The organism is Terriglobus albidus, assembly GCF_025685425.1.
GTDB classification, from domain to species: domain Bacteria; phylum Acidobacteriota; class Terriglobia; order Terriglobales; family Acidobacteriaceae; genus Terriglobus; species Terriglobus albidus.
This window is the reverse complement of sequence record NZ_JAGTAS010000051.1, coordinates 114,024-207,235: the sequence shown is the minus strand read 5'-3', so window position 1 is coordinate 207,235 and position 93,212 is coordinate 114,024. Positions and strand designations below refer to the sequence as shown.

Sequence of the window (93,212 nt, the reverse complement as noted above, 5' to 3'; positions counted from 1 at the left end):
GAGCGAAGCTCGATTCGGTGGGAGCCGTGGGCTTTCAGCCCACGGTATATCGGCTCGATATGAAATGGGCTTTAGCCCTGGGCTTTTTCCTCGCGTACAGAGGAGGCCCAGGGCTGAAGCCCGTCTACTTTTACGCCTGTATCAGCGGGCTGAAGCCCGCTGAACACCCCATCCAGCAAGGCTGGATGGGGACCCCGCTGCTCCCACCAGTTTCAGTCATCCTCTGTCAGATCAACTGGAATTTGTCGATACGCCGTGGTTGCTAGGTGTCTCTGCAAATTCTACGAACGAAACGCACTCGTCGCCCCACTCTTCGCAGTTTCATCGCGAAGGGTGGGGTCCCCGGCGAACTTGTTCGCTGGGGTTTAGCGTGGGGTATCGCGCTTCGCGCGATCATTTTTGCTTGTCATCCCGTAGGGATCTGCTTCTCAGCTGTCGCCCATGCCCCGGTTGCTAGTTGGGTGGGCGATGCGGCAGGTGCAACCCGTGTCCTTCATGGCCCCTTCTAGCAACTAGGAACCAGCAACTAGCAACCAGTTACTCCACCGCCATCGCGTCATACTCCACACCCGAGGCCGACGGGGCCAGCACCCAGAGGGTGTAGATCCCCAAAGCGGTGCCGAACGGGAACTTCAGCAGCGCCAACACACCGAAGACAATGGCAAGCACGCGCGCCCAGGGCTTGCGCTGCAGCAGGCCCCAGCAGACCAGGGCGGCTGCTCCGGCCATCACCAGCGTGGTGGCGAAGATAAAGGGCATCATGGCGTGCAGGAAGGGCATCTGCATCATCGATGATCTCCAGCCAAACAAGTGGGAGCGCATCATGACGTTGGCGAAGGCCAGACCGAGAAAGACACTGACAACGCGATAGGCCGCGAAGATACCCCAAAGCACACCCAGGGTCTGCAGATGCCGCGGCACACGCGGGATGTAAGGCACACCATAGGTCACCGGAACTCCCGCGGGAGCAGGTTGCGGCGCAGCGCCTGGTTGTGCAGCGGGTTGAGGAGCTCCACAGCGGGAGCAGAAGCCGCCGGCAGCGGCCGAAGGGGAACCACAGGTAGCGCAGGTCATTGTTCGCGCCTCCTTTTGAACCAGTCAGAGATACGCAACGAAGAGACGACGAGTTCCGTTGCGTGGAATTCTACTCCGCGCAAGCGGCAGGTAGGAATGTCGACACATAGCTAGGGATAGGCCAAGGCTCACCATGGAGCGTCCCATGCGTTTTATCAACATGCGTTCGAACGTGGTGGTCTGCATTCTGTTGTGGGCACTTGCAGCCGGAGCGCCGGCTCAGGATGCACCAGACATTCGTCGAGAGCAAGGCTCGTCCTGGTGCCGGTGCTGGTGACGGACAAAGATGGTCTGCTTGCCGAGCCATTGACCGCAAAGGACTTCGTTGTGACCGACGACGGCTCGGCAATGCAGCTTCATCTGGAAGAACGATCGTCACAGCCCCTAGCGGTGCTCATCGTCATGCAGACCGGCGGTAAAGCTCCGCGGCAGTTCCGCAACTACCGCGACCTGGAGACCATGCTCGACTACATGACCGGCGCAGCCGATCGCAGCTTCGGTCTGTTGACCTTCGACAGCAAGCCGGAAGGCATGCTGCGCTTTTCCCATGATGTCAGCAAACTGCATGACGCCATCGCTTCACCCGAGCCCGGGGACCACGGCGCGGCGATCGTCGATGCAGTCAACACCGGCGTCGACCTGCTGACTGCGTTGCCGCCCACGACACGCAAAGTCATCCTGCTTTTGAGCCAGCCACAGGATACGGCCAGTAAGACACCGGTCGACGAGGTGCTGCGCAGAATAAGCGAGAACAACGTCGACATCTACTCTCTTACCTTCTCGCCGGAGAAGACCGAGTTGATGGACTCTCTGAAAGGTGATCGCTACATAAATCCTCCGTACAAACTGTCGCCGCTGGCTCCTCCGGTGTTGTACACGCTCGATCTGGGCAAGCCGTTAGGAATGGCCTTCCGGGCCTTACAGGAGAATGCGGCTTCTGAGATGGCTTCCCTTTCAGGCGGAGAATACCTCCGCTTCGACGACAAACCCGATCTGGAACGGCAGATGGCGATCCTCGCCAACCATCTGCCCAACCGCTATCTCCTGAGCTTCCAGCCGGCTTCCGGCAAAGAAGGCCTGCACCGGCTCGACGTACGAATACCGGCGCATCCGGAGCTGGCCGTACACGCGCGCACCGCGTACTGGTCGAGCGCATCTACCCCAGCGCATCTACCATAGAGAAGTGAGTATGTTACGCGAGACGAGTGCGGCTGCCCTGGAATGGGCGCGGCTGCGGGAGCAGATGGCGCGGCTGACCGGTTCAGCGGCGGGCCGCGACCGTGTGCTTGGGCTCGAGCCATCAACGGATGCCGCCTGGATCGCGCAGCGGCAGGACTGTATCGCCGAGGTGCGGCAATATCTCGCAACTGGCGCCGTCTTCTATTTCGCCGCGGTCTTCGCTCCAGGCTCCATGCTGGAGAAGGCGCGGATTCCAGGCGCTGCCCTGGAGCCGGCAGAGCTTCTTCGGGTTCTGGCGCTGGCGGAGCTGATGGAAGAGTGGCGCGCCGTGGCGCAGCAGGAAGAGCCATGGAAGGCAATCGCAGAAATTTCGCTTCCAGTGACACAGGCATATCTCGCTCCATTGCTTCATGCCCTGCGGGGAAAGATCGAACCCGACGGCTCGCTCAGTGACGATGCCTCGCCGGAGCTGGCGCGGCTGCGCAACGCCATCGCACGCCAACACCGCGCCATTGAAGAATCGCTACGCCGCAGCCTGCGTGCCATCAGCGACTCCGGAGCAGCGCAGGAAGAGCTGATTACCATTCGCGGCGACCGCTTCGTCATTCCGGTCAAGACCGAGCAGCGCCGCAAGGTGCCGGGTGTGATTCACGGCTCCAGCTCCAGCGGACAGACCGTCTTCGTCGAACCGCTGGAGACGGTCGAGAGCAATAACGAGCTGCTGCGTCTGCTGGATGAGGAGCAGGCCGAGGTGCATCGCATCCTGGTCGCGATAACACGTGCCGTCGGTGATCATGCCGCATCGCTGGACTCAGGCGCGGAGGTGCTGACGGAGCTCGATGCCCTCTTCGCCGGTGCGCGCTTCGCGCAAACCCTGGATTGTGTCCGGCCCGAATTCGTGGAGTATGAGATTGCGTTGAAGGCCGCACGGCACCCGCTGCTGGATCTGCGTTTGAAATCCGAAGGCGGAAGCGTGGTTCCGCTGACTCTGGCGCTGGAAGATGGTGCGCGGCAGTTGATCATCAGCGGACCGAACACCGGCGGAAAGACCGTCTCGCTGAAAACCGTAGGTCTGCTGGCGCTGATGGCGCAGGCAGGTCTGCCGGTGCTGGCCGAAGAAGCCAAGCTTCCGATATTTGCCGCGGTCTACGCCGACATCGGTGACGCTCAGTCGATCGAGCGCAATCTCTCGACATTCTCGGCACACATGACCAATCTCGACCGCATCACGCGCGAGGCCGATGCCTCCTCGCTGGTGCTTCTGGACGAGCTCGGCTCAGCTACCGATCCCGAAGAAGGCGCTGCGCTGGCGGTCGCCATCAGCGGCCACTTCCTGCGCATGCGTGCCTGGAGCCTGGTGACCACTCACCTGAACTCGATGAAGATCTATGCCGCCACCAACGAGGGCGTCGTGAATGCGGCGGTGGGCTTCGACGAGGAGACGCTGGCCCCGACTTATACCCTGCGCATGGGGATTCCCGGCGCGTCCGCCGGCATCAACATCGCGCAGCGCATCGGCCTGCAGCCGGAGATCATTGCTGCCGCCCGCAACCAGCTCGACCACCAGACCGCCGATATCGGCCGCTTCATCGACCAGTTGCACCTGCAGCTCGCCGCAGCCAATGAAGAGCGCGAGGCGCTCCGCAAACGCGAGCTGGCGCTGGAGCGGGAGAAGCAGCGGCTCGAAGCAGAAGGACGCAACGAACAGCGGCAGAAGGCACGCGAACTCGAAGGTAAGCTGACCTCGTTGATGAAAGACTTCGAGCACCAGATGCGCGAGGCCGCCGGCGCAATTGCCGACAAGGCAGCAAGCCAGAAGCTGGCCAAGGAGACAGAACGCAGGCTGGCGCGGTTGAAGCGCGAGTTCTCCGAGCAGTTCAATGCAACGGTCGTCGCGCACATCACCGGCGCCGACAAAAAAGATCCGAACGCGCAGCCCCATGTGGTGAAGTCAATCAACGTCGGCGACACGGTAAAGCTGCGCACCCTGGGACGCGAAGTACGTGTCGACCGCGAGGTATCCTCAAATGTCTTCGAGGTCAGCATGGGACCGATGAAGATGCGGGTGCAGCGCGACGACATCGCCGAAGTGGTGCGCAAGGCCCCTGTGGAGACACCGCTGCAGGCAGTGAAGCGCAAGGGCGGCGTCACGGTAGCGATGCAGACCGACCCCGACATCACCCCACGCGAGATCAACGTCATCGGCCGCACCGCCGACGAAGCGCAGGACGAAGTGGAACGCTTCCTCGACCAGGCCTTCCTCGCCGGCCTGCCATCCATCCGCGTCGTCCACGGCACCGGGATGGGCATCCTCCGCCGCACCCTGCGCGACTACCTGCGGCGGCACCCTCACGTAGCTAACGTCACCGAGCCTCCGTATAACGAGGGTGGGCAGGGAGCCACGGTTGTTGAACTGCGCCTGTGAGGCGCAGTTCAACGGTTGAATAGTTGGATGGTTGAATAGTTGAATAGTGGTCTTGGTGAGTTGAACAGTTCGCCCGACCCAGAACACCATTCAACTATTCAACTATTCCACCATTCAACCGCCTCAACGAGGCGCGTACCCCTCCCTCGCCCGCACCACCATCCCTTCCCCCGCCGTAATCGTGACCTTGCGGAAGCGGCGATCGTGGGCCGGATTGTTGGAGTAGTAGCCGATCTCGTAAAGCGACTTCAGATCGGCGGCGATTGCAGCGAAGATCTCCTTGCTCGACTCCTTGCGCACATCGAAGCTCTGGCCGCCTGTGGCCTCGGTCAGGTGATCGAGCACGCGCATGCCGTAGCGGTCGCGGGCGTTCATCTTCTTCTCTTTGTTCTCGGTGGTGCGCAGCGCATAGACCAGCGTGTCGGCGCCCTGTGCCGCGGTGATGGCATCGATCAGGTCGTGTTCGCTCGAGTTCTCTTCTCCGTCGGAGAAGACGATGAGCACGCGGCGGTGTTCACGCTCGGCCTCCATCTTTTCCGTGATGGAGAAATAGACCGCGTCATAGAGAGCGGTGCCAAGCTCACGCTCTTCCTTCGGCCCGATCTCCGGAAAGTTCCGCTCGCCTTTGTTAAACCGGTGGACAGTGTCAGTGATCGCAACAGGGCTGCTTGTCCAGTCACTGACCAGGCGCAGGTGATTCCCGAAGCAGATGGCGAAAGCGCGATCGCGCGGCTCCATCACTTCCCTCAGGAAGTCTTCGATCTCGTGCTCGTGTTCCTTGACGAACTTATCCTGGCTGCCGCTGGCGTCCACGATCAGCGCGATGCTGAGTGGGAGCTCACGCTGGCTGGCGTAATAGCGTACGGTCTGGTCGATCCCGTCTTCCTTGATATGGAAGGCCGTCTGCGGCAAGTTGGTGACCAGCTTGCCATTGGCGTCACGGACCGTGAGGGTGGTGCTAATAAGGCGGCTGTTGACCTGCAGCCGGAACTCCGGCTGCTCCTGCTGGCTGAGCGCAGGCAGGCCGAGGCCAAGCACGAGCACGGGCAGAAGATGTTGGAGAGACATGCAGCCACAATACGGCACGAGCAATGGATGATTCAGAAATCCGGAATGCTTCGCAAAGTTGCCGTGCTATAGTTCGTCGCGTATGGTGCGCTTTTTTACGGTTGAACGGGAATACGGCAGCGAGGGAGCGGAGTATGCCGCCGCCCTGGCGGAGAAGTTGGGCTGGAAGTTGTACGACAAGGCTCTGATAGACGCCGCGGCTGCAGAGGCCGGGATGGATCCCAGCCAGGTAGTGGCGGGCGATGAGAAGCGGGATCCCTGGTACGCACGTCTCGGGAGGGGATTCCTGGCCGGGGGTGCTGAACTGGGTTTTCCGCCCACCGGTATCGATGGTGAACGGATGCTCGGCTACCTGCAGCGGGCCATGAAGCGCGTGGCCACCGAGGGACACTGTGTCATCGTCGGCCGCGGTGGATCAAGCTACCTGTGCGGCGAGCCGGGAGCGTTCCACGTCTTCACCTACGCCTCCATGCCGCACAAAAAGCGCTGGTTCGAAGCAAAGTACCCGGAGCGCGCCGACCACGCCGAACAGGAGATCCACGCCGCCGACGCAGCCCGGGCCGCCTACATCCGCAGACACTATGACCGTGACTGGGCCGACCGCCACCTCTATCATCTGCTGCTCAACTCCTGCATGGGCATTGATGCGATGGTGAAGGCGACGATTGATGCGGCTGGAACCATTGGATAACTGGATCTGTGCAGCCGGGGTGAAGGTTAAAAGTTGCAAGTTAAAAGTTAAAGTGTTAAGGCGTGGGCGAGGCAGCTACGTTGCCTCACCCAGTGTGGCAAGGCTTTCGAGCAGCCCAAACCTTAACTCTTTAACTTGCACCTTTTAACTTTTAACCTCCATGCTCGAAAGCCCGAGGTTGCCCTCCTCGTCCGATAAACGCCCACCCATCCCGAAGATCGCACTGAATCGTTTTCCTCAGCGTAGAATCGAATCGTTTGGTTCCATCTCGGACTAGGGAGTGAGACTTGGCTGACACGATCTTTGATGTTGCGGTAATTGGCGGCGGACCTGCGGGATACACCTGTGCGATCCGTGCGGCGCAGTATGGGTTGAAGGTGGCATTGATTGAGGCTACCGACAAGATTGGCGGCACCTGCCTGCACGTGGGTTGCATTCCCACCAAAGCCATCCTCTTCTCGGCCGAGGTTTACGACCACTTCAAGCACGCCAAGGATTTCGGTCTGGAGACCACGGGTGAGGTCAAGGTGAACTGGCCCGCCGTCGTCGGCCGCAAGGCGGACATCGTGACCAAGCACACCAAGGGTCTCGACTTCCTGATGAAGAAGAACAAGATTACGGTGGTGCGGGGCTACGGCAAGTTGACCGGCGCGCCCAAGAGTGGCGTGCACACCATCGCTATCGAGGGCGGCAAGGAGTCCCAGGTCCAGGCGAAGAACGTCGTGCTCGCCACCGGTTCCGATGCCCGTATGCTCCCCGGCTACACCGCTGACGACAAGATCATGACCAACATCGAGATCCTCTCGATGGAGTCGGTTCCCAAGTCGCTCGTGGTCATCGGGTCCGGCGCCGTTGGTGTCGAATTCGCCTCCATCTTCCGCAGCTTCGGCTCGGAGGTGACGGTCATCGAGGCTCTGCCGCGCATCGTGCCGGCAGAGGACGAAGAGGTCTCCAAGGAGCTGCTGCGCCAATTCAAGAAGCGCGGCATCGACGTGCACGTTTCCGCCAAGGTCGACAAGATCGAGAAGACCAAGAGCGGCGTGAAGGTCGACTTCACCACCAGCGACGGCAAGCCTGCCGCGAAGGAAGCGGAGAAGGTGCTGGTCGCCGTGGGCCGCGCTCCCCGTACGGGCAATGTCGGGATCGATAAGACCAAGATCAAAGTCGACCGCGGTTTCGTCGAGGTAGACGAGTATATGCAGACCGCCGAGCCGGGTGTCTACGCCATTGGCGATATCGTCATGGGCTTCCCGCAGCTCGCGCACTCCGGCTCCACCGCCGGGATGCTGGTTGCCGCCAAGCTGGCCGGCAAGTATGCCAAGCCCATGAAGCGTAACCTGATCCCCGGCTGCACCTACTGCGAGCCGCAGATCGGTTCGGTCGGTCTGACCGAAGCCAAGGCCAAGGAAGCCGGCTACGACGTAAAGGTCGGCAAGTTCCCCTTCGTCGGCAACTCCAAGGCGACGATCCTGGGCTCGCACGACGGCTTCATCAAGGTAGTCGCCGACAAGAAGTACGGCGAGATCCTCGGCGTACACATCATCGGTCCGCTGGCCACCGACATCATCGCGGAAGCGGTAACGGCGATGGAGCTCGAAGCAACAGTGGAGTCGATGATGTTCACCGTGCACGCTCATCCGACCGTTGCCGAGGCGCTGCTCGACGGCTTCGCTTCGGTCGAAGGCATGGCCATCAACGTTTAGTGATTCGATTCGAAAGATATGAGGGCTTTAGCTTCTGAGAACGAGATGGACCTCAGGGGCTAAAGCCGTGTCCTTAAGCAAGGCTCTAGGTTGTGTCGACAAATTGATTTTGTATGTCTTAACGAAGAGGGTATTCCTTACCCACCCTAGCGTTGCGAGGGTGGGGCACCCGGCAGGATAAGCGCTGAAGGCGCGTTCCATACCAGCCTGGGGCAACGCCCCAGGTTTAATAAGGCCCATTGAACAACTAAGGGCTGAAGGCCCACCCTATAGTTCCTCAGTGAAAGTTGCCGATACGCTCCAGATTGCCATCCAGACGCAGAAACGTCGATGCAGTACATTCACCTTCTCCAACTCGGACGAACCTCTTACGCCGAAGGCCTTGAAATCCAGCGGCAAGTAATCGAGGCGCGTAAGCAGAACCGTATCGGCGACACGCTGATCCTGCTGGAACATCCTCCGGTCCTTACGCTCGGCCGCAACTCTCATCGCGAAAACGTCATTGCAAGCGATGAGCTGCTGGCGCGCAAAGGAGTAGAGCTGCATGAGATCAACCGCGGCGGCGATGTGACCTATCACGGTCCGGGACAGCTCGTCGGCTACCCCATCTTCGATCTGCGCGGTGACTGGCCGGGCAAGCGCGGGCCGCATCTCGGGCCCGTCGACTACATGCGCATGCTGGAGGAGGTCATCATTCGCGTCTGCCATGATTTCGGCGTTCTGACGCAACGTGTGAAGGGACGCACCGGTGTCTGGACGATCCCCGGCGGATCGATCCCGGAGAAGAAGATCTGCGCCTTCGGCGTGCATGTCTCCATGGGCGTTACCTCCCACGGCTTTGCGTTGAATGTGACCACGGATCTTCGCGACTTCGACCTGATCGTGCCCTGCGGCATCAGCGACCGCGCTGTCACCAGCCTCGAGCTGGAGGCTCCAGAAGGCCGGGAACCTGAGCCGACGCTGGCCAACGCGGCCAACTCGGCGGCCCGCCACATGGGCCATGTCTTCCAGCGGCAGATGCTGGCGGCCGACTCCCTCGACGACTTGATGAATATCGCCTAAACGTTCGTTTATCGGTTAGCGACGGTTTTCGAGCCTGTTTTATGCGGTATAGAATCGGGAGTTGCAGTGAGCTCCGTTCGCTGGACGGCCGCTCGACCTCAGTTTCACCGGTAATTTGACTTCACTTTCGCTGTAATTCGAATTCATTTTTCAAGGATCATCATGCCGACTGACGTAGTCATGCCCCAGATGGGCGAGTCCATCACCGAAGGCACCCTGACCAAGTGGCTGAAGAAGCCGGGCGACAAGGTAGAGCGCGACGAGCCGCTCTTCGAGATCTCGACCGATAAGGTGGATGCCGAGATTCCCTCGCCCGCAGTCGGCATTCTGACCGAGATCAAGGTGCAGGAAGGCGCCACGGTCGGCGTGAACAGTGTCGTTGCCATCATCGCGGAAGAAGGCTCGGCGGTGGTTGCCGCCCCCGCTCCGGCTGCCGCTGACGATAAGGCCGCGGCTACCGAAGCCAAGCAGGAACCTTCGGAGAACACAGGTTCTGCGGCTGCTTCAGCTCCCGCTGCCCCTCCTGCTGCAGGCCCGGGTACCGATGTCATCATGCCCCAGATGGGCGAGTCCATCACCGAAGGCACCATCACCAAGTGGCTGAAGAAGGTCGGCGATTCCGTTCAGCGTGACGAGCCGCTCTTTGAGATCTCGACCGACAAGGTCGATGCCGAGATTCCTTCGCCCGCAGCCGGTGTGCTCAGCGAGATCAAGGTGGAGGCCGGTTCGACCGTCTCCATCAATACTGTAGTTGCCGTCATCGGCGGAGGCGCCGGCAAGGCCGCCGCTGCTCCTGCGGCTGCACCGGCCCCCGCAGCCGCTACCCCGGCCCCTGCAGCTCCGGCCGCCACCACTGCCGAGACAGCCGCAGCCGGCGTCCGCAGCTCTCCGCTGGTCCGCAAGATGGCCAAGGAGAACAACATCGATCTCTCGACCGTCACCGGCACCGGCGCCAGCGGCCGCATCACCAAGGACGACATCACCGGCGTGATCTCGGGCGCGAAGCCTGCAGCTGCTCCTGCCGCAGCCGCTCCGGCCGCCGCTGCTCCCGCAGCGCCGAAGCCTGCAGCCGCTCCAGCCCCTGCCGCTGCGGTGCCCGCGCCCGGCACCCTGGAGCCGATGTCGAAGATGCGCGCCATCATCGCCCGGCGCATGGTCGAGTCCAAGCAGACCTCGCCGCACGTCCACACCGTCTTCAAGGTGGACATGACCCGCATCGTGAAGCTGCGTGAGAAGGAGAAGAACAAGTTCGAGCAGCGCAATGGCGTGAAGCTGACGTACATGCCGTTCATCACCCGCGCTGCTATCACCGCGCTCCGCAAACACCCCGTTGTCAACGCCTCCGTCGAGGGCGATGCCATCCGCTATGCGCAGAACATCAACATCGGCATCGCCGTAGCTCTGGACTGGGGCCTGATCGTTCCCGTCATCAAGCAGACCGAAGAGAAGAGCTTCCTCGGCATCGCCCGCAGCATTGTCGATATCGCGGACCGCGCCCGCGGCAAGAAGCTGGCTCCCGATGAGATCGCCGGCGGCACCTTCACCATCACCAACTCCGGCATCTTCGGCGAGCAGTTCGGAACCCCGATCATCAACCAGCCGCAGGTCGCCATCCTCGGCATCGGCGGCCTGAACAAGGAGCCGATGGTCCTCACCGACAAGGACGGCAATGAGTCCATCGCCATCCGCTCGGTCCAGCGCTTCACGCTCGGCTTCGATCACCGCATCGTCGACGGAGCCGACGCCGGCAAATTCATGACCGACTTCAAGTCCTACCTGGAAAACTGGTCCGAAGACATCGGCTGAGCTGCGCGCTCGGCGGGATGCGCTTCGCGCCTTAATGCAGTGGAAAGGGGCTGATGTTGTCAGCCCCTTTTTTCATTTAACCCACACTGGGTGCCCCATATCTCGGCTACGCCGAGATGTGGGATATTCGCGCTCCGCGCGAACCGGTTTGGTTCTACGTAGCCTTTCTCTGGAACGAGGTCTTCCTGGCGACATTGCCCTTAGCCTTGAAGCTGCCGGCTGCACCGCCATCTAAGGGCTTAGCGCCCGCAGCTTTGCCTTTCATCTTCTCCAGCATCGCCTGCAGCTTCTGCTCTTTGGGGCTTAGGCCCGTCTTCCGAAGGGGTGCTTTGGGAACAAGATCATTACTCATAGGGAAGATCGTACACCGGTACGTCAGCGATCACAGCCGCGATTTTGCTTCGCGTACCCGGGCAATTGCCTCGTCTCCAGTTGCTCCAACGGCAGAGAGATGACCCATCTTGCGTCCGCGACGAGGCTTCAGTTTCTCGTAGAGATGCAGACGCACTCCCGGGACAGCTAAGGCTGCATCGAAGCGCGGCTGACGCTCATTACCCTGCTCATCGAGCCAGACCTCGCCCAGCAGATTGACGATCGCTGCGGGCTGCACCAGCGAGACATCACCGAGAGGCAGATCGCAGACGGCGCGGATCGCCTGTTCGAACTGGCCGGTAACGCAGGCGCGCTCGCTCTGGTGATAGCTGTTGTGCGGCCGCGGAGCGAGCTCGTTGATCAGCAGCTTGCCATCTTTGGTGACGAACATCTCCACCGCCAGCAGGCCCTCAAGCTGGAAGGTATCGGCCAGGGCTTCGCCGATCTGACGAGCCTGGCGGTCAAGCTCATGCGGAATCGGGGCGGGGATCACGCTCCAGACCAGAATCTGGTTCTCATGCACATTGCCCGCGGCAGGAAAGACCTTCACCTCGCCGCTTGGGGAACGCGAGACCATCACCGAGATCTCCTGTTCGAGATCGACAGCTTTCTCAACCACGCAATCCGTCTCGCCGACTGCCAGCCAGGCATCGCGGATCGATCCGTCGGAGACCTCTTCGGGATACATGCGGGCCTGTCCACGGCCGTCGTAACCGCCGCGGGCCGCCTTGATGAAGCAGTCGCCACCCAGCTCCATCACCGCGCTGGACAACTCTTCCAGGCTGCGCACGCCGCGGAAGGGGCCGACAGGAAAGCCCATCTTTTGCAGCCAGGTCTTCTGCTCGACCTTGTCCTGGATGATGGCGAGCATCTGCGCACCGGGGCGCACCGGAGCGAAACGCGAGGCCATCGCCATGCTCTCAGGGGAGATCTGTTCAATCTCGAGCGTGACCACATCACATCCGCGAGCCAGGTTGCCGGCCTCCCAGTCATCGCGCCAGCTTGCTTCAATGACCTTGTCGACGACATAGGCTGCGGGGCAGGCGGGATCGGGATCAAGGACATGAATCTTGTAGCCGAAGGAGCGCGCGGCCATGGCCATCATGCGGCCAAGCTGGCCACCGCCGAAGATTCCGACGGTCTTACCGGGAAGAATTGCGCTCACGCCTCGTCCTCCAGAGATTCAGCCAGGACGGCGGCGGTGCGTGCGGCACGCCATGCCTTAAGCTTCTCGCGCAGCCTGTCGTCGGTGGTTGCCAGGATGGCGACAGCCAGCAGGCCGGCATTCATGGCTCCGGCCTCGCCGATGGCGAGCGTGCCGACGGGAACTCCCTTGGGCATCTGGACGATGGAGAGCAGCGAATCGGTGCCCTGCAGCATGGTTGCAGGCACGGGAACTCCAAGCACGGGAACGACCGTCTTGGCCGCCAGCATACCGGGCAGATGCGCAGCGCCGCCCGCGCCGGCGATGATGACGCGCAGGCCGCGCTGTTCGGCAGTCGCGGCGTACTCCATCAGGAGATCCGGTGTTCGATGGGCGGAGACGACGCGCGCCTCACAGGGGACGCCAAACTCCTGCAACACAGTAACGGCAGCCTTCATGACCTTGTAGTCACTCCGGCTGCCCATCACCACTCCAACCAGCGGCGAGGTGCTCATGGGCCTGATGATATCAGCGGGAGGGCGTCCCAAAGCCTTCCACAGGAACGCCTTGGGGGTTGAATGGTGGAATAGTTGAATGGTTGAATGGTGTTTTTACGCCGGGATAGCGGATAGCGGATAGACTCACCGCACTCAATCAACAATTTTGAACGTTACATGGACGCATCGCGTGGCCGCCATCGTCTCGATCAAACGGGAAAACTATTCAACCATTCAACAATTCAACCATTCAACTCTCGTCTGGCCGTCTCGGCCAGACGAGGCAAATCACTCACCGTCAGCACCCGGATCATCTCCCGCTCCATCGTCTCAACCCCAAAGCGGTAGCGCTCCGCGGCCTCGCCCTCGGTGGTCTCGTCTACCTGGCGTAGCGGCTCGACCACAGCGGTAAGTTCCAGTCCGGCGTTTTCCACGCGGTGCACACCCTCGCGCAGGGCGGTGGAGGAGAAGGCCAGCACCTTGGCGGCCTCCAGATCACCTTCGAGAGACACCGCGTGAAACATGCGGACGATGCCATTCGGTCGGTAGCCGCAGTCGATCTTCAAGGGATCTCCCGGGCGGGTGTACGAGGAGGCGGCAATACGTTTGCGCATCAGCTCCCAGACTCCCGCGCGTTCGAACTCGCTGCGCATGGCGGCAGCAATCGCCGCCCGGCCGGTGCGGCGGCGAGCTGTCGGCAGTTTGCGCGACTCAACATAGAGCTGCATCAACTGCTCCAGTTCTGCAGGCACACTCTCGGCCAGCGTCGCCCGAGCTTCCGTGATGCGAATGCTGTTCGAGAAGGTATCCTCCAGCACGGTCATCACCGGCTTGGGATCAGTGGCGCTGCTGCGCAGGCGAAGCGCAATCTCACCCTCCATCGCCTCCAGCATCGCAGTATCGGCATCCGGATCGACGCAGCGCACGCGGCTCCAGTCGCGCGTGAACCGCACTACGGCCTCCTCGGGCCGGGCAGCCTCACGCAGCAACACGCCAATGTTCACGAACTCGTCCTTCACCGCATCCGGTACATAGCGCAGCAGAAAGAACTCGCAGGGAACCCGTTCCATCACTTACCTCTTCTGACTTTTCAGCTCTCTTCTGAACCTTTCAGACCTCTTAAGAACCCTTTGCACATGCAAGACCAAATCATTCTCGCGAAGAAAGTCGTTTCTTGCATGATTTGAAATCCCGCATCATTCCTGAACCAAACTCACATCAGATAACCAGTCTCCGAGAATTGGCGCGGCACCGGAACCTTCACACCTTCGATCCAGTTCGGGAACGGCTTCCGATCTGATTCCCGAAACTGCACGATCAACTCTCGTACCCGTCCCCGCCGCGCCAGCAAGCCGGCGATCAACTCTTCCAGGGCGTCCGTATCTCCCTCGTACCACTCTGGCGGAATCTCCTCGGCAATCTTCCAGGCGACATTAGGGTCCATACTCTCGATGCGACGCAGCCATGGTTCGAAGCTCTGCCATCCGGTCACGCCTTCGTAGACGGTATTACGCAGATAAACACCTCGCAGCGGCGGATCGCGATAGACCCAGTCGCCGGCGCCAAAGCAGAAACCCTGGTCGATAAAGGTGGCGCGGTACTTGCGTTCCCGTGGCTTACGATGAAAGACCGCCTGGCGTCCGTTGATGTTGCCGGTCCATTTGTCGATGGCAAGCATACCGGCAAACTCGTCGAGGTTCCGCACCTCGCGGAGCTGCTCCTCCGGCAGATAGTCCACAACCTGGCCGGGCAGAAGGCCGCCGACGAACTGCGAGCCGAAATTCAGGCCGGCGCAACAGCGTTCCTGCCTGTTCCTGCCAAGTTCGATCCACATCTGCGGCGAGTGCTCCACCAGCCACGGCGTGACCTCGATCACCTCGCATGCGGGAACACTCAGCCCGGCGTGTGCTGCCAGGCGCGTCGCGAGGAACTCGTTGACCAGGACGCGAAGGTGCTGGGCGTTATTGCGGAACTTGACCACCCAGAGCTGGCCATCTGCTCCAAGCATGAGTTGGCTCTGGGCGCCTCCGCGCATCCGCCGTATCGCCTGCACCGCCAGAACCGCCAACCCGATCCGCTCTCCTCGTAGGTGTTCCGCCAGCATAAATGAGAGGGGTCAGGGCGTGTCATCCAACTCCTGCCGTCAGCATTGCGAGCGCAAATTGGTTCAGCCGAGGCCGACAACGAAGTATGGGCGAATTGCGCCGCAACCCGGAGGGCCGGGGCACGAGTTGGATGGCACGCCCTAACGGGTTTGCATTTCCTTTTTTGAGTTCTACACTTGACTTCTATGGATCAGAGTCTTGGAGCCCGCCGTAACGAAGACATCGCGCTGGACCTTATGAAGTTCATCGCGAACACCATACAAATTGCCAAGCCCGCCGCCGGATCTACCGGCTTCGGAGTCTCCGGAGCGCCACATAAGACAGAAGAGCAGATCACCCAGATCCTCGACCTGTACGCCCGCTGCAAAAAGGCTGTGGAAGGCTAAGGTACGTGCTTCAGGTCGCAGTCATAGGCGCCGGAGTCTTCGGCAAGAATCACATCCGTATCTATCGCGAGCTTCCCGGGGTTCACCTCGCCGCCGTGGTTGACCCGGCCGTCACCCTGGAAGACACCCCCGTCTTTTCCACTGTGGACGAGCTGCTGGCCAGCGGCATTCCCATCGATTGTGCTTCGGTCTGTGTTCCCACAGTGGCGCATGCACGCGTAGCATCGCAGCTTCTGCGCGCCGGCATCGACTGTCTGATTGAAAAGCCCTTTGCCGCATCGCTGGCGGAGGCGGACCAGGTACTGGAGCTCGCCGAGCAGCATGGGCGCATCGTGCAGATCGGCCATCTGGAGCGGTTCAACCCAGCAGTGACGGCGACGATGCCGATCCTCACCAAGCCGATGTTCTTCGAGTCGCATCGCCTCAGCGTCTTTACTCCGCGGTCGCTGGACGTGGACGTGGTGCTGGACCTGATGATCCACGATCTCGACATCGTTCTAACGATGGTGAATGCGCCGGTGACAGAGGTGCGTGCCGTGGGCCTGCCGGTGCTGTCGCCGAAGGTCGATATCGCCAATGTCCGACTGGAGTTTGCCACCGGCTGTGTCGCGAACTTTACCGCCAGCCGCGTCTCGACGGAGCGCGTGCGCAAGCTGCGCTACTTCCAGCCGCGCCAGTATGTCTCGCTCGACTTCGCCCGGCAGGACCTGCTGGTGATCGATGTCGCGGACCCGGCGGCCGCCATCGCCGCGTTTAGCCAGGGTTCGGGGTTGCAGCACCCTTCCGCGGGGCTTTCACTGCGCAAGCTGCCGGTCGAGAACGGCGAGCCGCTGAAGCTGGAGATCGAATCGTTCCTGATATCGGTGCAGACACGGCAGCAGCCGCGCGTGACCGGGCAACAGGGACGCGCTGCACTGGAGCTTGCCCTGGAGATCAACCAGATGATCGCCCAGCACGCTATGCGTGCCGGACTTTTGTAAGGGTTTGGAGATCCTGCAAAGGTGAAGCAGGTCCTTCGCCTATGGCTCAGGATGACAATCGAAAATTTATGGTTTGTCATCCTGAGTGAAGGCGCAGCCGAAGCGAAGGACCCGCTTTTCTTTGCAGGATGTTATGGTGTATCACCACGCCTTAGACCGCAGATTGCATGCCGAAAGAAGAGCATCACTACTACGTCTATATCCTCGCGAATCGGTCTCGAACGCTTTATACCGGGGTCACCAATCAATTGGTCCGCCGTATTGAAGCGCATCGTGATGGCTCTGGAAGCGCGTTCACGAACCGGTATAGCATCCACCGGTTGGTCTATTTTGAGCACTTCACCGATATCCGGATGGCGATCCGCCGCGAGAAACAGATCAAGGGATGGCTACGAGTAAAAAAGGCCACCCTGATCGAGCAAAAGAACCCAACCTGGGAGGATTTGTATCCCACATTGTTCGTGCGGCTCCCTGTTCCGCAATATCAGGAGCCTGGGGTGAAGAAGAGTTCTGAAGGGTAAAAATGGAGATCCTGCAAAGGTGAAGCGGGTCCTTCGCTTCGGCTACGCCTACACTCAGGATGACAAGCGATAGAATTATCGGTTGTCATGGTCGCCACCAAACATATGAATTGTCATCCTGAGCCGTAGGCGAAGGACCTGCTGTTCTACCGCCTTAGCCTACGGCAGCTGCCGGACCTGGGTCCCCTGCGGAATCGTCAGCTCGAACTGATCGTTCTCCATCTCCTGATTGGGGGAAACTTTCGTGAGCGTCATCGCGATCTTGAGCTCGTCGAGCGGGCGTTCGATCGTGATCCGCGTCGGGAAATCGATATCCCCAAACTTCTGATAGCCCTCGTAGGTAGCGCGGGTAACGACCCGGCCTTCGCCGTCGTAGATATCCTGGGCATAGGGCAGCAGTGTGCTGCGCCCGATGTGGATCACGCGGTGAGTTGCGAGCTCCACGCCGCCGTTCTTCTGGGTGAAGAGGCTGACGTCGTAGTCCGGCTCCGAGACCATCTCTTTCTTTTTGGGGTCGGGCTGAATCATCCGCTCGTCAGAAGTGATGGCGACCAACTCTCCCGGCTGCACACCCTTGATCAGCAATGAGTCATAGAAGACTGCTGGGCGAAGGTTCTCGAGCGGATTTTTAGACGGCGTCGTTGCCACCTGATTGGTGCCGGTAATGGCGCGATTTTGCGGAGGGATTCGCATCTTGAAGGTTTTGCCGTCCGTAACCATGTCAAGAGCGGTTGTATGAAGCAGGGGCAACAGCAGAAGCACCCGCAGATCCTCCGGCTTGCGCAGCAGGATATAGCCGCTGAAGGTCGTATAGACCGTTACCTTGCCCTGCTTGCTGCCACCGGTGCTGGCCACGATGTCCACCGACGCGTTCATCGTCTTAATGGCGTCGAACCGTCCCTGGATCTGGTGGATCAGCTCATCCAGCGTGGCGGATTTGACGTTGGCGATCGGTGGGGCCTTTTGGACGCGGTAGGTATGCCGGAAACACCCGCTGGTCAACAACACCGCTCCCAGCAATACTCCAGCTCGCCACCGTACTCTCGTCATCCTGCCCAACCTGCCAAGTATATCGGGTCGCAGTTTGGCGCCCGAACGCATGTTCTTGAATTTACGCAGACTTCTCTTGGATGTTCCATCCACGGTCAAGGGTGCGCAGATTCGTTATTTCTGTCGTTTCCTGCCGGAAGCGTTGCCAGGCGCGGCGTGTTTTGGCGACTTGCTTTCATGCTTCGACGAAGCAGGCGCCCCCGGAGCTTCACCGCTGGCGCGGCGATAGGCCTGCACCTGCTCGGCGTGCTCCTTCAGGTCGGCGGAGAAGACGCTGTGCCCGGCCGCATCTGAAACAAAATAAAGGTAGTCCGTCTCGGCTGGATGCATTGCAGCCTTCAGCGCCGCAACGCCCGGGCTGGCAATCGGTCCCGGTGGCAGACCGGTATGCCGGTAGGTGTTGTAGGGGGAGTCGTAATCCAGGTCAGAACGGTAGATCGTGCCCCGCCACCGGTTGTCGAGCAGAGCGGCATAGATCACCGTGGGGTCGGTGGCCAGGGGTATCCCTTTCGCCAGCCGGTTGACGAAGACCCCGGCGACCAGGGGACGTTCGGTATCGACATTCACCTCTTTTTCGACCAGGGAGGCCATGGTGACGGTGCGGGCGACATCGGTGGTCAGTCCCAGGGCGGTGGCTTCACGACGGAAGCGCTTCACCATCGCAGCCTGCATCTGTTCCGGTGTTGCATGGCGAGAGAACTTGTAGGTCTCAGGGAAGAGGTACCCCTCCAGCGACTTCGCATCGGGGGAAAGGTCGCTGATCAGGGCGGTGTTCGCTCGGGCGGCAGCCAGGAACGCATCGGCCGTGCCCAGGCCGGCGTGCTGCACCGCAGTTGCGATATCGAAGAGGTTGTAACCCTCCGGAATAGTAACGGAGACCGTGTAGACATCACCGCGGGCCATACGGTCATAGACCTCGCGGACGGTTGCCGGATGGTCGAAGCGATATTCGCCGGCTTTCAGCGTACCGTGCTGATAGGTGTGCCAGGCCTCAAAGGCATAACGGCTGCGAACTACTCCGGCGCGTTCCAGGGAGCCCGCAATGCCGCGAACGCCGGTGCCGGCGGGGATATCGACGAAGTCGGTGGACGGGCCGAAGGGCGTCAGCAGGACATACGCTCCCGCTGCCGCGATCAACAACAAAATAAGGATCAGGACTCCGAGTACCTTCACGCCGCTCCTTCTACTTCTAAAGGGTTTGATTCAAGACCGCAGGCAGGCGTTCCCTGCCTGATGCTCCCTATCCTGGAATGTCCAGTAAAAGATCCATGGCCACATCACGGAATAATCAGGAACTGCTCCAGTTTGCCGTCGGTGGTGGTGAACGTGGACAGCCTGACCTCTTTGCCTCCGGCAAAGGTCACCGCGAAAATACGCAGAGTCATGCCTCCTCGCAGGCTTTCGTCCTGCTTGACGACAGACTTCACCTCACCCAGGGGGCCGAGGCTGGAGGAAAAGTCATCCAGTGCCTCCTGATTGAAATAAAAGTTGGCGTTGCCGGTAAAGAGTGAGCGGTCGATCTTGCCCTGCTGCAGGCCGGCAAGGATGGTCTTCACCTGGGTTTCAGGGCCGGCGGCAGCGTTCGGTCCTGGCGGCAGCAAGGCGCCGGCGATGCCGCGCGCAATCGCACCGGCGGCGGAACTGGCCTCCTGGTTGGTAAGGACGGCAATGGCGATCTTCTCATTCGGGAAAACGCTGTTGGAGGCAACGAAGCCGCCGACCTCGCCGGTGTGCGAGACGACGTGATGTCCGTTGCGATCGCCGACGGCGATTCCCAGGCCATAGTGGGTGTCGGTGCCGTCCTTCAGCTTGAAGCTGGTGGTCAGTTCACGATAGCTCTCCGGCTTGAGCAGCGTCTGGTTCATCACGCTGATATCCCAGGTCAGCAGGTCTTCTACCGGCATCGCCAGGTCGCCATCGGCGAAGTACCAGCCGGGAGCTTCCAGAGTAGCCTTGCGCAGTGGACCAAGTGCATTGCGGAAGTAGCCGGCAACCCGTAACTGAGCCTGATCGGTATTGAGATCGAGCACATGCTGCATATGCAGCGGTTCCAGGATGCGCTGACGGCGGAAGTCGGCGAACTTCATCCCGCTCGCTTTTTCCACGATCAGACCCGCGAGAACGAAGTTGGTGTTCGAGTACTGCCACTTCGTTCCCGGCTCGAAATCCAGCGGCTTCCCGGCCCAGGTCTGGACCAGCTTGAGCGGATCACCGGGCTTGGTCCATTCGGGAATGGTGTAATCCTGCGGAGCGTAGTCGGAGTAACCGGAGGTATGCGTCAGCAGGTTGCGCAGGGTGATGTCCTTCGCGCGAGTCAGCTCCGGAAACCACTTCGCCACCGGATCGTCGAGCTTGAGCTTGCCTTCCTCCTGCAGCAGCAGGATGCATGCCGCGGTGAACTGCTTACTGATAGAGCCAATGGCATAAGCCATCTCCGGCATGGCATCAGCGTTGATGTCGAGGCGCGATTTTCCGAAGGCAGTCGTGTAGACGATCGCACCGTCTTTCACAATGCCGATCGAGGCCGAGGGGACGCCGGTATCCTTCAGCACCTTCTGCGTGGTCTCGTCGATCTTCTGCTTAAGCTCCGGTGAGATCTCCTGTGCAGGCAAAGCCGCGCAGAGGGTCCACAGCGCCGCCGCGGCGAGAGTTCCGTAGGTTCTTGTCTGTATCGGCATCGGTTTTTCCATTAGACGCTGGATACGGTTGGCTTGTCTTTCGAGCCAAAGCGAAAGACAGAGATGACCTTGCTCATCACCCACTTGGGCAACGCAGAGGCTGCCATGTAGTTCCGCAGCTCCTCATAGCGGACTGCGCCCATGCTGTAGCCGATAAGAAGCCGCAGAAGGTCTTTATCGCGCTCGGCGGCGCGCACGATCTGGTCAATTCGGCCGGAGTCGTTGAACAGACGGCGCTGAATATCGACCGCATGTTCGAGTTCGCCGCCGACCTCCGCCTTCCATGCGCGTTCGTAGCTCTTCAACTGCGCTTCGGAGAAGTCATCGGCTTGAATGGCGGCGATCGCCGCTTCGGCAGCCAGAGCTCCCGAGGTCATCGCGTAGAAGATCCCTTCGGCGGTGAAGGCATTGACGAATCCGCCGGCGTCGCCTGCCAGAAGAACGCGGTGCGTATAGGTCTTCGCCAGCGGACCGCCGACAGGAATCGGGAATGCCTTATAGCCGTCCTTCTGTGTCTCGCCGGTGACGAAGCCCTTCTGCTTCATCTCTTCCACCCAGGCGGCATGATGCTCTTTGCCTTTGCCGCGCAGCTCTTCCAGGTAGTAATCGAGCTTGCACCCGAACCCGAGGTTACAGTGGTCGGTTTTGGGGAAGATGTAGCCGTAGCCGAAGGTCTTGGTCAGCGTGAGGAAAAGCGAAACCGTATCAGGCCGCGCTGCCTGCAGTCGGGTGACGGGCGTCTCCTCCATCATGTCGACAGCGTATTCGGAACGGATGTCTCCGACACGCAGGCCACTGTGGCGTGCGATGACCGAGTTAGCCGAGTCGCAGCCCAGAACCATCTTTGCGCGGAAGATGCGGCCATCCGTGGCTTCGAGCTCAATACCTTCCGCGAAAACGCGTAATGCCCGGACCGTGACGCCCAGCTCCACCGGCGCCACTGCCTGGGCGCGCCGGAAGAGAGCAGCGTCGAACTCCCAGCGGCGTATCAGGTACATGATGGGATCGGCTTGTTCCCAGGTCACGCCGGTGCCGTCGGGCGACTCCAGGTAGACACGACGGATAGGATTGGTGCCGATCTCGGAGAGGACGTCTCTGACATACGGAAAGCGTGTCAGCATGCGAGCAGAGAGGCCGCCTCCGCAGGGCTTTTCACGGGGGAAGGTGTCGGCTTTTTCCAACACGAGCACACGCACGCCGGCCTCGCCAAGGCATTTGGCAGCTGTGGACCCGGACGGACCGGCGCCCACCACAATCACATCAATGTCGTTCATAGATTTCGCTCCCAGATTACTAGGGCCGCCCTATCGTACCGCAGAGCTTTGTTTGTTCTCGATGCCGTGTACCATTGCGCCGAGGTCGATCGCGCATGAACCCCTTGACATTGAGTGTTTTGAAACGAATCGAAGCGGAAGGGGCAGAGAACGACAATCGCGAGTCAGAGCACGCCCGGAAGTGGCTCAATCTCGAACCTGAGACGGGGTCCCTCCTTTCGCTCCTTCTCAAACTCTCTCGCGTGCACAATGTCCTGGAGATCGGCACATCCACCGGCTACAGCACGATCTGTATCGCGTCCGTGCTCCAGGAACACGGTGGACGGGTGACGACGATTGAGCGTGATTCCGTCAAGCAGGCGAAGGCAAAGACAAATATTGCCGAAGCAGGTTTGTCAGATCATGTGGATTGGAAGCTGGGCGAGGCGACCGAGATCGTCGCAGCTCTGTCCGGCCCATACGACTGTGTGTTCTTCGACGCCGACCGTATCAGTGCTCCCGCTCAACTCGATCTGCTGTTGCCGAAGTTGTCTCGCCCCGCCCTGTTGCTCGCCGATAATGCGCTCTCCCATCCAGATCAAATTCGGGACTATCTCCGGCGTGTCGACGAGTTACCCGGCGTTGCCCATACTGTCATACCCATCGGAAAAGGATTGAGCGTCGCCTATCTTCCCTAAAAGGGATTGAGACCCGGATTGCTTCGATGGAAGGGCAAGATCGAGCTATCGGCGTAAGGTAAGCTTTTCGGGTACGGCATAGCAGGACCAGCCTGCTGAGCGCATGTGCTGATGCTGAATGCCCAACTCATTCCGGATACAGTTGCCCTGGTAACGCTGATCGCGCTGCTGGAGGTCTTTCGACGTCGTCACCCCCAGGAACGGGTGCGGCTGTGGCTGATCGGCATGCTCTGGATCTTCGTGGAATGCCTGGCGCGGATGTTTTACGAGCACCACGCTCCTTATCACCGGTTCCTCCACGTCGTTGCGCTGGACTCCTATGTGATCGCCGGAACGATCTTTGTCTACAGCGCGCACCGGAACGCAATTCCCTGGATCACCCGGTTTGTGGTGCACGCGGTCAACGTACTTCCCATTGTGGTTATCACTACGATGTACGGTGCGGAATATCGCGACAGCCTGGTTCCTTACTACGCATGTTGTGCTTTTGCGCTGGTCACCGGTGCACTGATGGCGACCATCTTTCGCAGCAGCCTGTCCAGCCGCCTGGGAACCTATCTCGTCTTCCGCATTCTCATCTGGGGACCGGCGATCGGCTTTCTGTATACGCACCAGGTCCGTTCCGCCGTGTACTGGCTGCTGGCGACTCTGTTTCTTGCCGCCGCTATCAGCATGCACCAGTCTCTGGAGCGCGGCGGCGCCGGCAAACTCGCCATCGTGGCGGGATTCACTCTCTGGGCCCTCTGTTTCGGCACGCATCCCTTCGTGAGTGACCACGGGTTCTGGGGACCTATCATGAGCCGGTTCTGGGACCTGCAGAAGTTCATCATCATGGTCGGCATGCTGATGGTCCTGCTCGATGAACAGATCGCCCACAGTCATTCGTTGGCGTTGCATGACGACCTGACCGGTCTGCCCAATCGCCGTCTGCTGGAAGACAGACTGGCCCAGGCGATGGCCCGGGCGGAGAGAAACGGAAGCAGTGCGGCGGTCATCATGCTGGATCTCAATGGCTTCAAACGGGTGAACGATACTCTCGGCCACGCCGCCGGCGACCAGATCCTGTGTCAGTTTGTGGAGGAGCTGAAGAAGGCGGTACGGGCTGCCGATACACTGGCGCGGTATGGCGGCGACGAATTCGTGGTGGTCGTCGGGGATATCGTCCGGGGCCAGCCCATGGACCGGTTAGTGGATGCGATGCGGCGAGCCGGAGCCAGAGACTATGAGGTGCAGGGACATACGTTTCACGTTGAAGCCGCGGTCGGTGCAGCGGTCTTTCCTCAGGACGCCTTTACGGTTGCGGAACTTCTGCGGTTCGCTGATGACCGCATGTATCGCGACAAGCCGCGGCGGCCGACCTCAGGCAGCATAAGCTCCCGCGACCTGGGCATTTCCATCGTGAAGTAGCAAGGCCGATCTCCAGGCGGCCGTCCAACGCTCCTTGCCCCAGCGTGACGAGCGTTCACCTTTCGCTAGAGAGGGGCACAGGCTCAAAGCGCTGAAGGCGCACCCCATACCAGCCTGGGGCAACGCCCCAGGTCTCAGGCCCAAACGCGAAAAGGGCTGAAGGCCCGCTCCATAATTCCGGCACTGAATCTAAACGTCCAACAAAGGGCGGGATATTCGATCGCTCGAACTCCTACGGCTCCAATCTCAAACCGCTACAACGTCATATCGGCGGCGCCATTGCTGGTACGGAGCGCCGCTTCAATCTGCGCATTAACGTTGGCCTGGGCGACTTCGGCGGTGACACGGATACCATTCATAATCGCGCGCTCATTGGAGCTGCCGTGGCCGATGGCGCACACGCCACGCACGCCCAGAAGCGGAGCTCCGCCGTACTCGGAATAATCGAGTTTGTGTCTGAAGTTGTTGAAGGCCTTGCGGGAGAGCAGCGCCCCGACCTGTGAGGTCACGGTCGACTTCAAAGAGTTCTTAAGCGAGGACGTGACCAACTTAACTAACCCCTCGCTGGTTTTGAGGGCGACATTGCCGGTAAAGCCGTCGCAGACCACGACGTCGGCGCGGCCGTTGTAGAGATCGCGGCCTTCCACGTTGCCGATGAAGTTCGGCCCCAGTAGATCGCGCAGCAGCGGCAGGGTCTCCCGGGTGAGCGCATTGCCCTTGGAGTCCTCCTCGCCGATCGACAGCAGGCCGACGGAAGTATCTCTGGTCTTCAGCACCTGCTCGCTGTAGACCTTGCCCATGATGGCGAAGTCCAGCAGGTTTTTCGGCTCCGAATCGACATTCGCGCCCACATCCAGCAGCAGGCACGGGAGTCCGGTCTGGGTCGGCAGAATCGTCGCCAGTGCCGGACGGTCCACACCTTCCAGGCTGCCCAGCACCATCTTGGCCGTGGCCATGGCGGCGCCCGTGTTGCCGGCGGTAAAGAAGCCGGCGGCGCGTCCCTCACGGACCATCTTCAGGCCGACACGCATGGAGGAGTCGCGCTTGGAGCGGACGGCCTGCGCCGCCTTATCCTCCATGCTGATCCATTCGCTGGCGTGAACGATCTCGATCGGTAGCCGTTCGCCGCGCAGATGCTGGTGGAGCGCAGGGCGCAAAACGTCCTGGGGTCCAACGAGGTGGACCCTGACCGGCAGATGACGGCAGGCAAGGATGGCCCCACGAAGCTCGGGCTCGGGGGCCTTATCAGAGCCCATCGCGTCCAGAACGATATCAATCAGCATTCAGCGCCAGGGGTCTCTTTCAGATGTCAGAAGTTAGGCTTCGCTCTTCACGGCGAGAACTTCGCGGCCCTTGTAGGTGCCGCACTTGGGGCACGCACGGTGGGGCAGCTTGCGCTCGTGGCAGTTCGGGCACTCGGAAACGCCCGTGGGAACGAGGAAGTCGTGGCTGCGGCGCTTCGCTGTGCGCTGCTTGGAGTGACGCCGTTTCGGATTCGGCATGGCAGTGTTCCTTTCACATCACCGCAGTGGCGCGCTCATCAGTACTCCGCGCGCTTCTACGGCACAATCCTTGAGATTTTCAAGATTTCAACCGGCTGGCCAGATCTGCGAGAGCGTTCCACCGCGGATCGACCGTACGGTCCTCGCAGTCGCAGCTTCCCTGATTCAGATTCTGTCCGCAACTCGGGCAAAGTCCTTTGCAGTCTTCGCGACAGAGCGTCCGTCCGGGCAGGGAGAGCAACACCTGTTCCCGCACGACGTCCTCCAGCACGAGGCCGCTCTCTTCATAATACCCGATTTCGGTCTCCGCCTCCGAAATGGATCGTTCTCCCTGCTCGCCATCCACCCCCGAGGGGCGGAACAGCAGGTCGAACTCGCCTTCAATGTGCTGCGGAACCGGGTCCACACACCGGGCACAGAGCACCTCGAAGTCACCGGAGTATTTGGCCCGCAGGCGGATATCCTGCACAATCTCGCGGGGCCCACGATGCTCCGCCAGCAGCTCAGCCCGGCCATTCACGGACAGACCGCCGATCTGGCGGACATCCGGAGCATAGTCCAGCGCGGGAAGCCTCTCGTCCAGCTCCAGTGGCTCTTTTTCCAGTAACAGCGGCGTAATGAGCACCAGCGTTTCTCCCTGTTCCATTATCTACCTAGTTGCTGGTTGCTAGTTGCTGGTTCCTAGTGACTGACAGCCCAGGCAAGCGCGACCTCCCTGTACTCATCGGTGATGTTTCGGAACTAGCAACCAGCAACTAGGAACTAGCAACTGGAAGTATGATTCCTTCACAATGCACCGCTACTTTGCCCTCCCTCTCGCCCTGAGCCTGACGGCGTTCGCTGCTGACAAGCCCTCCACGGCCAAGTCGGCGCAGCCCGCAGCCGAGACGCTCGACCTGGCCACCATCGCCCGTATCCGCGAGGAAGGCATCAGCCGGTCCCACGTGATGGAGTACGCGGCGGCGCTCTTCGACCTCTCCGGTCCGCGCCTGACCTTTTCGCCGGACTACCAGAAGGCCGCCGACTGGTCCGTCGAGCAGTTCAAGCACATGGGGCTCGTGAACGCGCATACCGAGAGCTTTGGCGAGACCGGTATGGGATGGCGCCAGATCGGCACCTCGGTGCTGATGACCCAGCCGGGAACCGCCACCATGCTCGCCCAGGCGGATCCATGGTCACCCGCGACCAAAGGCGAGATCACGGCCGAGGTGATTGCCGTACCCACATTGCACACACCGGCTGACCTCGATAAATGGAAGGGCAAGCTGGCCGGGAAGGTGGTTCTCTACGGAGATGCCCCGAAGACCTCACCCAATCCGCCGGCGCCGATCGAGAGCTACGATGCCGCCAAGCTGCAGCACTTGTCCGAATTCCCGTTGAACGGCGACCAGGGCGAGACGGATGTGCTTCCCACCGATCCCGACTACTGGTCCAAACGCTTTACGACCTTCAAAGAGGACCTCGCGAAGTTCTTTGCCAATGAGCATGCCGTCGCTGCCCTGATTCCCGGCGGAAGCAACGGAGCGCTGCATGACGACACCAGTACTGCGGGCTTTGGCTGGTTTGTCTTCAAGCCGGAACACCGGCAGATGATTCCCGGCGCAGTGATCAATACGGAATCGTTCCTGCGCATCTTTCGCTTGCTCGAACACAAGGTTCCCGTGAGCGTGCGCATCAACATCCAGACGGAGTTCACAGGCGACAAAGTGGACGGTCTGAACGTCATCGCCGACCTTCCCGGCGACGATCCCGCGGTAAAGGACCAGATCGTAATGGCAGGCGGGCATCTCGATAGCTGGATCGCCGGCACCGGCGCCACCGATGATGGCGCGGGTGTAGTGGTGGCGATGGAGGCGCTGCGCATTTTGAAGGCGCTCGATCTCAAGCCGCGGCGAACCATCCGTGTCGCCCTGTGGGGCGGTGAGGAACAGGGTATCTATGGCTCGCGCGGTTACGTCGTGAACCATCTGGCAAGCGTGAAGTATCCGGAGGGAGAGAAGTACAAGAACCTTCCTCCGTTCGTCATGCTGCCGAGCAGTGTCACTCCAAAGGCCGATTACGCGAACTTCGATGCCTACTTCAACATGGACAACGGCACCGGCAAGTTCCTCGGCATTTTTGCCGAAGGCAACAGTGAAGCCGCGAACATCTTCCGCCAATGGATGGAGCCGGTAAAAGACCTTGGCTTTACCACCATCTCAGAGCGCGCGACCGGCGCGACCGATCACGTGAGCTTCGACCAGGCCGGCCTGCCGGGTTTCCAATTCATTCAGGATCCTCGCGACTACGAGACCCGCACCCATCACACCGCACTCGACACCTACGAGCGTCTCTCAGAACCAGACCTGCGCCAGGCAGCAACCATCATGGCGATCTTCCTATGGAACGCAGCCCAGCGGGACGCCATGATGCCGAGGAAGACAGTGAACCTCAGTGTGCCGAAGCCGCTCGAAGGGTTGTATCCAACCGCGAAGTAAGCGGCTGGTTTGTTGAATGGTTGAATCGTTGAATAGTTGAATGGTCTCGTTGCCCCAGTCCTATTGGCTGAGGCTGGCATTGGTGTCCTAACAGGCACGGCCCTCAGCGGCTGAAGCCGCGTTTTTCCCGGATGTTTTTCCGGCACGGCTGAAAGCCGTGCCCTTAAGCAAACGGTTCGCGCGTGGCGCGAATGTCTCATTCTTCGCTTTACGAAGAATGAGAAGCAGAAGCAGGTCCTTCGCTTTGTCACCCCAGCGAACAAAGTTCGCCGGGGACCCCGGCTCGCTCAGGATGACAGGTCAAAAGTTCCTCTCACCCAAGCCTCAACCAGCAACTAGCAACCAGCAACTAGTCTCACCCACCCGTACGTCTTCAACTTTCAACTTTGAAACTCTTCAACTTACTTCACGACGTCGTGTGATCCACCACGATCTTCCATCCCGCATCCGTCTTCTCCATCACCAGCGAAAAGACACCTTCCGCATTCCCACCATCCTGCTTCTTCCGCTCCAGATGGAACCTGCCCAGCACCACCGCAAAGTTCTCATCAAGCTGTTTCACATCGAAATCACTGAAGCTCAGCGTCCCCATCGCGGCCTTCGTCGGATAGCTCCTGCGGTAGTTATCCGCCAGCTCCGCAAATCCCTTATGCACGCCACGGCTGACGAAGATCGTCTCCGGCGAGTCTTTGTAGCCGGTCAGAAATCCATCAATATCCCCTGCGTTCCAGGACCGTTCCTGCGCGAGCAGCACCTTGATGCAGTCCAATGTCTGCTGGGGTACGGTTCCCAACTGGGCAGGTGCAAGGGTGGCAGAGGCAAAGATCAGGGCGAGCAAAATACGGCGCATGACTAGAATGTATCTATGCCCCACGCGCAGGCCAATACGAAAGTGGTGCACGCCGTTTGTTCGCATGACTGCCCGGACTCCTGTGGTGTCCTGGTGACGGTCGACACGCTGACCGGACGCGCTGTCAAGATGCAGGGCGATCCCTCGCATCCGGTGACCCGCGGCTTTCTCTGCGGCAAGGTCGCCAAGTATCTCGACCGTGTTTATTCGCCGGATCGCCTGCTCTATCCCATGCGCCGCCGCGCGGACGTTCCCAAAGGTCCGCTGGAGAAGGGCAACGAAGCTGCGGTCTTCGAGCGCATCTCCTGGGATGAGGCGCTGGATCTCGTGGCTGGGCGCCTGAAGACCATCACGGAGACGTACGGGCCGGAGGCAGTACTGCCCTATTCCTATGCGGGCACTATCGGCCAGTTGGGCTATGGCTCCATGGACCGCCGCTTCTTTCATCGTCTGGGAGCCTCGCAGCTCGATCGCACCATCTGCGCCAGCGCCGGCGGCGCCGCAATGATTAGCGTCTACGGCGTAAAGCTCGGTGTTGAGCCGCAGGACTTCGCCCATGCACGCTACATCATCGCCTGGGGTGCGAACATTCACGGCAACAACATCCATCTGTGGCCCTTCATCGAACAGGCGCGCCGCAATGGAGCAAAACTGATCGTCATCGATCCGTATAAGACCCGCACCGCGGCTCTGGCGGACTGGCACATCGCCATCCATCCGGGAACGGATACCGCGCTGGCGCTCGGCATGATGCATGTCATTGTGCGCGACGGCCTCGAGAACAAGGAGTACATCGCCCGCTGCACGCACGGCTTCGATGACCTCAAGCGCCATGTGCTGCAACCGGAATACGCTCCGGCACAGGTGGAGAAGGTTACAGGTGTAGCCGCCGCCGATATCGAGCGCCTGGCGCGGGAGTATGCGCGTGCGGTGCCCTCGGCGATTCGGTTGAACTATGGTATCCAGCGCAGCGAGAACGGCGGCGCCGGCGCTCGCGCGGTGCTGATGTTGCCCCTTCTGACCGGAGCGTGGATGCATCGCGGCGGCGGGGTACAGCTTTCGACCTCAGGCTCATTCCCCTTCAATTCGGCGCGCCTGCAGATGCCGGAGCTGATGCTGGCCAGTCCGCTGAAGCGTGAGGCGCGCGTGGTGAATATGTCCCAGCTCGGTCAGGCGCTGACAGAGCTGAACGATCCCCCCGTGAAGGCGATGTTTGTCTACAACAGCAATCCCGCGGCGGTAGCTCCGAATCAGAACGCGGTGCTGCGCGGCATGGCTCGCGAAGACCTCTTCACCGTGGTGCATGAGCAGTTCTTCACCGACACGGCCGATTACGCAGATGTCCTGCTGCCCGCACCGACCTTCCTGGAAGTGAAAGACACGCAGGGTGCCTACGGGCATCTCTTCGCACAGCTTTCCACACCAGCCATCGCACCGCTGGGCGAGGCGAAGTCGAATGTATGGCTCTTCGGTCAGCTGGGCCAGCGCATGGGATTTCCAGAGGTCTGCTTCCACGACACCGAAGATGACCTGATCGCGCAGGCGTACGAGACCTCGCATCCTTGGTTTGCCGGAATTACGCCGGAGCGCCTGGAGAAGGAGGGCCATGTCCGGCTGAATCTGCCGGAAGGTCATCCATTTTCTTCGCCGGAGTGGTTCCGTACGCCATCAGGAAAAGGCGAGTTTTCTTCCGCGGCGATCGCCGAGGCGGGAAGCGATGCCCTTCCAACCTTCCACGCTCCCAGCGAGTCACGGCTAAGTCCGCAGGCCGCGATCTATCCGCTGGAGTTTCTGCCGCGTAAGGCCGACAACTACATGAACTCCACCTTTGCCAACCTGGAGAGCCACCAGAAGCTGGAGTCCGGACGAATCGGCGTGCTGGAGATGCATCGCACCGACGCCGCCCAGCGCGGCATCGCCAGCGGTGATATGGTGGAAATCTTTAACGATCGCGGACGGATGCAGCTTACCGCTCACGTCGACGGCACGGTGCCGGAGGGCGTGGTGGCCGCGCGTCTCTCCTGGAATAAGACACATGCGGAGGGTCAGGGCATCAATCTGCTGACCAGCGAACGCCTCACCGATATCGGCGGGGGCCCGACTTTTTATTCCACATTGGTTGAAGTTCGCAAATCCTGCGTCTAACGACAGGTGAAGCGATTCCTTCGTGAGACCGGCGCCTGGCTTCTGATCCTTATCGGAGTGGTAGGCTGTGTCCTGCCCGTAATCCCTGGAATTCCTCTCCTGATCGCCGGTCTGGCTGTCTTAGCAGTAGACCGCCTCTGGGCGGCACGGCTTCTGGAACGCGTGAAGGAAAAGTGGGGGAAGGCAAAGAGCAAGGTAAGGATGCCGCAAAAGGTTGAATAGTTGAATGGTGAAACGCACCCCAGTCGCTCATTGGCGGAACAATTCAACAATTCAACCATTCAACCATTCAACCCCTCCTTTACCAGTTCCACCGCTTCCTCCCTCACCTCATCTCCAAAACCACTCAACCAATGAACATCCTGATCGCGGCGGAACCAGGTGAGCTGGCGCTTCGCGTAGTTGCGGTGGCCCTGTTGTGCGGCAGCGATGGCCTCTTCGCGAGTCATGGAGCCTTGTAGCAGGGCAAGCGCCTGGGCGTAGCCCAATGAGGTCAAGGGCCGGACGTCGGCGCCATATTCCTGCGCAAGCATTGCGGTTTCTTCTACGAGGCCGTGTTCGAACATAGCGGCGGCGCGGCGGTTGATGCGGTCGTAAAGCAGCGTGCGGTCAGGATTCAGACCGAGGCGCACAATGCGGTACCCGGTGAGCGGGTCGCGGCCCTGCTGCTGCCAGGCCTCGGTCATCGGCGTCCTTGCGGCGAGACAGACCTCGATGGCGCGAATCAGCTTCGGAGTGTCATTCGCGTGGATGCTCTCCGATGCCTTGCGATCCAGACGCATGAGCAGGCGATGCAGATACTCGCTGCCACGAGCGGCAGCACGCTGACGCAGCCGCTCCCGCAGTTCCTCGTCGCGCTGCGGGCCTGCAAAGAGGCCATCGGTAAGCGCCCGCAGATACAGGCCGGTGCCTCCGCTGACAATCGGCAGGTGGCCGCGTGCGGTAATCTCGGCAATCGCAGCACGTGCCTCACGGCTGTAGTCGCCTGCGGTGCAGGGCTCATCGGGGTTACGGATGTCGATCAGATGATGAGGAACGGCGGCACGCTCCTCCAGCGATGGCTTCGCTGATCCGACATCCATGCCGCGATAGACCGATACCGAATCACAGCTCACGATCTCGCCGCCGAAGCGTTGCGCGAGGTGAATACCGAGAGCGGTTTTGCCGCTTGCCGTCGGACCGACGAGCACGACCAACAGAGGCTCTACCATGCCTTCCACCATCCGGCCCCCAGCGTGTGATGGTGATGCGCACGCCACAGAGCCACGGCGATCACCAAAAGAGCCAGCAGAAGAAGACCGCGCGCGATAGAGGTTAACGCATCAGGCTTCATTGCACGGGCATGTTGTAGAAGAAGCCGCAGCGCAGCTCAAGGTAGGGACCTTTGAACTCCTTGGGTAACGGCGGAAACTGTCCTTCGGCGGTGATGGCGCCCCATGCGGCTTTGTCGAGCGCGACATCGCCGGACTTGGTCTCCAGCAGAATGTTGCCGATGCGGCCGTCAGGAAGAATTACGAAGCGAATACCAGTGACGCCTTGTTTCAGGATCGGCGCACGGACCGACTCAGGAATCAGTGGATCCCAGTTACGCTGGATGTCGTTCCGCAGGCGGCGCATGTACGGGCCGAAGTCCACGCCCATGGTGTCGGAGAGAATCTCAGCGCCAGCCTGCAGGCCCGGATGTTGCGGGTTCGCGTTCTGCCCATAATTGCCGCCGCCACCGCCACTCCGGGCCGCCTGTGCGGCCTGCTGCACGAGATTGCCGAATCCGGTAGCTGCGCGATTGGTATTGAAATTAGGCTTAGGCGCATCCAGAGCCGCCTGCTGCTGTGGCGGAGGCTGATGCTGGGGCAACGGCGTAGAAGGAAGTGGCTGCTGCTGTGCCTGTTGCGGCGCCGGCTGCTGTGGAGCCGGAGCAGGTGCAGGGGCTGCCTGCTGCGGAGCAGGCTGGGGCGCGGGAGGCGCCTGTACCGGAGCCGGCGGCGCAGAGCGCTGCATGGCCTGCAACTGCTGCAAGGTCTTCTTATCGAGTGTCGGCGTCTTCGTCTGGGCGACGCGGTCCTTGTCACTGATGATGTCCGTGGGTTTCTTCGGCAGCTTCTTGCTCACATCCGGCGGCAGATCGAGGTAGCGCAATTCCTTGTCGCGCTCCTTCAGAGCATCCACAACCGAGATCACTTTGCCCTGGTGGAAGAGCACTCTTGGGCCATAGAGCATGAACCAGCCAAGGATGAGCCAGACGATGACCGAGATATAGATCGACTCACGGAAGCGCGCCCGGGCGCGTTCATCGTCGATCTCATCCATCAGGTGGAGCAGCTCATGGTGCTCCATCTCGTCGTAGCGGCGAGCTTTGCGGCCGCTAAGCTCCGGCGAAGGAGCGTTGGGTGGCGTTTCCACTGGCGTCATCTTGAGATAAGACTTCTACTGCGGACGGGAAGTCTCGCCGACAGTTGACCTTCTCGCTATTTTCTCACCCCCCTCCCCATACTTCTTAACTCAGCCCCGTACAATGACCGGGTGCGCGCCACAGTCATTACCGTTTCCGACAGCAGCTTCGCCGGCCAAAGGCCGGATCTTTCCGGTCCCCAGGTGAGGAAGATGCTTGAAGCGGCAGGGTTTACGGTCGAGCAGCGGCTGGTTCCGGACGATGTGGAGGCCATTACAGCCACCCTGCGGGAGGCGGCGCAGGCGGTGCAACTCGTAGTTACCACCGGGGGAACGGGCCTGGCGGAGCGGGATGTCACGCCGGAGGCGACCCGCTCTGTGTGCACGCGTCTGGTTCCCGGTCTGGCGGAACGTATGCGCGCTGAGGGCGCAAAAAAGACACCGCTGGCGGCACTCAGCCGGGGTGTCTGTGGCATCCTCGACCGCACGCTGGTCATCAACCTTCCGGGAAGCCCCATCGGCGCCCAGGAGTCGCTGGAGACGGTGCTTCCTCTTCTGCCGCATGCCCTCGAACTTCTGGCGGGGCATACCGACCACGCTGGCTTGAACCGATAACGCCCCGGCGTGGAATCGATGAAGCCAACCGGGCACGCTAATGGGCACGATAAAATGGGACTTCCGTGAAATCTTCGCCTTCAGCACTTATTCACAAGTTTCTTGCCTGGCTGCTCAAATTGCTGTTGCCGCTCGGCTTCTGGGGTATCGGCGCTCTGGCGCTCATCGATTCGGCCACCATCCCGGTCCCGATCGACGCTTTGCTCATCGCCTATGTCGTCCACGACCATCCCAAGTCGTTCCTGTTTGTGCTGCTGGCTGCGGCGGGTTCCGCCATTGGAAGCCTGGTCCCCTTTTTCGTCGGCCGTGCCGGCGGAGAGCTGTTTCTGCTGAAGCGGATCAACCGCAAGCGTTACGAGCAGCTCCGCGACCGCTTTGAGCGTCAGGAGTTCCTGGCCATCATGATTCCTGCCATGCTGCCGCCCCCGACACCGATCAAGCTCTTCGAGTTTGCCGCCGGTGTCTTCGAGATGCGCACGGCGGCGTTCTTCCTGGCGATCTTCCTGGGCAAGTTCCTGCGCTTCGGAGCCGAGGCCCTCATCACGATCCTCTACGGCCCTCAGATTATCGACACCGCCGGCAACATGATTCATGAGCACACCGGCTATGTCATCGGTATTGGCGGCCTCCTCGTGCTGTTGGTGGGCTTCTGGATTGTGCGCAAACTCTTCGACCGCCGCAAGGGCGACCGTTTTCCGGTGGAGGAGAACGGCACGGCTGAACCGGGAACCAATTGAAGAATTGAATAAGTAAAAAATTGAATAGTGTCCCTGCAGCTTCGGTGCTCTGGTTTATTCAATTATTCCGTTATTCAATCATTCAATAAAATAGGGGTTTCATGAACACCCCCCGTATTGCCATCCCCATTCCCTGGTCGACCGATGCAGCCTACTCCCAGCGTGCGTGGCCGCAGTATGCTGAGGCGCTTCGGCGTTGCGGAGCCGAGCCGGTCCCGGTGCCGCTGGACAGCACCAACGCTGAGATTGCCAGGATTGCCAACAGTTGTCAGGCCTTTCTTCTGCCCGGCAGCGGCGCCGATGTGAATCCGCAGAAGTATGGTCAGTCGCGCGATCCTGAGACCGCCGATGCCGACCCCGCGCGCGAAAACGTCGATGAGTTGCTGCTGCAGGATGCGCACAACATGCACAAGCCTCTGCTCTGTATCTGCTTCGGCGTGCAGATGCTGAACGTATGGCGCACAGGATCGCTCGTGCAGCATGTGGAAGGCACCGGGATCGATCATCGTGCCGGCCGCGAAGTGATGGAAGCTCATCCAGCCGAAGTTGCAGCCGATTCGATGCTGGGTGCAATCGTCGCGGCAACCGGCGTTCCGGAGCACGAACACATGCTCACCCTGCCGGTGAACAGCAGCCATCACCAGGCGCTGCAGGATCCCGGCGATGGCCTTCGGATCGTGGCGCGGTGCCCCGTGGACGGCGTCATTGAGGCCGTAGAAGGTGGCCAGCATCCCGGACATTTTGTGCTGGGAGTGCAATGGCATCCGGAGCGTACCTTCGATCACTCACCTGCCTCGCGTGCAATCTTTGAGCGCTTCGTCGAAGAGGCACGGCAGTGGAAGCCGCGCGAGATCAAGGACTCCATCGCATGACCGTCGATGTCGCCCGCGTCATCAGCCAGACACGCAAGTTGGTGGAGATCGAGTCACCATCCGACGATAAAGCCGCCGTTGATCGCTGCAACGATGCTCTGTTGGAGCTTGCCGCCGGGCTGCAGCCGCAGATTAAGCGCCACCGGCAGAAGCAGCATGGTGACCTGCTGGAGCTGCGTTTCGGCCCAAAACGCAGAGGACGCAAGCCGGTTGTCCTCCTCGGCCATCTCGATACCGTATGGCCCATCGGCACACTGAAGACGATGCCCTGGCGGCGGACAGCAACGCATTTGTACGGCCCAGGCGTGCTGGACATGAAGCTCGGCGTCGTGATGGCGTTGGAAGCATTGCGTGCCTCCGAATTGCAACGTGAGGTGGTGTTGCTGCTCGTCTCCGACGAGGAGATCGGCAGTCCTGCTTCACGGCCCATCACGGAGAAGATCGCACAGACGGCCGAAGCGGTTTTTGTACTGGAGCCGGCACAGGCCCCGAACTGGGCCTATAAGACACAGCGTAAGGGTATCGGCAACTACCGTATTGCGGTAACCGGCGTCAGCGCGCATGCAGGCGTAGATCCTGAGAAGGGCCACTCAGCGACGCTGGAGCTCTCGCGGCAGTTATTGAAGCTCGCTGAGCTGAACGATCTGAAGCGCGGCATCACGTTGAACGCCGGCGTCATCGGCGGCGGCACCAAGTCGAACGTGATCGCCGCCGAGGCGTGGGCCGAGATCGACTTGCGAATCCCAACCATGCGCGATGGAGAACGCATCGACCGCAAGCTGCGTGCACTGAAAGCAATGGACAAGGCATGTACAGTGACCGTCACCGGCGGCATCAATCGTCCTCCCATGGAACGCTCTGCGGGCACGGTGCGGCTCTACCGGCAGGCGAAAAAGCTCGCCGCTGGCCTCGGCTTCTCGCTCGATGAAGCAGCAACCGGCGGAGGCTCAGACGGTAACTTCACCGCCCCCTTCGCTCCAACGCTCGATGGCATGGGCGCTGTCGGCATCGGCGCTCACGCAGCACACGAACAGACCGAGATTGCCCACATAGCCCCACGCACCAATCTGCTCGCGCAGATGGTTGCTAGTTGCTAGTTCCTGGTTGCTAGTTGAGCCACCGAATGGGTGCCCCATATCTCGGCTAGGCCGAGATGTGGGCATTCGCGCTACGCGCGAACCTGCTTTTTGGTTTGTCATTTCGTAGCTCCAAACGGGAGCGGAGAAATCTGCTTCTCTACCAGTACTCTTTCGGTGCCCAGGAGGGAAAAGCGTCTCGCTCCGCGAGACATCCCACCCAATCACGATGTGATGGATGGGGCACCCAGTTCTGTGGTCCTCTAAAAACTCTTCAAAAGATTCGCCACCGCCGCAATCGGCAAACCGACAACATTGGAATAGTCCCCTTCAATCCGAGGAATAAACCGCGCGGCGCTTCCCTGGATCCCATACGCCCCGGCCTTATCCATCGGCTCCCCAGTAGCGATGTACTCCGCAATCTCCTGCTCGGTCATCACCTGGAAGAAGACGCTGGTCGTTTCGGCATGGGTCACCGCTTTCTGAAACGACAGCAGCGCAACTCCGGTGACCACCTGATGCACCCGCCCGCTCAGAGCGCGCAGCATCACGGTGGCGTCAGCGGGGCTTGTTGGTTTTCCCAGCAACGTGTTGTCGAGTGTCACGGTAGTATCGGCGCCCAGCACCACCAGATCGTGTTCACAGGGATGCCTGGCGAGCACGATCTGCGCCTTCTCACGGGCCAGGCGGGTGGTATAGGCGATCGGATCTTCTCCGGGATACTGCGACTCGTTGATGTCAGCCGTCTCCACAGTGAAGGTAATGCCGGCCTGGGTTAGAAGTTCCCGGCGACGAGGAGAGGCGGAGGCAAGAATCAAACGCATATGTCTATTGAATAACCAAATGAGTGAAGCATTGAAACGATTGAAGAAAATGAAGAATTGAAGGATCGAAGCTTCAGCTTGTTGTGTCGCCTTCATCGCTCCACTGGTAAAAACTCAGGGAAGCGTCCCCTTGTTTGAGCACGCGCGTGCGTTCCAGGTTGCCGACGCGCGCCGGGAGCTCCACCTTGCTGCGATGTTCGGCGACGACCCGGGCTCCATCGTTCAGCAGCTCTTCATGCGAGCCCAGAAAGCCCAGGGTGCGTTCGTACTCCTGTGCCATATCCCATGGAGGATCAAGGAAGATAAGGTCAATCGCGGTCTTTTCCCTGGCGAGTTTGGACAGAAGAGTCGAAACGCCGCTGTTGTCGACGACCGCTCCCTCCGCTCCCAGTGCCCGCAGGTTGGCCCGTAGCGTGGCCAGGGCGGGCGAAGACTTTTCCGCAAACCAGACGCGGCGTGCCCCGCGGCTCAGCGCCTCCAGGCCCACAGCGCCGGAGCCGGCGTATAAATCCAGCACACGCAAGCCCGTACAGTCCTGTCCCAGCACGTTAAAGAGCGTCTCGCGCAGACGGTCGCTCGTCGGCCTGGTTGCCTCGCTTTTCGGCGCCGCAATCTGCCTAGATCTCCACTTCCCACCGATGATCCTCATCCCGTGACTACAATAAACCTCATGCGCTCCTGGTCCATCCCGCTCGGCCGTTGGTTCGGCGTAGAGATACGTATGCACACCTTCTTCGTGCTGCTGCTCGCGCTCTCGGTGAGCTGGGCTTCGATGTCGAACCATAACGGCATGCGCGGTGTCGCCCTTTGGCTGATTCTCGTCTTCGCCGTGGTGGTGCGTGAGATCGCACGGCTGCTGGCTTGCTCGTGGTTCAACCTGGAGCTGCGTTCCATCCAGCTGCTGCCCACCGGCGGCCTGATCCAGTTCGCCACCGCCGACTCCATGGAGCGCGCCAACGAAGGCGCCGTTCAACGCAAGATCGCCATCGTCGGACCGATCACCAGCTTCCTCTTCGGGGCTGTTATCGGCCTGCTGATCTTCGCGGCCACACCGAACGTGGACATGCTGAGCCGCCCGTGGATTACACCCTTCCACCTGCTGCGCGCCGCTTTCTGGATTCAGCTTCTATTGGGCGCCATCAATCTGCTGCCGGCATGGCCGCTCGATGCGGGCCGCGTGCTGCGTGGTGAATTCTCTCGCTCCCGCGGACTGGCCGGCGGCACCCGCGCCGCGGTCGGCTTCGGCCAGATGATCGCACTGGTGATGATCATCGCCGGCATCGTCACCTTCAACATGTGGCTTCTGCTGATTGGCGCTTTTGTCCTGATCGGCGCACAGATGGAAGATCACGGCCTCATGCTGCAGAGCTCGGTCGATACGGTGCTGATGCGCGATGTCATGCTGACCGAGTTCGCCACCCTCTCCGCTTCCGACACGCTGGAAGACGCGTTGGAAAAGTCGATCCACTCCATGCAGGATGTCTTCCCTGTGACTCGTGGCAATAACCTCGTGGGCGTCATCAGCCGGCAGAGCATCCTGGAGGCCCTGCAATCCGAGGGCAACGGCTATGTGCAGGCAATCATGTCGCGGGCCTTCCATACAGCACAGTCCAGCGACTCGCTGGTGCAGACACTCCGCCGCATGATGGGCCCACGCGCCCAGGCCCAGCTCGTCCCCGTGCTCGACGGTGAGCGGATCGTAGGCATCATCACACCGCAGAATCTAAATCAATCGATGAGCCTGCTTGCCCTCAAGCGCCGCATGCGCAACTTTGAGGAGCAGCAGTCGTGAGTGAGCCTGCGCCGCTGGCGCCGGGCCTCTATCTCGTCGCTACGCCGATCGGCAACCTGGAAGACATCACGTTACGAGCGCTGCGGGTCTTGCAGTCGGTCGACCGCATCGCCTGCGAAGACACACGCCAGACGCAAAAGCTGTTGAACCACTTCCAGATCCAGAAGCCGACCATCAGCTATCACCAGCACAATGAACGTTCACGTAGCGATGAGTTGTTGTCCGCGCTGCAGTCCGGGCAACGTATCGCTATCGTCTCCGACGCCGGCACGCCGGGCATCGCTGACCCAGGCGCTGAAGTGGTCGCGGCAGCAATCGCAGCCGGCATTCCGGTCTACCCAATTCCAGGAGCAAACGCCGCGATCTCCGCGCTCATTGCCAGCGGTCTGTCGACTGAAAGCTTCACCTTTCATGGATTTCTGCCACCCAAGGCAGGCCAGCGCCGAACGCAGTTAGAGTCGCTCATGCTCAACGGCACAACGCACATCTTCTACGAAGCTCCCCACCGCATCGTGGAGACTCTGGAAGACGTGGCAGCAGTCTTTGGTCCGGAGCATCCGGTAGCGCTCGCACGCGAGCTGACCAAGTTGCATGAAGAACACCTGCGCGGCATTGTCATTGACGTGCTGAAAGCTCTCAAAAACCGTGACGCAATCCGAGGAGAGTTCGTCCTGCTGCTCAGCGGAGAACGTCCTGCAGAAGAGGCTGCACAAGCCGCACCGGCCTCCATCGCGTCGACTGTCGAGACCCTGATGAAACAAGGCTTCTCCGAGAAAGACGCCCTCAAACAGGTAGCCCGCGACCGCAACATGGGCAAGAGCGAAGTCTACCGCCAGTGGCAACGCGAAAAGACCCGCCGCTAAAGGCGGACGGAAATGATTGAAGAATTGAATGATTGAATAATCCAGCCCATACACCGGGTGCCCATATCTCGGCCACGCTGAGATGTGGGTATTCACGCTTCGCGCGAACCGCTTTTTTTGTGATCCCACCTGGGTGCCCCACCCTCACGGAGTGAGGGTGGGCAAGGAAGCCACAAAAGTTTGCTAGGCTCGAAGCATATGAAGGTTCTGGTAATCGGTGGAGGCGGACGCGAACACGCTCTCGTCTGGTCGTTGCAGCAGAGTCCCAAAGTAAGTGAAGTCGTCTGTGCGCCCGGCAACGGCGGCATCGCCGCCATCGCGCGCTGCCTTCCTGCGGATGTGAAAGACATTCCCTCGATGCTCGCCGTCGTCGAGCAGGAACAGCCCGGGATGACCGTCATCGGCCCAGAGGTCCCCCTCGCCGCCGGCATCGTCGATGCCATGCAGCAGCGCGGTCTCCGCGTCTTCGGACCCACGCAGGCCGCAGCCCAGTTGGAGAGCAGCAAGGCCTTCGCCAAGGAATTCATGCAGCGCCGCCGCATTCCGACGGCACACTACGCCGTCTGCGCCTCTCTGGAAGAGGTGCGGAAGTCGCTGCCAATCTTCCATACGCCTCTGGTGGTGAAGGCCGATGGCCTCGCAGCCGGGAAGGGCGTAGTCATCTGCCAGACCAAGGCGGAGGCAGAAGAGGTCGCCGCCGGCATCTTCTCCGGCTCGCTGCTCGGATCGAGCGACACCCGCCTGGTGTTGGAAGAGTTCCTGGAAGGCGAAGAGGTCAGCTTTTTCGCACTCTGCGATGGCGCCCACGCCATTCCCATCGCTGCAGCGCAGGACCATAAGCGCGTCGGCGAGGGTGATACCGGCCTGAACACCGGCGGCATGGGCGCATACTGCACTGACGCTCTTCTGGAACCCACGATGGTGGATTGGCTCACCACGCACGTCACTCAGAACGTCGTCGACGGCATGGCGCTGGAGGGCACGCCTTTCACCGGCATCCTGTTCTGCGGCCTCATGATGACGGCTCGCGGCCCCATGGTGCTGGAGTTCAACACACGCTGGGGCGATCCCGAGACCGAAGCAATCGTGCTTCGTTTGGAGACCGACCTCTTCGACCTCTTCGATTCCGCCATCGACGGTCGCGCGAATGAGATCGCTGTCCGTCTGAAGCCCGGCGCCAGCGCCTGCGTGATCGCGGCCAGCGGAGGCTACCCCGGCAGCTATCGTTCCGGTCTGAAGATCGATGGCCTCACCCCGACCAGCGACACCGGCGCCGTGCAGGTCTTCCATGCCGGAACCTCGCTCATGGACCGCGAGTTCCGCACCGCCGGCGGACGCGTGCTCGCAGTCTCCGCCGCTGCCGACGATCTCAAGACTGCACTGGCGATGGTCTACGGCCGGCTGGAAAGCATTCAGTTCGAAGGCATGTTCTATCGCCGTGATATCGGGCATCGTGCCCTGGCAAAGGAAGGATAAAGCATGAGCGCACCTGTTCTCTCCGCAGACGAGATGTTACTGTGGCACACCCAGACCTCAGACCGCTTCCGTGGTCTGTTGGAACAGCATCCTGAGGCTCTCGCCCTCCCCTGCGATATCGCAAAGGCAAGCACGCTCGGCGGCCTGCTACAGCACATCGTCGCTGTCGAGCTGCGCTACGCCGAACGTCTGGCAGGAGTGCCGACGACCGAGTACGACACGATTCCTTACGGCACTGTGGCCGAAGTTTACGCCACGCACGACCGCGCGCTGGAGCTTTATCGGAAGGTGCTTGCCGACAGCAATGTGAACTGGGACGAAGAGATCGAGTTCGTCACTCGCTCCCTCGGCGCGATGGTAGCGACGCGCAAGGCAATCTTCTTCCACGCGCTGACCCACGCCATCCGCCACTACGCGCAGATCACCACGCTGTTGCGTCAGCACGGAATCACCATGAAGTTCCCTCTGGACTACCTCTTCGTAGCCGCGAGACGGATATGAAACGTGCAATGGCCGCTCTGCTGCTCTCCGGCACCCTCTTCGCCCAACAGGGAGTAGTCGTGAAGCGCCTCGGCGCACCGGATGTAAAGATTGAGCCGGCGATCTGGGTAGGCGACCTGCTCTACGTCTGCGGTGTCATGGGCACGCCGGATGAGCCGGGCACACCGCCGGTCTTTCACCAGAACACCGAACAGCAGACCCTCGGCGCCTTCCGCAACATCGAGAAGGTACTGAAAGAACAAGGCCTCGGTCTCGGCGATATCGTACAGATGCAGGTCTTCCTCGCACCCGACCCTAAGACGGGCGTCATGGACCTGGACGGCATGAACCGCGCCTACCAGTCACGCTTCGGAAGCAAAGAACAACCCAACAAACCAGTCCGCGCCACAGTCCAGGTCAGCCGCCTGGTAGTCCCCACCGGCCTGATCGAAGTCATGGTCGTAGCCGCCCGCTCGAAGAAGTAGGGGGCGAACCCATACACTGGGTGCCTCATCCATCGCATATCGGGGTTCCCTCCGAACGTGTTCGGTGGGGTGGGAGCGCGATGGGTGGGAATGTTGTGGTCCCGGCGAATTTGGTTCGCTGAGGTGAACTATTCGAGCGAAGCTCGAATCAGCTGGGAGCATCGGGGTCCCCAGCCAGCTTTGCTGGCAGGGGTAGAGGCGTGGGCTTTCAGCCCACGGTCTATCGGCTCTAAAAGAAATGGGCTTCCTAGCCCTGGGCCTTTTCTTTCTGTAACGAAAGGCCCAAGGCTAAAGCCCATTCACTTTTTATCCTTTATCAGCGGGCTGAAGCCCGCTGCTCCCACCTACCCGGCCTAAACCTTCGCCACCGCCGGCAGAATCTCATCCACATCTACCCATTGCGTCGGATAGTTCCCCGTATAACATGCCGTGCAATAACTGTTGCCATGCGGCTCATACGCTCCACATGCCTTCAACACACCACCAAGCGACAGATAGGCTAGCGAGTCCGCCTCGATAAACTTACAGATCTCATCGATGGTGTTATTGGCCGCGATCAGCTCCTTGGTGCTGGGCGTATCGACACCATAGAAGCAAGGCGAAATCGTCGGCGGACAAGAGATGCGCATATGCACTTCTTTAGCTCCGGCGGCGCGGCACATGCGGACGATCTTACGGCTCGTGGTGCCGCGGATGATCGAGTCATCGATCAGGATGATCCGCTTGCCTTCCAGCAGCGCACGCGACGGATTCAGCTTCATACGCACGCCAAAGTCGCGCACCCGCTGTGTCGGCTCGATGAAGGTACGGCCCACATAGTGGTTACGGATCAGGCCAAAGTTGAACGGAATGCCTGATTCAGCGGAATAGCCGATAGCGGCGGTCACACCGGAGTCCGGCACTGGAACCACCAGATCGGCTTCTACAGCCGACTCGCGCGCGAGCTGGCGTCCCATCTCTTCGCGGCTCTTCTGCACCCAACGGCCAAAGACCTTCGAATCAGGGCGCGCGAAGTAAACATGCTCGAAGATGCAGCTTGCCTGCTTGGTGGTGGTGTTGAAGTAGCGCGAAGTGACGCCGTCTTCCGAAACCATCACCAGCTCCCCCGGCTGCACATCACGCTCGTACTTGGCGTGCAGCAGATCCAGAGCGCATGTCTCCGAGGCGAAAACAAAAGTATCGGGCTTGCCGTCGACGCCGGGAATACGGCCCATGCATAGCGGACGGAAGCCGCGAGGATCGCGCGCCGCGAAGATGCGGTTGCGCGTCATCATCACGATGGAGAAGGCGCCGTCAACTTGCGAGAGCGAGTCGGCGATGCAGTCGACCAGCGTCGTCTCCGCGGAGTGCGCAATCAACTGCACGATGATCTCGGTATCGCTCGTCGTCTGGAAGACTGCTCCGTCGCGCTCCAGACGCTCCTTAGCGGTGCCCAGGTTCACCAGGTTGCCGTTATGCGCAATCGCGATCAAACCCTTGGTCGACTCCACCCGGATCGGCTGCGCGTTCAGCAGTGCCGAGTCGCCCGTGGTGGAGTAGCGGGTGTGGCCAATGGCCATCTGCCCGGGAAGCTTCTGCAGGACGTCGTCAGTGAAGATCTCCGAGACCAGGCCCATGCCTTTGACGTCGATAATGTCTTCGCCGTTCGAGGTGGCGATACCACCCGACTCCTGCCCGCGATGCTGCAGCGAGTACAGGCCCCAGTAGGTCATGCGCGCGGCTTCAGGGTGACCGTACACCGCCATCACGCCGCACTCTTCGCGCAGCTTGTCAAAGGGAGTGGCGTCGAGTTCGATCTCGTCCGGCTGTACGTGATTCATTACGCCAGCACCTCCGTCGCCAGGCGTGATTCAAGAGCCTGGGACCAGACCTGCTTCAACTCACCAACAGCCGCGCGGATCACGTTCTCACTGCCTACCGTGACCGACAGCGTTGCCTCCGCTGTCACTGTGCCGATCGGCTGCGCCATCAATGTACCATCCTTCTCGATCGTGCCCACCAGGGCTTCTACAGATTTATGCGAACAGGTCACCAGGACGGTGGTCGCCGGCTCGCTGAAAAGGGTTTGCAGCCCGCCCAGCTCGGTATCGATCTTCACTTCGGCGCCCAGACCCGCGCGGAAGGTGGCCTTCGCCAGTGCAACCGCCAGGCCGCCGTCCGAAATATCAGAGGCCGAGGTAATGAAGTTCCGCCGCGCCAGCAGCTGCAACATCTGGTGCAGTGCCGCTTCGTTGTCCAGGTCGATCGCCGGAGGAACACCCCACAGCTCGCCCACAACGGTCTTGGCAAACTCGGTCGAACCAAACTCCGCCTGCCAGTTAGACGGCTTGGCGGTATTGGGCGAGATCAACACGATGACATCGCCAGCCTGGCTGAAGTGCGCCGGAGTCGCCTTGGTGACGTCGTCCAGAATGCCGACAATACCCAGCACCGGAGTCGGATAGATGCCCACGCCGCGCGTCTCGTTGTAGAGCGAGACATTGCCGCCGGTCACCGGGGTGCCCAGCGCGTTACAGGCCTCTGCGATACCGTCGATCGCGGCAGAGAGCTGCGCCATGATCTCGGGTTTCTCCGGATTACCGAAGTTCAGACAGTTGGTCGCGGCCACCGGCTTCGCGCCGGTGCAGGCGACCTTACGTGCCGCCTCGGCGACCGCGTGCTTCGCGCCGGTCAGCGGATCGAGATAGCACCACCGTCCATTGCCCGCCAGCGCCATCGAAAGCGCGCGGCTGGTGCCCTTGATGCGCATCACACCTGCCTCATTGCCCGGGCCCTGCACCGTGTTGGTCTGCACCATCGAGTCGTACTGCTCAAAGACCCAGCGCTTGTCGCAGATATTCGAGGCGGCCAGCAGCTTTGTCAGCGCGGCGGTATAGTCCACAGCCTTATCCAGCACACCCGCCGGAGCTTCCTTCGCCACCGGAGGCGCCCAGGTGCCAACCGGACGGTGATAGAGCGGAGCATCGTCCGTCAGCGACTCATTCGACAGGTCAGCCACCAGCTCACCGTGATGGAAGATGCGCATCCGGTTCTGGGCAATCACCTTACCGACGATGCGAGCATCCAGACCCCACTTGGCGAAGACATCCAGAACCTCCTGCTCGCGGCCCTCATTGGCCACCAGCAGCATGCGCTCCTGCGACTCCGACAGCATGATCTCGTAGCTGTTCATGCCGGTCTCGCGCTGGGGCACATTGTCCAGCTCGACCTCGAGCCCGACGCCGCCACGGGCGCCCATCTCGCAAGTGGAGCAGGTCAGCCCTGCGGCGCCCATATCCTGAATACCCGCAACCGCGCCCGGAATCTGCATCACCTCGAGGCAGGCCTCGAGCAGCAGCTTCTCCATAAACGGATCGCCCATCTGCACATTCGGGCGCTTCTGTTCCGAGCCTTCCTTGAACTCCTCGCTGGCCATGGTCGCGCCATGGATACCGTCGCGGCCGGTCTTAGCGCCGACATAGATCACCGGATTTCCAATACCGGTCGCCTTGGCATAGAAGATCTCATCGCGCTTCACCAGGCCCAGCGCAAAGGCGTTCACCAGCGGATTGCCGCTGTAACAGGGCTCAAACCGCGTCTCGCCGCCCAGGTTAGGAACTCCGAAGCAGTTGCCGTAACCGGCGATGCCGTGAACCACACCCTCAACCACGGCGTGATTCTTGTGCGTGATCTCCTTGGGCAGCGTTGTGTCGTCCAGCGGACCGAAGCGGAGCGAATCCATCACCGCCAGCGGACGCGCACCCATGGTGAAGATGTCGCGCAGAATGCCGCCAACACCCGTCGCCGCGCCCTGGTAGGGCTCAATGTAGCTGGGATGGTTGTGGCTCTCGATCTTAAAGGCGCATGCCCAGCCGTCGCCGACGTCGATGATGCCGGCGTTCTCGCCAGGACCCTGGACGACCAGCTCGCTCTTCGTGGGAAGGCGCTTCAAATGGACGCGCGACGACTTATAGGAGCAATGTTCGCTCCACATCACCGAATAGATGCCCAGCTCCGTCAGCGACGGAGTACGGCCGAGCGCCTGCTCAATACGAGCGTATTCTTCGGCGGTAATGCTGTGCAGTTTGAGCAGCTCGGGAGTTATGCGAGCCGGAGTGGGAACTTGGGTGGCCTGGGCTTGCGTTTCGTTAGGCATAGCTTGGCTACCTTGATTGTCGCACGTTGCTGCCCGGTTACAGTGCGCGACGGCTGCACCGGAAACAGTGCACCCGTGGATTTCCCGCTATTTGAAAGAGTTAGCCCACACCGTGTTTGGCCCAGGTCCCCCCAAGGGACCTGGGACGTCGAGCGCAGCTCGATCTGCTTTTTTTTGTCATCTCGTAGCGACAGCGGAGAAATCCGCTTCTCTACCCAGAAACTATCTCGCCTCGTTTATGCCCCAGTCGACCCAAAACCACCGGCCCCACGCGGAGCCTCAGCAATCACCTCAGACTCCTCAAAGTGCGCCGTCAACCGTTGCACAATACGAAGCTGCGCCACACGATCACCAACCGCCAGCGTGATCGGCTGCTGCGACAGGTTAGTGATCACCACCTTGATCTCACCCCGATACCCAGGATCGATAACACCGGCCAGCGTGGTGACACCCTTCACGGCCAGGCCGGAACGGTCCTGCACCAGCGCCCCATAGTTATCCGGAAACTCCATGGCCAATCCGGTAGGCACCAGAGCCGTCTGCCCCGGCGTGAGTGTCGTAGCCTCAGCGGCATAAAGATCAGCCGCCAGATCCCCCCACGGACCATCATGCGCATAGCGCGGCAAACGAGCTTCAGGGTGAAGGCGACGGGTACGAATCGTAATCGGATGTGACATGACAGTTTCGATTGTTGCACGCAAACCTGTGGGGTTTTCAATAAGAGGCCCATACACCGGGGCGCCCCAAATACGCTGGGTGCCCCATATCTCGGCTACGCCGAGATGTGGGTATTCGCGCTACGCGCGAACCGTCTTTTTGTTTGTCATTCGCAGCGAAGCGGAGAAATCTGCTTCTGTACCATGTCTTTCCGGTTCTATACATCAACCTACCTTAACCACCCTGGTAAAGCCTCCATGAAAACCACCAAGCCGCCATTTGTTTCTGGCTATACTGCTATCTCCAATCGCAGGGGTGCAGCACCATGGCCGAAACACTCAGTTCGCAGCAGGTCGTCGACATCACCAAACAACACAACTTCGGCACCTGGCGCCGGGGCAAACAATGGAACCCGCTGCACGTGGTTAGCGGTGACGGTTGCTGGTTTACCGACGCCAACGGAAAGCGCTACCTCGACTTCTCCGCACAGCTGATGTGCGTGAACCTCGGCTACAACAACCAGGCTGTGATCCAGTCGATCCAGCAACAGGCCGCCGAGCTCGCATACATCCAGCCTTCCTACACGACGACAGCGCGCGCCGAACTGAGCCAGTTGCTGCTGGAGATCCTGCCCAAAGGCCTGACTAAGTTCTTCTTCTGCACCTCAGGCACTGACGCAAATGAGGCCGCCTTCAAGATCGCCCGCATGTATACCGGCAAGACCAAGATCATCGGCCGCTATCGTTCGTATCATGGCTCAACGGCCTCCTCGATCGGAGCCACGGGCGATGCGCGCCGATGGCCCTCGGAGCCTCGCAGCAAACTGCCCGGAGTAGTCTTCTCTCCCGAGGTGAACTGCTACAAGTGCCCACTGAAGCACTCGTATCCAGACTGCGGCATCGCCTGCGCGGACTACCTCGAATACATGATCCAGAACGAAGGCGACGTCGCCGCCGTTCTTGCCGAAACCGTCGTGGGCACCAACGGCGTACTGATCCCGCCGCCCGGCTACTACCAGAAGCTGCGCCGCATCTGCGACGAAAATAATGTCCTATTGATCGCCGATGAAGTGATGGCCGGATGGGGACGCACCGGCAAGTGGTTCGCCATCGACCACTGGGGCGTGCAGCCCGACATCCTCACCACCGCCAAAGGAATCACCTCGGCCTACGTCCCGCTCGGTCTCACCGCTGTCTCCGAAAAGATCTCTGCCTTCTTTGAAGACAATCTCTTCGCTCACGGCCACACGTATGAGGCACACCCATTGACACTGGGCCCAGCCATCGCCACCATCCGCGAGATGCAGCGGCAAGGCCTGGTAGAACGCGCCGTCGAAGTAGGCGCCTACCTCGGTGAAAAGCTGCAGGCCCTGAAGGCGAAACATAAATCCATCGGAGACGTCCGCGGCCTCGGACTCTTCTGGGCAGTCGAGCTGGTAAAAGATCAGGCAAAGAAGACACCCTTCAATGTCTGGCAGGAAAAGCTCGACGGCAAGACCCTGGTCGTCGACCAGATCGCCGGTAAGATGATGGCCTCCGGAATCTTCCTCCAGGCCTGGATGAACCACTTCGTCATCGCCCCACCACTCATTGTCTCCAAAGAAGAGATCGAGTTCGCTCTCACTGCGCTGGACGAGCACCTGGCCATCGCAGATGCGCTAGTTGCGGATTAGTTGAATGGTGACCTTCGCCTCGCCCATACACCGGGTGCCCCATATCTGCGCCGCGGGGTCCCCGACGAACTACGTTCGTTGGGGTGCAAGCAGATGTGGGATCCCTTGGTCCCGGGCGAACGTGGGGTGAACCGTTCAAAAGTTGTCTTCCTGCGACATCGTCAAGACCTTCCTTTCCAAACCGTCCACGAAATGCCAACCTTACTGCCGAAGCTGTGCGTCGGCCCACTGGCGGCAGTCACCAGACTGTATTCCAGCGGTGTCACCTGCAGCGCAAGCTTCTCATTCAGTTTCCATTGCACTCCGCCACCCACCTGTAAATTGAACGCGTGTTCCACCATGCCCGCGGAAGAGGATCGCTGGTCTCCTCCCTGCAGGTAGCAATATGGGTTGAGTTTTGCGTTCTCACCTCCGAAGGTGAGTTGCGGACCAATCACGAAGTTCTGCTGCCGTACCCCCTCTCCATGCAGAGCGCCAAAATAGTTATCCACCTCGGCCGTGATCGCCAGCGTGTGGGAAAGATCAAACTGCGCAGCACCGAACCATCCGTTGAGATTCGTTCGCAGGCCCTGTCCCTGGTCGCTGTTCTGATAGTTGTAGCCGGCCGTCAGATCAAGCTGGCGTGACTGGGCCAGCAAAGACGACGTCAACAGCAATCCGCAGAGTGCAAGCTTCAACATGATTCACGGCCTTCCGGAGTGAGTAAGCAACATCAGCGGAAACGCCGCAATCGCCGCCACGACAATAAGGGCCAGGAAGAACATCCCCACCGCCGTATTGCCTTTGGTATTTACATGGCGACCCATAAGCTTCTCATCGGCTGCGGCACGCAGAATCGGGTAGTAGGTCAGCGGCATAATGGCCATTCCGAAGATGATGGAAATATTTATAAGTTGAAGAGGCCGCACCCCGGAAAACGCGATAACTGTCCCCAGCACAAGCATTCCAATCCAGGTCGCGGTGTAGATTGGCACGGATCTCGCCGGCAGGTTCTTACCCCATGGCCAGTTGAAAAACTGGCAGACGTTATAAGCACCCGAAAGAGCCGTCTCCACCGCCGCCCCTCCAATGCATGCAAGCGTTCCGACGATGGCGATCGTCAGCACTCTCTGCCCAAAGGGAAACGATCCCGCAAAGACCGCTGTGCTCAATTGCTCTGGAAAAATGCCATGAGGCAAAAACAGAATCACGCCAAGCACCATCAGGCCGACGGTCAGCAAAGAACCCAGAAGCGATCCCAGCGATGCCACCATCAGATTTTCGCTCAGATCCTCGGGTTTCCAGTCCTCTTCCATTGCCCCTGACGAATAGAAATGAACCTCATACTCCATCAGCATGGCGCTGAAGATTCCAACGGCGAAATAGAGATACAGCAGTATCTGATTTCTTCCCGAGGGATGCCACGTCGGCGAAAGTCCAGCTACCAGTTCTCTCCAGTTCGGATGGAGCGTATAGGCGGAGATCGCAAAGACGATCATCAGCAGCCCGGAGAGCCCGAACAACCGCTCAATCCACTGAAAGCTCAGAACGAAGATCAGCACGCCTAATAAAGCTGAAACACCGACCAGAACCGTTCGTTCCGGCCAGCCGGTAAGCAGATGGACACCAATCGCGAGGCCGCCTACTTCCGCGGCGCAGGTCAGAAGGTTCAGCAGATTCGACGCAATCAATGTCGCCAGCCCAAGCTTCGGGCCGAGCCGCGTCCGCACCACCGCGAAGACCGGTTCCTGTGCGACAACGGCGACGCGGCCGCACATCTCCATGTAGACGATAATGGCGACTGTTCCCAGCACGATCGCCCAAAGCAGGCGATAACCAAAAAGAGCCCCCGCTTGCGTGGTAAAGACAATCTGGCCAAGGTCAACAAAACCGCCAAGCGCGGTCATGATGCCCAGCGTAATGCCAAGCAGCTTCTTCATCGCAAAGAGTCCTCGAGACTCTTGCTCTTGTGCTGGATCTCGTCCATGCGGTCGACCGCGTTTCCGGCCGGCGCGTCAGACAGCTTTGTCAGTTCTTCTCGCAGGGCAGAGGCTTCCATGCGCGCCTCCTGCAATACCGTCTCGTGTCCATTGGAGCTTTGAGCTTTCGCTAAGGTCTGAAGGTCCTCATCAGCCTGGTCGCGCAGATACCTGAAATGCGCCGATGCGAAGGTGCGTGTCACTCTGTCTTCTTGGACCTGCCGGGAGAACATCACAGCCTCTGACGCAACAGATCCCAGAGTCTTGAGCTCTGACCGAAGTTCATCATCGCTGAGAGACTTGCTCTTACCGCATCCGGAGACGCTCAGAGTCAGGATGGAAAGAGCACAGGTTATCGTTATCCTGCGCACAACCCTTTGATTCTGCGAACCTGATCCGGGTTGGACCACGACGGCGCTTACTTCACCGCCCCGGCACTCGTCCTCGGCTCAACCCCACGAAGACTAAAACTGGCAATGCTCGCAGGATTCGAATTAGCCCGCACCTGCAACGTCCCCAGCGCTTCAAACGCCGGCGGCTTCTGACTATGCAGCCGAAACACAAGCACCCCCGGCTGCACCTCCTTCGCCGACAGCAGAGCAAATCCCCCGGTCTGCTCCCGCAAATCCATCTGCGCCGCAACAACGTCGTCACTCGCCAGCGTAGGAACAGCATTGGCTAGGTCGGCCGCACTCGCCTGGTTGAAAGCAGCCAGCCACTTATAAAGCAGATGCCCCGCCGGACTGTCAGGAATCAGCCCGGTCTGATTGCCATAACGAGGCAGATGAACCAGCAGCGTGGGATGAACCGGACTCACATGATCTCCCTTACGCGCCGGCACCGGAGCATCCGCCGGATCGGAAAGCACAATGGTGTCGATCTGGTTCGGATCGTCGTTGTCATCCGCAGGAGCCCTCGCCGAAGCACTACTGCCGGACGAACGTGAGACCTCATCCTCATCCGGCCTGAAACGAATGTGCCCATTGTGACGCAACGCATACGCAACCGCGAAGAGCACGGCAATCGCCACCACCATCGCGAGCAGCACAGCACTACGCCGTATCGGCTGCCGCTCACTGACATAGAACCGCGGAGCATTCGGAACCACGTGTCTCTCGGGAAGGGGCTGCATAAGACGTGTGGCCTCTGCACATTCCATGGCGCGCTGCATCAACAACGACCGCAGCCGCTATCAATAGTCTAGATTGGACGGATACAAATGTTGTCATCCCGAGCTGAAGGCGAAGGACCCGCTTCTTCCGCTGCACGCAGTGCAGCCAATTCGCACCAAAGGTGCGAATGCCGTGCTTAAGGGGACGGCTTTCAGCCGTCCCACACCAACGGCCAGTAAAAAGGGGGCTTTCAGCCCCTGAGGGCGTACCGTCTCACTCGGTCGCCAAACGCTCCGTGCGTGGACACGTTGGACTACCCCGCTGCAGTTGCAGCGCCTTTCCTACAAGCAGTCCGGAAAAGCCGTTTCGGGAATGTACATGGCTTTCCCATGGTCTTTGAGATGCTTCGGATCGAGAGGTTCAGTCTTTTCGTTTATCTCCTTCGCCTCCTGACACGTATGTGCTTCAAGGCGAAATCTCGTGTAGTACAGGAATGACTGCGTATAGGCCCCGACGAAATAGTGTTTGCCCGCAACGAGATCCAGTTTCAGGTGGCCTCCCGTCTGAGGGGTAGGCAGCAACCACGAATTTGCAGAGAAGGTGTGCGGGCCTGCATCAACACGAAATGTGACGAAATGATCGAAGGTCAGCATTGCAAGCTGGCCATCTTTGTCCATGATTCTGCCGAGGAACTCTCCGTGCTTATATCCGGGTAAGGCAGATTTCAGAAAATGTCCGCTGGAGAAGAAGGTCACCAGCGCCTGGTCGGGAGATTTAGGAGGCGCCGAGGCATCTTCCCCCTTCGATTGGCCTTGAGGTGGAGAGGCGGTTTGTGCGAAGGATGGTTGGGCAGACAGTACAAGGCAAAGAGTCAATAAATGAAGCAGAATTGGTTTCAATCTATGTCCTGGCAGGGAGCTACGATCCTGGTGAGGTCTCGAGCAAAGCTTCTTCCTGTCGTGCTCCCATCGACGAAAGCATACCTTTTGAACATAGAAAATGCGGAGAGGAAATGAAGACAAAGACACTCACGATTGCAGCCGTCGCCATGCTCGCCGGAATGCTGGCCTTAAGCTCACCTTCCCAGGCCACTGAGATGCATCCGGAACGCCTTGTAAGGCTCGCGGAACTGGAGATCGATGCGGCACAGCTAACCGCCTATCGAGCAGCCCTCCGCGAAGAGATTGAAACATCCGTCCGCGTCGAGCCAGGCGTCCTCGCCCTATATGCCGTTGCGGTAAAGGACCACCCCAACCAGATCAGGCTGTTCGAGATGTACGCGAACCAGGCGGCATACCAGGCGCATCTGCAATCGATGCATTTCAAGAAGTACAAAGGCGCGACCGCAGAAATGGTGAAGTCTCTACGGCTCATCGAGACGGAGCCCTTGCTGCTCAAGTCGAAGTGATGGGCATCGCAACAGCTTTTGCCCATGCACTGGGTTCCCTATGTCCGGGGTGGTCACGTGTAAGCCTGAGTGGGATATTCGAGCGAAGCTCGAACTGGGTGGGAGCCGAGGGCTTTCAGCCCTCGGTTACTGGCCTAAGTAGGAATGGGCTTTTAGCCCTGGGCTTTCTTGAATAACAAAGAAGGCGCAGGGCCTTCAGCCCTTTAACATCTTGTGGGCAACAAACATGGGAGTTGCCCCTAGGCTGGTATAGAACGCGCCTTCAGCGCTTATATATTGCCCGGTGCCCCACCGTCGGGGTCCTCGACGAACTTGTTCGTTGGGGTGAACGCTCGCAACGCTAGGGCAGGCTGCTTGGGGGGCGCCGCTTGATATCGACGCAGTGGCGCGCAAGGATTTTGCCTCCCAAATCACCCCTGACTTTCTATGAAGACCGAAACTAAAAATCATATGATCCGCAAAGCATAGGAGAATTAGCTATCAACGCCTCTGATCTCCCCAACCTGATACTCTGATCCTCGAAAAGAGGCTTTCACGTATGAAGACACGTTCGTCACGCCGTTCGTTCCTCGGTTCCGCGTCTGCGGCCGCGCTTGGGTTGGGTGCTGCTGCCCTGTCGTCGAAGGAGGCCTCTGCGCAGGCTGCTCCTTCCGGTCCTCCGGTTGCCTTCCAGCCGATCACCGCCGAGAAGCTTGCCGAGCTGCTGCAGGCCGTCCATCAGAAGCCGGGCAACAAGGACCTGGTCGATGGCAAGGGAACTGCCGTGACCATGGTGCTGACCAACGAGGTCGCGAAGGCCGCTCCCGAGTTCGAGTATCACCAGACCCGTGACCATGTCTTCCAGATTCTCGACGGCGAGGCGACTTACTATGTCGGCGGAACCCCGAAGAATCCGCGTCAGACCAAGCCGGGCGAGTTCCTCTGCCCCGACTCCGAAGGAGCAACCGCCGTCACGCTCAAGAAGGGCGACTACTTCTTCATCCCCCGCATGACCCCGCACAAGCGCGTCACCAAGACCAGCGTCAGCTTTGTGCTCATCAGCGCGACCAGCGCCTAGTTAAAAGGTCATGTAGCCCAAGTCGCATAAGAGCACGTCATAAAGAGATGTTCCGTGCACGGCAGAAAATTCTGCATACTGAGAGCGGGCCTGTCCCAAGCCGGCGGGCCCGCTACTTCGAAAGTGTTCCTGGTCTAACGAGTGTCCGAATCGACAAAAGGTCGTGGTCGCAAGCCGGCGCCGGCAAAGCCGTCCGTCACGGGAAAACGCATCAGCCTCAAGGAGCTTGCCGCCTACCTGAAGGTCGACCCCTCGACCGTCTCCGTGGTGCTGAACGACGTCCCCGGCCGCTCGATCTCGCAGGCCACCCGCCAGCGCATCAAGGATGCCGCCAAAGAGTTCAACTACAGCCCCAGCCTTCTGGCGCGCTCTCTCCGCCAGCAGGACACCCGCACTGTCGGCATCCTGCTGCCTCTCGTCGGCGAGGAATACCACGCCCAGGTGCTGAGCGGTGTCGCCAGTGAGTTGGAGCGCAACCAGTACTCCTACCTGATCGCACAGCATCGCCACAGTGAAGAGAAGACCGAAGCCTACATCGAGATGCTGATCTCGCGCGGCGTTCAGGGCTTCATCTCGATCGACACACGTCTGACCCGGTCGCTGCAGGTGCCTTGTGTCGCCGTCGCCGGCCATGCGCACATTCCCGGCATTACCAACGTGATGCTGAACCACGAGCACGCCGCCGAGCTGACCATGCGCCACCTCCGCGACCTCGGCCATAAGCGCATCGCCTTCATCCGCGGACAGGCCTTCAGCTCCGACTCCGAAAGCCGCTGGACGGCCATGTCCGAAGCCGCAAAGCACTTCAAGATCTCCATTCCCGAAGGGCTGGTGATGCAGCTCGACCGGGATATCACCTCGCCGGAGCTGGGCTACACCGTGGTGCAGAAGCTGATGAAGCAGTCGCGCGACTTCACCGCGATCGTCTGCTTCAACGACATCGCGGCCCTGGGCGCCATCCGTGCCGTCGGTGACGCCGGTCTGCGCGTTCCAGAGGACGTCTCGATCATCGGCTTCGATGACATCCGCGTCTCGGTCTTCGCCCGGCCATCGATCACCACCATCCGCCAGCCGCTGCAGGAGATGGGTGAAACCGCCGCCAAGGTCCTGCTTAATCGTCTCAAAGGAGAGCGGGACGGCGACGACATTGCCGTTGAGCCCGAGCTGATCATCCGCGAGTCCACCGGCCGGGCGCCGTACCGGTATCCGGTTGGGCGCGCCTCTGCAAAATAGAGCTTGACAGTATTATTTGCCAAAGCCTCTAATGACTGCCGGCAGACCTGCGTCTCTATCAAACAATCGATTGTCTTCACGAGTGGAGAAATACGCCTTTTCAAAACAATCGATTGTTCATGGCGCACCGGGCTGCTCATTTGGAGGCACGATATGACAATCTCTCGCAGGCAGCTTGCTGCAGCGGGCGTTCTTTTACTTTCTCTGGCGACGTACTCGGCAGAGGCTCAGAATGCGAATGCAGGCGATATCCGCGGCGTAGTCACTGATCCGACAGGAGCCGTGATCGCCGGAGCAACCGTCACTGTTCTCGATAAGGACAAGGGCGTCACCACTACCTACACCACGGACGCATCCGGCCTGTACGACACCGGCCCGATCGTTACCGACAACTACCAGATCACCGTCGCCAAAGAAGGCTTCTCCAGCTACGTCCGCTCGCAGATCACATTGCAGGTCGGCGTCATCACGGTGAACGCGCAACTGAAGGTAGGCACCACCGAGACCTCGGTCGTTGTGGCCGAAGATGTTCCGCTGATCCAGACTGAGAGCGGCGAGCAGTCCACCACGCTCGAGAGCAAGGTTCTGTCGAAGCTGCCGAACCCCACGCCGGACTGGCAGAACTTCATCAAGCTAATTCCGGGCGCGACCGCGACCTCGACCTCCGGAACCACCAACACCGGCCAGGCCTACTCCGTAAATGGCAACCTGCCCTATAACGCTGTGCTGGCAGACGGCGCCTCGTCCGCCCTGTCGCACTCCGGCAATGCCGACGTGTCGACCTTCGAGACGGTGCAGGAGGTGCAGGTCAATACCTCGGCCTTCTCCGCGCAGTTCGGTACCGGCGGTGTGATCATGAACCAGATCAGCAAGGGCGGGACCTCTACCTTCCACGGAGCGCTCTACGAGTACTTCCAGAACGATGCTCTGAATGCGCGCAGCTTCTACCAGACCTCGAAGCCCTATCGCCGTTACCACGACTTCGGCGGATCGATCGGCGGACCGGTATGGCTGCCGCAGTCGCTGGGTGGAAAGAACCGCCTGTTCTTCTACTTCAACTACGACCGCACCATCAGCCTGAGCGCGAGCACCGGCTACCAGACTGTACCCACCGATGCGATGCGTCGCGGCGACTTCTCCGGCATGGCTCCGGTCTATGATCCTTCGACCACCTCGCAGGTGACGGTCGGCGGAAAGACCTACATCAAGCGCACCCAGTTCGCGAACAACCAGGTACCGATCTCTCCGACCGCCGCGAAGGTGCTGGCGCTGTACCCGAAGGCGAACTACAACGGTCCGAACTCGTCCACCAGCCCGACGACCGGCGTTACGGCGAACAACTACTACTACAACCTCCGCTCCAGCAATCCTTACAGCCGCTTCTTCGGCCGCTTCGACTACGACATCTCGCCGTCGAACCGTCTGACCGGATCGGTCACCGAGCGTGACAACCCGGCACGTTACGTCAACGGTCTGGGATGCCCGCTGGTTTGTATGACCGGTGATGTCAGCAGCTACAACTCGCAGATCACCGATGTGTGGAACATCAGCTCGCGCACCATCAACGAAGCGCGTCTGGGCTACACCAACCAGCTCAACTTCTTTATCCCGGACACACAGGGCACCGGCCTTGGACCGTCACTCGGTCTCCCGTACCTGAAGTTCGACATCATTCCGACCTTCAACGTCTCGTCCTACTCGGGCATCAACCAGCCGCTCTCGCCCTTCACCTACAAGGAGCACAACTACGATCCTTCGGACGTGGTGACGATGATCCGCGGCAAGCACATCCTCCACGTCGGCGGCGAGTACATGATCTTCCAGGACAACTCGACCGCATACGGCAACATCAACGGATCGACCCTCGGCTTCACCGGCGTGTATACGCAGTGCACCTACTGCCAGACGGCGGCAGGCGGCAATCAGGCCTCCACGGGCAATGCCTGGGCCGATCTCTACACCGAGCAGATCAACAGCTGGTCAGCACAGGTCACGCCTGAGTTTGCCGGACGCCAGAAGGCTCCGCAGATGTTCATCCAGGACGACTGGAAGCTGACGCCGAACCTTACCGTCAACCTCGGCCTGCGCTACCAGATCATGGAAGGCTGGTCTGACACCAAGGGCAACCAGCGTACCTTCGATCCCAACGTGACCAACAGTGTCACCAACACGCTGGGCGGCATGTGGTACGCGAGCACCAAGGCAAACGGACGCTCGCAGTTGCAGAACAACGTCTATGACACCGTTCTTCCGCGCGTCGGCTTTGCCTGGCAGTACCAGCCGGGCTTTGTGATCCGCGGCGGCTACGGTCTGTATGCCTACCTCTGGAGCCTGGATACCTACGGTAGCGACGAGGGCTCGGCCTTCGGCTTCAAGGGATCGCTGTCGGATACCAGCAACGGCCAGACCGCGGTCGGTAAGCTGTCAGCCGCGAATCCGCAGTTCCCGTACATCGGACCGACGACCGACTCAGGCGCGTACAACGGACAGGGTGTCAACTTCACCAACCAGCATACGCCGGTGACCAAGATCCACCAGTACAACATCACCGTCGAGAAGCAGATCGGCAGCGACATGAAGGCGAGCCTCGCATATGTAGGCAGCCGCTCAGTCAACCTGACCTTCAGCCGCGATATCAATCAGGTGCCCGTAGACAAGCTGGCCGTCAACGATCAGCAGTTCCGCCCGTTCCCGCAGTTCACCACCATCAACGGCAGCACCTTCAACTCCGATGCCAACTACAACTCGCTGCAGGCTACGCTTCAGAAGCGTCTGACCCACAGCCTGTCCTTCGATGCCAGCTATGTGTGGTCGAAGTTCCTCAACGAGTTTGACTCATCCGCGTGGGGCAGCCGCAACGGCACCACCACCTACCAGAACTCGTACGACGTGGGAGCCAACTACGGTCCGTCGAACTTCGATGTTCGCAACGCCTTCAAGGGAGACGTGATCTATGTGCTTCCCTTCGGCAAGGGACAGCGCTTCCTGAACAACAACTACGTGGTTGATCAGGCCCTCGGTGGATGGCAGCTTTCTACCACCTACGTGCTGCAGTCGGGTAACCCGATGACCGTCACCATTCCATCAACGCTGGCGCAGACCTATGCCGGTTCGGGCAACATGTATCCGAACTGGGCCGGCAATCCCACGCTCAGCGATCGCACCCGCGATCACTGGTTCAACACCACCTACATCAGCCAGAGCGGCCAGAAGGTAGGCCCTGACACCAACGCGGCATACATCATCCCTGCGAACGGAACCTTCGGCAACTTCCATCGCAACAACGTCTACGGCCCCGGCATGGTGAGCTTCAACACCTCGCTCGGCAAGACCTTCAACCTCTACAAGGAGCAGTACAAGTTTGAGCTGCGCGCCGACGCAACCAACGTACTGAACCACCCGGTCTTCGCGAATCCGAACACTTCCATCACCAACGGAAACTTCGGAAAGATCACCTCAACCAACCTGTTCGTCGGCGGGCGAGCAATCCAGCTCATGGGTCGCTTCTCGTTCTAGTCTCCTGGCCTGAGAGGCGGGTGCAACTACCCGCCTCTTATTTTTAGATCTCTGTTTTTGTTACGAATTCAGGGCGCTCCGAACCCACCCTAGCGTTGCGAACGTTCACCCCGACGAACTTGTTCGTTGGGGTGATATCGCGATGGGTGGGATATTCACGATCTCGTCTGCTGGAACGCTAAAAGGTTTGGTTCTAACGAATCTTGTTTGCTGATCGATTAGCGACGGCTTGGCAAGAATAAGCGCTGAAGGCGCGCTCCATACCAGCCTGGGGCAACGCCCCAGGTAGACAGTCCCAAAGAATTAAAGGGCTGAAGGCCCGCTCCATAATCCGGCACTCTGGTTCTGAAAAACAAACGATATGCGATTCAAAATCACGCAAAAGCTACTGATCCTCACCCTCTCGCTGAGCGCCGCAACCATCAATGCCCAAAAGCCCGCACAGATGTGGCTCACGACGAGCGATGGCGCCACCCTCCTGCATCGTGAGGCCGACCTGAAATGGACCAGGACCCCCGCCACCGGCGCCACAATTTCCATCGATGACTCAAAACATTTCCAAACCATCGACGGCTTCGGCCACGCCCTCACCGGCGGCTCCGCACAGCTTCTCATGAAGATGACACCCGGGGCCCGCAGCACTTTGCTGCATGAGCTCTTCGGCAAGCGTGACGGCCAGATCGGCATGTCCTATCTCCGCGTCTCCGTCGGAGCCTCCGATATGAACGCCTACGTCTACACCTACGACGATATGCCCGCCGGTGAGACCGATCCAGAGCTGAAGCACTTCACGCTCGCCGAGGATGAGAAGGACGTCATCCCTGTCCTGAAAGAAATCCTGGCGATCAATCCGAAGATCAGGATCCTTGCCTCTCCCTGGACCGCGCCCTCCTGGATGAAGACCAACGAAAACGTCAAAGGCGGAGCCCTCAAGAAGGAGTACTACCCCGTCTACGCGCAGTACTGGGTGAAGTATCTCCAGGGCATGAAGGCGCACGGCATCACCATCGATGCGCTCACCGTGCAGAACGAGCCGGAGAACCCGAAGAACACACCCAGCCTGGTGATGACCGCTGACGAAGAGGCTGAGTTTATCGGTCAGCACCTGGGACCAGCGCTACACGCCGCCGGTCTGCAGACCAGGATCATCGCCTTCGATCACAACTGCGACCATCCCAACTATCCGGAGACCGTGCTGAAGGATCCAAAGTCCGGGCCCGTAACCGACGGCTCCGGCTTCCATCTCTACCTCGGCGACATCAGCGCCATGACTCAGGTACACGATGCCTTTCCACAGAAGAACATCTACTTCACCGAGCAGATGGTCGTCGCCTACAAGGCAAAAGAACCAATGCCGATCGCTCGTCCCTTCGCGCGCGTCGTGATCGGGGCGCTGAATAACTGGAGCCGCAATGTGCTGCTCTGGAACCTCGCGGCCGATCCGCAGAACGGGCCGCACACCAACAACGGAGGCTGCCCGATGTGCTCTGGCTCGCTGACGCTGGATGGTGACAAGGTCACGCGCCTGGTGGCGCATTACACCGCGGCACACGCCTCGAAGTTTGTGCCGCCGGGCTCAGTTCGTATCGGATCGTCGTGTGAAAGAAGCTGCCCTGCTGAAGTGGCACTGCGCACGCCCAAGGGAAAGTATGTTCTGCTGGTCAGCAACCCGGATGCGGAGGCGCGTGAGTTCAGCGTACGTTTCCATGGAAAGACCTTCCATACCTCGCTGGCCGCCGGCGCCATCACAACCTACGTCTGGTAAGAGAGGTTCTAGCTTGGTGAATCTGAAGTGCTTAGAAAAAATCTTGTCATCCTGAACAAACGGGGTCCCCAACGAACTTTGTTCGCTGGCTCTAGTGAAGGACCTGCGAAGAATAAGCGCTGAAGGCGCGCTCTATACCAGCCTGGGGCAACGCCCCAGGTATGCGGTAGATAGGAGCTCCAAGGGCTGAAGGCCCGCACTATAGTGCGGTAATCAAATGGTGTTCCAGAAGTTGCTCTCGTACACGTTGTCATCCTGAACGAACGGGTCCCCAGCCAGCTTGCTGGTTGGGGTGGTGAAGTGAAGGACCTGCTTTTCAACGCTTCGGATGGCAAAAAGCTCTAAATGATTTATGTCACGAACTAATTAACTCAGGACACTTCCAATGCTGACACGGAGAGAGTTTGTTCAACAGGCCACACTGGCTATCGGCGGCCTGTGCTATGCGGCTGCACAAGAGAAAGCGGAGGTCGTCGTCAAGACTCCCTCAGGCCCACTGCGCGGAGTGCAGACCGAGGGAGTACGCGTCTTCCGCGGCGTTCCCTTCGCGCAGCCCCCGGTTGGCGATCTCCGCTTCCGTGCGCCGCAGCCGATCACTCCCTGGAAGCAGGTACGCAATGCGACGGAGTTTGCTCCCGCTGCGTACCAGCAGGATAAAACTCATCGCCTGAGCGAAGACTGCCTGTATCTCAACATCTGGGCTCCGCAGGGTGCAGGTCCGTTTCCTGTTTATGTGTGGATTCACGGCGGCGGATTCACCGGCGGCCGCTCCTTCGATCCCATGTTCGACGGAACCGGCTTCGCGAAGAACGGCATCATCGTCGTCACCGTCGCATATCGTCTCGGTGTCTTTGGCTTCCTCGATATGGAGCCGCTGTTGGGCAACAGCTATCGCGGCTCGGCCAACAATGCGGTACGGGACCTCATCGCCTCACTCACCTGGGTCAAGCAGAACATAGGCGCATTCGGCGGCGATCCGAACAAGGTCACGATCGGCGGCGAATCGGCAGGTGCGAAGCTGACCTGCCTGCTCATGGGCGTGCCCTCAGCAACCGGCCTCTTCCATCAGATGATCTCTGAGAGCGGTGGAGCGGAACGCATCTGGCCCAGGGATCGCGCCAACCAGATCGCCGATGAGTTCGGAGCAGCATGGAAAGCCGTCGGCAACGGCGTCCCGCTCACCAAGGCTGCACCCGGTGAGTTGATCCTCGCTCAAGAGCGCATGATCCGCACCTCGCCCGTACACTTCCCGCTGCGGGTGGAAATCGACGGCGATCTCATCCCGCAAACACCCCTTGCCACCATTCGCGGAGGCTCGACACGCGGCAAGCGCCTGTTGATCGGCACCAACCTCGATGAGAGCGCCTCGTTCATCGGCACACATCCGGCAAAGGATGCCGACAGCCAGGACCTCGGCAATCTGACGGTGGAGAAGTTCCATCCCATCGACGAGGCCTATAAGAAGCTCTATCCCAACCTCTCACCGGAGATGCGCCGCATCCGCAGCGTCACCGCCGAGGAGTACTGGGTGCCCACCATGCGCGTTGCTGAAGCACACTCCAGCGGCGGCAACCGGACGTACTTATACCGCCTCGACTTCCCCGGGGAAGGACACTTCGCGGGGCTGGCCTTCCACTCCTACGACCTGCGCTTTGCCTGGAATCATCTCGGGCCGGAAGCAGCGGCCAACGCAAAAGATCTCGCTCACACTATGAACGCGGCGTGGACTGCCTTCCTGAAGGGCGAAGCCATGGCTGCACCGGGTACGCCCGCATGGCCAACTTTCGATAGCGACAAACAGAGAACCATGATCTTCGACGTGCCCAGCCATGTCGCGCAGCGTCCGCAGGCCGAAGAGCTGGCCCTGTGGAACGGCCTGCTCACGCAGTGAACCTTAACCCTCAAGACTTGGATACGAAAAGAAAGTGAGCTCATGCTGAACCGTCTTCCCCATCGCCTTCCCCGCGCCGTCGCCGGTGCTCTTCTGTTCTCCCTTGCGGCCTGTCTGCCTGGACAAACCGCAAAGGACGACGCGATCCAGAAGAAAGTGGATGCGCTACTCAGGCAGATGACGCTGGGAGAAAAGGTTGAGCAGATGGAGCAGGCCGCCGGCCAGCCCATGTACACGCCCAAGGAGAAGGCCGATGCCCTGGCAAAGAACGGCATCGGCAGCTTCCTCTTCTTCACCGATCCCGAACGCATCAACGCTCTGCAGCACATCGCGATGACGGAATCGCGGCTGCATATCCCCATCCTCTTCGGCTATGACGTCATTCACGGCTTCCGCACCATCATGCCGGTGCCGCTGGCGATGGCCTCCTCGTGGGATCCCGCGCTGGTCGAGCGCACGCAGTCCATGGCCGCGCGTGAGGCGCGTGCCGCCGGTGTCCACTGGGCCTTCGCTCCCATGGTTGACATCGCCCGCGATGCTCGCTGGGGACGCATCATGGAGGGCGCAGGCGAAGACCCCTACCTCGGCGAGCAGATGGCCGCGGCGCAGGTGCGCGGCTTCCAGGGCAAGTACGCCGGTGCTCCCGATCACATTCTGGTCTCGGTAAAACACTTCGCTGGCTATGGAGCAGCTGAGGGCGGCCGCGACTACGACAGCACCAACATCTCTGACGAGCAGTTGCAGAACGTCTACCTGCGTCCCTACAAGGCAGGCGTCGATGCAGGCGCGGCGACTATGATGTCCGCCTATCAGAATCTCAACGGCGTTCCCGCAACCGGCAACCGGTGGCTGCTGACCGATGTGCTGCGGCATGAGTGGGGATTCAAAGGCTTCGTCGTCAGCGACTGGGAGTCGGTCGGCAGCATGAAGACTCACGGCTTCGCCAGGGATGAGGAAGACGCCGCGATCCGCGCAGTGCAGGCCGGCGTGAACATGGAGATGACCGGTGAAACCTACCGCAAGTGGATTCCCGCAGCGGTAAAGTCGGGAAAAATTCCCGAGTCCGAAATCGATGCGCTGGTCCGCCCGATCCTCGCGATTAAGTACCGCATGGGCCTCTTCGAGAATCCCTATGTCGATCTGAAGAAGTTTCAGCAGGAGACGCTTTCGATCGAAGAGCGCACCGCATCGCGCACCGCGGCCGAGCAGACCGCGGTGCTTCTCAAGAACGAGAACCATCTCTTACCGCTGAATACAAATCTGAAAAGCCTGGCCGTCATCGGCCCCCTGGCCGATAGCAAGCTCGACACCATGGGCTCGTGGGCCATCCACGGCGATCGGCGCGATACCGTCACGCTGGTCGAAGGCCTCCGCGACTCTCTGCCGCAGACGAAGATCGATGCTGCCGTGGGCGTTGAGATCGAGCGCGGCTCCGCCACCATCTTCGACGAACAGGTTATTCCGGAGAAGCCGACGCTCACCGCCGGTGCGGCCAAAGCCGAAGCCTTCGCACACGCAGTGGAGCTCGCCCGCAATGCTGAAGCGACAGTACTGGTATTAGGCGAAGCGCAGACCATGAGCGGCGAGGCCGCATCGCGTGCGCGGCTCAATCTTCCCGGCGAGCAGGAGAGGTTGTTAGAGGCAGTCGTAGCCCTGGGCAAGCCCGTCGTTCTGGTACTGATGACCGGCCGCCCGCTCGACATCACCTGGGCGCAACAGCACGTGCCCGCAATTCTGAACATCTGGTATCCCGGCACCGAAGGCGGCCACGCCGCAGCCAATCTGTTGCTCGGCAAGGTGAACCCCAGCGGACACCTGCCCGTAACCTGGCCGCGCGAAGCCGGACAGGAGCCGCTCTACTACTACCAGTCGCTTCCCCAAAACCCTGACAACACAGAGCACCGCTACTGGGATGCTTCCAGTGCTCCTCTCTATCCCTTCGGCTACGGTCTCAGCTACGCTGACATCCGCATGAAGGGCATGACGCTCGACGCCGACTCGGTCAGCACCGACGGAACTGTTTGCGTTCGCGCAATTGTAGAGAACACCTCGAAGGTTGCGGGTGCACAAGTAGTGCAGGTATACACCCATAAGCGCGCCGGCAGCGCCGCGCGTCCGGCGCGTGAGCTGAAGGCCTTCCAAAAAGTATGGCTGGCTCCGGGCGAGACCAAGACCGTCGCTCTGGAGATTCCGGCAAAGGAGCTCTCCTATTGGAGTCCGGTTGCAAAGAAGGTCGTACTCGAACCCGGTGAGTTCGATCTCTGGGCAGGCTTCGACGCCACCGCGACGGAGCACAAGAGCTTCCACCTAACAGCAGGCAAGTAAGGACGAGTTACAGATGAAGATGCGAGTAGTTGCAGGTGCAGTACTGGGTTTTGTCTCTGCCGTAGCAGTAGCGCAGCAGAAGTCTCCCGACTTTGGTCCAAACGTAAAGCTCTTCACTCCGTCGATGAGCCATGACGAGATGCAGCAGGCCATCGACAAGGTCTACGCTGAGCAGCAGCACGCCGAGTTCGGCAGCTCGCGCTACGCCTTCCTGCTGATGCCGGGCAAGTACAACCTCGATATTCCCGTGGGCTTCTACACTCAGGTCCTCGGCCTGGGAGCGAACCCTGACGATGTCCGTGTCACCGGTGATGTGCATGCCGACGCAGCATCCAAAAACAACAACGCTACCACCACCTTCTGGCGGGGCGTCGAGGGCTTCTCGGTAGTGCCCGCCGGAGGCACGATGCAGTGGGCGGTCTCGCAGGCCATCGCGGCGCGGCGCATGCATGTGCTGGGCAACATGGTGCTGCACCAGAAACGCGGCTGGGCCAGCGGCGGCTGGCTCTCAGACTCACTGGTCGATGGCACGGTCGACTCCGGCACACAGCAGCAATGGATCTCGCGCAACACCGAGTGGAACCAGTGGACCGGCGCAAACTGGAACATGGTCTTCGTCGGCGCAGAACACGCACCCGAAGGCGAGTGGCCCAAGCCTCCGTTCACCAACGTCGCCACCGTGCCCATCGTCCGCGAAAAGCCCTTCCTGCAGGTCGATGGCAAGGGCAACTTCAGCGTGCGTGTGCCGAACATCCGAGAGAACTCCTCCGGCATCACCTGGAAGCAGGGCTCAACCGCAGGGCGCACAGTACCTCTCTCGCACTTCTACATCGCTCGTCCTGACCGCGATACTGATGTCACCATCAATGCCGCGCTCGACAAGGGCAAAGACCTGCTGCTGCTCCCCGGCAACTACGATCTCAACGCACCCATTCACATCCGTAAAGCCAACACCATCGTGCTCGGCCTGGGCTTCGCCACACTGCGTCCGGTACACGGAACGGAAGCGATTACGGTGGCCGATGTCGATGGCGTTACGGTCTCCGGCCTGTTGTTCGATGCGGGCACGGTCGCTTCTCCTTCGCTGCTGCATGTAGGGACGCAAGGCAGCAAGCTGCGCCATAAGACCAACCCCATCTCACTGCACGATGTCTTCTTCCGCGTAGGCGGAGCCGGCGAAGGCCGCACCGACGCGAACCTTGTGATCGACAGCAACGACACCATCGTCGACCACACCTGGATCTGGCGCGCCGACCACGGCCACAACGTCGGCTGGGACAAGAACCAGAGCAACTACGGCCTGGTCGTGCACGGCAACGACGTTACCATCTACGGCCTCTTCGTCGAGCATCACCAGAAGTACCAGGTGCTCTGGGCAGGCGAGCGCGGCCGCACCTACTTCTACCAATCCGAGATTCCCTACGACCCTCCAACACAACAACAGTGGACCGATGAAAAAGGCGCCAAGGGCTGGGCCTCGTACAAGGTGGCGGACAACGTCCGCGAACACGAAGCCTGGGGCCTCGGCATCTACAGCGTCTTCCGCTATCCCGATGTGGTGCTGGACCGCGCCATCGAAGTCCCCGACACCCGGGGCGTAAAGTTCCACCACATGATCACGGTAGCGCTATTGGACAAAGGCGCCATCCTGAACGTCATCAACCAGACCGGCGGCAGCACCAGAACCAGCTCCGCAGGCCAACCACCCCGCATCGAACCCAAAGTCACGGACTATCCCACACAGTAGTGGAGTCGATATACCGAGTGCCCCAGGCCGGGGTTCCCAACGAACTCGTTCGTTGGGGTAAACAGGTCCCTCGGGGGACCTGGGATGTTCGCGCTCCGCGCGAACCGGGTGGGAGCCGTGGGCTTCAGCCCACGGTTTACCGGCCACATAAAGAAATGGGCTTTAGCCCTGGGCCTTTCTATCGATCCAAACAATGCCCAGGGCTAAAAGCCCAACTATCTACAAACCTCATACCAGCGGACTGAAGCCCGCTTCTCCCACCCAGTGCGCGCGTTCCGCGCGCAACAAGCCAACACATTACTTTGGTGATCGTCGTGTCTCGTTATGTCATGAAGCTCAAACGTGATCACGCCGATGGAGACAACAAGTAGTCACCTAATCACCTTCAGAGAAGCACATCCTTCTAAGTATCGACAGGATGTGCTTCTCTTTGTGCTCTAGACACTACTGGGTGCTGTCTTCCTTCTCCTGCTGAACATTCGTCGGTGTGTTCAAGCCATGTTCCGGATCATAGTTGTGCTTCGTCATCCAATCCTTGTATTGAACGCCTGGCACTTTGACTAACTTGCCCTTATTCACCGCGTAGACCTCATCCTTGACGCTGGTTTTGAAGTTGCAGGTGAAATACGCGTTCGTCTTAGCAAAGACAGGCACGAGCACGATCAGTTCCTGATTGGGCTTCTTCCATTTCGCGGGGTAGGTCTCAAATCCGGGATTTCCTTTAACGTTCTGTGAACAGTCAAAGGTGAACTCGACACCGTGCGGCAGGCCGTTTTCATAGAGGTTCGCGATACCCTCGCCCTTGGATTCCTGCTCTGTGGTGCCGTTGTAGAAGTGAACCTTTTGATGAGGATAGACGTGGACGCGGAGCGGATAGTCTGCCGGATTCTTGCTTTCAGCGAGGGCAGAAATTGAGGCGAAAAGGACGAGTGCGCAAAGCTTGCCAGAGATTCGCATAGTAGTTTTAGTTTTCGAATGAAAGCTACAGCACTGCTACGAGCCATAATCGCCGAATTCCTGCGCAATGGCAACGCCGCGTGTACCTCCTGCCAACTTTTGGATTCGCGCAAAGCGCGAATCTTTTTGTTTTGTCATTTCGTAGCGGAGCGGAGAAATCTGCTTCTCTACCAGAGATCGTCTGTTCTGATACGAAAAGCAGATCCCTACGGGATGACAAACAAAGATGCCAACGGTTCTGAGCGCTGAAGGCGCGCTCTATACCAGCCTGGGGCAACGCCCCAGGGTATCCGGCCCATTAGAAAACGAAGGGCTGAAGGCACGCTCCATAATTCCGCAGCCTACCCGTGTACAAAAACGATTCGCGCACCGCGCGAATCTCCCACCCATCGCGCCGCGATGGATGGGGCACCCGGTTCATGGGCTCACAAACCCCACCCAACCGCATACACTTCCACAGGTGACACTCCGCAACAAACTGTGGACCTATCTCGGCTTCTGGGCCACCGGCGTAAGCCTCATCATGCCCGGCGCCATGCTGCCCGCCATCACACACGCCTGGCATCTCACCGACCGCGGAGCAGGAGCCATGCTCTTCTGCGTCTACTTCGGCGCATCCCTGGGAGCGCTCTTAGTTCGCGGCACACTGCAACGTCTCATCGCCATCTATTCGTTGCTGCTATGCGCAGCAGCACTATGGGCATCGACAACAACCTGGCCCCAACTCCCCGCACTGATCTGGGGCATGGGGTTAGGTACGGTGATGACCTCTACCAGCATCCTCTTCAAACAACAACAAGCGTCCGCAGCCGCACTGGTTCGCCTGAACTTCGTATGGGCCATAGGAGCACTCCTGGCCCCCGCGTTAGTCACCCAGGCACTCCGCACCGGCAGCCCCCGCGGAGTGCTGCTAAGCTTCGCTGGATTCTGGGCACTCTACGGCGCAATCACCTGGCTGATGTCGCGCAGCAGCAAGACCCAAATCACCGCACCCCGCCTCGACGCCAACGCATCCATGCTGCAAGGCCTGCGCGGAGTCCCCACGGCACTCATCATCGCCACTATCCTCGCCCCAGGCATCGAAGCCGCCTGCTCCGGCTGGCTCTCCACCTACGCCGACCGCTACGCCATGCGCCTGGCCATCACGATCGCCGCCCCCTCATGCTTCTGGGCAGGCCTGCTGCTAAGCCGCGCCATGGCCTTCCTCCCCGGAGCAGACCGCTACCTCGAAACCCGCTGGCGCTGGCTACCACTCCTGGTCCTCGCCGGCACCGCAGGCCTGCTGCTCCCCCTGCAAAGCGCCTGGATGCTAACCTGCGCCTTCTTAGTAGGCTTCGGCCTGGGGCCACTGTATCCAGCACTCCTCTCAAAGGTCCTGGACCGCCGCCAAAACAACACCATCTTCTTCCTGGCAGGAGTAGCCTCCTCCGCCCTGCCATGGCTGACCGGCCAGGTCTCGGCCTTCAGTCACTCGCTGCGGTGGGGAATGGTGGTGCCGGTGTTGGGCGCAGGGACATTGTTTGTATTGGCGTTTGGCGTGGAAACGACTGACAGCAATGGGCAGGACTAATCGATTGCAGTGGAGTAGAAGCATGCGAACTAACGGAACCACACTTCATAAGGTTCTCTTCACCATTACTTCTTAGGCAGTCCGATTCTCAAGCAAGACATATTTGTGGCCGCGGCCTGAAGTAACGCGGCGAGCGAGATCAAAGAATACAAATACTTCTCCAGTCACTCTGAAGCTGCAAGACTGACTATCAGTGGAGGCTTTTGGCATGTTTTCCTTGAACCAGCCAAGGGTGAATTCTCCTGACCGGTGCAATTCTCGGTACGCAAGTTCCAACTCTGACTCGACGATTCGCTTTTCTGTGCGTCGGCCGCCGCTTTTGTTCGGAATCGAGTAAACGAGGGCATGCTCGCCGCGGGACCTCCGAATTCCTGCAAATCGATAGTCCGGCTCGAAGTTCTCACCTAAGGGAATATCCCGCACCAGTCCAAAGAAACTTACGTCTCCTGTCATCTCCGCCTCGCCAATCGGGCAAGTATACAGTTCCGTAGTGGCGCAGATTGCGACCCTTTGGTCAAAACAACCTCACCCACCCCAACTCAGTTCTGATGAGAATCCGGACAATTTTGCCTTTTTTGCAATCAGTTAGAGCGCGGAAGACGACGTCTCGAAACGCTTATTGCACCCATACTGCACCCACGTTGGCGTCATCCCGTATCCAGTACGCGGCATGACCGACACGTCAGCGACCTACCCGGCAGCCATAAAGTGATCCTGGCACTCAGGTCTAAACCGTAAATAGGATGCTTCTATTTATCTGTGGCACCATGCGCCAAGGAACTTGTAGCTTGCAGGGGATGCCTGTAGTACATAAACTACAGGTGCGCCTTATGGCGGCCCCGTTGAGAATACCAACGGTAGCCGCCAAGGCAACGGGAATAGGGTTGGCGCCCGACATCCCGTGTACGACGGAGAAGAGCATGCGCAACATGTCTCCCTCCAAAGCCAACCTTAGATTCGCGAGGGTATTAACCCTAGCTGAGGCTGGCAACCTGATTGTCAAAGAGGGTGTCTATATGACGCCCTCTTTGTTTTTGTGGATTAGCACTAAATCCTATGCAATTATCTCCCGTCTAGATTCACTCGGAAAGTTGTGCAAAAAGGGAGTAAAAGTCGAATTTGTGATCCTGCAGCTCAACAGACACCCTCTACTGGATATAAATGCCGAACGCCAGCGGAAAGTGCAAAAATTCCCTGTGGATGGCGGATCTATACGATTAGACGAGGGCCCAGTATCCCAAGGTTTTCATCTTTTGGAGATTGTCGGTCACGGAGACAGGCGTTACGGGTCATAAATGGGCACTTCTCTACGCTAGGCCGGAAGACAACGCTGGATGCTGTACCGTGCCTCATCCGGGCCCCATGATGACGTACATGGATACGGACACCGGGTGCGAAGAACAGCGCCAACGACGAAGCATGGCGTTGACCACTACCTAAAGAATCCTGGAAGATCAGTCGATCATCACATTGGAGCGCTTCATCGGTACACCTCAGTGCTTATCAGCAAGGCGAAGTAGGGATCAAGAAGGATTCCTTCACAGCCGTGGCTGCTCGGGCGATGATGATCACCGAACTTGCATCAAAGAAGTGAGAGGGCGCGCATCATGTTCAAGGAAGCAATCCGCCGTGTAATGTTCCGGTTCTTGCCGGAGTATGTACCCTGTGTCGAAGGGACATGGAAGTACCGCTTCATGATGTGGTTATATGGAGAAGAAAGCGTGGCATTCCGATCTGACGAATGGACGCCACGCCATTCTTGAGAACGACGCTTCGGCTGGGCTGCCAGCCTAGGCTTCTTTTCAACGCTCTCGTTTAGGAGCGCGCCACACCGTTGCTGATGTGGTACCGTTCCCGGTCGACTCGGCTACTTCTTCTTGCCGAGACGGATCGGGAAAGCCTTCAGGCCCTTATCCTTCGCGTAAATGCGAACACCGTTGACGGTGATCCACTTACGGAAGATAACGCCCGAGGACTTCTTTGCGGTCACTTTAGGTTGACCATCCATGGGGATGGGCGTCACACCGCTTCATAGAAGCAGCCTCCGACGATTAGGCATTTGCCCGAGTGCAGCCCGTAGGCTGGTCGGCGACCGTAGCAGCGTTCACCGACGTACATAATGGTAGGCCTGTCAAGGAGTTGGGTAAAGTGAAAATGAGACACTATATCTGGTGCATGCCTGTGGATTGCACAGTATTTTTGGCAATAGTATCGACTGGTTTATAGACTTTAGTAACTTGACCGTTCGAGGACCGATTTTGTCTAATATGCGTATCACTTAGGTTGACTTTGCTCTTCTATGGGATGAATTCCCCTTTTGTGATGCATAGTCATACGAATTGCCACCGAGTAGCAGCTCGGTGGCTTTCGCTCTTATAGAGACTTTGGTTACCGAAGAGACCCTCTAGCCGCCCATTTCTAGGCCTGTGTAAAAGTGGGTACAGAGAAGGAAAGACGAAACCAAGTTTGGTACCAACTTCGTACGAGAAAAGCAAAGTGGGACGAACAACGCCGCGCTGAAGCGAAGATCAGCACAGGAGAAAGGCTACTGGAAGCCGCAAATAGATGCGTGCGTGTTGGGCGGGTATTCCAAAGACGCCATCAACGGTGCGGAAACAGCCGTTTCGGCTTAACTGAACCCATTTGCACCCATTTGGGTCAATCGGGCTTGCTAAGTTGCTGAAGTAAATGGTCGGGACGACTAGATTCGAACTAGCGACCTCACCCACCCCAAGGGTGCGCTCTACCAGGCTGAGCCACGTCCCGACTCTTACGTACAGCAGCGGGTTGCGCCGGGCGGCGCTGGGGCTATTGCCCGCTGTCTTTTAAGTTTACTACACGCCGCAGGGGAGGCCCTGAGGCCCCGCTCTTAGTGTTCGGGAGCGACGTATTCCTTGGGTAGTTCGCCGCCCGAACCGTAGAAGAAGTCGTTCATCTGCTCGACCAGGAACTCCTGCGCCTGCGGCGTCCAGGGCTGCAGCCGATACTCGTTCAGCAGCATCTTCTGGCGCTCAAGCCACTCATTCCAGGCCTTCTTCGAGACAGTCTTGTAGACCTTCTGTCCCAGCTCCGAGTCGAACGGAGGCTCATCGAGACCCTCCATCTCCTGCTTGTACTTTGCGCAAAAAACCATATGTGCCATCGGTTCTATCTTACTGCGGGCCGTGCCCGCAGGGTTGAATGGTGGAATTGTTGAATGGTTGAATAGTGGGTTCGGTGGTGGGAGCGGGTGTATGGGCGTGCATCGGGAGATTGTCGGGTTTCATCAGGATGATGACGGGCATTGGGTCGCCGATCTGGAGTGCGGCCATACCCGGCATGTGCGGCACGATCCGCCCTGGCAGGAGCGGGAGTGGGTGGTGACACCTGAGGGTAGGGCGGAGTGGATCGGGAAATCCTTCGAATGCCTCAAGTGTGGTGAGGATAAGGACTAGGACAGCCCATACACCGGGTGCCCCCGGTTCCCTTAGGGACCTGGGCCCGGCCTTTACTGTCCCAAGCAACGATTTTGCGTGTAGATGGGGTCGTTAGACAAGCCACAACACCGGGTGTCCCATCCATTGCGGAGCAATGGGTGGGATCGTCGAGCGAAGCTCGATACGCTTCTTTTCTCGGAAAAGCAGATCCCTTCCTGCCCCAACCAGCAGAGCTGGTCGGGGACCCCGTTTCGGGATGACCAACAAAAAGTTCGCGCGGGAGCGCGAATGTCTTGCTTAAGGGGACGGCTTCAGCCGTCCCGTTTCAGGATGTTTTAGGAAAGGGGCTTTGAGCCCCTGAGGGCAGATCCACAAAGCCCTGGCATTGACCTCAGCGGCTGAAGCCGCTTGCTTTGTTGAAACTTCGTACGGCACGGCTGAAAGCCGTGCCCTTAAGCAAAACAATTCGCGCGGAGCGCGAATGCCCAGGTCCCAGAAGCGGGACCCGGGGCACCCGGCTCCGTGGTTAGCGGACCGTTAGTTCGTCATCGGCTTGATGATCTCGTCCAGATACCCCGGCGTACCCTCCGCGCGCACCAGATGCGGATACTTCTCCCCATCGTGATAATTCAGCGAGATCGTCTTGAGATCGTTCCCAATCGCCACCAGCAGATCGATCGTCTTGTCCGTCCCCTTCGCGGCCTTGATGGCTCCATACAGAGCATCGCCGGAGAACGCCGTGCTGTTCACACCCACAATCCTGATCCCCGGCCCCAGCCCAGCGTTGTACGCCACCGAATCCATATAGACATCGCTGATCACACCCTCCCGATTCGTCCGGAAGCCCAGAGAATAGAGGGCATCCACCGTGCCACGACGGCTCAGACTACCGCGCTGGTAGGAGGACATCGTGTCCGTATAAACCAGCTTGTAGCCACCCTGCGCCAGCCCTTCGATCGACGGATCGCCCGGCCCATGTGACAGAATCCGATCCTTCAGGAACTTCGCCCAGTCATACGCAACCACCTGATTGAGATCCTTCACCAGCTCATCGAAGTCATACGGCAGCACCTTCGCCGGAGTATCGCCGCCCGCACCCAGGAAGAGCGCAGCAAAGTCATTCAGCGACTTCTGATCATTGGTCAGCCTGCGGATGGTCGTGTCAGCATCCAGCCAGATCAACTCGCCCTCCTGGTAGTAATCCTGCGATCGCCGCCAGCTCACCCACGCCTGCGATCCTCCGCGGATCGACTGTGCCGCGATCGCCGTATCCTCGGTATTGCGCCACCGGCGGCCCGGACGCGTATCAAGCGAAGCCGCCGACGAGGCCAGGGCATCGCGATAGTTCTCCGCCGTCCAGAAGCCAGCACGCGCTGCCAGCACATTGCCCCAATACTGCGTCATGCCCTCGTACACCCACAGCAGATCGCCTTGCTCCGGCGTAGCGTAATCCGGCTGATACAGCCGAGCCGGCCGGCGATACTTCCCATTCCACGAGTGCGTAAACTCATGCGGCAACAGATCGGCATTGCTGACCGCAAGCGCCGGGTTGCTGTAGCCATCCAGCTCCACACCGTTGTCCGAAGACTGATGATGCTCCAGCCCCTCGCCGCGAATCTTGTCTGACAACGACAGCACGAAGTGATAGTCGCGATAATGCGAGCTCTTATACAGCGGCCGCGTCTCGCGCACCAGCTTGCTGGCCGCCTCGATCGTTGCCTTGGGCAGATTGGCAGCCTCTTCCGTGTCAGCCGCAACGTCGAGGAAATGCTTCGGCGTGCACTCCGGCGCCAGCGGAATCTCGTGGAAGTACTTACCGGCGATGTATGGCGAATCCACCAGCGTCTCCACATCCGTGGTCTCGAACGTGATGGTGTTGCCACTGGTGTTCGCAGGCACCAGCGCTCCTCCACCATGCCAGCCCGCAGGCAGCGTGATCGACGGAGTCACCTTGATCTTCGCCACCGGAATCTTCGCCGGATACAGCACAGCCGTATTCCACTCCAGCACCGCCAGGTTGTTGCTGGTAAAGGCGCGCTGATCGGTGGAATCGAGATAGTCGAACTTCGCCTCAATCTCGCTGACACCCGCGGGAATCTCCAGATGGAAGGCATACATATCGACATCATCGCGACGCCAGCCCAGCGGCTTACCATTCGCCGTAAAGAAGATGCCGGCAAACTGCGCAATCGGCCCGGCAGGCATATGCGTTCCCGGAATCCACTCCGGATACTCGAGCGTAAGCGCACCGGCGGTGACCGGAATGGTCTCGGCGCCATGCACGAGATGGCGATACGAATCGGTCAGATCAACCGAAAGCCGGATCGGCGCAGACGGCGCCTCCGGAGTCTTTGCGACAGTCTTTTTGTCAGCGGCCAGGGCGGAGAGGGGGAGGGCGAGGAGTGCCAGAGCGCAGCGAAAGTGCATGGGGGAATTCTAGTTGGGCGGAGCCTTTGGCTCCGATAGTTGAATAGTTGAATAGTTGAATTGTTGAATGGTGGTCTGGGTCGCTACGAATCCGGGTGCCCCACATACGCGAAGCTTATGTGGGGGATCGAGCGGAGCTCGATACGCTTTGTTTGAAAAAAAGCAGATCCCTGCGGGATGACAACCAAAAGACGGTTCGCGCGGAGCGCGAATGCCCACATAAGCTTCGCGTATGTGGGGCACCCAGTATAGTGGTCACCCCTTCGGCGAATGCTTCCGGAACGTCACCCGTATCTCCGTACGCCAACGCTCATCCAGAGCAACCAGATGCCACTCCACCTCCGGCTTCAAATGCCGCAAGACAACCTCCGTAGCCGGATGAATCCGCAGCGCCGGAGCCACCAGATACATCAATGGAGCCTCCTGCGACAGCGCCAAGCCAGGGAAATACCCATGCTGCTGCAGCGGATTCACCATCTCATGCGGAGCAAGCCTCGCATGCCATCGAACCCGGATCCAGTAATCCAGCGCCTGTAACGCAAGATGAAGATCCTCATCTGCCTTCAATTCAAGCACCGCCAGCCGCCCGCCATCGGTGACACCAAGCAGATCCAGCATGCCTCGATCCGTAGCAGCAAACGCAGGCACTTGCGTATAGACCGGCATGGGGCGCAACGCCTCGTCGAGATCTTCGAGGCTGGTCCTCAGACGCGACTCCATCCAACGCTCCGGCTGCATCCTGAATAATGGATCGTTGCTATCTCCTTCAGGCCTGCGCCGCTTGAAGAGCTCGTTGATCAGCGCGCGAAGTGCATCACGATTCCCATCATCAAGAACAGTCTCATTCGCACCCGCTCCAACCGTGATCTCAAGCGTGTGCGCAAACGAGTTCAGGGAACTCCGCAGCACAGCGCGTGCGAACTCAAGCCCATGCAGCAGAAACGCCAGCTCCGTCGACGAACGCAGCCGCTGTTCCACAAGCCCACGCGCATCGGCAGGAACAAGCTCCATCACCTGCGCGATCGCCCTGTCGAAGCGTGTCGTATCCGGATTCGGCGCATGAATCAGCCGCGTCTTTAGATTACCGTGATCGGCAGGCTCACGTTGGATCAACTCTTCCGAACGAGACTCAAGCTCATACAGCTCCCACTGCGCAATCCGGGGATTCAGCCACGCCATACGCGCCAGCGTCAGCGCCGCCGTTCCCGCTGGAACAACAATGCGAAGCCCGGCAAAGAGATGTTTCCCCATCGCACGCTCGCGGCACAGCTGCAGCCACAGAATGCCCAGCGTGAGCACACCATCGATGGTCTGTGCCGACTCCTCCGGCCCCACACCAAGCACTGCCCACGCCTGCTGCCCTCGCGTAATCACGCCACGAGCATATGCAGGCCCAAAGCTGCGCTCCAGATCCATAGCAGTGCTGAAGCCCGTCGGCTTCCACTCAGGAAAATTCCGGACAAGCACCCGTTCCAGCGTCCGCAGATAATGCCTGCGTGCCGCATCGCGAGTCGTCGGCAGCCGCCGCTCCTGTTTCGCAACCAGATCCAGCGTCGAAGGCTTCGCCTGTCCAAACCGCTGTACACTCAGCCGCAGATTGCTCCCACGAGCCTCCGCAGACAAGATCCTCCGTGTAAGATTCCGCTCCTCACTCCACAGATGAAGCGTGCAGCGATTGTGATCGGTACTCAGGCTCCACTGCGCCGAGCGCATATCGAAGAGAAGCGTGCCGTGCTCCAGGATGGCCGCCGCTGCATGCGTCTCGAAGAAGGTGCGGATGAGCGCAGCAGTTTGCTGCGCAGTTGCTAGTTCCTGGTTGCTGGTTGCTAGTTGGTTAGAAGCGCCGGATTTCCTCATCGGGAAGAGCAGGTTTTCTCCGCTAGGCTACATTTCAAACGAAACGAGACTATGTCTCAACTAGGAACCAGCAACTAGCAACCAGCAACTAGGTCACCATCGACTGCCCAATCGCCGTCCCCCGCGCCTCGCGCTGTTCAGCAGTCTGCATCGGGCGATCGTAAAGCAGGCCCATACCTACCACCGCGAGATTGTTACGAGTGGTGTTCTTCACCTCGTACATCATCGTGTCGGCCGCGCGGATGATGGAGTGCACTGTATCTCCATCCTCGGGGAAGGTTGCCAGGCCGAGACTTCCCTGCACACGGAGCGAAAGGCCCTCGCCGGTAAGGAAGCGGGCATCACCAAGGGTGTCATAGATGGTGCGGGCCAGGGTGACCGCACGTTCCTTCTCAACGCCCGGCATCAGGACAACGAACTCGTCACCACCGTAGCGAAAGGCCGGGTTGGAGGTTCCGAAGACGCGCTGCAGCAGGTTTCCCACTTCAGCGAGCAAGCGGCTGCCAACCAGATGGCCATGAGTGTCGTTCACTTCCTTGAAGTGATCCATATCCATGAACATCAGGCTGAAGTGATGGCGGCGGCCTTTGCGGACCTCTTCCTCAATGGCCTTGTAGAGGTAGCGCGCATTGAACAGGCCGGTAACGTCGTCCGTGATGGTCAGCTCCTGAATCAGCTCCATCCGGCGAGCGTTCTGGATAGCGATCGCGGCGTAGTCGCAAAGAATGCGCAAAAAGGTGACGGAGTACTCGCTCATCAGGTCGAGCTTGGAGTTCATCAGCTGGATGACTCCCAGCACCTTGCCGTCCGCCTGAATCGGCACGCAGGCCAACGACTGCATATTCAGCTCCGGATGGCGGCGGGCATAGGCCGACCACTGCGGATCGGTGGTCACACTGGGCACAACCAGCGCCTGGTTGCTCTGGGCCACCCACCCGGCGACGCCCTCGCCCATCTTCAGGCGCAGCGTGCGCAGATATTCCGTCTCTTCGCCGATCGCGATCTCGTAGTAGAGCTCGTTGGCCTTTTCGTCGACCATCAGCAGCGACCAGCGCTCCGGGGCGAAGAACTGCGCCATCTTGTCCATGATGGTCCGCAGAATGACACCGAGCTCCAGTTGCGACGTCAGCGCCCGCGCCACATCGTGGAAGACGCGGACCTGATCCATCTGTCCGCCGTCAATAACTTCGAACTGTCGCCGTCGAATCACCTAAGAGAGCCCGCCCGAAGCTAACGTACAGCAAATACACCACAAATGTTGCAAAACGAAAGTAATCGCAATCTAAATTGCGGTTTAGCCACCGATCTGCACCATTGCTCGTGCTGGTTTAATAAACCCGGTGTCGCCGATGTGATGCCGCTCTTCTTTCCGGTCAACGATCTGCCTGATATACGAACTCATCTCCTCGTCAGTTCCACCGCGCCGCATGATCGCGTGCAGATCGTGGTCGAGCTGCGAGAAAAGGCAGGTGCGAATCTTACCGTCGGACGTAAGCCGGACACGGCTGCAATGGCCGCAGAAAGGGTGGGAGACAGGGGCGATGATGCCAATCTCGCCGCGCCCGTCGCTGAAGCCGTACCGCCGGGCGGTTTCGCTCGCGGAATTGGGGGCAAGCTCCCTCAGATCGCCCACGCGCTGCAAACGTCCGACGATCTCTTCCAGCGGAATGACCAGGTCGCGGGACCAGACCTTGTCTTCTTCCAGCGGCATGAACTCAATGAAGCGGACAATGACGTCTTCCGACCGGGCAAACTCCGCAAACCGCTCGATCTGATCGTCGTTCCAGCCCCGCATGAGCACACAGTTCACCTTTACCGGAGCCAGTCCGGCCCCCTTAGCGGCGCGAATGCCGTCGAGAACGCGTTCATAGCTGCGGGGCACCCGGGTGATACGCGCGAAGGTCTCGGGATCCACTGCGTCCATGCTGACGGTGATACGGCTCAGTCCGGCGCGGCGAAGGGGCTCCGCCAGCTCGGCAAGCCGATGACCGTTGGTGGTGAGGGCGATATCAGGGCGTTCGCCGTCGAGTGTCCGCATCCCGGCCAGCTCGGCAACCAGGTCCAGCAGATCGTGACGCAGCAGCGGCTCGCCGCCGGTCAGCCGGATCTTTTCGATACCCATTCCCAAAAAAACGCGGGCAATCCTGGCGTAGTCTGCCATCGGCAACTCGTGCACCGGGGTTGCGCCTTGCCCGCTGCGGCAGTAGACACAGCGAAAGTTGCAGCGGTCGGTAATCGAGAGCCGCAGGTCGGTAATGGCACGGTTGAATTTGTCACGCAGGCGTACCGTGCTGCCCATCGGGGTGTTGCCAGTGGGCATTTGCTCTTCCACCACGGTCATGGAGGGAAAAGACATGTGGAGCTTCAGTATAGGCCGCAAACGGTCACCCTGGCCGAGGGTATGGCAGATAGATGAGATCGATTCCAAAATTGGACTCCGGCAGATACACTACGGGGCTCGCGAATCGAGCCCTGATCGAGCTCCGCTGGAATCGGTGGGAGCCGTGGGCTCAGCCCACGGGTCTATGGCATATCAAGGTGTATGGCATATCAAGAAGATGGGCTTTAGCCCTGGGCCTTCCATATCCTCAGGAAAATCCAGGGCTAAAGCCCATTTATTTTCTATCTCTTATCAGCGGGCTGAAGCCCGCTGCTCCCAGCGCTTTAGTAGCTCTGGAACTCGTTGGTTCCCTTGCGCAGACGCAGGCCGCTGATCAGGAAGGCCAGGGCAAAGATGCCGGTGATGGCGCACCAGTAAACCATCGGGTGGATCAGGCCGGGGGAGTAGGTCGCATCCTGGCCGGCCCACAGGGTCAGCACGATGCAGACGATCAGGCACTGTCCGCCCATCGTCAGCAGCAACTGTCCGCGGCGGCGGCGAGCATCAAGAATCTCCACCTCTTCCGGGGTAAGGTTGCGTTCCGCGGCTGGGATCAGCTTGTTTGCCATCGTTCCTGTCTCCTGAAAAATCTTGCTTGTCTGCTATTAAACCACAGCCAGCCCGGTGTACGCCCTAGTCCAGAAAGGCCATGGTCTTGATGCCAGTCACCTCGAACCTCTTCCGGCAACGGATGTTTTTGCAGCCGACCAGGTCGTCGCGCAGCACCATGTAGCTCTGGGCTTTGGCGAAGCGAGCCCGGTCGCGCTCATCGGCGCGGCCCTGCAACGCGGGTTTTTTGCGGCGGACCAGCCAGTTGAGTTGGTATTCCTGGGCCTGGCCGCAGTGGGGACAGGTGAGTGTATGGTCGCGGGTCTCTGCCCGTTCATTGAAAAAATCACGCTCTTCCATACTGGCTGCACCTCAAGCAGCGTCCCAAAGTATTGCATAATCGGCAAGGGAATTTCGCGTAATGGCAAAACCAAAGAAGGAAGTCTTTTCGGCGACCAAGGCAGTCAAGGCCAATGCGCGTGAACGTGTGGGTATGCCGCCGCCGTCGCAAACGTTGCCCGACACCAAGGCCAAGGCGGAAAGCCGCAAGGCAAAACATAAAGAAACCCTGGCCGACCTGCTCTCTGAGAAGGAAGCGTAGACGTCCAAGGGCAGGTAAGGAGTTTGACCCTGATGAAGTCCCCCCTCTTCGCTGTTGTCCTGTTATCCGCCGCCACCCTCACCGCGCTGGCACAGACGCCGACGCTGCAGATCAATAAAGAGAACCGTACGATCTCCGTCTCCGCAACAGATTCCGTGACCACCGATGCCGATCTGGCCATCATCCATGTCGGCTTCCAGGTGCTGGGCCGCGATGAGCAGGGAACCTATGCCGAGGGATCGCGCGTCTCCAACGCCATCATGGGAGCGTTGACCGCCGCCGGCGTGGAGAAGGCCAGTATCGAAAGCGAAAATCAGAACCTCTCGCCGCTGAATGATTTTGAGATCAAGCAGCTTCCTCCGGACCGCGCCGCGAACCGCTTCCGTCTGGTCCAGTCCTGGAGCGTGAAGACCTCGCCCGAGACCGCGGCCAAGGTACTGGACACGGCAGTCAAGGCCGGCGCGAACCAGAGCGGAGCCATCGACTGGCAGTTGAAGGACGAGTTGGCGCTGGAGGCGCAGGCGGCTGCCAAAGCGCTTGCCCACGCACAGCGCATCGCCGAGCAGATGGCGGCCGGCCTGCACTCAAAGCTGGGACCGCTGGTCTATGCCAGCAACGAAGCGCCGCAAGCCCCACGCCCCGTTCCGATGATGCGGATGGCCATGGCCGCCGCTGACAAGGCGACGATACAGCCGCTGGCAATCAATAGCCGCAAGGTGGAGCGTGCCGCCACCGTGACTGCAATCTTTGCGGTCGAATAGACTAAACTGCCGCCATGCCAGCGACCGACCTCAGACCAACGCCCGAAGCCGAGATCATCTTCAAGAAGTGGATTGCGCATCTGAACGATGAGTTCACCCGGCACGAGGGCTATGACCGCCGTGCTGAGATCGTCCGTGATGAGCTGCACCAAATCGTTCTGGGCCGTCCGCACGGCGGCCGCCTGAACTCCACGTTGATGACCGAGCTGCCGATGAACGTGCTGATCGAGTCGCTGGACCCGCGCAACCTCACCTTCGAGGCGGAGTTGCTGCCGGAGGTGGATGCAGCACGCTACTACCCGCGCAAGCCGCTGCTCTTCTTCTGGGAGGCCTTCGACCGCTCGCCGCTGGGGTTGAATCACTGGCTGGGGAAAAGATTCCGCTGCATGTTGGCGCGTCACATCTTCGCCTCAGCCGGCAAAGGCCTGGAGCTCTGCTCTGGTATCCGGATGACCTTCGGCTACAACATCACGGCGGAGGACAGCACAGTGATCCGCCGCGGTGTCGTACTGGACGACCGCCAGCCACTGACACTACGCGGCGAGATTACGGCGAAATAGTTGAAGCACCCATACACCGGGTGCCCCAGGTGCGGAGTCCCCGACGAACTTCGTTCGTTGGGGTGAGTAGCAATGGATGGGGCGCCCGGCCGTGTAGCTCTCCCAGACTGCTACCATCTCAGTAAGAGCCATCCATGAATCAAGAAGTCCTTCTGATCCTGTTCGAATTTGTCGTTCTTGTGTTTGCTTTTTGCATCCACGAGGCGGCGCACGCATGGATGGCCAACCGCCTTGGTGATCCGACAGCACGGATGCTGGGACGGATCACGTTGAATCCGGTCAAGCATATCGATCCGTTTGGATCGGTCATCATGCCGCTGATGGCGATGTTCTACCACATGCCGCTGATCGGCTGGGCGAAGCCGACACCGGTCACGCCGCGTAACTTCAAGAACTACAAGCGCGATGACATCCTGGTGACGCTGGCCGGGCCCGCCTCGAATCTCTTTGTAGCGACGTCAAGCTTGTTGCTGCTGCTGATCATCAAGCATGCAACGGCTGACGGCGGAAGATCCGTCCTGACGGCAGTGATGGTGGCGTTCCGCATTCCCCAGGCGTCGACCGAAGGGCTGCCGGCGCTGTTTCCCATCGCGCTGCTGCTCTATTTCGGCGTGCTGATCAATCTCTCCCTGTTCGTCTTCAACCTGATTCCGCTGCCTCCGCTCGACGGCAGCAAGGTGCTGCGGCACTTTCTCCCCTACTCCGTGCTGGAGACGTACGACCGCATCGGCATGTTCTCCATCCTGATCCTGATGTTCCTCGGTGGGAGGCTTATCTCCATCGGCCTCAGCCCGCTGCTGAACACCTTCAACAGCCTGCTGCTGGGCATGTAACCCTGTAGCGTTGTAGCGCTGATTTACCATCATCTATTCAGTCATGTCCGAAACCTCTGTCAGCAATTCGCGCCGCCGCGTGCTCTCGGGCATGCGGCCCACAGGCAAGCTCCACCTGGGCAACTACATGGGAGCGCTCTATAACTGGGTCCGCCTTCAGGACCAGTACGACTGCTACTTCTTCATCGCCGACTGGCACGCTCTCACGACCGACTACGCCAATCCCGGCAATGTGAAGGAGAAGTGCTTCGAGGTCGCGCTCGACTTCCTCGCCGGCGGCCTCGATCCGGAGAAGTGCGTTATCTTCCGGCAGTCGCACGTGCCCGAACACGCCTCGCTGCACCTGCTCTTCAGCATGTTCACACCGCTGGGCTGGCTGGAGCGCGTGCCCACTTACAAGGACCAGCAGGAACAGCTTCGCGAGAAGGACTTGGCGACTTATGGCTTCCTGGGGTATCCGCTGCTCCAGGCCGCCGACATCCTGCTCTACAAGCCGGACTTTGTGCCGGTGGGCCAGGATCAGGTAGCGCACGTGGAGCTCACGCGCGAGGTGGCGCGCCGCTTCAACCAGTTGTACGACTCACGCTGGAGCGAGGCCATCGCGCAGGCCGAATCCGACAAGGAACGAATCAAGGCCGAGGTTTCGGCCAACAGCCTGATCGAGCTGACCTTCCCGGAGCCGCAGGCGTTGCTGACTCCCTCGCCGAAGCTCCCCGGCCTGGACGGCCGCAAGATGTCCAAGAGCTATGGCAACACGCTCATGCTCAACGAGCCGGAAGCAGACCTCCGCGCCAAGCTGAAGACGATGGTTACGGACCCGGCACGGGTACGGCGCACCGATCCGGGCAATCCGGACGTCTGCCCGGTCTTTGACCTGCACAAAGTGTTCTCACCGGCAGAGAAGCAAGCCGAAGTCCGCGAAGGCTGCACAACCGCCGGTATCGGCTGCATCCAGTGCAAGGGCTGGCTGGCCGACAACGTGGTGGCCGAGCTGGCCCCCATCCGGGAACGCCGCGCCAAGTACGAAGCAAATCCCCACCTGGTGACCGAGATCCTCAAAGCCGGCGCCACCCGCGCCCACGCAACGGCCGCCCCCTCCATGAAAGACGCCCTGGTCGCCCTCGGAATGGAATAGCGCCGCGGCAAAATACTGCGAATCACCCATACGCTGGGTGCCCCATCCATCGCAAAGCGATGGGTGGGATCTTGGGATGAAGCCCTTCGAAACCAGTTCTGGTCCCTTTGTATTTGTCATTTCGTAGTGACCACAGGGAGCGGAGAAATCTGCTTTTCCCCATTTTCTTTACCCGGGTGCCCCACCCTCGCAACGCTAGGGTGGGCTAGGAAAACCCAAAATCCCGGACAAGCACCCGATAACCTACCCGAGTCCCCACATACTCATACGCTACGGCTATAACTCACGATCTATCTGCAGCCTTGGTTATTTGTCGGCCGACCAGATCACGACCCCTCCACGGACCGTATCTCGAACTTTGGTAAACGCCTCAGGACCTCCCGACGCCGGATCATCGGACAAAACCGTAAGATCGCCGCGCATTCCGGGCATCACCTTACCCTCTCTCTGTGAGAGATGGAACAGAGCCGCCGGAGCGGTCGTCAGCATCTCCAGCACATCGCGGAAGGTAAACCCCGCCGCCATCAGTTGGCGAAACTCTTCGCCCTGGTCGTAGTCCGGAAGGAACCCCGTGTCAGTGCCGTAAACAAGCCGCCCGCCACGTTGGTGAAAGCGATAGTCCAGTCCTCGAATCTCCGCAATATCGTGGTCCTGGGAGAAGAGCTTCAATGTAGGAATGATGGTCATGTGCCTCGTGATCATGTCGCGTAAGACAGCTTCATCAATTCCGTGCGTGACCTCCGGCGTATGCGCCAGAACATCCACACCGGCGTCGATCGCCACTTTCGTTCCTTCCAGATTCGACGAATGCGAAAAAACAAGTCCTCCGCCCTTGTGTTCCTCCTCGGCGGCTGCACGAGCGATCTCCACTTTCATCGGGGTGATCCGATTTGGACTCACAATCGAACCGGTGAAGAGCTTCAGGAGGTCGGCTCCAGCGGCGCGATTTTTATCGACAAGCGACTTGGCATCTTCGGCAGTATCGGGCTGTCCCAGCTTCGCTTTGATCTCTGCCGGAACATCCGCCAGATAGTAGGGCAACGCATGCGCCGGATAGAGAGGAATTCCCGCGGTGAAGACCCGCGGACCCAGGACTTCACCACTCTCCAACCGCTTCCGCAGTGCGACGGTATTCTCTACATCCGAACCGGTATCGACCACAGTCGTAAAGCCTGAGTGCGTGACCATCTCACTCAGTTGGCGTGTCAACCTCTCGGCAGGCTGATGTGCGGCATCGTTCCACTTCGGTTCCATGAAATGAACATGCGCATTCCAGAACCCGGCAAGCACAACGCAGCCATTGCAGGAGATTGTCTGGATTCCCTTAGGGATGCGTACTTGCTCTCCGACACTCGCGATCACACCATGGTGGATGACGATGTTTACATGGCTACGCAGTGGCGCATCCGGCGAGGTATAAACAGCCGCGTCTTCAATCGCCAGTTCCTGTCCCAAACCAACCGCACATGGGGTGAGCAGCAATAGTACAAGCCAAAGTACCTCGCGGTGCAATCTTCTCGTCATCAGACTCCTCTTCACATATGGCTTGCACCGCCGCCATCAACTGTCAACCATCTACGATTTCGGCCACGGCTTTGTTCCTGAGCCAAGAGTGGAAAAGCCCGAAGATCCCATGTCTGTTACACCTCCACGTCGGATTAGCTCTAGAGCATTTTCCTGTAGGTATCGAGTAGGGCTTCTGCATCAATGGGCCGTTTCCGCAATGAAAACGCCGGTGTACTCCTCTTCCGTGCTACTCAGCAACAGGGAATGCTCTAAGTGCGAGCATCGATTCACCCAAATCGCTCCATACCCTCTGTTGCCCCCTCGCGCCTCCGAGGAGAGTGTCTTCTTTTCCAGTTGACAAATTTTGTAACGAACCGCGATACTCGCTGACCGAAGTGGACTGACCAATACGTCTGTTTCCAAAACTATTCAAAACAGCATACAAAGAAGAGTTTCTATTTAGAGGCCCAATGTATCGAGGAATAAAAACGTTTCTGGCAATCTTTGCCCTTCTGGCTTCCACCCTCTCGGTTGTCGCCCAAAGTGAGCGTGGTGCAATTACTGGTAGGATCACCGATAACACCGGAAGCATCCTCCCCGACGCCGCCATCACGCTCCGCAATGAAGCGACGGGTGTCCAGCAGACCACCAAAAGCAACAACGACGGTGTCTACACCTTCCCCAGCCTGAACCCAGGCAGCTACACCCTGACCGTGAACCGGACCGGCTTCAAGCGGCTGGAGCGCACCCACACCGTGGTCGACGTGAACGCCACCAACCAGCAGGACGCCTCGCTGGAGATCGGCGAGACCTCAGAAGTTGTCGAAGTCCGGGCCGGCGTACAGCAGCTGCAGGAGACCTCGGGCTCCATGGGCATGATCGTCGAAGAGCGGTCGATCCAGGAACTGCCCTCCATCTACGGCAATCCGTTCACACTGCAGAACCTGGCGCCCGGCATCATTCCGTCAGGCGTGAATCCGAACATCCACACCTACGACAGCGGTACGGCCAATGTGTCGGTGAATGGCTCGGTACTTAACTCGCTGGAATATCGCCTCGACGGAGCTCCGGATAACCGCATTCGTCTCTCCGCGTACACGCCCTCTACGGAGTTCATCAACCAGTATCGCGTGGAGACCTCGTCGTACGACGCATCGCAGGGACACTCCGCCGGCGGCTTCGTGAACGTCGCTCTCAAATCAGGCACAAACGCATTTCACGGATCGGCCTTCGGCTATTACCAGAACCCCACGCTGAACTCGAACTACTGGCATCTCGGCGGCACTCCCGCGGCGAAGGCGGTCTGGCTGCGTGAGGGCGGATCGGTGGGCGGCCCGGTGTGGCGCGATCACGCCTTCTTCTTCACCGGATGGGAGCACTCGCGGGCAGCGACACCGAACGTGTTGACCTTTGGTGTGCCTCCTACCGCCTTCCGCAACGGAGACTTCTCTGCGCTGCTGCCGAAGTATCAGCTCTACGATCCATACTCGGGCCGCACGGTGAACAGCAAGGTGGTGCGCGATCCGTTCCCGGGGAATATCATTCCCGGCTCACGTATCAGCCCCATTGCCGCTGCGGCGCTGAAGTACTATCCGCAACCGAATACCGCGACCAGTGACCCCGCCGGCGCCAGTAACTACTCCTATGCCGGCGCCGAACCGGACTACTACTACGCCTACGTTGTGCGCAGTGACGTTGCCATCTCCAACCGGCAGTCAATTTATGGCCACTATGTGCAGAGCCGGCGTCTGCAGCCCGGCAAGAACGCCTACTTCGGCCAGGTTTCCGGAACGACCCTGACCTATCGCAACAAGGGCGCGGCAGTGGGCTATACCTTCGTGCTCTCGCCGACCACGGTGCTCGAAGCACGCGTTTCGTGGACACGCTTTGTGAACCAGAACGTCGTGCCGTCACAAGGCATTCTGAATGCAACCTCCATCGGTATGCCCGCCTATCTGGTTAACGGTCTCGGGCCAAATGCGCAGGCATTTCCGCGTCTCGATATCACCGGCTACCAGTCGCTGAACTCAGACAACGGCGTAATCTCACACAACGACATCACCATGGGCTCGGTGCAGATCTCGCGCACCCTGGGACGGCATTTCTTCCGTACCGGCTACGAGTACCGCATGTACAACGTCGACGCCGGCATTACGACGCAGTCGAACGGCCGCTATCAGCACACCGGCACTTACACCCAATCGACCAGCGGCGGCTCATCCAGCATTGACTATTCGCTGGCTCAGTTCGAGATGGGGCTGCCGAACAGCTCGGCCATCACCATCAACTCCGATCTGGCGGTACGGTCCAACTACATGGCCGGCTGGTTCCACGATGACTTCAAGGCGCTGCCGAACCTCACCATCAATCTTGGCCTGCGCTACGAGTACGAGGGGCCGAACAGCGAGCGCAACCAGAAGGCGAACACGTACTTCGACTTCAACACGCCGAATCCCATTGCGGCGGCGGCACAGGCGAAGTACGCCACCATTGCAAGCTCGAATTCGACTCTGCCGGCGGCATCAGCCTGGACGGTCAACGGAGGCCTGCGCTTCCTGGGAGAGCAGGGGTTTGACCGCAAAGACTACGATGCACAGAAGCTGATGCTGCTGCCACGTATCGGCTTCTCCTGGCGCTTTATGGACAACACGGTCATGCGCGGCGGCTACGGCCTCTTTGCCGACTCGCTGAGCACCTTCTACCTGTCGGGCGGAAATGCCGGTTCGACCTCGACCTTTCTTCTGCCGCAGCAGGGCTTCACGGCGACGACCTCGCAGTCGGCGACCACGGACAACGTGACCTTCACCGCGCCGATCTCCAATCCGTTCCCGTCCGGCATTGCGCAGCCGACCGGAAACTCGCTTGGCATGCAGACCTTCCTCGGCAACTCGGTTACCTTCCAGCCGAGAAATCCACAGGTGCCCTACAACCAGCGTTGGAGCTTCGGCTTCCAGCGTGCGTTCGGTTCCTGGTTGGCGGCAGTGGACTATGTCGGCAACCACGGCCTGCATCTGCCGGTAAACAAGGAGTTCGATGCGGTGCCACGCCAGTATCTGTCGACCGCGACCAACGGCTATGACGTGGATGCCGCGAACAGGATGTCGGCGACGGTAACCAATCCGTTCCAGAACATCGCTCCCACAACCGTCTCTCTGGGCTCTGGAAAGACGGTTGCTGTCTCGCAGCTCGTGCGTCCCTATCCGGAGTTCACCGGCGTGACGGCGTACATGACGAACGGCATGTCGATCTATCACTCGCTGCAGGCGCAACTTCTGCGCCGCTTCTCCAACGGAGCTTCCTTCACCTCGGCTTTTACCTGGTCGAAGTCGCTGGATGCGACGCAGTACCTGAATAACTCCGACTCCAGTCTTTGGTACGGAACCTCGAGCAACGATCGCACCTTCCGCTTTGCCACCTCCGGCATCTATCAGTTGCCCTTCGGCCGCGGACGGCAGTATCTGCACGACAACGCCTTTGTCTCCGCGCTGGTCGGCGGATGGCAGATGCAGGGTGTCTACCAGGTTCAGAGTGGGCAGCCATTGTCGTTTACTCCGGCCGGCACCAGCCCGTTGTACAAAGGCACAAACCCTGTGGATGCGGCCTGGGGACGCAGCGGGTACAAGGCCTCGGCGGCGGCGCAGGCTACCGGCGCGGCCGGCTACTGGTTCAATATCAATAGCTTCGTAACCAAAACGACCAACACGCTAACCAGCGGCATCGACACGAGTGCGACTCCGAACCAGTACCAGATCCGTACTTTTCCGATTCGTTTCAGCGGCTTGCGGGCCGACTTCCTGAACCAGTGGGATATGGCCCTGCAGCGGAACTTCTCGCTGGCACGGTTCTATGAGCCGCTGCAGCTCCAGTTCCGGGCTGAGGCAACTAACCTGTTGAACCACCCGGTCTACTCGGCGCCCAGCACCGACTGGACCAACACAGCCTTCGGCCAGATCACCTCGCAGGCCAACCAGCCGCGCGTCTGGCAGTGGGTAGCAATCGTCCGCTTCTAACAGATGAATACCATCGGATGGGATTCTTCAGTACACGCAAAATCCATCAGAGAGGGGCGGCACATGCCGTCCCTCTCCTGTTCGCGCAGAGCGCGGATGTTTTGCTTAAGGGGCCGGCTTCAGCCGGCCCGTATCTCGCGGCAAACAGCGGTTTTAACCGCTGAGGGCAATGTCTGGAGTGCCGACAACCTCAAATAACTTGTCCCGCCCTTACCGTGGAAACGCTGAGACCCGGGACAAAATCCATCAGTTTCCTAACGCACAATTCATCAAAAAGAGGCCGGCATTTGCCGCCCTCTTCCCGCTTTAACGCTGGACAACACATGAGAAAATAGAAGACGAATGATCTCCGTTTCCAATGTCTCCATGCGTTACGGCTCGAAGGTTCTCTTTGAGGACGTAAGCACCACGTTTATCGCAGGCCGCCGGTATGGCCTCACGGGCCCGAATGGCGCCGGTAAGTCCACCTTCATGAAGGTGCTTACCGGTGAGATTGACGCCCAGAAGGGCAACGTGGTCCGGCCGAAGAAGCTCGGTGTTCTGCGCCAGGACCAGTACGCCTTCGACGCCTACCGCGTCATCGACACTGTCATTATGGGCAATAAGGCCCTCTGGTCTGCTCTGGAAGAGCGCGACCACCTGTATGAGAAGGCTGAGCTGACCGATGATGACGGCATCCGTCTGGGTGAGCTGGAAGGCGTGATCGGCGAAGAAGACGGCTACGAGGCCGAATCAAATGCGGCCGTACTGCTGCAGGGTCTCGATATTGCCGATGACCTGCACGAGCGCAAGATGGGCGAGCTGCAGGGCGGCCAGAAGGTCCGCGTGCTGTTGGCGCAGGCTCTCTTCGGCAATCCGCAGGCGCTGCTGCTGGACGAGCCTACGAACTATCTCGATCTCGAGTCCATCCACTGGCTGCAGGACTTCCTGGTCCGTTTCGATGGCACGCTGATCACCATCTCACACGACCGTCACTTCCTGAACTCGGTCTGCACCCACATCGCCGATATCGACTATCAGACGATCATCACCTACACCGGCGGCTACGATGACATGGTGCTGCAGAAGACGCAGGTCCGCCAGCGCATCGAGTCGCAGAACGAACAGCGCGAAAAGAAGATCGCGCAGTTGAACGACTTCATCGCGCGCTTCTCCGCCGGTACACGTTCGTCTCAGGTGAACTCGCGTAAGAAAGAAGTAGAGCGCCTGCAAACCACCGAGCTGGCGCGCTCGAACATTCAACGTCCGTATATCCGCTTCGATCAGCTTCGTCCTTCGGGCAAGCACATTCTGGAGATCGAGGCAGTGTCCAAGTCATACGACGTGCCGGTCTTCAAGAACTTCACCTCCGCGGTGATGCGTGGTGAGAAGGTCGTACTGATTGGCCGTAACGGAACCGGTAAGACGACGATGCTGAAGTCGCTGCTCGCCGGCATGCCGGAGACCGACGACAAGGAGTTCACCCGCGACGGCGGCACGGTGAAGTGGGGACACGAGGCCAACATCGGCTACTTTGCTCAGGACCACACCGGAACCGTGACCAAGGGCATGACGGTTGCCGACTGGCTGCATCAGTTCGATGAGAAGGCTACGGAAGAAGACATCCGCGGCATTCTGGGTCAGATGCTCTTCCGCGGCGAAGAGGGCCTGAAGAAGACTGAGGCTCTGTCGGGCGGCGAGCAGGCGCGCCTGATCTTCTGCAAGTTGATGCTGCAGAAGCCCAACATTCTGATCTTTGACGAACCCACCAACCACCTCGATCTGGAATCGATCAACGCCTTGAACCAGGCGCTGCAGAAGTACGAGGGGACGGTACTGCTGGTGACGCACGATGAGGATCTGATCGACGAGGTCGCGACCCGCATCTGGCACTTCCAGGACGGCACGGTTGAAGATTTCAAGGGACCATACGCCGAGTATCAGCAGGTCCTGGCCGCAGCAAAATAACTTCCCGCAAATCCTCACCGTTTGTATCGCGCTGCGATACCGGCGGTGAGGTTTGTACGTATGAATCCTCGTGATTCTTTTACTTGACAACCCGTCTGCGGTCACTGACCGTAGAACTAACACCTGAAACAGGTTTTTCGGGCGCAGCCGCGTCCAGCGAGCGCGCCACGAGTTCCCCGGGATTATTGACCGATAGAACCGCTTCGAAACCTTTGATTTTTGTTTCGCCCTTTTTGAGGAGTGACGTTTCATGAAGATTGCAAAGATCTGTAGCACGCGTGTATTCGCGGCTGTGCTGACTGCCGGTATGTTGGTTGTTCCGGCCTATGTAGCCACGCCGCGCGCTCTGGCACAAACCGCTGCGACTGGTACGATCTCCGGAACCATTACGGATGCCTCCGGCGCCGCAGTTCCGAACACTACTGTCGTCATCACCAACACCGACACCGGCGCAAGCCGTACGGTGACCACGAATAGCGACGGCTACTTCACATCGACCTTCCTGCAGCCCGGGCACTATGAGGTTCTCGCCGGTGGTACCGGGAACTTCGGTAAGATCGCCCGGAAGAACCTGACGCTGACCGTAGGTCAGATGTTGACGGTCGATTCCACTCTGCCCGCCGCTTCTGTTTCCACTGACGTTACCGTACTGGATGTCGCTCCCCTCATCGAAACCGAAAAGACCTCGATGGCGCAGACCGTGAGTCAGCAGCTCGTCTCGAATCTGCCGGTCAATGGACGTCGTTGGGATAACTTCGTACTGCTCACGCCGAACGTGGTTCCTGACGGCAACAGTGGTCTGATTTCATACCGCGGTATCTCGGGTCTCTACAACACCAACCTGGTGGACGGAACAAACAACCAGCAGGCGTTCTTCTCCGAAGCTCGTGGCCGCGCCATCGGCGCACCCTACGTATTCTCTCTGGATACCATCAAGGAGTTCCAGTCTTCGACTTCGGGATATTCGGCGGAATTCGGCGGCGCTGCCGGCGGTGTAATCAACGCCATTACCAAGTCGGGTACCAATGCTACACACGGCGATCTGTTCTACTACCTTCGCTATCCGACGCTGAATGCATTGGATCCACTCACCAAGTACACCGCCAAGCTGAACAACCAAAGCTATCTGCTGACGCCCACAGTTCACCAGCAGCAGCAGTTCGGCGCCTCCATCGGCGGCCCGATCATCAAGGACAAGCTCTTCTACTTCATCACCTATGACGGCTTCCGTAAGGTGAACCCAATCTTCTATCTCGGTGTAACCCCGTCGACTTTGCTGGCGATGGCGAACAACACCTACTCCACTGCTTACAAGACCTGCCCGACCGGCGTCACGACGGCACAGTGCGTAGCCGCGGCGAACTACATCATCTCGCAGCAGGGTATCTATCCCCGCACGGCGATTCAGGATATTGTCTATCCGCGTCTGGACTACCAGTTCAACGACAAGAATCACGTAAGCGTCAGCTATAACTTTGCGAACTTCCGTCAGCCGAACGGCTACCGTACGGACAACACCCGTACCAACGAATCGATCGGAGCCAAT

General features: G+C 59.7%; 80 protein-coding genes and 1 tRNA gene (1 of these 81 only partly in view). 43 read left to right on the top strand and 38 right to left on the bottom strand.

The features are described 5' to 3' along the window. Positions 1–266, top strand: a 266-nt coding sequence (locus OHL21_RS11305) for a hypothetical protein (protein ID WP_263417375.1), incomplete at its 5' end; no start/stop codon positions are given. Between the two features lie 271 nt (positions 267–537). Here OHL21_RS11305 and OHL21_RS11300 read toward each other — a convergent pair. Further along, positions 538–1,074 carry a hypothetical protein gene (locus OHL21_RS11300; RefSeq protein ID WP_263417374.1) on the bottom strand — a complete coding sequence of 179 codons (537 nt, stop codon included), beginning with the start codon at positions 1,072–1,074 and terminating at the stop codon, positions 538–540. A 261-nt stretch (positions 1,075–1,335) separates the two neighbouring features. On the opposite strand from OHL21_RS11300, the gene OHL21_RS11295 reads away from it, so the two are divergent. Next, positions 1,336–2,253, top strand: a complete 918-nt coding sequence (locus OHL21_RS11295) for a vWA domain-containing protein (RefSeq protein WP_263417373.1) — start codon at positions 1,336–1,338, stop codon at positions 2,251–2,253. A 10-nt stretch (positions 2,254–2,263) separates the two neighbouring features. Next, complete coding sequence (locus OHL21_RS11290) at positions 2,264–4,678, top strand: endonuclease MutS2 (protein WP_263417372.1); 2,415 nt, start codon at positions 2,264–2,266, stop codon at positions 4,676–4,678. A gap of 123 nt (positions 4,679–4,801) precedes the next feature. Here the strand turns inward: OHL21_RS11290 and OHL21_RS11285 are convergent, their stop codons facing one another. Next, positions 4,802–5,746, bottom strand: coding sequence for a VWA domain-containing protein (locus OHL21_RS11285; RefSeq protein ID WP_263417371.1), 945 nt, complete (start codon positions 5,744–5,746; stop codon positions 4,802–4,804). A gap of 82 nt (positions 5,747–5,828) precedes the next feature. Between OHL21_RS11285 and OHL21_RS11280 the strand changes: the two genes are divergently transcribed. The 4 genes from OHL21_RS11280 (at position 5,829) to OHL21_RS11265 (ending at position 11,008) form a co-directional block, all read left to right on the top strand. Then, the gene (locus OHL21_RS11280) at positions 5,829–6,437 is read left to right on the top strand and encodes a cytidylate kinase-like family protein (protein ID WP_263417370.1); all 609 of its coding nucleotides are present in this window, start codon (positions 5,829–5,831) and stop codon (positions 6,435–6,437) included. Positions 6,438–6,724: 287 nt separating this feature from the next. Continuing rightward, positions 6,725–8,140, top strand: a complete 1,416-nt coding sequence (lpdA, locus tag OHL21_RS11275) for a dihydrolipoyl dehydrogenase (RefSeq protein ID WP_263417369.1) — start codon at positions 6,725–6,727, stop codon at positions 8,138–8,140. 330 nt (positions 8,141–8,470) lie between these two features. Next, the gene (lipB, locus tag OHL21_RS11270; protein ID WP_263417368.1) at positions 8,471–9,202 is read left to right on the top strand and encodes a lipoyl(octanoyl) transferase LipB; all 732 of its coding nucleotides are present in this window, start codon (positions 8,471–8,473) and stop codon (positions 9,200–9,202) included. 162 nt (positions 9,203–9,364) lie between these two features. Then, the gene (locus tag OHL21_RS11265) at positions 9,365–11,008 is read left to right on the top strand and encodes a 2-oxo acid dehydrogenase subunit E2 (protein WP_263417367.1); all 1,644 of its coding nucleotides are present in this window, start codon (positions 9,365–9,367) and stop codon (positions 11,006–11,008) included. A 154-nt stretch (positions 11,009–11,162) separates the two neighbouring features. Here OHL21_RS11265 and OHL21_RS11260 read toward each other — a convergent pair whose 3' ends face one another. From OHL21_RS11260 to OHL21_RS11240, 5 genes are all read right to left on the bottom strand, one after another. Beyond that, positions 11,163–11,360, bottom strand: coding sequence for a hypothetical protein (locus OHL21_RS11260; protein ID WP_263417366.1), 198 nt, complete (start codon positions 11,358–11,360; stop codon positions 11,163–11,165). 30 nt (positions 11,361–11,390) lie between these two features. Then, complete coding sequence (purK, locus tag OHL21_RS11255; RefSeq protein ID WP_263417365.1) at positions 11,391–12,545, bottom strand: 5-(carboxyamino)imidazole ribonucleotide synthase; 1,155 nt, start codon at positions 12,543–12,545, stop codon at positions 11,391–11,393. Beyond that, positions 12,542–13,039 (bottom strand): 5-(carboxyamino)imidazole ribonucleotide mutase, encoded by a 498-nt coding sequence (gene purE / locus OHL21_RS11250; RefSeq protein ID WP_263417364.1) that lies wholly within the window; start codon positions 13,037–13,039, stop codon positions 12,542–12,544. The genes purK and purE overlap by 4 nt, the downstream gene beginning before the upstream one ends. A gap of 224 nt (positions 13,040–13,263) precedes the next feature. Beyond that, on the bottom strand, positions 13,264–14,091 hold the full coding sequence (locus OHL21_RS11245) for a DUF3037 domain-containing protein (RefSeq protein ID WP_263417363.1): 828 nt from the start codon (positions 14,089–14,091) through the stop codon (positions 13,264–13,266). A gap of 143 nt (positions 14,092–14,234) precedes the next feature. Continuing rightward, the gene (locus tag OHL21_RS11240; RefSeq protein WP_263417362.1) at positions 14,235–15,089 is read right to left on the bottom strand and encodes a HipA domain-containing protein; all 855 of its coding nucleotides are present in this window, start codon (positions 15,087–15,089) and stop codon (positions 14,235–14,237) included. 222 nt (positions 15,090–15,311) lie between these two features. On the opposite strand from OHL21_RS11240, the gene OHL21_RS11235 reads away from it, so the two are divergent. From OHL21_RS11235 to OHL21_RS11225, 3 genes are all read left to right on the top strand, one after another. Beyond that, positions 15,312–15,512, top strand: coding sequence for a hypothetical protein (locus OHL21_RS11235; protein WP_263417379.1), 201 nt, complete (start codon positions 15,312–15,314; stop codon positions 15,510–15,512). A gap of 5 nt (positions 15,513–15,517) precedes the next feature. Next, positions 15,518–16,492 (top strand): Gfo/Idh/MocA family protein, encoded by a 975-nt coding sequence (locus OHL21_RS11230; protein ID WP_263417361.1) that lies wholly within the window; start codon positions 15,518–15,520, stop codon positions 16,490–16,492. A gap of 167 nt (positions 16,493–16,659) precedes the next feature. Further along, complete coding sequence (locus OHL21_RS11225; protein ID WP_263417360.1) at positions 16,660–17,013, top strand: GIY-YIG nuclease family protein; 354 nt, start codon at positions 16,660–16,662, stop codon at positions 17,011–17,013. A 159-nt stretch (positions 17,014–17,172) separates the two neighbouring features. Here OHL21_RS11225 and OHL21_RS11220 read toward each other — a convergent pair whose 3' ends face one another. From OHL21_RS11220 to OHL21_RS11205, 4 genes are all read right to left on the bottom strand, one after another. Further along, positions 17,173–18,063 carry a LolA-like protein gene (locus OHL21_RS11220; RefSeq protein WP_263417359.1) on the bottom strand — a complete coding sequence of 297 codons (891 nt, stop codon included), beginning with the start codon at positions 18,061–18,063 and terminating at the stop codon, positions 17,173–17,175. A gap of 114 nt (positions 18,064–18,177) precedes the next feature. After that, positions 18,178–19,236, bottom strand: a complete 1,059-nt coding sequence (gene mltG / locus OHL21_RS11215; RefSeq protein ID WP_263417358.1) for an endolytic transglycosylase MltG — start codon at positions 19,234–19,236, stop codon at positions 18,178–18,180. A gap of 104 nt (positions 19,237–19,340) precedes the next feature. Further along, positions 19,341–20,741, bottom strand: coding sequence for a serine hydrolase domain-containing protein (locus OHL21_RS11210; RefSeq protein WP_263417357.1), 1,401 nt, complete (start codon positions 20,739–20,741; stop codon positions 19,341–19,343). 11 nt (positions 20,742–20,752) lie between these two features. Further along, positions 20,753–22,015 carry an NAD(P)/FAD-dependent oxidoreductase gene (locus tag OHL21_RS11205; RefSeq protein ID WP_263417356.1) on the bottom strand — a complete coding sequence of 421 codons (1,263 nt, stop codon included), beginning with the start codon at positions 22,013–22,015 and terminating at the stop codon, positions 20,753–20,755. 95 nt (positions 22,016–22,110) lie between these two features. Here OHL21_RS11205 and OHL21_RS11200 point away from each other — a divergent pair, with 95 nt between their 5' ends. Next, entirely contained in the window at positions 22,111–22,692 is a 582-nt protein-coding gene (locus OHL21_RS11200) for an O-methyltransferase (RefSeq protein ID WP_263417355.1), read from the top strand. 111 nt (positions 22,693–22,803) lie between these two features. Next, positions 22,804–24,099, top strand: a complete 1,296-nt coding sequence (locus OHL21_RS11195) for a GGDEF domain-containing protein (RefSeq protein ID WP_263417354.1) — start codon at positions 22,804–22,806, stop codon at positions 24,097–24,099. Positions 24,100–24,353: 254 nt separating this feature from the next. Here the strand turns inward: OHL21_RS11195 and plsX are convergent, their stop codons facing one another. The 3 genes from plsX to OHL21_RS11180 all read right to left on the bottom strand — a co-directional run bounded on the left by plsX (position 24,354) and on the right by OHL21_RS11180 (position 26,247). After that, the gene (gene plsX, locus OHL21_RS11190; RefSeq protein ID WP_263417353.1) at positions 24,354–25,382 is read right to left on the bottom strand and encodes a phosphate acyltransferase PlsX; all 1,029 of its coding nucleotides are present in this window, start codon (positions 25,380–25,382) and stop codon (positions 24,354–24,356) included. 33 nt (positions 25,383–25,415) lie between these two features. After that, complete coding sequence (rpmF, locus tag OHL21_RS11185; protein ID WP_147646345.1) at positions 25,416–25,601, bottom strand: 50S ribosomal protein L32; 186 nt, start codon at positions 25,599–25,601, stop codon at positions 25,416–25,418. Between the two features lie 79 nt (positions 25,602–25,680). After that, positions 25,681–26,247 (bottom strand): YceD family protein, encoded by a 567-nt coding sequence (locus tag OHL21_RS11180; RefSeq protein ID WP_263417352.1) that lies wholly within the window; start codon positions 26,245–26,247, stop codon positions 25,681–25,683. A gap of 145 nt (positions 26,248–26,392) precedes the next feature. On the opposite strand from OHL21_RS11180, the gene OHL21_RS11175 reads away from it, so the two are divergent. Continuing rightward, entirely contained in the window at positions 26,393–28,078 is a 1,686-nt protein-coding gene (locus tag OHL21_RS11175) for a M20/M25/M40 family metallo-hydrolase (protein WP_263417351.1), read from the top strand. Between the two features lie 406 nt (positions 28,079–28,484). On the opposite strand, the gene OHL21_RS11170 is transcribed toward OHL21_RS11175, so the two are convergent. After that, complete coding sequence (locus OHL21_RS11170) at positions 28,485–28,928, bottom strand: YybH family protein (protein WP_263417350.1); 444 nt, start codon at positions 28,926–28,928, stop codon at positions 28,485–28,487. Between the two features lie 15 nt (positions 28,929–28,943). Between OHL21_RS11170 and OHL21_RS11165 the strand changes: the two genes are divergently transcribed. Continuing rightward, positions 28,944–31,073, top strand: coding sequence for a molybdopterin-containing oxidoreductase family protein (locus OHL21_RS11165; protein ID WP_263417349.1), 2,130 nt, complete (start codon positions 28,944–28,946; stop codon positions 31,071–31,073). A gap of 6 nt (positions 31,074–31,079) precedes the next feature. After that, entirely contained in the window at positions 31,080–31,295 is a 216-nt protein-coding gene (locus tag OHL21_RS11160) for a PGPGW domain-containing protein (protein WP_263417348.1), read from the top strand. A 59-nt stretch (positions 31,296–31,354) separates the two neighbouring features. Here OHL21_RS11160 and miaA read toward each other — a convergent pair whose 3' ends face one another. Continuing rightward, positions 31,355–32,284, bottom strand: coding sequence for a tRNA (adenosine(37)-N6)-dimethylallyltransferase MiaA (gene miaA / locus OHL21_RS11155; RefSeq protein ID WP_263417347.1), 930 nt, complete (start codon positions 32,282–32,284; stop codon positions 31,355–31,357). A gap of 118 nt (positions 32,285–32,402) precedes the next feature. After that, the gene (locus tag OHL21_RS11150) at positions 32,403–33,482 is read right to left on the bottom strand and encodes a TonB C-terminal domain-containing protein (protein ID WP_263417346.1); all 1,080 of its coding nucleotides are present in this window, start codon (positions 33,480–33,482) and stop codon (positions 32,403–32,405) included. A 111-nt stretch (positions 33,483–33,593) separates the two neighbouring features. Here OHL21_RS11150 and OHL21_RS11145 point away from each other — a divergent pair, with 111 nt between their 5' ends. The 4 genes from OHL21_RS11145 (at position 33,594) to OHL21_RS11130 (ending at position 36,782) form a co-directional block, all read left to right on the top strand. Beyond that, a complete protein-coding gene (locus tag OHL21_RS11145; protein ID WP_317889971.1) occupies positions 33,594–34,076 on the top strand; it encodes a MogA/MoaB family molybdenum cofactor biosynthesis protein in 483 nt (160 codons plus the stop codon). A 65-nt stretch (positions 34,077–34,141) separates the two neighbouring features. Continuing rightward, positions 34,142–34,813 carry a YqaA family protein gene (locus OHL21_RS11140; protein ID WP_263417345.1) on the top strand — a complete coding sequence of 224 codons (672 nt, stop codon included), beginning with the start codon at positions 34,142–34,144 and terminating at the stop codon, positions 34,811–34,813. Positions 34,814–34,914: 101 nt separating this feature from the next. Next, positions 34,915–35,685 carry a gamma-glutamyl-gamma-aminobutyrate hydrolase family protein gene (locus OHL21_RS11135; RefSeq protein WP_263417344.1) on the top strand — a complete coding sequence of 257 codons (771 nt, stop codon included), beginning with the start codon at positions 34,915–34,917 and terminating at the stop codon, positions 35,683–35,685. Beyond that, positions 35,649–36,782 (top strand): M20 family metallopeptidase, encoded by a 1,134-nt coding sequence (locus tag OHL21_RS11130; protein ID WP_263417343.1) that lies wholly within the window; start codon positions 35,649–35,651, stop codon positions 36,780–36,782. Before OHL21_RS11135 ends, OHL21_RS11130 begins: the two co-directional genes overlap by 37 nt. Positions 36,783–37,024: 242 nt before the next feature. Here OHL21_RS11130 and OHL21_RS11125 read toward each other — a convergent pair whose 3' ends face one another. Together OHL21_RS11125 and rsmD are read right to left on the bottom strand one after the other, a co-directional pair. After that, the gene (locus OHL21_RS11125; RefSeq protein ID WP_263417342.1) at positions 37,025–37,585 is read right to left on the bottom strand and encodes a Maf family protein; all 561 of its coding nucleotides are present in this window, start codon (positions 37,583–37,585) and stop codon (positions 37,025–37,027) included. A 73-nt stretch (positions 37,586–37,658) separates the two neighbouring features. After that, positions 37,659–38,234 (bottom strand): 16S rRNA (guanine(966)-N(2))-methyltransferase RsmD, encoded by a 576-nt coding sequence (gene rsmD, locus OHL21_RS11120; RefSeq protein WP_263417341.1) that lies wholly within the window; start codon positions 38,232–38,234, stop codon positions 37,659–37,661. 21 nt (positions 38,235–38,255) lie between these two features. Between rsmD and OHL21_RS11115 the strand changes: the two genes are divergently transcribed. From OHL21_RS11115 to OHL21_RS11095, 5 genes are all read left to right on the top strand, one after another. Beyond that, on the top strand, positions 38,256–39,377 hold the full coding sequence (locus OHL21_RS11115) for a CBS domain-containing protein (RefSeq protein WP_263417340.1): 1,122 nt from the start codon (positions 38,256–38,258) through the stop codon (positions 39,375–39,377). Then, positions 39,374–40,240 (top strand): 16S rRNA (cytidine(1402)-2'-O)-methyltransferase, encoded by an 867-nt coding sequence (rsmI, locus tag OHL21_RS11110; RefSeq protein ID WP_263417339.1) that lies wholly within the window; start codon positions 39,374–39,376, stop codon positions 40,238–40,240. Before OHL21_RS11115 ends, rsmI begins: the two co-directional genes overlap by 4 nt. Before the next feature lie 198 nt (positions 40,241–40,438). Next, positions 40,439–41,716, top strand: a complete 1,278-nt coding sequence (gene purD, locus OHL21_RS11105) for a phosphoribosylamine--glycine ligase (RefSeq protein WP_263417338.1) — start codon at positions 40,439–40,441, stop codon at positions 41,714–41,716. Between the two features lie 3 nt (positions 41,717–41,719). Further along, positions 41,720–42,217 carry a DinB family protein gene (locus tag OHL21_RS11100; protein ID WP_263417337.1) on the top strand — a complete coding sequence of 166 codons (498 nt, stop codon included), beginning with the start codon at positions 41,720–41,722 and terminating at the stop codon, positions 42,215–42,217. Further along, a complete protein-coding gene (locus OHL21_RS11095; RefSeq protein ID WP_263417336.1) occupies positions 42,214–42,681 on the top strand; it encodes a Rid family hydrolase in 468 nt (155 codons plus the stop codon). Before OHL21_RS11100 ends, OHL21_RS11095 begins: the two co-directional genes overlap by 4 nt. 353 nt (positions 42,682–43,034) lie before the next feature. On the opposite strand, the gene purF is transcribed toward OHL21_RS11095, so the two are convergent. From purF to dut, 3 genes are all read right to left on the bottom strand, one after another. After that, positions 43,035–44,501, bottom strand: a complete 1,467-nt coding sequence (gene purF, locus OHL21_RS11090) for an amidophosphoribosyltransferase (RefSeq protein WP_263417335.1) — start codon at positions 44,499–44,501, stop codon at positions 43,035–43,037. Further along, complete coding sequence (purL, locus tag OHL21_RS11085) at positions 44,501–46,816, bottom strand: phosphoribosylformylglycinamidine synthase subunit PurL (RefSeq protein ID WP_263417334.1); 2,316 nt, start codon at positions 46,814–46,816, stop codon at positions 44,501–44,503. The genes purF and purL overlap by 1 nt, the downstream gene beginning before the upstream one ends. Positions 46,817–47,052: 236 nt before the next feature. Continuing rightward, positions 47,053–47,493, bottom strand: coding sequence for a dUTP diphosphatase (gene dut, locus OHL21_RS11080; RefSeq protein WP_263417333.1), 441 nt, complete (start codon positions 47,491–47,493; stop codon positions 47,053–47,055). Positions 47,494–47,798: 305 nt separating this feature from the next. On the opposite strand from dut, the gene OHL21_RS11075 reads away from it, so the two are divergent. After that, positions 47,799–49,145 (top strand): aminotransferase family protein, encoded by a 1,347-nt coding sequence (locus OHL21_RS11075; RefSeq protein WP_263417332.1) that lies wholly within the window; start codon positions 47,799–47,801, stop codon positions 49,143–49,145. 161 nt (positions 49,146–49,306) lie between these two features. Here the strand turns inward: OHL21_RS11075 and OHL21_RS11070 are convergent, their stop codons facing one another. The 5 genes from OHL21_RS11070 to OHL21_RS11050 form a co-directional block, all read right to left on the bottom strand. After that, positions 49,307–49,825: a hypothetical protein gene (locus tag OHL21_RS11070; protein ID WP_263417331.1), complete on the bottom strand. Its 519-nt coding sequence runs from the start codon at positions 49,823–49,825 to the stop codon at positions 49,307–49,309. Between the two features lie 3 nt (positions 49,826–49,828). Beyond that, complete coding sequence (locus tag OHL21_RS11065) at positions 49,829–51,064, bottom strand: NRAMP family divalent metal transporter (protein ID WP_263417330.1); 1,236 nt, start codon at positions 51,062–51,064, stop codon at positions 49,829–49,831. Continuing rightward, the gene (locus OHL21_RS11060) at positions 51,061–51,474 is read right to left on the bottom strand and encodes a hypothetical protein (RefSeq protein WP_263417329.1); all 414 of its coding nucleotides are present in this window, start codon (positions 51,472–51,474) and stop codon (positions 51,061–51,063) included. The genes OHL21_RS11065 and OHL21_RS11060 overlap by 4 nt, the downstream gene beginning before the upstream one ends. A gap of 47 nt (positions 51,475–51,521) precedes the next feature. After that, entirely contained in the window at positions 51,522–52,235 is a 714-nt protein-coding gene (locus OHL21_RS11055; RefSeq protein ID WP_263417328.1) for a hypothetical protein, read from the bottom strand. A 321-nt stretch (positions 52,236–52,556) separates the two neighbouring features. After that, positions 52,557–53,114, bottom strand: a complete 558-nt coding sequence (locus OHL21_RS11050) for a hypothetical protein (RefSeq protein WP_263417327.1) — start codon at positions 53,112–53,114, stop codon at positions 52,557–52,559. 113 nt (positions 53,115–53,227) lie between these two features. Here OHL21_RS11050 and OHL21_RS11045 point away from each other — a divergent pair, with 113 nt between their 5' ends. The 8 genes from OHL21_RS11045 to OHL21_RS11010 all read left to right on the top strand — a co-directional run bounded on the left by OHL21_RS11045 (position 53,228) and on the right by OHL21_RS11010 (position 67,157). Beyond that, positions 53,228–53,623, top strand: a complete 396-nt coding sequence (locus OHL21_RS11045) for a putative quinol monooxygenase (RefSeq protein WP_263417326.1) — start codon at positions 53,228–53,230, stop codon at positions 53,621–53,623. 538 nt (positions 53,624–54,161) lie between these two features. Next, positions 54,162–54,680 carry a cupin domain-containing protein gene (locus OHL21_RS11040; RefSeq protein WP_263417325.1) on the top strand — a complete coding sequence of 173 codons (519 nt, stop codon included), beginning with the start codon at positions 54,162–54,164 and terminating at the stop codon, positions 54,678–54,680. A 141-nt stretch (positions 54,681–54,821) separates the two neighbouring features. Then, positions 54,822–55,913 carry a LacI family DNA-binding transcriptional regulator gene (locus tag OHL21_RS11035; protein ID WP_263417324.1) on the top strand — a complete coding sequence of 364 codons (1,092 nt, stop codon included), beginning with the start codon at positions 54,822–54,824 and terminating at the stop codon, positions 55,911–55,913. Positions 55,914–56,066: 153 nt separating this feature from the next. Next, complete coding sequence (locus OHL21_RS11030) at positions 56,067–59,429, top strand: TonB-dependent receptor (protein WP_263417323.1); 3,363 nt, start codon at positions 56,067–56,069, stop codon at positions 59,427–59,429. Between the two features lie 361 nt (positions 59,430–59,790). Beyond that, entirely contained in the window at positions 59,791–61,194 is a 1,404-nt protein-coding gene (locus OHL21_RS11025) for a glycoside hydrolase family 30 protein (RefSeq protein ID WP_263417322.1), read from the top strand. Between the two features lie 385 nt (positions 61,195–61,579). Then, positions 61,580–63,085: a carboxylesterase/lipase family protein gene (locus tag OHL21_RS11020; RefSeq protein ID WP_263417321.1), complete on the top strand. Its 1,506-nt coding sequence runs from the start codon at positions 61,580–61,582 to the stop codon at positions 63,083–63,085. Between the two features lie 42 nt (positions 63,086–63,127). Continuing rightward, on the top strand, positions 63,128–65,410 hold the full coding sequence (bglX, locus tag OHL21_RS11015) for a beta-glucosidase BglX (protein WP_263417320.1): 2,283 nt from the start codon (positions 63,128–63,130) through the stop codon (positions 65,408–65,410). 13 nt (positions 65,411–65,423) lie between these two features. Beyond that, complete coding sequence (locus OHL21_RS11010) at positions 65,424–67,157, top strand: coagulation factor 5/8 type domain-containing protein (protein ID WP_263417319.1); 1,734 nt, start codon at positions 65,424–65,426, stop codon at positions 67,155–67,157. 444 nt (positions 67,158–67,601) lie between these two features. On the opposite strand, the gene OHL21_RS11005 is transcribed toward OHL21_RS11010, so the two are convergent. After that, the gene (locus OHL21_RS11005; RefSeq protein ID WP_263417318.1) at positions 67,602–68,114 is read right to left on the bottom strand and encodes a hypothetical protein; all 513 of its coding nucleotides are present in this window, start codon (positions 68,112–68,114) and stop codon (positions 67,602–67,604) included. Between the two features lie 226 nt (positions 68,115–68,340). On the opposite strand from OHL21_RS11005, the gene OHL21_RS11000 reads away from it, so the two are divergent. Then, positions 68,341–69,684 (top strand): MFS transporter, encoded by a 1,344-nt coding sequence (locus tag OHL21_RS11000; RefSeq protein WP_263417317.1) that lies wholly within the window; start codon positions 68,341–68,343, stop codon positions 69,682–69,684. Positions 69,685–71,551: 1,867 nt separating this feature from the next. On the opposite strand, the gene OHL21_RS10995 is transcribed toward OHL21_RS11000, so the two are convergent. The 3 genes from OHL21_RS10995 to OHL21_RS10985 form a co-directional block, all read right to left on the bottom strand. Next, positions 71,552–71,707 (bottom strand): hypothetical protein, encoded by a 156-nt coding sequence (locus tag OHL21_RS10995; RefSeq protein WP_263417316.1) that lies wholly within the window; start codon positions 71,705–71,707, stop codon positions 71,552–71,554. A 666-nt stretch (positions 71,708–72,373) separates the two neighbouring features. Then, positions 72,374–72,450: transfer RNA gene (locus tag OHL21_RS10990), tRNA-Pro, on the bottom strand. A gap of 103 nt (positions 72,451–72,553) precedes the next feature. Continuing rightward, a complete protein-coding gene (locus OHL21_RS10985) occupies positions 72,554–72,826 on the bottom strand; it encodes an oxidative damage protection protein (RefSeq protein WP_263417315.1) in 273 nt (90 codons plus the stop codon). Between the two features lie 97 nt (positions 72,827–72,923). Here OHL21_RS10985 and OHL21_RS10980 point away from each other — a divergent pair, with 97 nt between their 5' ends. After that, the gene (locus OHL21_RS10980) at positions 72,924–73,118 is read left to right on the top strand and encodes a DUF3565 domain-containing protein (RefSeq protein WP_263417314.1); all 195 of its coding nucleotides are present in this window, start codon (positions 72,924–72,926) and stop codon (positions 73,116–73,118) included. 519 nt (positions 73,119–73,637) lie between these two features. Here OHL21_RS10980 and OHL21_RS10975 read toward each other — a convergent pair. From OHL21_RS10975 to OHL21_RS10950, 6 genes are all read right to left on the bottom strand, one after another. Beyond that, positions 73,638–75,527, bottom strand: a complete 1,890-nt coding sequence (locus OHL21_RS10975) for a M61 family metallopeptidase (RefSeq protein WP_263417313.1) — start codon at positions 75,525–75,527, stop codon at positions 73,638–73,640. Between the two features lie 255 nt (positions 75,528–75,782). Then, positions 75,783–77,384: a hypothetical protein gene (locus OHL21_RS10970; RefSeq protein WP_263417312.1), complete on the bottom strand. Its 1,602-nt coding sequence runs from the start codon at positions 77,382–77,384 to the stop codon at positions 75,783–75,785. Between the two features lie 88 nt (positions 77,385–77,472). Continuing rightward, complete coding sequence (locus OHL21_RS10965; RefSeq protein ID WP_263417311.1) at positions 77,473–78,594, bottom strand: sensor domain-containing diguanylate cyclase; 1,122 nt, start codon at positions 78,592–78,594, stop codon at positions 77,473–77,475. A gap of 84 nt (positions 78,595–78,678) precedes the next feature. Beyond that, positions 78,679–79,740 carry a GTP 3',8-cyclase MoaA gene (gene moaA / locus OHL21_RS10960; RefSeq protein ID WP_399258080.1) on the bottom strand — a complete coding sequence of 354 codons (1,062 nt, stop codon included), beginning with the start codon at positions 79,738–79,740 and terminating at the stop codon, positions 78,679–78,681. A 308-nt stretch (positions 79,741–80,048) separates the two neighbouring features. Further along, positions 80,049–80,333, bottom strand: coding sequence for a hypothetical protein (locus tag OHL21_RS10955; protein ID WP_263417310.1), 285 nt, complete (start codon positions 80,331–80,333; stop codon positions 80,049–80,051). Positions 80,334–80,397: 64 nt separating this feature from the next. Next, entirely contained in the window at positions 80,398–80,673 is a 276-nt protein-coding gene (locus tag OHL21_RS10950) for a hypothetical protein (protein WP_263417309.1), read from the bottom strand. Between the two features lie 61 nt (positions 80,674–80,734). Here OHL21_RS10950 and OHL21_RS10945 point away from each other — a divergent pair, with 61 nt between their 5' ends. The 5 genes from OHL21_RS10945 (at position 80,735) to trpS (ending at position 84,203) form a co-directional block, all read left to right on the top strand. After that, positions 80,735–80,914 carry a hypothetical protein gene (locus tag OHL21_RS10945; protein ID WP_263417308.1) on the top strand — a complete coding sequence of 60 codons (180 nt, stop codon included), beginning with the start codon at positions 80,735–80,737 and terminating at the stop codon, positions 80,912–80,914. A gap of 32 nt (positions 80,915–80,946) precedes the next feature. Beyond that, positions 80,947–81,675, top strand: coding sequence for an SIMPL domain-containing protein (locus OHL21_RS10940; protein ID WP_263417307.1), 729 nt, complete (start codon positions 80,947–80,949; stop codon positions 81,673–81,675). 14 nt (positions 81,676–81,689) lie between these two features. Beyond that, positions 81,690–82,235: a hypothetical protein gene (locus OHL21_RS10935; protein WP_263417306.1), complete on the top strand. Its 546-nt coding sequence runs from the start codon at positions 81,690–81,692 to the stop codon at positions 82,233–82,235. A gap of 134 nt (positions 82,236–82,369) precedes the next feature. Then, positions 82,370–83,068, top strand: coding sequence for a site-2 protease family protein (locus OHL21_RS10930; RefSeq protein WP_263417305.1), 699 nt, complete (start codon positions 82,370–82,372; stop codon positions 83,066–83,068). Positions 83,069–83,111: 43 nt separating this feature from the next. Further along, positions 83,112–84,203: a tryptophan--tRNA ligase gene (trpS, locus tag OHL21_RS10925; protein WP_263417304.1), complete on the top strand. Its 1,092-nt coding sequence runs from the start codon at positions 83,112–83,114 to the stop codon at positions 84,201–84,203. A gap of 306 nt (positions 84,204–84,509) precedes the next feature. Here trpS and OHL21_RS10920 read toward each other — a convergent pair whose 3' ends face one another. Continuing rightward, positions 84,510–85,727, bottom strand: coding sequence for an amidohydrolase family protein (locus tag OHL21_RS10920; protein ID WP_263417303.1), 1,218 nt, complete (start codon positions 85,725–85,727; stop codon positions 84,510–84,512). A gap of 452 nt (positions 85,728–86,179) precedes the next feature. On the opposite strand from OHL21_RS10920, the gene OHL21_RS10915 reads away from it, so the two are divergent. The 3 genes from OHL21_RS10915 to OHL21_RS10905 form a co-directional block, all read left to right on the top strand. Next, a complete protein-coding gene (locus OHL21_RS10915; RefSeq protein ID WP_263417302.1) occupies positions 86,180–89,719 on the top strand; it encodes a carboxypeptidase-like regulatory domain-containing protein in 3,540 nt (1,179 codons plus the stop codon). Between the two features lie 342 nt (positions 89,720–90,061). Then, a complete protein-coding gene (locus OHL21_RS10910) occupies positions 90,062–91,666 on the top strand; it encodes an ABC-F family ATP-binding cassette domain-containing protein (RefSeq protein ID WP_263417301.1) in 1,605 nt (534 codons plus the stop codon). 250 nt (positions 91,667–91,916) lie between these two features. Further along, on the top strand, positions 91,917–93,212 hold the start of the coding sequence (locus tag OHL21_RS10905) for a TonB-dependent receptor (RefSeq protein WP_263417300.1). The gene runs 2,010 nt beyond the window's last position; only the first 1,296 of its 3,306 coding nucleotides appear in the window; the start codon lies at positions 91,917–91,919; the stop codon falls past the right edge of the window.

Bases quoted from the DNA above. Each gene is read 5' to 3' on its own strand.
- OHL21_RS11300 (WP_263417374.1), bottom strand. From the start codon at position 1,074: ATGACCTGCGCTACCTGTGGTTCCCCTTCGGCCGCTGCCGGCGGCTTC.
- OHL21_RS11290 (WP_263417372.1), top strand. From the start codon at position 2,264: ATGTTACGCGAGACGAGTGCGGCTGCCCTGGAATGGGCGCGGCTGCGG.
- OHL21_RS11285 (WP_263417371.1), bottom strand. From the start codon at position 5,746: ATGTCTCTCCAACATCTTCTGCCCGTGCTCGTGCTTGGCCTCGGCCTG.
- OHL21_RS11280 (WP_263417370.1), top strand. From the start codon at position 5,829: ATGGTGCGCTTTTTTACGGTTGAACGGGAATACGGCAGCGAGGGAGCG.
- lipB (WP_263417368.1), top strand. From the start codon at position 8,471: ATGCAGTACATTCACCTTCTCCAACTCGGACGAACCTCTTACGCCGAA.
- OHL21_RS11265 (WP_263417367.1), top strand. From the start codon at position 9,365: ATGCCGACTGACGTAGTCATGCCCCAGATGGGCGAGTCCATCACCGAA.
- OHL21_RS11260 (WP_263417366.1), bottom strand. From the start codon at position 11,360: ATGAGTAATGATCTTGTTCCCAAAGCACCCCTTCGGAAGACGGGCCTA.
- purE (WP_263417364.1), bottom strand. From the start codon at position 13,039: ATGAGCACCTCGCCGCTGGTTGGAGTGGTGATGGGCAGCCGGAGTGAC.
- OHL21_RS11245 (WP_263417363.1), bottom strand. From the start codon at position 14,091: ATGGAACGGGTTCCCTGCGAGTTCTTTCTGCTGCGCTATGTACCGGAT.
- OHL21_RS11235 (WP_263417379.1), top strand. From the start codon at position 15,312: ATGGATCAGAGTCTTGGAGCCCGCCGTAACGAAGACATCGCGCTGGAC.
- OHL21_RS11225 (WP_263417360.1), top strand. From the start codon at position 16,660: ATGCCGAAAGAAGAGCATCACTACTACGTCTATATCCTCGCGAATCGG.
- OHL21_RS11220 (WP_263417359.1), bottom strand. From the start codon at position 18,063: ATGACGAGAGTACGGTGGCGAGCTGGAGTATTGCTGGGAGCGGTGTTG.
- OHL21_RS11210 (WP_263417357.1), bottom strand. From the start codon at position 20,741: ATGCCGATACAGACAAGAACCTACGGAACTCTCGCCGCGGCGGCGCTG.
- OHL21_RS11205 (WP_263417356.1), bottom strand. From the start codon at position 22,015: ATGAACGACATTGATGTGATTGTGGTGGGCGCCGGTCCGTCCGGGTCC.
- OHL21_RS11200 (WP_263417355.1), top strand. From the start codon at position 22,111: ATGAACCCCTTGACATTGAGTGTTTTGAAACGAATCGAAGCGGAAGGG.
- OHL21_RS11195 (WP_263417354.1), top strand. From the start codon at position 22,804: ATGCTGAATGCCCAACTCATTCCGGATACAGTTGCCCTGGTAACGCTG.
- plsX (WP_263417353.1), bottom strand. From the start codon at position 25,382: ATGCTGATTGATATCGTTCTGGACGCGATGGGCTCTGATAAGGCCCCC.
- rpmF (WP_147646345.1), bottom strand. From the start codon at position 25,601: ATGCCGAATCCGAAACGGCGTCACTCCAAGCAGCGCACAGCGAAGCGC.
- OHL21_RS11180 (WP_263417352.1), bottom strand. From the start codon at position 26,247: ATGGAACAGGGAGAAACGCTGGTGCTCATTACGCCGCTGTTACTGGAA.
- OHL21_RS11175 (WP_263417351.1), top strand. From the start codon at position 26,393: ATGCACCGCTACTTTGCCCTCCCTCTCGCCCTGAGCCTGACGGCGTTC.
- OHL21_RS11170 (WP_263417350.1), bottom strand. From the start codon at position 28,928: ATGCGCCGTATTTTGCTCGCCCTGATCTTTGCCTCTGCCACCCTTGCA.
- OHL21_RS11165 (WP_263417349.1), top strand. From the start codon at position 28,944: ATGCCCCACGCGCAGGCCAATACGAAAGTGGTGCACGCCGTTTGTTCG.
- miaA (WP_263417347.1), bottom strand. From the start codon at position 32,284: ATGGTAGAGCCTCTGTTGGTCGTGCTCGTCGGTCCGACGGCAAGCGGC.
- OHL21_RS11150 (WP_263417346.1), bottom strand. From the start codon at position 33,482: ATGACGCCAGTGGAAACGCCACCCAACGCTCCTTCGCCGGAGCTTAGC.
- OHL21_RS11135 (WP_263417344.1), top strand. From the start codon at position 34,915: ATGAACACCCCCCGTATTGCCATCCCCATTCCCTGGTCGACCGATGCA.
- OHL21_RS11125 (WP_263417342.1), bottom strand. From the start codon at position 37,585: ATGCGTTTGATTCTTGCCTCCGCCTCTCCTCGTCGCCGGGAACTTCTA.
- rsmD (WP_263417341.1), bottom strand. From the start codon at position 38,234: ATGAGGATCATCGGTGGGAAGTGGAGATCTAGGCAGATTGCGGCGCCG.
- OHL21_RS11115 (WP_263417340.1), top strand. From the start codon at position 38,256: ATGCGCTCCTGGTCCATCCCGCTCGGCCGTTGGTTCGGCGTAGAGATA.
- purD (WP_263417338.1), top strand. From the start codon at position 40,439: ATGAAGGTTCTGGTAATCGGTGGAGGCGGACGCGAACACGCTCTCGTC.
- OHL21_RS11100 (WP_263417337.1), top strand. From the start codon at position 41,720: ATGAGCGCACCTGTTCTCTCCGCAGACGAGATGTTACTGTGGCACACC.
- OHL21_RS11095 (WP_263417336.1), top strand. From the start codon at position 42,214: ATGAAACGTGCAATGGCCGCTCTGCTGCTCTCCGGCACCCTCTTCGCC.
- purF (WP_263417335.1), bottom strand. From the start codon at position 44,501: ATGAATCACGTACAGCCGGACGAGATCGAACTCGACGCCACTCCCTTT.
- purL (WP_263417334.1), bottom strand. From the start codon at position 46,816: ATGCCTAACGAAACGCAAGCCCAGGCCACCCAAGTTCCCACTCCGGCT.
- dut (WP_263417333.1), bottom strand. From the start codon at position 47,493: ATGTCACATCCGATTACGATTCGTACCCGTCGCCTTCACCCTGAAGCT.
- OHL21_RS11075 (WP_263417332.1), top strand. From the start codon at position 47,799: ATGGCCGAAACACTCAGTTCGCAGCAGGTCGTCGACATCACCAAACAA.
- OHL21_RS11070 (WP_263417331.1), bottom strand. From the start codon at position 49,825: ATGTTGAAGCTTGCACTCTGCGGATTGCTGTTGACGTCGTCTTTGCTG.
- OHL21_RS11065 (WP_263417330.1), bottom strand. From the start codon at position 51,064: ATGAAGAAGCTGCTTGGCATTACGCTGGGCATCATGACCGCGCTTGGC.
- OHL21_RS11055 (WP_263417328.1), bottom strand. From the start codon at position 52,235: ATGCAGCCCCTTCCCGAGAGACACGTGGTTCCGAATGCTCCGCGGTTC.
- OHL21_RS11045 (WP_263417326.1), top strand. From the start codon at position 53,228: ATGAAGACAAAGACACTCACGATTGCAGCCGTCGCCATGCTCGCCGGA.
- OHL21_RS11040 (WP_263417325.1), top strand. From the start codon at position 54,162: ATGAAGACACGTTCGTCACGCCGTTCGTTCCTCGGTTCCGCGTCTGCG.
- OHL21_RS11030 (WP_263417323.1), top strand. From the start codon at position 56,067: ATGACAATCTCTCGCAGGCAGCTTGCTGCAGCGGGCGTTCTTTTACTT.
- OHL21_RS11025 (WP_263417322.1), top strand. From the start codon at position 59,791: ATGCGATTCAAAATCACGCAAAAGCTACTGATCCTCACCCTCTCGCTG.
- OHL21_RS11020 (WP_263417321.1), top strand. From the start codon at position 61,580: ATGCTGACACGGAGAGAGTTTGTTCAACAGGCCACACTGGCTATCGGC.
- bglX (WP_263417320.1), top strand. From the start codon at position 63,128: ATGCTGAACCGTCTTCCCCATCGCCTTCCCCGCGCCGTCGCCGGTGCT.
- OHL21_RS11010 (WP_263417319.1), top strand. From the start codon at position 65,424: ATGAAGATGCGAGTAGTTGCAGGTGCAGTACTGGGTTTTGTCTCTGCC.
- OHL21_RS11005 (WP_263417318.1), bottom strand. From the start codon at position 68,114: ATGCGAATCTCTGGCAAGCTTTGCGCACTCGTCCTTTTCGCCTCAATT.
- OHL21_RS11000 (WP_263417317.1), top strand. From the start codon at position 68,341: ATGCCAACGGTTCTGAGCGCTGAAGGCGCGCTCTATACCAGCCTGGGG.
- OHL21_RS10985 (WP_263417315.1), bottom strand. From the start codon at position 72,826: ATGGCACATATGGTTTTTTGCGCAAAGTACAAGCAGGAGATGGAGGGT.
- OHL21_RS10975 (WP_263417313.1), bottom strand. From the start codon at position 75,527: ATGCACTTTCGCTGCGCTCTGGCACTCCTCGCCCTCCCCCTCTCCGCC.
- OHL21_RS10970 (WP_263417312.1), bottom strand. From the start codon at position 77,384: ATGAGGAAATCCGGCGCTTCTAACCAACTAGCAACCAGCAACCAGGAA.
- moaA (WP_399258080.1), bottom strand. From the start codon at position 79,740: ATGTCTTTTCCCTCCATGACCGTGGTGGAAGAGCAAATGCCCACTGGC.
- OHL21_RS10955 (WP_263417310.1), bottom strand. From the start codon at position 80,333: ATGGCAAACAAGCTGATCCCAGCCGCGGAACGCAACCTTACCCCGGAA.
- OHL21_RS10950 (WP_263417309.1), bottom strand. From the start codon at position 80,673: ATGGAAGAGCGTGATTTTTTCAATGAACGGGCAGAGACCCGCGACCAT.
- OHL21_RS10945 (WP_263417308.1), top strand. From the start codon at position 80,735: ATGGCAAAACCAAAGAAGGAAGTCTTTTCGGCGACCAAGGCAGTCAAG.
- OHL21_RS10940 (WP_263417307.1), top strand. From the start codon at position 80,947: ATGAAGTCCCCCCTCTTCGCTGTTGTCCTGTTATCCGCCGCCACCCTC.
- OHL21_RS10935 (WP_263417306.1), top strand. From the start codon at position 81,690: ATGCCAGCGACCGACCTCAGACCAACGCCCGAAGCCGAGATCATCTTC.
- OHL21_RS10930 (WP_263417305.1), top strand. From the start codon at position 82,370: ATGAATCAAGAAGTCCTTCTGATCCTGTTCGAATTTGTCGTTCTTGTG.
- trpS (WP_263417304.1), top strand. From the start codon at position 83,112: ATGTCCGAAACCTCTGTCAGCAATTCGCGCCGCCGCGTGCTCTCGGGC.
- OHL21_RS10920 (WP_263417303.1), bottom strand. From the start codon at position 85,727: ATGACGAGAAGATTGCACCGCGAGGTACTTTGGCTTGTACTATTGCTG.
- OHL21_RS10915 (WP_263417302.1), top strand. From the start codon at position 86,180: ATGTATCGAGGAATAAAAACGTTTCTGGCAATCTTTGCCCTTCTGGCT.
- OHL21_RS10910 (WP_263417301.1), top strand. From the start codon at position 90,062: ATGATCTCCGTTTCCAATGTCTCCATGCGTTACGGCTCGAAGGTTCTC.